This window comes from Sinorhizobium garamanticum, assembly GCF_029892065.1.
In the GTDB taxonomy this organism is placed as follows: Bacteria; Pseudomonadota; Alphaproteobacteria; order Rhizobiales; family Rhizobiaceae; genus Sinorhizobium; species Sinorhizobium garamanticum.
The window spans coordinates 1,801,436-1,916,778 of record NZ_CP120373.1 but is presented as its reverse complement, the minus strand read 5'-3'; the positions used below and the strand labels follow the sequence as shown (position 1 = coordinate 1,916,778).

The window sequence follows — 115,343 nt, the reverse complement described above, 5'->3', positions numbered from 1 at the left end:
CTCGAAAAGTCGATGACCGGCGCGTCAGCCTTCAACCGACTGTTCGACGAGACCGTTGCCGCGCTCACCTTCAACGTCGACGGCGAGGCGTTGCCGCTCGAGGTTGCGTTGAACCTTCTGCAGGATCCCTCGCCGGAGACCCGCAAGAAGGCGGCCATGGCACTCGCCGAAACCTTCAAGGCGAACATCCGCACCTTCACGCTGATTACCAACACGCTTGCCAAGGACAAGGAAATCTCCGACCGCTGGCGGGGCTTCGCGGATATCGCCGACAGCCGCCATCTCGCCAATCGCGTCGAACGGGAGGTCGTGGACGCGCTGGCCGCCGCGGTCAAGGCCGCCTATCCGCGCCTCTCGCACCGCTACTACACCATGAAGGCGAAATGGCTCGGCATGGAGCAGATGGATTTCTGGGACCGCAACGCCCCGCTCCCCGAAACGCCAAACGCCATCATTCCCTGGAACGAGGCGAAGGACACGGTGCTCTCTGCCTATCACGCCTTCGCTCCGGAAATGGCAACGATCGCCCGCCGTTTCTTCGATGACCTCTGGATCGACGCACCCGTCCGCCCCGGCAAGGCGCCCGGCGCCTTCGCCCATCCGACGGTTCCCTCCGTCCATCCCTACGTGCTCGTCAATTATATGGGCAAGCCGCGGGACGTGATGACACTCGCCCACGAACTCGGCCACGGCGTGCATCAAGTGCTCGCCGGCGCTCAGGGTGCGCTCATGGCTTCGACGCCGCTGACGCTTGCCGAAACCGCCTCCGTCTTCGGCGAGATGTTGACCTTCCGTGCACTCCTCGACCAGACCAAGGACAAGCGCGAGCGCAAGGCGATGCTCGCGCAGAAGGTGGAGGACATGATCAACACGGTCGTGCGCCAGATCGCCTTCTATGAATTCGAGCGCAAGGTCCACACCGCTCGCAAGGACGGCGAACTGACCGCCGACGACCTCGGCGAAATGTGGCTTTCGATTCAAACGGAAAGCCTCGGTCCCGCGATCCGGATCTCCGACGGCTACGAGACCTATTGGGCCTATATCCCCCATTTCATCCACTCGCCCTTCTACGTCTATGCCTACGCCTTCGGCGATTGCCTGGTGAACTCGCTCTACGCCGTCTATCAAAAGGCCGAGAAGGGCTTTCAGGAGAAGTATTTCGAGCTCCTGAAGGCCGGAGGAACCAAGCATCATTCCGAACTGCTGGCGCCCTTCGGGCTCGACGCGACCGATCCGTCGTTCTGGGCGCAGGGACTGTCGATGATTGAGGGGCTGATCGACGAGTTGGAGGCGCTTGATAAGGCCTGAGCCACTACCGCGCCGTGCGTCTTTGTGAGACGCACAAAGGCCGCTGTAGCACTTTGAATCGCTGCATGCCCCAACGGCCGGATGTTGAACGGACGACGACCAGCTTCGATGATCGAGAATGCGCCCTATGTCCTTTTCCGGGACGACAGCGAGAACCGGACGACGGTTTTCGCCGAACCCTCACGCGTCATCACGGCACGGACGCGAAGTGAGTTCCGGCGCGGCCTCGGGGAAATCGAAGGCGCTCATCGCGCCGGAAAGTGGCTCGCCGGCTATATGGCCTATGAGGCAGGGCACCTTTTCGAAGAAAAGCTTGAGCCCTTTGCCGAGGAGAACCGTGAAACGCCGCTGATGTCTTTCGGCGTCTTCGACGCGCCCGCGGAGGGTCATCCACTCGGCGAACCGCAGCGACGGATGGAAAACGAGCCTCTCCTCTCCGAACCTCGCGCGGGTTGGGATTTTCCCGCCTACCGCGCGCGGTTCGAACGCCTCCATCAGCACCTGCGCCAGGGAGATTGCTACCAGGCGAACCTGACGATGCCGATCCACGCACGCTGGTCGGGCGACCCACGCGCGGCCTTCTGGTCGCTCATCGAGCGCCAGCCGGTGAAATACGGGGCGCTGGTGTCGCTCGACGGCCCGGTTCTTCTTTCGCGCTCACCGGAACTGTTCTTTCACGTCGACGCCGACGGTTGGATCGAAACGCATCCGATGAAGGGCACGGCGCCGCGCGGCGCGACGGCCGAAGAGGACGCGGCGATCATCGCCGCGATGCGGGCAGACGAAAAGACCCAGGCCGAAAACCGGATGATCGTCGACCTCTTGCGCAACGACATCTCCCGCGTCACCACGGTCGGAACGTTGAACGTTCCAAAACTCTTCGACATTGAAACCTATCCGACCGTTCATCAGATGGTGAGCCACGTCAGGGCCAAGCTTCGGCCCGACACCGGCATCGCCGATATCTTTGCGGCTCTCTTTCCCTGCGGTTCGATCACCGGCGCGCCAAAAATCCGGGCGATGGAAATCCTTCATGAACTGGAGAGCGGGCCGCGCGACGCCTATTGCGGCGCCATCGGCTTCATCGCCCCGAACGGTGTCATGCGATTCAACGTGGCGATCCGGACGATCTCGCTGTTTCCAGACGGCCGGGCGGTCTTCAATGTCGGCGGCGGCATCGTTTTCGATTCAAAGGCCGAGGCCGAATATGACGAATGCCTGTTGAAGGCGCGCTTCGCCGTCGGCGACGCCGAGATCGCGCGATGACGGATTTTTCGCTGATCGAGACGCTGCGCTTCGAGCCGGAGACCGGCTTCGTCCGGCTGCGGCTGCATCTGGCGCGGCTGACGCGCTCGGCGCGGCGGCTTGGCTTTGCCGGCGCAGACGCTACGGAAGCGCAGCTGAGGGAAGCCGTGCGCGGTGCTGCAGGTCCGCTGCGGGTCCGCCTGACGCTTGACCGCCACGGGGCCATCGCCGTGACCACCGCTCCCTTTGCCCCTCTTCCCGACGATGCCGTCTGGCGCGTGCGGATCGCTGCCACAACGATCGATTCCAGCAACCGGCTGCTTCGGTTCAAGACGACGCGGCGCGGAATCTTCGAGGCGGCGCGCAGCGAGTTCTCGTCGGCGGAAGCCGACGAAGTCATCCTGCTCAACGAAAAGGGCGAGGTTTGCGAAGGCACGATAACCTCCGTCTTCCTCGATGACGGAAGCGGCATCCTCAAAACGCCGCCGATTGCCTGCGGCCTGCTTGCCGGCGTGCTGCGCGCCGAACTCATCTGCCAGCGCCGCGCGCGCGTTTCTCGTCTCTCGCCTGCCGATCTTGAATGCGGGGACCTCTATCTCGGCAATTCGCTACGAGGTCTGATCCGCGCGAAACTCGGGGTCTGAGCCTGCGAGCGTATAGCGCTTCACGCGGTCGCGCCCTTCGCGCTTGGCAAGATAGAGGGCTTCGTCCGCGCGCGCATAGATATCGTTGACCGTGTCGCCGTCGCGGTATTCCGCGAGCCCCACCGAGCAGGTGTAGTAGAATTCCGGGATGTTCGAGAGCGGGCGGGCGCTACGCACCTTATCCAACACCCGATCTAGGATGAGATGGCTCTCGCTGACCGTCGTGTCAGGAAGGATCAGCATGAACTCCTCGCCGCCGATTCGGCCGAAACAATCTGAGCGGCGGACGATCCCCTGCATCTGGCGGGCGAAATCGAGCAGAACTTCATCGCCGCGCTGGTGGCCATAGCGATCGTTGATCGCCTTGAAGTAATCGATGTCGATGATCGCCACGCAACCCCACATGTCCGGATTGCCGCTGCAGTTCGCAATGAAGTCGGTAAGCCTGTCCATCGTGTAGCGCCGGTTCGGCACGCTGGTGAGCTCGTCCACCTGCGATGCACGCACCGCGAAATCGCGGTCCTGTCGCAGCGCGCGTTCCTCGGCGCGTATCGAGGTGATATCGACGGCGATGCAAAGCATGCAGCCATTGGCGTCGACCGTCTCGGTCATCCACAGCCAACGGCCGTCATGAAGGTCGGTTTCGAGCGCACGAAACGGGACCTTGCCGCGCCGATGGACCGTGGCCGCGATCCAGGCTTCGATGTCGTCCGTCTTCACCACCGTGCCCTTGCCGCAGGCATAGTTGCGCCGCATCAAATCAGCCCAGATCGGAAAGTCGTCCGGAGCGAGATTATAGGCGGCGCGAAATGCATCATTGGCAAAACACAAACGGTCCTGCTGATCATAAAGTGCGATCAATACGGGCGATCGGGCCTCCAGTTCCATCAAGGTCTGGAGATGGTCGCCAATCACGGTCAAATCTCAATCCCTCCGGGCAAACGCATTAGGGAAATGCAATTACAGCAAGAATATATACGCGCAAGAGCTATAACACGAATCGCTTGTGGCCGAATGCCCGCCATGCCAATGGAAGGGAATATGGTTAAGCGGCGAAGTCTTTTGGTTCTTCAGCATGAAACACACCCCCTACGACGGTTCGTCAAAACCATTCACGATCGGCCTCGTCCAGCTCGACCCCGATCGGTGGATTGAACCGGACGATGCGCTTGAGTTCTATCTCGACGAAAAGGCGCGGCTGCTCGCCTCCATGCGCGAGAACATTTTCGTTGCCGAGACCGGAACGGAGCCTGCGCAGAGCGAACTCCTGAATGTGCTCACCGAATACCTGCCCAACCGATATCCAGCGCTTTACCGACGCGAGGGCGACGCGATGGTCGTCGGTAAGCGCCGGGTGGCGCTTGCCGGCGATGCCGCTCTCGTCACCGCGGGCTCACTGGTTCAGGACGACCTTGCCATCATGGAGCGCAAGGATGGCGACTGGCGACTTGCCGCGGCCTATGTCGCCTTTCCATCCTCCTGGTCGCTCGCGGAGAAATTCGGCCGGGCGATGCACGAGATTCATGCGCCCGTTCCCGGCTTCGGCCAGGGCACGCGCAATGCCGAACTCATCACCCGCATGTTCGACAATCTTTCGCCCGGACGTTTCGTCGAACGCTTCAACTGGGCGATCAACGTCGACGGCGCGCTGCATCTGTCGAAGTCGAAATCCGAGGAGGTCGATGCGGAGGCGGTGTCGCTTTCCGAAGACCGCACCTTCATCCGCATCGAGCGCCAGACGCTTCGCAAGCTGCCGGAAACCGGCGCGATCGTCTTCACGATCCGCATCTATTCCGACCCGCTCGCCGCACTCAGAAACCGACCGGATGCGGCAGGACTTGCCCGATCCTTCGTTGCCGAACTGCGCGAATTGACGCTGCCACAGGCAGCATACAAGGGTCTTGTGAGCAAGCGGGAGGCCCTGATCGCGGCGTTGCTGGCGATTGCCGGTTAAGCAAAGTCTAAAGTCGCGGTTGACGCGCCGGCTCTTTATTGTGACAGGAAACTATGCTCTTAGAGCATCCGCTTTCAGCGATTTCACCTGAAAGCGGGAAAGATACTCTGGAACTGCAGTGCTTCAGCGCCCTCGGCGCGTTCATCGAACGCGCGGGCGCTCCTGGCTTGAACAGAGACTCAAACGCCCGCTTTCCCGCGCATTTCAACCAACCTCACAGGGATGTTTCCTCAGGAGAAGACCAAAATGGCAGATACCACTTATCCGGTTTATGGCGAGATCACGGGGCCGATCGTCATGATCGGTTTCGGTTCGATCGGCCACGGCACATTGCCGCTGATCGAACGCCACTTCAAATACGACAAGAACCGGTTGATTGTGGTCGAACCGCGCGAAGATGCCAAGGATACGGAGATTTTCGAGCGCCATGGCGTGCGCCACGTCAAGGCTTACGTGACCAAGGACAACTACAAGGAACTGTTGAAGCCGCTGCTGACCGAGGGCGACGGACAGGGCTTCTGCGTCAACCTCTCCGTTGACACGTCCTCGCTCGATCTTATGAAGCTTTGCCGCAAGCTCGATGTCCTCTACATCGACACGGTCGTGGAGCCCTGGCTCGGGTTCTACTTCAACACCGAAATGGACAACGCCGCACGCACCAACTATGCGCTGCGCGAGACGGTGCGTAAGGAAAAGCAGAAGAACCCGGGCGGCACCACCGCGGTTTCGACCTGCGGCGCCAACCCGGGCATGGTCTCCTGGTTCGTCAAGAAGGCGCTCCTCAACCTCGCCGACGATCTCGGTCTGAAATATGAGGAGCCGCATCAGGACGACCGCGAAGGCTGGGCCAAGCTGATGAAGAAGGCGGGCGTCAAGGGCATCCATATTGCAGAGCGCGACACGCAGCGCAGCAAGAATCCCAAGCCGCTCGACGTCTTCTGGAACACCTGGTCGGTCGAAGGCTTCATTTCGGAAGGCCTGCAGCCGGCCGAGCTTGGCTGGGGCACGCACGAAACCTGGATGCCGAAGAACGCCAAGAAGCACAAGAAGGGCTGCAAGGCGGCGATCTATCTGGAACAGCCGGGCGCAAACACGCGTGTCCGCACCTGGTGCCCGACGCCGGGCCCGCAGTACGGCTTCCTCGTCACGCACAACGAGTCGATCTCGATCGCCGACTTCTTCACCGTTAACGGTAAGGACGGCGAAGTCACGTACCGCCCGACCTGCCACTATGCCTATCATCCCAACAACGACGCCGTGCTCTCGCTGCACGAGATGTTCGGCAATGGCGGCAATGCGCAGCCGGTGCACCACGTTCTCGACGAGAACGAACTCGTTGACGGCATCGATGAACTCGGCGTCCTGCTCTACGGTCATGACAAGAACGCCTACTGGTATGGCTCGCGCCTGTCGCTGGAAGAAACCCGGAGCATCGCGCCCTATCAGAATGCCACCGGCCTGCAGGTGACGAGCGCCGTTCTCGCCGGCATGGTCTGGGCACTCGAGAACCCGAAGGCGGGCATCGTCGAAGCCGACGAGATGGACTACAAGCGCTGCCTGGAAGTGCAGCTTCCCTATCTCGGCCCGGTCGAAGGTCACTACACCGACTGGACGCCGCTTGAGGGCCGTCCGGGCCTGTTCCCGGAAGACCTCGACACCAAGGATCCGTGGCAGTTCCGGAACATCCTCTTCCGCTAAAAGCCGCGGCATATAAGTTGCAAAATAGGGCCCGGAGCATAACTGCTCCGGGCTTTTTCATATGAGTGACAGGGTTGCACGACAGGGCGAAAACAACCGCCCCGAAAGAGGAAATCGCGCTCTAACATCTTAGAATCGATCAGGTTTACGACCAGGCGCGAGTGAATGCGAAATCGCCGAGATTTCAGTGACGGTCTTGCTTTCAACTCATGATCGCGGCATGGTTCCGCGCACCGAACGAAACCGCCAAGGCAAGACGCGGGAGAAAACGCCAATGAAGCCTTTCGCCATTCCGACCCTTCTGGCCGCCGCGGCAGCGCTGGCGTCATGCCAGTCGTCGCCACGGGAAATCGGCGGACCGCCGCCGAGCCAGGCGGCCGGCGTCGAGGGCGCCTGGGTCGATCCGAACGGCATCGTTTCCACCTTCGCCGGCGGGACGTTCTCTACACGCACGACAGACACCAACCAGTTGCTTGCTTCCGGCAACTACGTGAATGTCAGCCCGACGCTTGTCGAAATCAGCATGACGTCACTGGTGCGCAACACCCAGTCGAAGGTCAACTGCGCGCTCGTTGCACCAACGCAGTTGAACTGCACCACCGATTCCGGCGCTCAGTTCTCGCTTACGCGCCGCGGCTGAAGCGGACGGCGACGCGGCAACGTCCCCGTCCACATCCTGGCGATACGATGGGGGCCCGCCCAAGCGCGGGCCTTTTGTCATGTTTGACCGCGAAAACCCTCATTCCATTCCGAGAAGGCGATGCTGAAGACCTACACAGGAAGCTGCCATTGCGGCGCGGTTCGCTTCGAGGCCGATCTGGACATCAGTGCCGGCACCGGAAAGTGCAATTGCTCCATTTGCACGAAGATGCGCCTCTGGTCTGTTCGTGTGAGGCCGGAAGCTTTTCGCCTCATCGAACGCGAGAGCGAACTGACGGATTTTCAGGGAAAGAACAAGTTCGCCCATCACCTCTTCTGCAAGCATTGCGGTGTGCACCCTTTTGAGGGCATCGGCGTCCCGAACATGACGGGCGCTCCATACCTCAATATCAATGTTGCATGCCTTGACGGCGTCGACTTTGACGAGCTGATGGCGGCGCCTGTGAGCTACTACGACGGCCGCAATGACAATTGGGCGGCAACGCCCGCCGAGGTGCGGCATCTTTAGACTGGACGACATCAGGCATCGCGGCCCCTTCGAAGGCCATATCGCCTAGTTCGGCAGCCGGCTTAACCCTAGTTGGAATCCGGCAAAGAAAGGGCGGCTTTAGCGCTTGAAGTCGGCCGCAACTGGTGGAAACATCCGGCACGCCACCTCGGTCAGGGGATCGAGCATTTCCGCGCGGTTTCCCAATCGATCGGAAATCCACAGGCAGAACGGGAGAGCATCATGATCAGACACATACGGACCGGCCTCATGACCGCGTCTATTCTTGCCCTTTCTTCGGGCGCCGCCTTCGCCGATTATGAATTGAACATCCTGCACATCAACGATCTCCACTCCCGCATCGAGTCGATCAACAAGTTCGATTCGACCTGCTCGGCGGAAGACGAAGGCAAGAACGAGTGCTTTGGTGGCGTCGCCCGCCTGAAGTCGCTGATCGACCAGAAACGCCAGGAGCTAGCGGGCAAGAATATGCTTCTGCTCAATGCCGGTGATAACTTCCAGGGCTCGCTCTTCTTCACCACCTACAAGGGCGCGGCGGAAGCGGAATTCCTGAACCTGATGAAGTTCGATGCGATGACCGTCGGCAACCATGAGTTCGACGAAAGCGAAGACGGGCTCGCCAGCTTCCTCGACAAGGTCACCTTCCCGGTCGTGACCGCCAATGTGCTGCCAAGCCATAAGTCGAAGATCGGCGACCGGATCAAGCCCTCGATCGTGCTCGACGTCGGCGGTCAGAAGATCGGCATCGTCGGCGCCGTCGCCAACGATACGCCCGAACTTGCTTCCCCCGGACCGGACATCCTGATCGGTGAAGATGTTGCGACGATTACGAGTGCCGTTGAGGAACTCAAGAAACAGGGCGTCAACAAGATCATCGCGCTGACCCATGTCGGCTACCCGCGCGACCTCGCTGCCATCGCCAAGATCCCGGACGTCGACGTTGTCGTCGGGGGCCACTCCCACAGCCTGTTGTCGAATACCGACGAGAAGGCGGAAGGCCCGTATCCGACCATGGTCGACAACCCGGGCGGCTACAAGGCGCCGGTGGTGCAGGCTGGCTCCTACAGCAAATATCTCGGCGACCTCGTCGTCACCTTCGATGACAGCGGCGTCGTGAAGGCCGCCAAGGGCGATCCGATTCTCATTGACTCCTCGGTGAAGCCCGACGAAGCGGTCCTTGCCCGGATCAAGGAACTTGCCAAGCCGATCGAAGAGCTGCGAACCAAGGTTATCGCCAAGACCGAGGCTCCGATCGACGGTTCACGCGAGAATTGCCGCGCCAAGGAATGCGAAATGGGCACGCTGGTGGCCGACGCCATGCTCGACCGCGCCAAGGGTCAGGGTGTCACGATCGCCATCACCAATGGCGGCGGGCTGCGCGCCTCGATCGACGCCGGCGACGTGACCATGGGCGAAGCCATCACCGTGCTCCCCTTCCAGAACACGCTCTCGACCTTCCAGTTGAAGGGCGCCGACATTCGCACCGCGCTGGAGAATGGCCTCAGCCAGGTCGAAGAGGGCGGCGGGCGTTTCCCGCAGGTGGCTGGCCTCAAATATTCCTTCGACCGCTCCAAGCCGACCGGCAGCCGGCTCGTGTCTGTCGAGGTAAAGGAGGGCGAGGCCTTCGCACCGCTCGACCCGGAAAAGACCTATTCGCTCGTCAGCAACAATTTTATGCGCGGCGGCGGCGACGGCTATGACGTCTTCGAGACCAAGGGCGAGAACGCCTACGATTATGGTCCGGGGCTGGAGACCGTGCTCGCTGACTATCTGGCAGCACACCAGCCGTTCAAGCCCTATACCGATGGCCGCATCATGGAAGTCACTGCGGCCGCCGGTGCAACGGCAACCGAGACGAAACCGGCCGAGGGCACCGCAGCCGCACCGGCGCAGCCTTCAACCGAGACCGCAGCTGGCGGGCCTCAGAAGCATGTCATTGCCAGCGGTGACACGCTTTGGGACCTCGCCGAGTCCTATTACGGCAACGGCGTCGAGTGGAAGAAGATATCGGCGGCCAATGGCGACCCGGCACCGCGGGCGCTACCGATCGGGCGGGAACTGGAAATCCCGGCCAAGTAAGACAATTTGCCTCTGCTTGTCATGCCGGCGCGGGCTTTCCCGCGCCGGATTTTCTTTTTAGAAGAGTTTGAAACTGACGGCGCACAAAGCGCCCGCGAGGAATGAGATGACGACCGCACAAGCCGAACCGAACACCGAGCACCCCGCCGTGAAACACGGGAAGATCGGCGTGCTGCTTGTCAATCTCGGTACCCCGGACGGCACCGACTACGCCTCGATGCGTCGCTACCTCAAGGAGTTCCTGAGCGACAGGCGCGTCATCGAATGGTCGCGTCTCTACTGGTATCCAATCCTCTACGGCATCGTGCTCAACACGCGACCCGGCAAGGTCGGCAAGGCCTACGAGGTGATCTGGAACAAGGAACGCAACGAAAGCTGGCTGCGCACCTACACCCGCAACCAGGCCGAACTGATGGCGAAGGCCTTTGCCGATCGGCCGCAGGTCACCGTCGACTGGGCGATGCGCTACGGCCAGCCGTCCATCGCTTCGCGCATGGAGGCGCTGCAGCAGGAAGGTTGCGATCGCGTCCTCGTTTTCCCGCTTTATCCGCAATATGCCGCGGCCACGACTGCGACAGTCAACGACAAGGCTTTCGAGGCCTTGCTGAAGATGCGCTGGCAGCCGGCGCTGCGCACTGTTCCAGCTTATGCCGGCGACCCGGTCTATATCGATGCGCTCGCCGCCTCGATCAGCAAGCATCTTGCAACGCTCGACTGGGAGCCGGAAGTCGTGCTCGCCTCCTTCCACGGCATCCCGAAGAGCTATTCCGACAAGGGCGATCCCTATTATTTCCAATGCCAGGAGACTACGCGGCTTCTGCGCGCGAAGCTCGGCTGGCCGGAGGACAAGCTGCAGGTTACCTTCCAGTCCCGCTTCGGCCCGGAGGAATGGCTACAGCCCTACACGGACAAGACGGTCGAGAAGCTGGCAAAGGATGGCGTCAAGCGCCTCGCCGTCGTCAACCCCGGTTTCGTCTCCGACTGTCTGGAGACGCTTGAGGAAATCGCCGGCCAGGCCGCCGAAAGCTTCCACCACAATGGCGGCGAGAAATTTGCGCATATTCCCTGCCTGAACGACAGCGCCGAGGGCATGGCAGTGCTCAACCACGTGGTCCGCCGCGAGCTTGAGGGCTGGCTTTAAACGGCCCTTCTCTACACACCGCTTGAATTATTGCGCCGAATCGCCACGTCATATTCTTGGGGCACTCCAAACGCTGGAGTTGCGAAGAGGGAGATATGTCGGTGGGCGGCATGGATATCGCAGTCATTGCATTCGTCGTTCTTGTTATCCTGGTGCTGTTTGCCGGGATCAAGACGGTACCGCAGGGCTATCGCTACACGGTCGAGCGCTTCGGGCGCTACACGAAGACCATGGAGCCGGGGCTAAACCTCATCGTTCCCTTCATCGATCGCATTGGGGCGAAGATGAACGTGATGGAGCAGGTTCTCGATGTGCCGACGCAGGAGGTCATCACCAAGGACAATGCCAGCGTCGCGGCGGATGCGGTGGCCTTCTATCAGGTGCTAAATGCCGCGCAGGCCGCCTATCAGGTGTCCAATCTCGAGAACGCCCTTCTCAATCTGACGATGACAAACATCCGCTCGGTGATGGGGTCGATGGATCTCGACGAGCTGCTTTCGAACCGCGACACGATCAACGACCGGCTTCTTCACGTCGTCGACGAGGCTGCCAATCCCTGGGGCATCAAGATCACCCGCGTAGAGCTCAAGGACATCGCGCCGCCGAAGGATCTGGTCGACGCCATGGCGCGTCAGATGAAGGCGGAGCGCGAAAAGCGCGCCCAGGTGCTCGAAGCCGAAGGTGCCAGGAACGCGCAAATCTTGCGCGCGGAGGGCTCGAAACAGTCTGCCATCCTTCAGGCGGAGGGGCAGCGCGAGGCCGCGTTCCGCGACGCGGAAGCGCGCGAGCGGCTGGCGGAGGCAGAAGCCAAGGCGACGAGGATGGTATCCGAAGCGATCGCCGCCGGCGACGTGCAGGCGATTAACTATTTCGTCGCGCAAAAATACACCGAGGCGCTCGCTGCGATCGGCACGGCAAACAACCAGAAGATCGTTCTGATGCCGATGGAGGCCTCCTCGCTGATAGGCTCGCTCGGCGGCATCGGCGCCATCGCCAGGGAAGTCTTCGGCGATGGCCAGCCGCCAAGCTCGCCTCGCCCGCGCCAGTCGACGCCGCGCACGGGTCCGACCACCAATTCCTCCGAAACGACCTCTTGAGGGCGTCCCCATGATCGCACGCATCGTCCTCGAACTCGGACCCTGGAGCTGGTGGGTGCTCGGCCTCGTCCTGCTGGCGGCGGAATTGGTGGCGCCGGGCGTCTTCCTGGTCTGGATCGGGTTCGCAGCGCTCGCTACCGGCAGCCTGTCCCTCCTCCTCTGGGATACGGCATTCTGGTTCTGGGAGCTCCAGGTCGTCGTCTTCGCGCTGCATTCAGTGTTCGCGGTGCTCATCGGGCGGCGCTTCGTCTCCTCCTCGGTCGAGAGCGACGAGCCGCTGCTCAACAAGCGTGGCGAGGGCCTCGTCGGCCGCACGGCGGTGCTTGAGCAACCAATTGCGGAAGGCCGCGGGCGCGTGCGCCTCGACGACACGACCTGGTCTGTCGAAGGGCCGGACCTTCCCGCCGGCACGCGCGTGCGCATCGTGGCAAGCAGCGGGCGGCAGCTCACCGTCGAGCGCGCCTGAGCGAATCGCCGGAAACCGGTCCTGAAAACCGGATTTTCCGTTTGGAAACGATTGGTTAACCACGCGCCTTTACGGTTGCGAAACGATTGCAATCACGTTTTGCGGACAGACGGCGCATGGAGCCCATAATTTCACGCTCGGTCACGGCGGGCGCCTTGCGCCCGAGGATGCGGGCATGGCTCCTGGCGGGCTGCGCCATCTTCATCGCAACGCCCGCGGCGGCACAAAGCCTCGACAATCCGTCGACTGCCGGCACTGCAACAGGCATCACCGGTGCAACGGGCAATACCGCCGCGATACCGGACCCGCAAACGACCGGCGCCGTTGCCGCCAGCGATCTTCCTCCAGCGCTCGACGAGGACTTCAACCGCCTGAACCGGCGCGAGGAGACGATCGATGGCCTCCGCACGCGAATCGACCCCTACGAGGGCCAGGCACCTGGCATCCGTATCGGCACCTTCGTCCTGAAGCCTGCTCTCAGCGAGACCTTCAACCACGAGCAGCAGAAGACTGGGGGTCGGAGCGAGAGCCGCAGCTTCATCGAGACCGGCCTCAAGGGCTCGCTGACTTCCGACTGGTCACGCCATCAACTGAGCGTCACCGGCGAAGGCGTCCTGCAGAACAACACGTCCGGCGAGGGGGAAGAAGAACCGCGCGCGGATGTTGACGCCGAACTGCGCCTCGACCTCAGCGACCAGACGACCGCCCGGCTGACGGCCGGGTACAGCTTCGAACGGGAAGACGCCAACGATCCCAACGCCATTGCCAATGCCGAGACCCAATCCGGCGTCAACATCTATCGGCTCGGCGCGGCGGTCGAGCGCGACTACGGTCTCATTCGCGGATCGCTCGGCGTCGATTTCGAGCGCCGAACCTATGGCGACGTCGAACTCGACAACGGCACGACGCTTTCCGTCGAGGACCGCAACCGCAACATCGGCCTATTGGACGCGCGCGTTGGCTACGAGCTGTCTCCCGCCCTGATCCCCTTTCTTGAAGCGTCTGTCGGCAAATCGAACTACGATCTGCGCCAGGACGCCCTCGGCTTCGAGCGGTCCTATCACAGCTATGCGGGCCGAGCCGGGCTTGAGGTCGATCTGGGGGAGAAGCTCAACGGCGAACTCGCACTCGGCTATGGAACCTATCGTTTCGACGACGACCGTCTGGGTGATCTTCGCGGCCTTTCGGCGGACGGACGCGTCAATTGGTCGCCGCAGCGCGGTACCGATGTCCTGTTTGGCCTCGCAACCTATCTCGACCCTTCGACGACACCGGGCGACGCAGGCTCGATCGACTACGAACTGACCAGCATAGTCACCCGCCAACTGCGCTCGACGCTGCTTGCCCGCCTGTCGAACAGCCTGACGCTGCGCAACTTCCCCTCGGATGCCGCATCCTCCGACGAAACCACTTGGCGAACCGGTGCCGGCCTGACCTGGGACATGACTCGCTATCTCGCACTCACGGGGGACGTCAGTTACGAACGGACGAACCGGGACCGCGGCGAGTCGACCGATACCGCCCGCATCGGCGTCGGACTGACGCTAAGGCGCTAGGAGCGCCTCACGGAAATTGTGTAGCGGTTCTCCGCCGGCATTGCAGTGCCAAAGGCGCAATGCCCGTGCCGTCATGCAATATGCATCCCCTTCGACGGCCCAATGAAAAGGCCGCGCCTCTCGACGCGGCCTGGATTTGACATCCGTTACAGCGCCGCGCGTCTATCGGACGCGCAAAGGTCGCTGTAGCACTTTGCAGTAGAAATCACTTCAGGCTTTGCAGCAATGCCTTCAGCGGCCCTTCGACGGAGGGACGAATGTCGCCGCGCTCGAGCGCGAAGGCGACGTTGGCGAGGATGAACCCGTCCTTCGCCCCGCAATCATAGGTGTCGCCGCGGAAGTGATAGGCGGCGAAAGGCTGTTCGCCGGAAAGCTTGACCATGCCGTCGGTCAGCTGGATCTCGTTGCCGGCGCCGCGCTCCTGCCGCTCCAGAATCGGGAAGATCTCTGGCTGCAGGATGTAGCGACCGTTGATGAAGAAGTTGGACGGCGCGGTACCGGGCGCGGGCTTCTCGACCATCTTGGTGATCTTGAAGCCATCGCCGATTTTGTCGCCGACGCCGACGATACCGTATTTATGGGCCTGGTCTGGCGCACATTCCTCAACGGCGATCACGTTGCCACCGCTTTGCTCGTAGAGTTCGACCATGCCCTTGAGGCAGCCCTTCTCACCCTTCATGATCATGTCGGGCAAAAGTAGCGCGAAAGGTTCATTGCCGACGAGATCGCGCGCGCACCAGACCGCGTGGCCAAGGCCGAGCGGCGCCTGCTGGCGCGTGAAGCTGGTGGTGCCGGCCTTCGGCAATATGCCCTCGAGCAGCTCGATTTCCGCCTTCTTGTTCCGTTCGCGGAGCGTTTGGTCGAGTTCGACTTGAATGTCGAAATAGTCTTCGATCACCGCCTTGCTGCGGCCGGTCACAAAGATCAGATGCTCAATGCCCGCTTCCAGCGCCTCGTCGACGACATATTGGATGACCGGCTTGTCCACCACCGTCAGCATCTCCTTCGGCACCGCCTTGGTTGCCGGCAGGAAACGCGTGCCAAGGCCCGCCACGGGGAACACGGCTTTGCGGACTTTACGCTTGTCGGTCATAGACACCTCCTTGCAGTGTTTCTCAACTCTAGCCCGAAAAAGGCAAATTGGATTGGATATAGTCGCCGATCGCTATTTTTTTGCAAAAGACGGCGACGTGCCTTATTCATGGTAAAGACTTTGTTGACTTCGTTTCTGTAGGCTTCTCCCCTGATCCGATGCGGTTTCCGCTGTTCGGAGTGAAGAAGAACCGCAAGCTGCCCTTTCGCGGCCTGCTGCGGGCGACATTGCAAACCCGGAGTATTCCGTCCGGCATGAACGCCGGCTGAACGCTCGCTGAGAAACGGAACCGATAGCTGATGATCAGAAACCGCAGGACGTTCTTTAGCCATATCGCCGCCGCCCTCGTCGTTACCGCCGCCACCTTTGGCTCAGCACCTGCACATGCAGACACGGGCTTCCAGACCTGGATCAACAATTTCTACGCGACCGCCGCCAAGAGCGGCATCACGCAGGCGACCTACCGCAAGGCCTTCGCCGGCGTGAAGACGCCCGATCCCGCAGTGCTTGAAAAGGCGAACTACCAGCCCGAGTTCAAGCACAAGATTTGGGAATATATCGACTCGCGTGTCAATCCGTACACGAAGCGGGTCGGACAGGAAATGGCCGCCCAGCATGCCCGCACGCTCAACTCGCTTGAACGACACTTCGGCGTCGACAGGAACGTTCTGCTCGCGATCTGGTCGATGGAAACGAACTACGGCGCCGTTCTCGAAAAGGACGACAGGCTCCATTATGTGCCGCGCGCGCTTGCCACCCTTGCCTATGCCGATCGGAAGCGGGCCAAATTTGCCAGGACACAGTTGATCGCCGCGCTGAAGATTCTCCAGAGCGGCGACATCACGCCACGCGAACTGACCGGGTCCTGGGCGGGCGCCATGGGACACACGCAGTTCATTCCGACGAGCTACCTGCTTTATGCTGTCGATGCCGATGGAAACGGGCACCGCGACATCTGGAATTCGGTCCCGGATGCACTGGCCACAGCCGCCAACCTCTTGAGGAAGAACGGCTGGCAGCCCGGCGAGACCTGGGGCTACGAAGTCGTGCCGCCGGCAAATGCAGCGAAATATTCCGGCCAGACAAAGACGCTCGGCCAGTGGGCAGCGCTCGGCTTCCTCCGGCCGAATGGCAAGGGTTTTCGCAGCCCCAACACACGCGCCGAACTCAAGCTTCCAACTGGCGGCAATGGTCCCGGCTTCCTGATGACGCGCAATTTCTTCGTCATCAAGCGCTATAACGCATCCGATTCCTATGCGCTCGGCGTCGGACTGCTGGCCGACCAGATCGCCGGCCACGCGGGGATGCAGCAGCGCTGGCCGCGCCCGGACGGATCGCTCGATATCAGCGAAAAGTTCGAATTGCAGAACCGCCTGAAGGAACTCGGTTATTACAACGGTGAAGTCGACGGCAATTTCGGCTCAGGCTCCAAGGCTGCGATCCAGGCCTTCCAGACCCAGAACGGTCTGACGCCGGACGGCGAACCGACGCAGCACCTCCTGCGCGCCCTGCGCAACTAATCGCACCTTGCGCGATTTTTCACGATCACGGCGATTTCCGATCATTCGATCCCAAATCGCCGTGATTTGACGTATGGTGGGACTGCACTACAGCGCCGCGCGCTTACCAGACGCGCAGAGGTTGCTGAACACTTTGAATTGCTGCGTTCGACGGTGAAAGCGATCATGTTGCCAATCAGAAGCGCACCGATGAGACGGTTCTTGCTTCCGTTTCGTTTCGCCCCGATCTTCATGGGCGCGGCGGCGATGCTTTTTGCCGGTTTCTTTGCCACAGTGGCGGAGGCGCAGGAGCCAGTCCCGCGCCGGAACGTTCTGCAGAGACTCTTCGGCGTCTTCGTCCCTCAAAGACGCTATTACCAGGAGCAATACGACTTTCCCCGCCAGCCCGCGCCACGGCGCGTGCTCAAGCGCCGCCAGCAGCCGGTAGAGCCGCAGCGCACGCGCCCTGCCCGCGCCAAGCCGCGGATCGCCGACGCGCCGCCGCCGGCACCAGTCATCGCAAAATCGCCGGATGCGAAAAAGGTCCTGGTCGTCGGCGACTTCGTTGCCGGAAGCCTTGGCGATGGCCTCAAGACTGCATTTGAGACAACACCGGGGGTGGTGATCGAGACGCGCGCCAACGGCTCCTCGGGCCTTGTCCGGAACGACTATTTCGACTGGCCGAAGATGCTGCCGGACTATGCGACTGAGCTGAAACCTTCCGTCATCGTCGTCAGCCTCGGCGCCAATGACCGCCAGATGATGCGGATTGGCGACACCAAGGAGCAGTTCCGCACCGATCGCTGGACGGAGGAATACCGCAAGCGCGTGAACGCGCTCGCGACTCTGGCACGCAAGGATGGATTACCGGTTCTCTGGGTCGGCATGCCGCCGTTCCAGTCGAGCGCCATGACCGCCGACATGGTGACGTTCAACGGCCTCTTCCGCGAAGAGGTGGAAAAGGCTGGCGGACAGTTCATCGACATCTGGGATGGCTTCGTCGACGAGGGCGGCAAATTCGTCCTGACCGGCTCCGACGTCAACGGCCAGCAGGTCCGCCTGCGCGGCTCGGACGGCATCAATCTCACCAAGGCCGGCAAGCGCAAGCTCGCCTTCTACGTCGAGAAGGATATCCGCAAGCTGCTCGGCGAGGCGGCCGCCACGCCCGACGTGCCGGGCGCCGAGGAACTGAAGGACCTGGTCGTCACGGCACCGCTTGCCAACGAGGATATCGTCAAGACGCAGCCGATCGGCCTGACCGATCCGGAACTCGACGGGGCGACCGCCTTGCTTGGAGGCGATGCGCCTTTGAAGAGCACCGGCAAGAGCCCGCGCGACCTGCTTATCGAGAAAGGCGAGATCGTCGCCGCACCGCCCGGACGCGTCGATGATTTCCGTCTGGCAAAGCCGGAAATTGTGGTGGACAAGCCTACCGCTCAGAAGTGAGTCCAAGAACAAGGCCCCGCCAGCAGGGCCTCTCCCTATTTCATGAAACGGGCCGGATTACCGCGGCAGGACACTCGACCCCATCAGCGCTTCGTCAATGGCCCGGGCCGCCTGGCGGCCTTCGCGGATCGCCCAGACGACGAGCGATTGGCCGCGGCGAACGTCGCCGGCGGTCCAGAGCTTGTCGACCGACGTCTTGTAGTCCTTCTCATTGGCCACGACGTTGGTGGAGCCGCGCCGATCGGTGTTGAGCACCAGGTTGTCGCCGAGGTCCTTGAGCACGCTGTTGGCGAAGGGCCCACGGAAACCGATGGCGATGAAGGCGAGATCGGCCTTGATGATGAATTCGGTTCCGGCGATCGGCTTGCGGCGATCGTCCACCTGACAGCACTTGACACCGGTGAGCACACCGTCCTCGTCACCGATGAACTCCAGCGTCGCGACCTGGAACTCGCGAACAGCACCTTCCGCCTGGCTGGAGGAGGTGCGCATCTTCGTCGCCCAGAACGGCCAGACGGCGAGCTTGTCTTCCTTTTCCGGCGGCTGCGGACGAATATCGAGCTGCGTCACCTTGACCGCACCCTGGCGGAAGGCCGTGCCGACGCAGTCGGACGCCGTATCGCCACCGCCGACGACGACGACATGCTTGCCGCCGGCGAGGATCGGTTCGGACGGCCAGCCGACACTGTCGATGTTTTCGCGGCCAAGGCGGCGGTTCTGCTGCACCAGATAGGGCATCGCATCGTGCACGCCGGCAAATTCCACGCCCGGAATTCCAGCGTCGCGCGGCGTCTCGGAGCCGCCGCAATAAAGAACAGCGTCACAGTCGTCGAGGAGCTGCTGCACCGGCAGGTCGACACCGACATTGATGCCGCAATGGAAGGTCACACCCTCGCCCCCCATCTGCTCGATGCGGCGATCGATGAAGTTCTTCTCCATCTTGAAGTCCGGAATGCCGTAGCGCAGCAGCCCGCCCGGCTTCGACTCGCGCTCGTAGACATGGACCTCGTGGCCGGCGCGGGCCAGCTGCTGGGCGGCCGCCATGCCGGCCGGGCCGGAACCGATGATCGCGACTTTCTTGCCGGTCTTGGTAACGGCCGGCTGCGGCACGATGTAGCCCATTTCGTACGCCTTGTCGGCGATCGCCTGCTCGACCGTCTTGATCGCAACCGGCACATCCTCGAGGTTCAGCGTGCAGGCTTCCTCGCAAGGCGCCGGGCAGACGCGGCCGGTGAATTCCGGGAAGTTGTTCGTCGAGTGCAGGTTGCGGATCGCCTCGTCCCAGTTGCCGTTGTAAACGAGGTCGTTCCAATCCGGGATCTGGTTGTGCACCGGGCAGCCTGTCGGCCCATGGCAATAGGGGATGCCGCAGTCCATGCAGCGCGCAGCCTGCTTCTGCACCTCCTGGTCGGACATTGGAATGGTGAATTCACGGAAATGGCGGATGCGGTCGGACGCCGGCTGGTACTTTGCCACCTGCCGGTCGATCTCGAGAAATCCAGTTACCTTACCCATCGTATCATCCTGAAAGCTTCGCGTCTGAACAGCCGCTCTTGACAAGCGCGCGTGAGGGGCCCCCGAACCAGTCTTTGATGAACCGGGAGCCTGTTTCACCGGGGCCTCCTATTCGGCCGCCTCTGCCATTTTCATGCGTTCCATGTCCTCGAGCGCACGGCGGTATTCGACCGGCATGACCTTGCGGAATTTCGGTCGGTAATCCGTCCACTGATCCAGGATCTCCTTGGCACGGGGCGAGCCCGTGTAGTGGAGATGGTTGGAGATCAACTGGTAGAGCCGCTCCTCGTCATGACGTGTCATGTCGCCCGAGACATCGACCATGCCCTTGTGCATGAGGTCGCCGCCGTGGTGGTGCAGCTTCTCCAGCATGTCGTCTTCCTCCGGCACCGGCTGCAGTTCGACCATCGCCATGTTGCAGCGGCGGGCGAAATCGCCCTCCTCGTCAAGAACATAGGCGACGCCGCCGGACATGCCGGCCGCGAAGTTGCGTCCCGTACCGCCGATGACGACGACCACGCCGCCGGTCATGTATTCGCAACCGTGATCGCCGACACCCTCGACGACCGCGATCGCACCGGAGTTACGCACCGCGAAGCGCTCGCCGGCGACGCCATTGAAGTAACATTCGCCCGAGATTGCTCCGTAAAGCACGGTGTTGCCGACGATGATCGACTGATGCGGCACAATCCGGGACGTTTCCGGCGGCCGGACGATGATGCGCCCGCCCGAGAGGCCCTTGCCGACATAGTCGTTGCCGTCACCCACCAGGTCGAAGGTGATGCCGCGAGCGAGGAAGGCGCCGAACGACTGGCCCGCCGTGCCCTTGAGCGTCACGTTGATCGTATCGTCCTTCAACCCCTTGTGGCCCCAGCGCTTGGCGAGCGCACCGGAAAGCATCGCGCCGGCCGAACGGTCGACGTTCTTGATCTCCGTCTCGAAGGCGACGGGCGCCTTGGTTTCCAGCGCGGTCTTCGCCTTTTCGATCAGCTTGCGATCGAGGATGTCGTCGATCGGATGCTTCTGGCGCTCGGTCCAATAGGTCGCCTCCTTGGGAGCCTCCACCTTGTGGAAGATCTTCGAGAAGTCGAGGCCATTGGCTTTCCAGTGCTCGATCATGCGGTCGCGCTCGAGCAGTTCCGAAGCACCGATGATCTCATCGAGCTTCTTCACGCCAAGCGAGGCGAGGATCTCGCGCACTTCCTCGGCAACGAAGAAGAAGTAGTTGATGACGTGTTCCGGCGTGCCCTTGAAGCGCTTGCGGAGCACCGGATCCTGGGTGGCGACACCGACAGGACAGGTGTTCAGGTGGCACTTGCGCATCATGATGCAGCCGGCGGCGATCAGCGGCGCGGTCGCGAAACCGAACTCGTCGGCACCGAGCAGCGCCCCGATAATGACGTCGCGGCCGGTCTTCAGGCCTCCGTCGACCTGCAATGCGACGCGCGAACGCAGGCCGTTCAGCACAAGCGTCTGCTGGGTTTCGGCAAGGCCGATTTCCCAGGGGCTGCCTGCATGCTTCAGCGAGGTCAGCGGCGAGGCGCCGGTACCGCCGTCGAAGCCGGCGATGGTGATGTGGTCGGCGCGTGCCTTGGCAACGCCGGCCGCAACCGTGCCGACACCCACTTCCGACACCAGCTTGACCGAAACATCCGCCTCCGGGTTCACGTTCTTCAGATCGTAGATCAGCTGCGCCAGATCCTCGATCGAATAGATGTCGTGGTGCGGCGGCGGCGAGATGAGGCCGACGCCGGGAGTCGAATGCCGGGTCTTGGCAACCGTCGCGTCGACCTTGTGGCCGGGAAGCTGGCCGCCCTCGCCGGGCTTTGCACCTTGGGCCACCTTGATCTGCAGCACGTCGGCGTTGACCAGATATTCGGTGGTGACGCCGAAGCGGCCGGAAGCGATCTGCTTGATCGCCGAACGCTGCGGGTTCATCGAACCATCCGGCAGCGGCATGTAGCGGTCGCTCTCCTCGCCGCCTTCGCCGGTGTTCGACTTTCCGCCGATGCGGTTCATCGCGATCGCCAGCGTTGTATGCGCCTCGCGGCTAATCGAGCCGAAGGACATCGCCCCGGTCGAGAAACGCTTGACGATATCCGCCGCAGGCTCGACCTCTTCGATCGGGATCGGCTTGCGGCCAACGGCCTCGGCGCTCTTGATCGTGAAGAGGCCGCGGATCGTGTTCATGCGCAGCGACGACGCATTCACCATGTCGGCAAATTCGCGGTAGCGGTCCTCGGCGTTGCCGCGCACCGCGTGCTGCAGCGAGGCGATGGCGTCAGGCGTCCAGGCATGGCTCTCGCCGCGCATGCGATAGGCATATTCGCCACCGATATCGAGGGTGTTGGCGAGCACCGGATCGGCGCCGAACGCGGCCTTGTGGCGGGCGACCGTTTCGGCCGCGATCTCTTCGAGACCGATGCCTTCGATCGTCGTCGCCGTGCCGAAGAAGTACTGGTCAACGAGCTTCGACGACAGGCCGACGGCGTCGAAGATCTGCGCGCCGCAATAGGACTGGTAGGTCGAAATGCCCATCTTCGACATGACCTTGAGGATGCCTTTGCCGACCGCCTTGATGTAGCGGTAGACAACCTCGTTGGCGTCGACTTCCTTCGGGAACTCGCCGCGCTTGTGCATGTCGACCAGCGTGTCGAAGGCGAGATACGGATTGATCGCCTCGGCGCCATAGCCGGCAAGCAGGCAGAAATGATGTATTTCCCGCGGTTCGCCCGACTCGAGCACGATGCCGACCGAGGTGCGCAGGCCCTTGCGGATCAGGTGATGGTGTACGGCCGCGGTCGCAAGCAGCGCCGGGATCGCAACGCGATCCGGGCCAACCTGGCGGTCGGAGAGCACGATGATGTTGTAGCCGCCCTTGACCGCCGCTTCCGCCCGCTCGCAGAGGCGATCGAGCATTTCCGGCATGCCTTCCGCACCGCGCGAAATGTCAAAGGTGAAGTCGAGCGTCTTGGTGTCGAACCGGTCTTCCGTGTGACCGATCGAACGGATCTTCTCGAGGTCGCCATTGGTGAGGATCGGCTGGCGAACCTCGAGCCGCTTGGCATGCGCCATGCCCTCGTGGTCGAGAATGTTCGGCCGCGGACCGATGAACGAGACGAGACTCATCACCAGCTCTTCGCGGATCGGATCGATCGGCGGGTTGGTGACCTGAGCGAAGTTCTGCTTGAAATAGGTGTAAAGCAGCTTGGGCTTGTTCGACATGGCCGAGATCGGCGTGTCGGTGCCCATCGAACCGATCGCTTCCTGTCCGGTCGTCGCCATCGGCGACATCAGGATCTTGGTGTCTTCCACCGAATAACCGAAGGCCTGCTGGCGGTCGATCAGCGACACGTCGCGGCGAAGCGCCCGCGGCTCGACCGGCTTCAGGTCCTCGAGGATCAACTGCGTATCGTCGAGCCACTTGCGGTAAGGATGCTTGTTGGCGAGCGAAGACTTCACCTCCTCGTCGGAGATGATACGGCCCTCTTCCATGTCGATCAGCAGCATCTTGCCCGGCTGCAGCCGCCACTTCCTGACGATCTTTTCCTCCGCGACCGGCAGCACGCCGGCCTCCGACGCCATGATGACGCGGTCGTCGTTGGTAACGATGTAGCGCGCCGGACGCAGGCCGTTGCGGTCGAGCGTCGCGCCGACCTGTCGCCCATCGGTGAAGGCGACTGCCGCCGGCCCGTCCCAAGGCTCCATCAATGCGGCATGATATTCATAGAACGCCTTGCGCTCCGGCGACATCAACTGGTTGCCAGCCCATGCCTCGGGGATCAGCATCATCACCGCATGGGCAAGCGAATAGCCGCCCCTGATCAGAAATTCGAGCGCGTTGTCGAAGCAGGCCGTGTCCGACTGGCCTTCGTAGGAAATCGGCCAAAGCTTGGAGATGTCGTCGCCGAAAAGCGGTGAAGAGACCGAAGCCTGTCGCGCCGCCATCCAGTTGACGTTGCCGCGCAGCGTGTTGATCTCGCCGTTGTGCGCGACCATGCGGTAGGGATGCGCGAGCTTCCAGGACGGGAAGGTGTTCGTCGAGAAGCGCTGGTGCACCAGCGCCACCGCCGACTGGAAGCGCTCGTCGGAAAGATCCTTGTAGTAGGCGCCGACCTGGTAGGCGAGGAACATGCCCTTGTAGACCACGGTCGAAGTCGACAGCGATACGACATAGAAGCCGAGGTCGCCGCCGTCTGCCTCCGCATAGATGCGGTTGGAGATCACCTTGCGCAGCGTGAACAGCCGGCGCTCGAATTCGGCATTGGTCGCGGCGTCGCGGCCGGCACCGATGAAGACCTGCACGTGGTGCGGCTCGGTAGCGGCGATGTCCGGCGCCTTGGAAAGCGACGAATTGTCGACCGGCACGTCGCGGAAACCGAGCAGGTGCTGACCCTCCTCGGCGACCACCTCGCTGATCACGTCCTTGAAATGGGCGATCAGCTTTTCGTCGCGCGGCATAAAGAGATAGCCGACGGCATACTCGCCGGCCTTCGGCAGGGTAACGCCCTGCTTCGCCATTTCCTCGCGGAAAAAGCGATCGGGAATCTGAACGAGGATACCGGCACCATCGCCCATCAGCGGGTCAGCGCCAACGGCGCCGCGATGGGTCAGGTTTTCGAGCATGAAGAGGCCGTCGCGCACGATCTGATGCGACTTTTCACCCTTCATGTGAGCGACGAAGCCGACGCCACAGGCATCGTGCTCGTTCCGTGGGTCGTAGAGCCCCTGTTTTCGCGGTAATCCGGACGGGAAAGCGGGCGTCTTCGCAACCGTCGCAGTGGTATGTGCGAGGTGGAGCCCTGATTGCTGTGATGGCGAATGATCCGTCATCGTCTTCCCTCCTATTGGACCCGGAAATTCCGGGCATACCGCCGCCCGCGCATTCCTTGCCGCGTGCGCGCCTTTCGCGCTGCGGCAAAGCCGGGCATTATCGTCGCATGATCCTGATCAGGTCGCAAATAAAGCGCGGCTGCACCAGGCACGAATGTCCCGCGACCATCCTGATGGCAGGCGTCAACAACCGGATGAAACCCGGCGAAAACCCCTTGCGCTACACGCCGAATGCCGCATTTTTTGGCACCTCCGGCGATTGTTCCGGTCCCTAGACCGAAATAGGACAGCAAACCTGTCCTATTTCATGCGCTCTATGCCAGAAAGCGCCCCCCTTCGCAAGGGGCATATCAGCAAATAATGGAAGAGATTTTGCCGAAGATTGCCGGAAATTTCGCGCTTTTAAAATTAAATTACAATCCGCCCGGTGCTTTCTTCACTTTGGTTTCAAACTGGTCTCGTGTTGGCATACCTGTCGGACAGCCGCATTGATCGTCCGTGGAAGTCGGCTATGGTTCTCGCCGAAGCGGCCGGACGTGGCCAAAAAGGGTGATTCAGATGATCTTTTCCTCCGACAATTGGGCGGGCGCCCATCCGGCAATCGCCGAAAGCCTGGTGGCTCATGCGGGCGGCTATGCTCCCGCCTACGGCACAAGCGAACTCGACCGGAAGGTGGAAAAGAAATTCTCCGAAATTTTCGAAAAGGACGTGGCGGTATTTTTCGTCGGCACCGGTACCGCCGCGAATTCGCTGGCGCTGTCCAGCGTCAACCGGGCGGGCGGGGTAGTCTTTTGTCATAGAGACGCACATGTCAACGTCGACGAATGCGGCGCACCGGAATTCTTCTCCCACGGGGCCAGACTTTGCCCGGTCGATGGGATCAATGGCAAGATGGACGTGTCGGGGCTTGAGGCCGAGATTCGTCGCTTTCCCCCGGAATTCATCCATGGCGGCCGGCCGATGGCGGTGACCATCACCCAGGCAACGGAAAGCGGTACGATCTATTCGCCGGCGGAAATCGATGCGATTGCTGCCGTCGCGAAATCGCACAAGCTTCCGCTGCACATGGACGGTGCGCGCTTCGCCAACGCGCTCGTCAGCCTCGGGACGACGCCAGCGGAAATGACCTGGAAACGCGGTATCGACCTGTTGTCGTTCGGCGGCACCAAGAACGGCTGCTGGTGCGCCGAAGCGCTCGTCCTGTTTGACCCATCGAAGGCGCAGGAACTGCAGTTCCTGCGCAAGCGAGCCGCCCAACTCTTTTCGAAGTCCCGCTTCATCGCTGCGCAGTTCGACGCCTATTTCTCGGGCGATCTGTGGCTCAATCTCGCCCGCCATGCGAATTCGATGGCGGCGCGTCTTGCAGACGGCATTTCCGCCTCGGCGAGAAGCCGGCTCGCCTGGTCGCCGGACGCCAACGAGGTCTTCGTGATCCTCAAGCAGGACGTTGCCTCGAAGCTGCAGCAACAGGGTGCGGTCTTCTACGACTGGCATGTGCCGGATCATCTGGCAGCCACCCTGGACGGGGACGAGGGACTTTACCGGCTCGTCACCAGCTTCGCCACACGATCGGAAGACGTCGACCGCTTCGTCGAAGCTTGCTGACCACGGCGGAATTGCCAAATCTGAAACGGCATGTGATTGTCGCCCTATGCAATCACCGGTAGGTCGTGCCACAGGACTCCCGTTTCCATCTATGCTTTAGCGTTGTGACAAATCAGCGAGCCATATGGTGCACCGTTGCCCTGATCCCGGTCTCGATCGCGGTCTCGACGGGGGTCCGCTAGCGATACAGATCGCATATCGCCTCCGGCAGACGGGGTTCTGTGCGCATGTAAATCGAATTGCAGGAGGTTATTGCTGCAATGACACAATCAAAAAACGCACGGGTCTGGGCCAGTCGCACCTTCATGGATTCAACACGCATCAAGGGTTTACCGCTGATCCATTACCGACGGGGATGGGCATCAGCCAGTTGGCCGAATTGAATCAAGCTGGCGAACCGATGTCGGCCGAGCATTTCCCAAAGGAGATCTTCGCCCAATATCCCGACAAGAAGGAAAAGAAGCAGGCCGACCTCATCCTTGCCGCAGGCGGGGTGGTGGTTTCGGCAGCATGCGCCGACGTGCTGCGGCAATTCGATCTTGGCCATTCGTCGCTCTATCCGATCAGGCTTTTCCAGCATGACCGCAAAACGCCCGTCGAGGGTGAATATTTTTGTCTCAATATCGGCGAGCGCAAGGATACTTTCCTGCCTGAACACGCGCCGCGGGTAAAAGTGCTTGGCAATGGGCGTTTGAAGATGCCGCCAAGTCTTAATGACGACGACGTGGCCGTCAGCCCGGCCGCACTCGAGGGCCCCGATCTATGGGTAAGCCCTCCCTTGATCCGCATATTTTTTCTGAGCGACCGGCTTACGCAGGCCCTGCGGGCGGCAAAAATGGGCAGGGTCTTTGGTTTCCGCACCTGCCGCATTGTCGAAGCCGACTAAATCATCTGAGGGGTGGAGAGATCGATGGCAGCACCTTTCGCAAAAAAACGGCGCCCCCTGAGGACGCCGTCTTTTTCGAATTTCGATCGTTAGACCAGATTAGAGAGTCTGGGCCTCGATCTGCTTCGCCTGCGGGGCAACCGAGGTGATCTCGATGCGACGCGGCTTGGCTGCTTCCGGGATCTCGCGAACGAGATCGATATGGAGCAGGCCATTCTTCAACGAAGCGGACTTGATCTCGACATGGTCGGCGAGCTGGAAGCGGCGCTCGAATGCGCGCTTGGCAATGCCGCGATGGAGAAACTGGCTCTCCTCGCCCTTGTCTTCGCTCTTTTCGCCCTTGATCGTCAGCGTGTGTTCACGCGCCTCGACCGAAAGCTCGCTCTCATCGAAGCCGGCAACGGCCATGGTGATGCGATAGGCATTTTCGCCGGTGCGTTCGATGTTGTAGGGCGGATAGGTCTGCGACTGATCGGGCTGACCAAGGCTGTCAAGCATGGTGAACAGGCGATCGAAGCCGACGGTAGAACGATAGAGGGGGGAGAAATCAAAGTGACGCATGGTGTCCTCCTTAAGAGCAACGGTTTGCGATGTCTGGTCTGCCACCCCATCAGGCGGCGGCGCGACCGGTGAACGGACCCGTCATCGGCGTCCGTGATCAACACATGGGAATGCGCGCGCGCCAGTTCAAGGGAATTTCTGCGCGGATTCTCTCGGACCGGCGCTTGGTGAACAGAACATGAATGATCGGTTCGGTCCCCGTTCAGCAGCCAGGGGTTAAAACAAGCACACTGGGAAAAATTCCCGGCGCTGAAGTACATGTCCCTTCTGCTTCAGCGGCCGGAAACGGTGATCGTCCGGATTTCACCCACCGTTTCCGGCCCTTTTTTCTTTGACGCGCTTGGGGCCGCCGCCTATCCCTGAGAAGCAAGCGCGGGTGGTCGGCAGAACGCTCTCATTCTTCCTCTTTCCGCGCCAAGGATTTCAACGCGTTTTTCATCTCGGGCTGTCGCTCCTCATGAACACCATCCTCTATCAGACGCCGGACAACCCGATACCGGGCAAATATGCGGCAGGTTTTTTCGATGGGGTCGGCAACCGCAAGATCCGCTATGCGGTTTTCAAGACGGAAGCCTCGGTTGCCCGCGGCACCGTCGTGCTGCTGCAGGGGCGCAACGAGACGATCGAGAAATATTTCGAAACGATCGCTGATCTTACCGCCGCCGGCTTTTGGGTCGCCACCTTCGATTGGCGCGGCCAGGGCGGCTCCGAACGGTTGCTGCGGCAGGCCGGTCGCGGCCATGTCGCTCACTTCACCGACTACGAGCGCGATCTCATGACCTTCCTCGAGCAGATCGTCCTGCCCGACACACGCCTGCCCTTCTCCATCGTCGCCCATTCAATGGGCGCGCTGGTGGCGCTGTCGCTGGCGCCGATGCTCGCAAGCCGGATCGACCGCATGGTACTGCTTGCCCCCTTTGTCGGCCTCGGCGGCCAGGCCATCGACCAGCGAGGCATTTTTGCGATCGCGACGATAATGGACCGGCTCGGCCTGGGAACGCTGCCGCTCCATGCCGGCAACGGCAACCGCCCCTTCCCGAACAACGTCCTGACGGCCGACGCGCGCCGCTTTGCGCGCAACCAGGCGTTGGCCGATGCCTGCCCGCAATTGCAGCTGGGACCGCCAACCGCCCGATGGCTACGCGAGACTTTCAGGGCAATGCGGCGCGTCCTGCGCCGCGAGCATCTGACACGGGTCACTGTGCCGACCATCATCCTGGCGCCGACAGCCGACCGCCTCGTGCCGCATCTTGCTGTCGAATTCCTGGCGCGCAATTTCCGCGCCGGGCACATGATCCCGATCGACGGCGCGCGTCATGAGCTTTTTCAAGAAGCCGACCGTTATCGCGCCCAAGCGATGGCCGCGATTTTCGCGTTCCTGCCCGGGTTCGAGAACGCCGACGAGGCGCCACATCAATTCGAGGAAAGCTTAGTTCCCACTGCATGATGCCTTAAATCGGAATCGATTAAGGACAAAATCATGCAGCAATTCAAAGTGCTACAGCGACCTCAGCGCGTCCCGTCGGACGCGCGGCGCTGTAGTATTTCCAGCGCCTGCGCGTGGATCTCGCGACTGCCGGCGGCGATGATCTCGCCGCCCATTTCCGCCGCCCCGCCCTGCCAATTGGTGACAATGCCGCCTGCCTGTTCGATCAACGGAATGAGACCGCCGACGTCGTAAGGCTTCAATCCGCACTCGATCACAAGGTCTACGTGGCCGGATGCGAGAAGTGCGAAGGCATAGCAGTCACAGCCGTACCGGAAGAGCCGCACCTTGGCCTGCAACGCCTCGTAGCGCTCCTTGAGAGAGCCGGTATAGAGATGAGGCGAGGTGGTGAACAGCACCGCATCCGAGAGCGAATCGCAGGCACGCGTCGAAAGCACTTTCTCGCCACCGGGGCCGCGATAGGTCGCCTTCTCGCCGTCGGCAAAATAGCGTTCGTTGGTAAAAGGCTGGTCCATCAGGCCCATCACGGCCTTGCCGTTGCGGTAAAGGCCGATCAGCGTTCCCCAGACAGGAAGGCCGGAAATGAAGGCACGCGTCCCGTCGATCGGATCGATGACCCAGACATGTTCGCGGTCGAGACCGACATTGCCGTGCTCTTCGCCCAAAATGCCGTGCTCCGGAAACGCACCCTCGATCAACGCCCGGATCGCCGCTTCGGCCGACCTGTCCGCCTCCGTGACGGGGTCGAACCCGCCTTCCAGTTTGTTGACGACACTGGTGCCGGTCCGGAAACGCGGCATCGTCTCCGCTTTGGCAGCATCGGCGAGGCGGTCGAAAAAGGCGCGGTCCGGCAACATATCGCTCTCTCGAAGAAAGAAAGGGGAAGGCGATCTGATTAGACGAATTTGATGGAAAGGCAAGAACACCGGAATTCGAGCAAATGGCGGCCGGCAGCCACGGGCCCGATTCGCACACGCATCACCTTCGGTTTAGGAGAATTTCCCGCTGCGACTGCGAAAGTTTTCTGCCGCACAACTTGACATTTGTGCAGCGCAACATTAGAGTTCTTGGGCAGTCACTCGTGGCTGCAAATACCCTCCTTGGGTGTTTCCTCCCTAGACTTGACCGCGCCGCTGGCGCGGTTCTTTTTGAGCGACGGGCCGCGCGCTATTCTGCCGCGAGCGGCAGATAGGCCCCATATTCCTCGACATGTTGTGCAAGTGCGGCGATGAACGTCGTGAGGTCGGCAGTTAGTGCTGCAAATCCCGGTTTTTTGACGAGGGTCACCTCATCGACATAGAGGCTGCGGTTGATTTCGATCTGGAGGGCGTGCAATCCGCGTGTCGGCCGGCCGTAATGCTCGGTGATGAAGCCGCCGGCATAGGGCTTGTTTCGGGCGACCACGTATCCAAGCTGTTCGAGCAGGCTGACAGCGGTGCGCGACAACTCAGCCGCCGCACTGGTTCCATACCGGTCGCCGACGATGAAGTCCGGCCGATGGCTGCTGCCGGGAAGATGGACGTTGCCCGGCATCGAATGGCAATCGATCAGAACCGACATCCCGAATTGCACATGGGTGCGGGCGATCAGCTTCCTGAGCGTCGCATGATAGGGCTTATAGATCGACTCGATGCGTATCAGCGCTTCCTCGACCGGAAACCGGCCACGATAGATCTCCATATTCTCTGCGACGAGGCGCGGCACGGTCCCAAGCCCGCCGGCGACCCGCATGGAGCTTATGTTGGCATGCGGCGGCAACTGCCCGTCGAACATGCGCGGGTCGAGTTCGTAGGGTTCACGGTTGACATCGAGAAAGGCGCGAGGGAAATGGGCGCGAAGCAGCGGCGCACCCAGAAAGGTCGCGTTCTGAAATAGTTCATCGACGAAGTGATCTTCCGAACGGCGGATCGAATGCGCATCGAGTCGCGACTGATCAAGAAAGGACTGCGGATAGGACCGGCCGCTATGCGGGGAATTGAACACAAAGGGCAGCCGCTGACTTGCGGGTTCCAGTACCTCGAAAAACTCCCGCTCGACTGCTTCCCCCATCGCAACCCTTTTTACCATGTCCGGATCTTGCTGTTTAGATCATGTTGCCAGTTGGTCGTCTCTGTGTCCATAGTGACATCTCGCTGGTACCAGGCATGGATCCGCCCTGTTCACCAGATATTTACCATGTTGCGGTTTGCTAAGCTGCCGCACTCCACAAGCATTAAAAAGAAGTAGCCACGGCCGAATTCATGACTGCGAAAATCCTCCTTGCCGAAGACGATAACGATATGCGCCGCTTCCTCGTGAAGGCGCTGGAAAAGGCTGGCTATAAGGTCCTGTCCTACGACAACGGTGCCAGCGCCTATGACCGGCTTCGCGAAGAACCCTTTTCGCTTCTCTTGACCGATATCGTCATGCCGGAAATGGACGGCATCGAACTCGCCCGCCGGGCGACCGAACTCGACCCGGACCTCAAGGTGATGTTCATCACCGGCTTTGCCGCGGTGGCGCTGAACCCCGATTCGAAGGCACCGAAGGATGCCAAGGTCCTTTCCAAGCCCTTCCACCTGCGCGACCTCGTCAACGAGGTCAACAAGATGCTGGCCGCCTGACGGCACCACGCCAGCACGGACCTGTTGAAAATGTCGGCCCCGCCAACTCCGCGCGGGTGCGCACTGCTTCGAGGCTGCGGCCGATCCCCTGTTGATCGGCCGCAGCCTTCGTCATTTCATTTCAACAACTTATCGGAAGAGCCCGCGCGGCCCAGGCATCGGGCGAAGGTGTTTCGCTGAGAAATACGGCCCGCGAACATCGCCGAAATTTCTGTCAAAAAACCTTCGAAAAGCCTATTGACGCGGACGAGGGTTTTGTGGTCTATGCGCCGCATCGGATGGGCGTGTAGCTCAGCGGGAGAGCACTACGTTGACATCGTAGGGGTCACAAGTTCGATCCTTGTCACGCCCACCATCCAAGTTTCTGATTTTAAAGGCCTTTCGAGAAATCGAGAGGCCTTTTTGCGTGGCGCCCCTTACTGCATGTTTCCTTAAATCGTACTCGATTTAAGGACAAAAACATGCAGCGATTCAAAGTGCTACAGCGTCCTTTGTGCGTCTGAAAAGACGCACGGCGCTGTAGGTTCACTGAACCTCATGCACAGGGATTGGCAATGAGCCGAGCCGCTTTCCGGCAGGCAGATGTGGAACGGCCCATCCGCGCCGCTCGTAGAACAGACGCAATCATGCAAATCGACCTGCGCGCCCTTCTCGCTACGATCTTGTCGGACTTTTCTTCAGAGGACGTTGCGACGCCTGCACTGGCAGGGACAGGAAGAGAAATGGGACGACAGACGATGCATGTCACGCTCTCGTCACGATCGCTGGTTATACAGGTCGCATCTCGCCATTGACCACGGATGTACTGGCAATGGCTGCAGGAAGGTCGGGTTTGCCCCGGCCTTTTTTGTTAGCGAACCCTTCGTCCGTCCTTAGCAGGCCACACCTAATGACTCGCGCTTCCGGCAGATAGGCGTAAACTAGATTCATCATCGGTAAGTGATACGGGCGCCGATGGCCGGAAGATCGTCGCGCTTTCGCCCCAGTAGCTTTCGCCCCAGTAAGGGAGAGCACGATGCTTGATCTTCAATTCCCAAACACTCGACCCCCCATTTATCCAGCTCAACTCGTGCAGTTGCGCAGGGTCTTTGACGACGAACTTACACGCCGGGGTTGGCCACGGCGAGGCAAACGCGCGAAGATCCTCGCAAGCCGGATCTTTTACCTTTACCAATCCGGGACTCGTTCCTCGCACGAGCTTCATGAGAGGCTCAGAGAGATCGAGTCGTGACATAGGATGGGCGGCGCATCATGCCCCGCCCCGCATCGACCTTCGCCGCAAAGCACCGCATGACTAGCACCTCCGAGCCGCGCGGCCCGAGATTAGCCAAGCGCAGCAATCAAGCCGGGCGACCTCCGCAACTCAGACCGGCGGCGGACCCAGGATTTTGCGTGGCTGGGTTGCCCGGCCTCTTTTATTGCTCAGAGTGCGACTGAATACTCTAGCAGCGAGCCATACTTAGCAGGCAGGCGACCGCTCTTTTGCCGACCGATTGGGCATTTATGATTTTGCTTTATTTTTGAGCAAATGTGAATTATACGACTGTTATGCGATGCGATCCCTCCCAAGCGCATCGCCGGGTATCGCGTCCCGATATAGCCTGTCGCTGATGCATCGGCGCCAGGCTTCCTTTTTGCATCAACGCACGGATCGGCGAAAAACGCCGCGGACGCGCGGATGCCCGTTTTGCTACCTTCGACCGGCCATCTCCTCCGCCAGCCCTGGGATCGAAACAATCAGCCCGCTCCTTCCAAGCCACTGATCATTCGTTGATGCCCGCCAGCCAACGGGCGATCCGCCATTCCAAAACGTTTTGGCTTGACTCCCAAAACGTTTTGGAGAATTCTTTCCCGTAGGGAGTGAGACCATTGGCCAATCTGAAACAGCTCGCGCAATCGCTTGGGCTGTCGATCACGACGGTTTCCCGCGCGCTCGACGGCTATTCCGACGTCTCGGCGGCCACCCGCGAGCGGGTCCGCGAGGCCGCCGAGAAGGCAGGCTACCGGCCGAACGCGTCCGCCCGCAGGCTTCGCAAGCAGCGCGCCGAATTGGTCGCGGTCACGCTTCCGGCCGATCCTGGTCATATCGGCCCGCCGCATTTCCTCGACATGCTTTCCGGCTGCGCCGAACATCTGGCGAGCGCAGGCCTGAACCTCGTCATCGCACCCGTTCCGCGCGGTGAGAGCGAAGTGGAAATCTGCCGCCGCTTTGTCGATGGCCGCCGTGTTGACGCCATGCTGCTGGTGCGCACCAAGCGGCGCGATGAGCGCGTCGAATTCCTGCAGTCGCGCGGCATTCCTTTCGTCACCAACGGCCGCACCGAAAGTCTCGAGCCGCATCCCTATATCGACGGCGACGGCTTTGCCGGGTTCCTCGCCGCGACCCAGCGCTTCCAGGCGACCGGCCACCGCCGCATCGGCCATATCGCCGGTCCGCAAGAATATTACTTCGCGCATGTGCGCCGCATGGGCTGGAAGGCGGCCATGGACGATGCGGGCCTCGAAGCCGACCTCTGCGCCGAGGGCGCGCCAACCGAACAGGGCGGATATCTCGCAGCTCTTGAGCTGCTGCGCCGTCCGTCGAGGCCGACCGCGCTCGTCTGCGCCACGGACGAAATGGCGATCGGCGCGCTCAGGGCATTGCGCGAGATCGACGGCGGCGATCACATCAGCATCATTGGCCACGACGACCTGCCGATTGGCGCCTATACGAGCCCATCGCTTTCGACCATGCGCATGACCGGCGAGAACCTCGGCGCAAGCTTTGCCTCCCTGCTGCTTCGCGCCATCGCCGGCGAACCGGCCGCGCAACTCCAGGAGTTGCACGCAATCGAATTCGTCGACCGCGACAGCCACCGCCGGCCGCGCGTGGCGGCATAACTGCATTCGACTGCGAACAAGAATAATGAAGGAGGAGAAGATGAAACGCCTGATGTCATTCGGAATTGTGGCCTCCACCATGCTGGCTTTTGCCTCGCCGGTGCTCGCCCAGACGGTTTTTGTGTCCACTCAGCTTCGTCCGATCGAAGAGGCGACCGTAGTTCGCGAGGAACTGCTGCAAGATGTCGGCGACGTCGACTACGTCGTCGAAGAGCCGCCGCAGTTCGCGGTGCGCATGGAGGCGGAACGACAGGCCGGCACCCGCACGGTCAGCCTCGTCGGTGCGCTGCATGGTGAGCTTTCACCGCTCGCCGACAGGGATTCCCTCGAGCCGCTCGACGATCTTGCCAAGACGCTCGCGGCCGGCGGCATGCCGCAATCGCTGCTCGATCTCGGCAAGCTCGGCAAATCGACCCAGCAATACATCCCGTGGATGCAGGCGACCTATGTGATGGCCGCCAAGAAGGAAGCCCTGCAATATCTGCCTTCCGGTGCCGACGTGAATACCCTCACCTATGACCAGCTCATCGAGTGGGGCAAGAAGATGCAGGAGGCGACCGGCCAGCCGCAGATCGGCTTCCCGGCCGGCCCGAAAGGCCTGATGGCACGTTACTTCCAAGGCTATTTCTATCCGTCCTTTACCGGCGGCGTGGTGCGCACATTTCAGAGCGCAGACGCGGCTGCTGGCTGGGAGAAGCTCAAGGCGCTCTGGGCCTATGTGAATCCGAACTCGACCAACTACGACTTCATGCAGGAGCCGCTGGCCGCCGGCGAGGTCATGGTCGCCTGGGATCACGTCGCGCGCCTGAAGAACGCCATCTCCGCAGCTCCGGATGATTACGTCGTCTTCCCCGCACCGGCCGGCCCGAAGGGCCGCGGTTACATGCCGGTCGTCGCCGGTCTCGCGATCCCGAAGGGCGCACCGGACAAGGATGGCGCCACGAAGATCATCGAGCATCTTGTAACACCGGACGTTCAGCTCCTCACCGCATCGCGGGTCGGCTTCTTCCCGACGCTCAACGTAAAGCTGCCTGAAGACCTGGATCCGGGCGTCGCGCTGCTCGCCGCGGCGGTGACGACCACGCAGGCTTCCAAGGATGCGCTGATTTCGCTTCTGCCGGTCGGCCTCGGCGACAAGGGCGGCGAATTCAACAAGGTTTACATGGACAGTTTCCAGCGCATCGTGCTGCAGAACGAGCCGATCGCCGACGTGCTTAAGGCGCAGGGCGAGACCATGGCCAAACTGATGACTGACACCAAGGCATCGTGCTGGGCACCGGATGCCAAGAGCGACGGTCCCTGCCCGGTCGAATAATCCTCGAGCGGATGCCCCGGGCAGATTGTCCGGGCATCCCCACTGAAAACCTCCGAGGCGGGTCCCAATGACCAAAAACCGATCCTGGATCCCGTATTTGCTGATCTTGCCGTCTGTTGCCTTCCTGGCGCTGCTATTTATCGTGCCGCTCTTGCAGACGATCTGGCTGGCGTTCTCGGACAATGGCGTGCCATCGCCGGCGAATGCCCAGCGCATGATGGCCGACATCAACTTCGCCCGCTCGATCAAGAATACCTTCCTTCTGACCATTGCAGTCGTGCCGGTTCAGCTCGCCATAGCGCTTGTCATGGGCACGATGGTCGCCAAGGTCGGCCGCGGCCGCGAGACCATTCTCTGGGTCTGGACAATCCCGCTCGGTATCTCGGATCTCGCCGCCGGTCTCGTCTGGCTGTCGATCCTGCAGAACAGCGGCTATTTCAACTCGCTGCTCCTGGGGCTTGGCATCCTCGAACGGCAGGCGAGCTGGCTCTCGTACCAGACGCCTGTGGCGCTCTTCTTTGCCATCGCGGTCGCCGAGATCTGGCGCGGCACGGCGATTGTCATGGTCATCATCGTCGCCGGCCTCAACCAGGTGCCGAGGGAGTTCAAGGAGGCCGCCGAAATCTTCGGCGCCGGGCCCTGGACGCGCTTCTGGCGCATTACACTGCCGCTCATCAGGCCGGCGCTGCAGTCGGCGCTCATCCTGCGCACAGTGCTCGCCTTCGAGGTCTTCGCGGTCGTCTATGCGCTCGGCGGGCGCAATTTCCCGGTCCTCGTCGGCGAGGCCTACAATTGGCAGAACCAGAACCAGAACTATGGCGTCGCGGCGGCCTATGCCGTGCTGATCATGATCATCTCGCTCGCTGCCACGCTGATCTATCTGAAAGCCATAAAGGTCGATCCGGAGCGCCTGCCATGAGTGCGCAAACCAAGAGCAAAGCGAGCCCCGCAGGCTTCATATCCTCCCGCCGCTGGCTCCTTTGGAGCGGTATAGCAGCGCTCTGCGCCTGGGTCCTGGTACCGATTTACCTTGTGGCCCTCGGCGCGCTCGGCGGCCGTCAAGGGGTTTATCAATGGCCGAAGACCGGTCTGCCGACCGGTGTCTCGCTTGACCCCTTCATCCTGTTTCTCAGAACAGAGGGCGTGCTGCAGTCCTTCCTGAATTCGCTGGGGGCGGCCGGGATCACCGTGGCGCTTTCCATCCTGCTCGGCGCACCGGCCGGCTACGCGCTCGCGCGCTACAACTTCCATGGCAAGGACAGCTACCGCTTGTTGGTGCTGCTTACCCGCGCGTTCCCGCTGGCGATCCTGGCCCTGCCCCTCACCGTTTCCTTCATCAAGCTCGGCCTCTACGACACGATCATCGGCGTCGGTCTCATCCACACCGTGCTCGCCTTGCCGTTTGCCGCACTCGTGACGCAGGGCATCTTCATGGGTGTGCCGAGGGAACTGGAAGAGGCTGCCTGGGTGTTCGGCTGCACCCGCGCCCAGGCCTTCTTCAAGATCGTTGCGCCGCTGGCGCTGCCCGGTATCGTCGCAACGGCAGTCTTCGCCTTCGTCATCTCCTGGAACGAGGTGTTCGCGGCCTCGGTGCTGACGGTTCGCAACCGCACGCTGACGGCCTATCTGCTGACGGTCCTGTCCGAAAGCCCGATGCACTACCGCTTCGCCGGCGGCCTGATGCTCATCCTTCCCTCGGTTGTCTTCATTTTCGCGGTGAGGCGCTATCTCTTCGCGATCTGGGGCATTTCCTCCAAGTAACGGGACCATATCCATGGCCAACATTGTCATTGACCGCATCCGCAAGAGTTTCGGGACCTTCGAAGCCCTGAAGGAGGTCTCGCTGACGATTAACGACGGCGAATTCGTCTCGCTGCTCGGTCCTTCCGGCTGCGGCAAGACCACGCTTCTGCGCATCATCGCCGGATTGGAAACCTCCACTTCCGGCGATGTTCTGATCGGCGGCAAGTCCGTGATCGGTCTGCAGCCCAAGGAGCGCGGCCTTGCGATGGTTTTCCAGAACTACGCCGTATTTCCGCATATGACGGTCTACGAGAACGTCGCCTTCGGGCTGCGGATGCAGAAGGCCGATTATGCGCGCGTAAACGCGCAGGTCGAGAAGGCGGCGGGCCTGCTCCACATCGAGCAGTATCTCGACCGCTATCCGAACAAGCTCTCGGGCGGCCAGCGCCAGCGCGTCGCCGTCGCTCGCGCGCTGGCGGTCGAGCCGAAGGTCCTGCTCATGGACGAACCGCTTTCCAACCTCGACGCACTGTTGCGTCTCGAAATGCGCGCCGAGCTCAAGACAGTGCTGCAAGCGGCCGGCACCACGACGATCTACGTCACCCATGACCAGACGGAGGCCATGGGGCTCTCCGACCGGATCGCCGTCATGCACGATGGTGTGGTCGAACAGGTCGGCACGCCGGTCGACGTCTACAACTATCCGGCGACACGCTTCGTCGGCGGCTTCATCGGCAACCCGCCGATGAACTTCATCAAGGTGCCGGTTACCAACGGCCAGGTGGCCGCCGGCAGCGAACCGCTTACGGCACCCAAGGAAACCGGCAAGGAAGTGATTCTCGGCCTGCGCGGCGAGGCCGTCCAACTGGCACCTCTGCCGCTCGGCCTGGAGATGAAGGTTCGCGTCGCCGAGCCGATGGGATCGCATTTGCTGCTGACCGGCTCGATCCACGACCAGCCGGTTCGCGTCATCCTGCCGTCTTCCGAGACCGTCAGGAGCGGCGACGTCATCGGCCTCAAGCTCGACCCGAACCGCATAACCTGGCTTTCGCCCGAAAGCGGCAAGTCCTTTCCGGCCGCAACGGCCTGACAATTTGGAGTACCCGGCATGAACATGCATATCGACCAGGCCAAGCGGATTCTCGTCGCCAACGACCGCGGCGGTTATACCGTGCCAACCGACCGGCTCTATCCCTTCCAGTGGAACTGGGATTCCGCCTTCGTCGCCATGGGCTTCGCGCTCTACGACACCGACCGCGCCTACCGTGAGTTGGAGCGCCTGGTCGAGGGCCAGTGGGCCGACGGCATGATTCCGCACATCGTCTTCCACCAGCCGAGCGATACCTACTTTCCCGGCCCGAGCGTCTGGCGCACGAAACATACGATCCCGACATCCGGCATCACCCAGCCGCCGGTGTTCGCCATTGCGCTGCGCAAGCTCTACGAGGCTGCAGGCACGCAAGCTGAAGCACGCACCCTGCCGCTCTACGAGGCGGCGCTGAAATGGCACCGCTGGTGGTACAAGGCTCGCGATCCGGAGGGCACCGGCCTCGTGGCGCTGCTTCATCCCTGGGAAAGTGGAAGCGACAACTCGCCGGCCTGGGACATCGCGCTCGCTCGCGTACCGACTACCACGCAAACGCCTGTGGTTCGCAAGGATATCGGCCATGTGAACGCTGAAATGCGTCCGCGCGATGATGACTACAAGCGCTTCATCCATCTGGTCGACGTCTATGCCGCCTGCGGCTGGGACCCGGCAAAGCAATGGGAGAAAGCGCCGTTCAAGGTCGCCGAAATCCAGACGACGGCGATCCTGCTGAAAGCCGGCGAAGACCTAGAACATCTCGCCAGCTTGTTCGGCAGGACGGAAGACGCGGCCGAGATCGCCGCCCTCAACGACCGCACCCGCAAGGCCATCCTGGCTCAGTGGCGGCCGAAGCTGTCGCGCTTCGTTTCCCGCGACCTGATCTCGGGCGACGACGTAGAAGCCGCGACACAGGCGGGTTTCATCCCTCTCCTTTCGCTCGACCTGGACACCGGGATCACCGACGCGCTGGTGACCGAGATGAAGGCATGGTCGAAGGGTCTCAAGGTTGCTTTCCCGACCACAAAACCAGGCATCGCGAGCTGGGAGCCGAAGCGCTACTGGCGCGGCCCCGCCTGGGCCATCATCAACTGGCTGCTGATCGACGGGCTGAGGCGCAACGGCCGTCCGGAAGCGGCGGAAGAGCTTAGGAAGTCGACGATTATGGCGATCGAAACGGAGGGTTTCGCCGAATATTTCGACCCGGTGACCGGAGAGGGCTGCGGCGGCCTGGGTTTCTCGTGGACGGCTGCCGCCTATATGTGGCTGATGAAAGCCGCGCCTTGAGCGCCGCGCGCCTAATCGGGGCCTGAAAAAGAGGCAAATCCGGAGTCGTCCCGGATCCACCGTTTCGGCGAAGCGGTGGATTCGTTGACCGGAGCAAGGGCTCCGAATGGGCTGTCAGTGCGCCACCTGCGATGCCGCCGACATCACCTCGTCGGGCGCCGGAGCCCGGAACATGTTACGGCCGTCCGGAGCGGCTTCGGTGAAACACCAGCGCACCACCCCGTCCCTGTCGAGCAAGAATTGTCCTATGAGCTGACCCATCCCGGTTGCTATCATCCGGTTATCGTCATCCGTGATCTCGTAGCCATCTGTCTTGTCGAGGTATTCCGAGGCAACAATCGGGTTCATCGGCTCCGGCAATTCGCCGGGCATGTCGATGCGCATCGCCGTGACGGTCGGCATTCCGAGCTTATGCGGCCAATCATCCTCGTTTTCGGTGAACTCCAGGTTGGGCAGACCGAAGGCACGGTGCGAAATCCGTTCCGGATCGGCCGCGGCGAGAAGGTTCGGCAGGGGATGGTAGCGGAAGTAGAGCCGTGCCCGCTCGATCGGTGTATTCACGACAGTCAGGCTTTCGACGCCCTTTTCGTTTAGCGCACCCTTGAGCTGCGCCATGGCGGCGATGTGCCGGCGGCAAAACGGACAATGCAGGCCCCGAAAGAGGCCCACCAAAACCGGCTTGTGACCACGAAAATCGTCAATGGCGATCTTGCCTTCCCGCGTGATCGCGTCGAGTACGACATTCGGCGCGCGATCGCCCGGCTGCAATGGCCCCGTGCTGCGATATTCCACCATGATGCTCTCCTCCCGCTACAGCGCCGCGCGTCTTATCAGACGCACAAACGACGCTGTAACACTTTGAATTGCTGCATGTTTTTTCCTTAAATCGGCTACGATTTGAGGAAACATGCAGTAGCGGTCCAGCCCCACATCTTTGCAGCGATCGAAGCGCGATTTCCCGTCCGGAATTGCTTCATTTCACAGAGTTAGGTCGTTTCACCGTAGCAAACGATCTAGTCGAGAAACGGCAGTATCATCAATGCTTCAGGATCAAGATCGTGACGCGCGCAGATGTCTCGGGCCAGTGTAAAATAGCGCTCGGCCGCCTCCAGATCTCCCGCATCAAGGCAGAGCGCTCCAAGGCCATCATAGCACGGAAACAGCACCTGCGCTTCGCCCGTTTCGGCGGCGACATCGAGCGCCTCACCATAGAGCCGACGCGCGTCGTGCGGGCGGTCGTGGCACTGGTAAATCTGCCCGAGCACAAGCAACGAAACCGGCAGATGGTCGCGCTGGTCGAGAGCGCGGTCGATTTCGATCGCCTTCTCGGCGGCCGGCACGCCGTCGCCGGCGCAGCGGTCGGTGAAGGTGCAGTAGGCCACGGCCAGGTTGGCGAGCAGCCGCGCCTGAAAGCCGAGATCGCCGATGCGCCGCGCCATATCGAGGCCGCGTCGGCAAACATCGATCGCGAGTTTCGGATCGACGATCGTGTAGAGCACGCCGAGATTGGTGTATCCGCGGCAGGCCGCCTGCATAAGCGTAGCCGCCTCGGCAACGGCAACACTCTCCTCCACCGCAGCGATCGCTTCGCGCCTGCGGCCACGCCGCGCCAGCGCCACACCCTTGGTATTCAACGCCTCGGCCGTAACCAAAGCTGCCTCGCGACGCGCCTCGTCACCGGCGTCTCGCGCCAAATCTCTGACCCGGCTCAACGCGTCATCCGCCCATTCCGACGCGGCAAGATAGTCGCCCATACGAAAAGCGAGATGTCCGCGCTCCTGCAGAAGGGAAGCGCTCTCCACAGGCGCATCCGCGCTTGCGAGGAGGGCCGCCGCATCGCTGAAATTCGCTTGCGCCTGCTCGCGGTTGCCCGCCTCCCAGAGGAGATGGCCGAGCTTGCGAAGGATCCGGGCGGAGGCAACCGGATCGGTCGAGACCCGCTCGCAGCCGAGCAGCGCGCGATAATGCTCCTCCGCGGCGGCGCGCTCCCCGGTCGGCCCCAGGAGATCCGCGACGCGTTCGCGGGCGACGAACCATTCAGGCCTTTGTTCACCCAAGGCCGCAAGGGCTGTCATGGCCTGCCGGTAGTAGCGGATGGCATCCTCGTTGGCACAGAGCTGGCGCGCTCGATCGCCGGCCGCCATGAGGTAACGTGCGCCCTTGATCCGGTCCGCCGACTGGCTGAAATGGTGGCCGAGCAGCGCCAACTCCTCGAACCGCTGCGGGTTCTCGCCGTAGCGCCGCTCGAGCGTCTCGGCGATGGCCGCGTGAATTTCCGTGCGACGCTTCACGAGCAGGTTGTTATAGACCGCCTCGTGAAGCAGCGACTGCATGAAACGGTAGGATTGCGACGATCGCTCGCTCCCCGCCTCCTCTATGATTTCCGTGTCGCAAAGCAGTTCCAGGCCGCGGTCCACATCGGTCGACGCGACGGCGATTGTCTTGAGCAGGTGAGCGTCAAAACTCGGGCCTATGACCGCGGCACAGTGGACTAGGTGGCGCACCTCCTGCGGCAACCGGTCGATTCTTGCGAGCAGCATCGCTTCGATGCCGATGGGGATGTCGACCGTCGCTTCACCGCCGGCCACGCGCCAATGGGAACCGTCGCGCCTGAGGGTTTCCAGATCGATCAGGCTGCGAATGATCTCCTCGACGAACAGCGGGTTGCCGCCGGCCCGACGCAGGATCCGCTCACAAAGTTCGTTAGGCAGGCGACCTTTTCCGAAGAAGGCCGACAGAAGGTGCTGCCCATCGGCGGCGGACAATGGACCAAGGCGCAAGGCGGTGAGGCTGGTGCGGCCGGGCGCCAGCCTGTCAGAACCGGCATCCGGGCGCTGCGTCGTCAAGAGCATCAACGGCCGGCGATCCAGCCTGTCGAGCACGAAGCGGAGCGCCTCGAGCGAAGCCGAGTCCGCCCAGTGCAGGTCCTCGATGACGAGGAGAAGCGGCGCCCGGTCGAGCCGCCGCTCGACAATGCTGCGGATCGCGGAGAACAGCTGCCGCCGAACCTGTTCGGGCGCGACGTGCTGCAGCGTCCCGTCGCGGTCGCCGATGCCGAGAATATGAAAGAAGAACGGCATGAGTTGTTCGATCTCGGCCGCCGGAAAGCCGATTTCGGCGAGGCCGAGGGACAGGCCCTCCCGCGTCTGCTCCGGCGTGTCGGTCGAGGATATGCCGTAGGCACTGCGCAGGACCCGGGCAAGGGTTCCATAGGAGGGTTCGCCGAGTGGAGAACATGCCGCCCGCCGCACGACGACATGCGCAAACTCGGAATCCTCGCCAAGGCCGGCGAGAAAGTCGTTGACGAGACGCGTCTTGCCGATCCCGGCTTCACCGGTCAGACGCACCAGCTGCGCCGTGCCGCCGCAGGCCAACGCGAGACAGTCACGCAAGCGCCCGATTTCCTTGTCGCGCCCGATCAGCGGCGCGGTCAGGCCGAGCGCGTCGAGTCCCCGTGCCGCGCGCGGCACGTCGAGTGCCCCGGCCATGCGATGAACCTGCACGCTCCCGGCCTTGCCGCGCAAGGTGACCGCCCCGAGCGTCTCGTAAGCAAAGGCATGCCGCGTGAGGCGGTGTGTCACCGGCCCAACAAGTATTTCATCCGGCCCGGCCACCGACTGCAGCCGCTGCGCGGTATTCACAGTATCTCCGGTGACCGAATAGGATTTGCTGTCGCCCGCGCCGAAGGCGCCGGTGACGACGGGGCCGGTATTTACGCCGATATGGAGGTTCAGCGGCAGACCGATGCGTCCGCGCCAGCGTTCGCCCACTTGCGCTGCCCGGCGCACCATTTCCAGCGCCGCACGAAGCGCTCGCTCCGGATCGTCCTCATGCGCCACCGGCGCACCAAAGAGGGCAAGCAGCGCGTCGCCGATGAACTTGTCGACGAAACCCCCGAAGGCTTCCACGGCCTCCGTCAACTCCTCGAAGAGTTCGTTCTGCAGCGCCTGCAAGGTCTCCGGATCGACCTGCTCGCCCAGGGTGGTGAAGTTGCAGAGATCGGCAAAGACGACCGTGACCGTGCGGCGATCGGCACCGCTATCCACGCTCGAACGCTGCGGAGAGACGGCCTGCGGCGCCCTGCCGGAAATCTGGGGCCGCGGCGGCGGCGCGGGTCGGGGCTCATGTGGCGCCGATGCACCGATCTGGGTGCCGCATTGGGGGCAGAAGGCGAAGTGCGGCGGGCAGGCATAGCCGCAACCCGGACACAGGTTCTGCTGTTTCGCACCGCACTTCGGGCAAAACGCAAAGCCGCTTTGTATTTCGTAACCGCATTCGTGACAGTTCATCTCGGACGAACCCTCAAGAAAGTCCGCCATGCCCGGGAAGCCCGAGCCTGTGGGGGTATGAATGCCCAAACGACAATGGACTTGTTGCCTTGGCTTGGCAAGCAAACGCAGCAAGGGTCATGGCATGCGCGCCCGCGAGGCGGCCATTCCGCGTGAAGTGGCGGCGCACGGCAAACCCATCCGGTCCGCGGAAATAATCTGACGCAAAAGATGACGTGCGCGCAATTTTGCGCTAGTACCCTGCACCGGCGCTCCAGGATCGCCATGCTCCGCGTAATTCGTCCGTGAAGGAACACGTTCATGCCTGCCTATCGCTCTCGCACCACCACCCACGGCCGCAACATGGCCGGCGCCCGCGGCCTCTGGCGCGCAACGGGCATGAAGGACAGCGACTTCGGCAAGCCGATTATCGCGGTGGTGAACTCGTTCACGCAGTTCGTGCCGGGTCACGTGCATCTTAAGGACCTCGGCCAGCTCGTCGCGCGCGAGATCGAGGCGGCCGGCGGTGTCGCCAAGGAGTTCAACACGATCGCCGTCGACGACGGCATCGCCATGGGCCATGACGGCATGCTCTATTCGCTGCCCTCGCGCGAGATCATCGCCGACAGCGTCGAATATATGGTCAACGCCCATTGCGCCGATGCCATGGTCTGCATTTCCAACTGTGACAAGATCACCCCCGGCATGCTGATGGCCGCCCTTCGCCTCAACATCCCGGCCGTCTTCGTCTCCGGCGGGCCGATGGAAGCCGGCAAGGTCGTTCTGCACGGCAAGAAACACGCGCTCGATCTCGTCGACGCGATGGTCGCCGCCGCCGACGACAATGTTTCCGACGAGGACGTCAAGGTCATCGAGCGCTCCGCCTGCCCGACCTGCGGCTCCTGCTCGGGCATGTTCACGGCGAACTCGATGAACTGTCTGACCGAGGCGCTCGGGCTATCGCTGCCCGGCAACGGTTCGACGCTTGCCACCCATGCGGACCGCAAGCGCCTCTTCGTCGAGGCCGGCCACCTTGTTGTCGATCTCGCGCGCCGGTACTACGAACAGGACGACGAACGCGTGCTGCCGCGAATGATCGCGTCCAAGCAGGCCTTCGAGAACGCCATGGCACTCGACATCGCCATGGGCGGCTCGACCAACACCGTGCTGCACATCCTCGCCGCGGCTTACGAGGGCGAAGTCGACTTCACCATGGACGACATCGACCGGTTGTCGCGCAAGGTTCCTTGTCTCTCGAAGGTCGCGCCGGCCAAAGCCGACGTGCATATGGAAGACGTGCACCGCGCCGGCGGCATCATGTCGATTCTCGGCGAACTCGACAAAGGTGGCCTTATCAACCGCGACTGCGTGACGGTGCACAGCGAAACGATCGGCGACGCCATCGACCGCTGGGACATCACCCGCACGTCGAGTGAAACCGTCCGCAATTTCTACCGCGCCGCGCCGGGCGGCATCCCGACCCAGGTCGCCTTCAGTCAGGAAGCTCGCTGGGAGGACCTCGACACGGACCGCGAGAAAGGCGTCATCCGCTCGGTCGAGCATCCCTTCTCGAAGGACGGCGGCCTCGCCGTACTCAAGGGCAACATCGCGCTTGACGGCTGCATCGTCAAAACGGCAGGCGTCGACGAAAGCATTCTGAAGTTTTCCGGCCCGGCCCGGGTCTTCGAAAGCCAGGATGCCTCCGTCAAGGCGATCCTCGGCAACGAGATCAAGGCGGGCGACGTCGTGGTCATCCGCTACGAAGGTCCGAAGGGCGGCCCGGGCATGCAGGAGATGCTCTATCCGACCAGCTACCTGAAGTCGAAGGGCCTCGGCAAAGCCTGCGCGCTGATCACCGACGGCCGCTTCTCCGGCGGCACATCCGGCCTTTCCATCGGCCATGTCTCACCCGAAGCGGCGAACGGTGGCACGATCGGCTTGGTGCGCGAAGGCGACATGATCGACATCGACATCCCGAACCGCACGATCAGCTTGCGCGTCGACGAAACCGAGCTTGCCGCCCGCCGCGCCGAGCAGGACGCCAAGGGCTGGAAGCCGGCCGAGCAGCGCAAGCGCAAGGTGACGACCGCGCTCAAGGCCTACGCCGCTTTTGCAACCTCCGCCGACCGCGGCGCCGTGCGGGATCTTGGTGACCGGTAATCGATGCACCACAACCATGAAACGGCTCCCGTCGCGGCGGGAGCCTTTTTTTGTTGTGAGTGCTTACAAGTGCCGCGCGCGGATCACATGTGCCGCGTCTCGGCGGGCGGGTTCCACCAGTTGTTGTGCAGCCCGTCCATATATTGGATCGGCAGGGCTGCCAGCACCTCCGGATCGACATCGTCCAGGCAGGCGACGTTGATCGAGACGAAGGCGCCACCGAGCTGCTCGACATATCCGTGGCCGTAGGGCGATAGCCCGCAGGTGGGGCAGAACCGGTGATGGCCGCTCATCGTGGCGAACTGATAGTCGCCGATACCCGTCTCCTCGCACATCAGCCGGAAGTCCTCCGGCTTCACTGTCGCGCCCCAATAGCGCAGTTTCGAGCAATACGAACAGTTGCACCGACTGGTCCCAGCCTGAAGGTCGATATCGACCTCGTAGCGAATCCGTCCGCAGTGGCAGCTGCCCTTATAGGTCGTCTTCATCGGCATCATCCCTCCCTTTGGTGCCATCAAGCCTCTGATTTTCGCAAAGTAGAGCAGGAGACGCGGACAGAAAACCCTCCTCCGCTTCGGCGCGCCTACAGCGCCGCGTGTCTTATCAGACGCGCGAAGGACGCTGTAGCACAATGAATGGCTGCGGAATGCCGCCGGCCCGAGCGTTCACGCTTCTACGCATAACACCTCTGCGGCCCGCGTCCCATCCTGGGCTAGCGCCAGGAGATCGGCGCGCAGGCGGTCCGGGACATTCGCGCCCAGCTGTGCGTCGACCTCGGCATGTGTTTCCTTCCAGATCGGCACCGCCCGGGCGAGCAGCCGCTCGCCTTCCGCCGTCAGCCTCAGGCGGCGTAACCGACGGTCCTCCGGGTCGACAAGGACATCCACGAGGCCGCGACGCTCAAGCGGCTTCAGCGCGGCGGTCAGCGTCGTACGGTCCATCGCAAGCAGCGACGCAACCATGCTCATGCTCGGCGGTTCGGGCCGGTTGAGCGACATCAGCAGCGAGAATTGCCCGTTTGTGATGTCGAGAGGCCGCAGCGCCTCGTCGAACCGCCGTGCAAGTGCCCGGGCAGCGCGCTGGACATGCAGGCAGAGGCAGTTGTCCCTGACGAGAACGGTGGTGGCGAAGGGTACTAGAAGCGACTTTGACATGGTTGATTAATGTTGATATCAACGTAATTAGTCAAGTGCTGCATTTCGTGAGGAGGAAAGAGCATGAGACCACACCACGCCGTCGTCTCGCGCGAGGAATGGCTGAAGGCGCGCAAATCGCTTCTCGCCCTGGAGAAGGAACACACCCACTTCCGAGACCGGATCAATGCCGAGCGTCAGGCTCTGCCCTGGGTCAGGATGGACAAATCCTATGTCTTCGAAACGCTTGCCGGCCCCAAGACATTGCCGGAGCTTTTCGACGGGCGCAGCCAGCTCGTCGTCTATCACTTCATGCTTGGAGCAGACTGGGAAGCCGGCTGCCCGAGCTGCTCCTTCCTGGCCGACCACTTCGCCGGCATGCTGCCGCATCTCAATCATCACGACGTCACCCTGATTGCGGCTTCGAATGCGCCGCTCGCCAAGATCGAAGCCTATCGCAAACGAATGGGCTGGCACTTCCCGTGGGTGTCGGCCCAAGGCAACGGCTTCAACAGCGACTTCCATGTGTCCTTCACGCCCGCCGAACTCGCGGGCGACAAGGTCGTCTACAATTTCACCGAAATCGACAGCGGCGAGGCCTACGAAGAGCTTCCCGGGCTCAGCGCCTTCTATAAGGACGAGGACGGCACCGTCTATCATACCTATTCCACCTATGCCCGCGGCCTGGAGGAACTCGTCGGCACCTTCATGCTGCTCGATCGGGCACCGAAGGGCCGGAACGAAGGCACGATCATGGACTTCGTCCGGCGCCACGACGAATACGAAGAGACGCCCAGGCAAAGCGCCTCAGTTTGATACGAACGGGGAACCATCAGCGTTTCCGAGCGTTGCTATGTCTCGCGGGGTTCCGCTCCGGAGCGCTGCGTCTCGCCATGGGAGGAATTAATGAAGGCGGAACCGCAGGAGGAGCACCGCTGGCTGGAACAGCTGCTCGGTGAATGGGAAGTCATGTCGCAGCCCTCAACCGACGCCGGCCAGTCGCAAGCTCCATGGACCGAAAACGTTCGCTCGATGCAGGGCCTCTGGGTTGTCTGCGAAGGACAAGGCACGATGCCGGACGGCCGCATCGGCCAGTCCTTGATGACTCTTGGCTTCAACCCTGAGACGAACCGCTACGTCGGCACCTGGGTCGGCTCCATGATGACGCATATGTGGATCTATGACGGCGTCCTCGAAGACGACGGCAAGACCCTCACACTCAACTGTGAGGGGCCGGACTTCGACAGACCCGGCAGGTCCGCTAGATATCAGGACGTAATAACTGTCATCGACGGCGACCATCGTAGGCTGACTGCCCGTGTCCAGACCGAAGACGGGAACTGGAAGGAGATCATGGCCGCGGAATATCGCCGACGCTAATGCATGTCGCCCAAAAGTGTGCAGCGGTTTGGGACAACGACACGCATAAAAACAAAGATGTAAAGCGCGTTGCATGAACTCGTCTGAACGCGATGCGCTTTGATGGACGGCAGGCAATCCACTGTTACGCTACCGCGAATGGCAGCACATCCCCAACAAGAAACCGGAGGACAGACAATGACGGGTCAGCATGGGAAATTCGTCTGGTACGAACTGATGACGACCGACACGAAGGCCGCCCAAACTTTCTACGAGAACGTGATCGGCTGGCGCGGCAGCGATGCCGGTATGCCGGGCATGGAATACACGCTGTTCTCCGTCGGTGATCGGCATGTGGCGGGACTGATGACGATGCCCGAGGGCGCGCTCGAGATGAAGATCCCGCCGGCCTGGCTCGGCTATGTCGCCGTCGATGACGTCGACGCGGCCGCTGCCAAGCTCGCCGCCGATGGCGGCAATGTTCACCGCGCTCCCGACGACATCCCGGGCGTCGGCCGCTTCGCCATCGTCACCGATCCGCATGGCGCCGTGTTCGCGCTCTTCAAGGGAACGAGCGAGGAGCCCCCGGCGCTTGAGCAGATGGCGCCCGGCAACGTCGGCTGGCACGAGTTGATGGCCGGCGACCTCGATACCGCCTTCCCCTTCTATTCCAACCTGTTCGGCTGGACCAAGGATCAGGCGATGGATATGGGCGATATGGGCACCTATCAGATCTTCGCCTGGAACGGCACGCAGATCGGCGGCATGATGACCAAGCCGAAGGACGTTCCCGCCCCCTATTGGCTCTATTATTTCAACGTCGAGGCGCTGGATGCCGCGATCGAGCGGGCAAAAGCCGGCGGCGCGAAGATCGTCCTTGAGCCCATGGAAGTGCCAGGCGGCTCCTGGATCGTCCAATGCACCGATCCGCAGGGCGCCCTTTTTGCACTCGTCGCACCGAAACGTTGACGGCGGCGTTTCGGATCCGGTCAACTTAAGAGCAGGGCGCCTCCTGGTCCGGGGGCGCCCCTGCCCAATTTGGCCCGTGCATATGTCTCACGCCGAAGCTATCTCGACGCTTGCCTGGTGATCGCCCGCCTGCGCAACCGGCTCCGGCGCCACGCGGGCATTTCTGGCGAGAAAATCGAGGACAGCCCGAATACGCGCGGGAAGCGCCCCGCCCTGGCCGAGGAAGACGGCATGAATCTCTTCCAGATCGCCGGGATTCAAGTCTTCCAGCACGGGAACGAGCCGCCCGGCGTCAATGTCGGCGCGCACGGTGAATTCCGCAAGCCTCGCCAAACCGGCGCCAGCAAGGGCGAGGTGGCGCAATCCCTCGCCGTCGCTCACTTGCAGCGTCCCGGAAGCCGGCAGCACGATCGTTTCTCTGCCGGATTGGATCGGCCAGCCGTCGACGGCGCGCGCGTAGCAGAAGCCGAGACGGTTATGGACCGCGAGCTCTTCAGCGCTCGAGGGCGTTCCGTACAGATCGAGATAGGAGGGCGCCGCCACAATCACCATTCGCGTGGCGCCGAGTTTGCGAGCAATCAGCGCCGAACTCTTCAGTGGCCCTGAACGGATCGCGATATCAGCACGCGCCTCCATCAGGTCGACCACCGCGTCGGTCTGGACGATGTCGAGCGAGACCGCGGGAAAGCGCTCCCGGAATTCCGGCAGGAGCGGCATCAGGATATGGGTTGCGAAGGAAGCGCTGACATTCAGCCGGACCCGACCCGTCGGCATCTCGCCCCCGGCCGCACAACGTTCGGCCTCCTCGATGTCGGCGAGGATGCGGGCGGTGCGCTCGTAAAAGGTACAGCCCTCCGGCGTCAGTTGCAGCCGCCGCGTGGACCGGTTGACGAGGCGGACGCCGAGCCGATCCTCGAGCCGAAGAACGAGTTTGCTGACCGCCGAAGGCGTCATGCGGAAATGGCGGGCTGCCGGCGAGAAGCCGCCGAGTTCGACCGCCTTGGCGAAAACCTCCATTTCCCCTGAACGATTGACCGAAAGTCGAGACATATGACTTCAACTCACAAATGATGTTCCGACCAGCAGTCTACCTCCAAACGGCAGGCAGCTCCATCTTCATGTCTCCAGACGCATTGAAACGACAAAGGAGTTGCGAAATGGAATATCGACGGCTTGGCTCGTCTGGCTTGAAGGTTCCGGCGCTGAGCTTCGGAGCAGGCACCTTCGGCGGCAAGGGTCCGCTCTTCGGCGCCTGGGGCACGACGGATGACGCGGAGGCGCGCCGCCTTATCGACATCTGCCTCGAGGCGGGCGTCAACCTCTTCGACACTGCGGATGTCTATTCGGATGGCGCCTCGGAGGAAGTGCTCGGCGCGGCGATCAAGGGACGACGGGCAAAGGTTATTCTTTCCACCAAGATGTCGCTGCCAATGGGCGATGGTCCGAACGACGCCGGCTCATCCCGCTCGCGTCTCATCGACGGTGTCGATGCGGCGCTGAAACGCCTCGGAACCGATTATATCGACCTCATGCAATTGCACGCTTTCGATGCAGGAACGCCGATCGAAGAGGTGCTCTCGACACTCGACGTCTTGGTGCGCGCAGGCAAGCTCCGTTATGTCGGCGTCTCCAATTTCTCCGGCTGGCAGCTGATGAAGTCGCTCGCGCTTGCCGAGAGGCATGGTTATCCCCGTTACGTCGCCAACCAGGTCTACTATTCGCTGGCCGGCCGCGACTATGAGTGGGAACTGATGCCACTCGGGCTCGACCAGGGTGTCGGGGCGCTCGTCTGGAGCCCGCTGGGCTGGGGCCGGCTCACGGGCAAAATCCGCCGCGGCGAGCCGTGGCCGGAAGGAAGCCGGCTGCACGACACCGCCGCCTTCGGACCGCCGGTCGACGATGAAAAACTCTACGACATCGTTGAGGTGCTCGATGCCTTGGCGGAAGAAACCGGCAGGACAGTGCCACAGATCGCCATCAACTGGCTTCTGCAACGGCCGACCGTTTCGAGCGTCATCATCGGCGCCCGCAACGAAAATCAACTCCGTCAGAATCTCGGTGCTGTCGGCTGGTCGCTTACTGCCGACCAGATGGCGCGCCTCGACGAGGTGAGCGCCTCGACGGCGCCCTATCCGCATTTCCCCTATTACCGGCAGGAAGGCTTTGCCCGCATCAACTCTCCACCAGTTTGAGTAGACAAAGTGGCGGACGGGAAAGCCAACCGTCCCCCGGTTTCGGCTTGCTTTCTTTCTTCGCATTGCACAAAATTCCCGGGAATGGCCGGCAACGGACCGGCCATCGAGGGGAAAACCGCATGTCGATCAAGGCCAGCATCTACCACCTCACGCACTATACCTATGACCGCCCGGTAAGGCTCTCGCCGCAAATCATTAGGCTGAAACCGGCCCCGCATTCGAAGACCAAGGTCATCAGCCATTCGCTGAAAGTCTCGCCTGCCAACCACTTCGTCAATTTGCAGCAGGATCCCTACGGCAACTATCTCGCCCGCTACGTCTTTCCCGATCCGGTGACGGAATTGAAGATCGAGGTGGACCTGGTCGCCGACATGGCCGTCTATAATCCGTTCGATTTTTTCGTTGAGGAAGAAGCGGAGCAATGGCCTTTCGGCTATCCCGAAGACCTCAGTGAGGATTTGAAGATCTACATGACGCCTGACCCAATGGGGCCAAGGCTTTCGGCATTCATGGAGAGCATCGACCGGTCGCGCCAGCGCACCATCGACAAGGTGGTCGCTCTCAACACGCGGCTACAGAAGGAAATCGGCTATGTCATCCGCATGGAGGCGGGTGTCCAGTCGCCGGAAGAGACGCTGGGCCTTGCCAAGGGCTCATGCCGCGATTCCAGTTGGCTCCTGGTGCAGATCCTCCGCAATCTCGGCTTTGCCGCCCGCTTCGTCTCCGGCTATCTCATTCAGCTGACGCCGGACCTGAAGGCGCTCGATGGCCCCTCCGGCACCGAATACGACTTCACCGACCTTCATGCCTGGGCCGAGGTTTACCTCCCGGGTGCCGGCTGGGTCGGGCTCGACCCGACGTCCGGCCTGCTTACCGGAGAGAGCCACATTCCGCTGGCCGCCACACCGCACTATCGCAACGCCGCGCCTATAACCGGCGAGTTCTTCGGCGACCCGGACACGAGAACCGATTTCGCCTTCGACATGAAGGTTGCCCGCGTCGCCGAACATCCGCGCATCACCAAGCCCTTTTCCGATGAGAGTTGGGAAGCGCTGAATGCGCTTGGCGACGACGTCGACCGCGTACTCGCCGAGAACGACGTCCGCCTGACCATGGGCGGCGAGCCGACCTTCGTCTCGATCGACGACTTCGAATCGGACGAATGGAATACCGCCGCGGTCGGCCCGACGAAGCGCGAGAAGGCGGATACGCTCATTCGCCGCCTGCGCGAGCGCTTCGCGCCCGGCGGCTTCCTGCATTACGGGCAGGGAAAGTGGTATCCGGGCGAAAGCCTGCCGCGCTGGACCTTTTCCCTCTATTGGCGCAGGGACGGCGTGCCGATCTGGCGGCAGGCCAATCTGATCGCCGAGGAAAACGGCCGGCACGAGACCACCGAGCGGGATGCCGAACGCCTGCTCGTCGCGGTTGCCGGCGAACTCGGCGTCGATGCGGACATGGTCGTTCCGGCCTATGAGGACCCGGCCGAGTGGATCGTCAAGGAGGCGAACCTTCCGGACAACGTCGATCCTGCCAATTCGAAACTCAAGGATCCCGAGGAGCGCAGCCGCCTCGCCCGCGTCTTCGAACGCGGTCTGACGACCCCGACGGGCTACGTCCTGCCGGTGCAGGCCTGGAACGCGCGTGCCAGCGGCCCGCGATGGATGAGCGAGAAATGGACGACGCGGCGCGGCCGGATTTTCCTCGTGCCCGGCGACAGCCCGGTCGGCTATCGCCTGCCGCTCGGTTCGCTGCCCTACATCGCGCCCTCCGCCTACCCCTATATCAATCCGGTGGATCCGACCGTTCCACGCGAAGACCTGCCCGATTTCAGCGAAAACCGGGGCCGGGCACAGCATTCGCGCTTCCAACCGTCTGAGGAGCCGCAGACACCACTACCGCCCCCTCGCGACGAGATCGACGGCGACGTCCGCACCGCGATCAGTGTCGAACCACGCGACGGCGGGCTCTGCGTCTTCATGCCGCCGACGACGAGCATCGAGGAATATCTCGATCTCCTCGCTTCGACCGAGCGGGCGGCCGCCGCGCTCGGCATGCCGGTGCATATCGAGGGTTATCCGCCGCCGCAGGATGAGCGCATCAACGTCATCCGCGTCGCCCCTGATCCCGGGGTGATCGAGGTCAACATTCATCCCGCCGCGAACTGGCGGGAATGCGTCGACATCACTACGGCGATCTATGAGGAGGCGCGCCAGAGCAGGCTCGGCACCGACAAGTTCATGATCGACGGCCGCCACACCGGAACCGGCGGCGGCAACCACGTGGTCGTCGGCGGCCGCAGCCCCAACGACAGCCCGTTCCTGCGCCGGCCGGATCTGCTGAAAAGCATCGTGCTCCACTGGCAGCACCACCCTTCGCTCTCCTATCTCTTTTCCGGCCTCTTCATCGGCCCGACCAGCCAGGCGCCGCGCATCGACGAGGCGCGTCACGATTCGCTCTATGAGTTGGAGATCGCCTTAGCACACGTGCCGCCGCCCGGCGCCGATCAGCCGCCCCCCTTGCCATGGCTGGTGGACCGGCTGTTCCGCAACCTGCTCGTCGACGTCACCGGCAATACACATCGCTCCGAAATCTGCATAGACAAGCTTTTCTCCCCGGACGGCCCGACCGGGCGGCTCGGGCTGATCGAGTTCCGCGGCTTCGAGATGCCGCCGAACGCGCGCATGTCACTCGCCCAGCAATTGCTCGTCCGCGCGCTGATTGCCCGCTTCTGGAAAAGCCCGATCGATGGCGGTTTCGTCCGTTGGGGCACGGTCCTGCACGACCGCTTCATGCTGCCGCACTATGTCTGGCAGGATTTTCTCGATGTACTTGCCGACCTGCGCGCCCATGGCTTCGATTTGAGGCCCGAATGGTTCGAGGCCCAACTCGAATTCCGTTTCCCCTTTTGCGGCGAGGTGGAATACGAAGAGGCGAAGCTCGAACTCCGCCAGGCCCTCGAACCGTGGCACGTCATGGGAGAGCGAGGCGCGATCGGCGGCACCGTTCGCTACGTCGATTCCTCGGTGGAGCGATTGCAGGTGAAGCTCGAAACCGCCAATCCGGACCGCTACACGGTGGCCTGCAACGGCCGGCCCGTGCCGCTGACACGAACCGGGAAAGGTGGCGTGGCCGTCGCAGGCGTGCGTTACAAGGCGTGGCAGCCCAGCTCCGGCCTGCATCCGGTCCTGCCGGTCAACACTCCCCTCACATTCGATATTTATGATACATGGTCGAATCGGGCGATCGGCGGCTGCGTCTATCATGTGGCTCATCCCGGCGGACGCAGCTATGAGACATTTCCGGTCAACGGCAACGAGGCGGAAGCACGCCGTCTGGCGCGCTTCGAACCCTGGGGCCACACTACCGGCGGATACCGGCTCCAACCCGAGAGCCCGCCGGCAGAATTTCCCCTGACGCTCGACTTGAGACGTCCGGCAGGAGTGTAGATGGCGAAGAAACAGACGGCAGAGGCGACAGAGAAGGATCGGCTCGACGGCGACCCGGCGTTCGGCTATCGCGCCCTTCCCGGAATCGCCGATGAGATGCTCGATCCGGACGGCAATGTCCGGCCGGTCTGGCAGCGGCTGCTCTCGGCGCTTGGCCGCATGGACGAGACGGATCTCGCCAACCGCTTTGCCCGCGCCGACCGCTATTTGCGCGATGCCGGTGTCTTTTATCGAGCCTATGGCGGCCGGGAGAGTTCGGAACGAAGCTGGCCGCTCTCCCATATCCCCGTTCTGATCGACGAGGCGGAATGGGCCGTCGTTTCGCAGGGGCTGATCCAGCGTGCCGAACTGCTCGAACGCGTGGTCGCCGATATCTACGGCGAGAACCGGTTGGTCCAGGAGGGCCTGCTCCCCCCCGCCCTCGTCGCCTCCAATCCGGAGTTCCTGCGCCCGCTGGTCGGTGTCAAACCGGCCGATGGACATTTCCTGCACTTCTGCTCCTTCGAGATCGGACGCGGGCCAGATGGCAATTGGTGGGTGCTTTCCGACCGCACCGAGGCTCCCTCCGGCGCCGGCTTCGCGCTGGAAAACCGCGTTGCGACGACGCGCGCCTTTTCCGACCTCTATGCCGAAACCCACGTGCACCGATTGGCGGGCTTCTTCGGCGCCTTCCGCGACACGCTGCAGGCCCGAAAGCAATATCCGGACGATCGGATAGCCGTTCTCTCGCCCGGCATTGCCAATGAGACCTATTTCGAACACGCCTATATCGCCCGCTACCTCGGCTTCATGCTGCTCGAGGGCGAGGACCTGACGGTCGTCGGCGGCCGGGTCATGGTGCGCACGGTTGCCGGCCTCAAGCCTGTCGGCGTGCTCTGGCGCCGTCTCGACGCGGCCTTCGCCGATCCGCTCGAACTCAATCAGTCCTCCCATATCGGCACGCCCGGGATCGTCGAGGCGCTGAGGGCCGGCTCCGTCTCGATCGTCAATGCGCTCGGCACAGGCATCCTGGAAACCCGCGCCTTTCTCGCCTTCATGCCGGCGATCTGCCGTCACCTCCTTGGCGAGGAGCAAAAGCTGCCGTCGATCGCCACCTGGTGGTGCGGGCAGCAGTCCGAACGCGACAATGTCGCCGGCAATGTCGAGCGCATGGTGATCGGCCCCGCCTATTCGACCCGCCCCTTCTTCGACGACAACGGGCAGTCGGTCCTCGGCACGTCGCTCTGCGAGGACGGCACCTCGGTTTCGGAATGGCTTGGAACCGGTGGCGGCAAGCTGGTGGGACAGGAGGTCGTCACGCTGTCGACGACGCCCGCCTGGGTGCGCGGCCGCCTGACGCCGCGGCCGATGAGCTTACGGGTCTTTGCCGCCCGCACGCGCGACGGCTGGCAGATCATGCCGGGCGGTTTCGCGCGCATCGGTTCCGGCGACGACGTGGCAGCGATCGCGATGAAGGCGGGCGGCACGGCCGCCGATGTCTGGATCGTCAGCGACAAGCCTGTCGAACGCACGACGCTGCTGCCAGCCGAGGAAAGCTTCACGCGCAACATGCCAGGCAGCCTGCCAAGCCGCGCGGCTGACAATCTCTTCTGGCTCGGCCGCTATATCGAGCGGGCGGAAGGCGCTCTCAGAATCCTGCGCGCCTGGCACGGACGCTTCGCCGAAGCCGCCGACCCGAACATGCCGCTTCTGAAGGACGTCACCGACTATCTGGCCGCTCTCGACATCAACGCGCGCCAACCTGTGCCCAATAGCCTGCTTGCCAATATCGACAGTGCGCTCTTCAGCGCCGGCAATATCCGCGACCGATTCTCGCCCGACGGGTGGCTGGCTCTCAACGATCTGTCGAAGACGGCGCGCAAGTTCCACGCGACCGTGCAGGCCGGCGACGACGCCACGCATGCGATGACCATTCTGTTGCGCAAGCTTGCTGGCTTTGCCGGTCTCGTCCACGAAAATATGTATCGCTTCACCGGCTGGCGTTTCCTGTCGATCGGCCGCTACATCGAGCGCGGCCTCCACATGACGCGCTTGCTTGGGCACATGTCGGGACCCGAAGCCCCGGACGGTGCCTATGACATGCTGCTCGAGATCGGCGACAGCGTCATGACCCACCGCCGCCGCTATAACGTCAACACGGCAGCGCTGACCGTCACAGACCTGCTTGCCCTCGATCCGCTCAATCCGCGCTCGGTTCTTTATCAGTTGAACGAGATCAAGACCGAGGTGGAGCTCTTGCCGAACGCATTCGTCAACGGTCAGATGTCACCCTTCTACCGCGAGACGATGCGGCTTCATTCCGGCCTTGCGGTGATGACGCCAGAGGCAATGACCGCGACCGTCTACAAGCAGCTCGAACGGGACCTGGAACGGCTGTCCGACCTGCTCGCGCAAACCTATCTCGGCTGAGGGCGCAGCATTGATGCTCTACGACATCAACCTGAAGATCACCTACGGCTACGAGGTCCCCGTCGCCGGCGGACGCCATCTCGTACGCGTGTTGCCGGCCTCGATCCCGGGTCGTCAACGGCTTGTCGTCGGCTCGATAAGCTGCCAGCCGACCCCGGGCGAACGGGTCGAAAGCGTGGATTTCTTCGCCAACCCCACCACGTCCATCCATTTCCGTTCGGTGCACGACAGCCTCGCCATTCGCATGCAGGCACGCGTTCAGGTCGAAGCGCAGGCGCTCACCGCCGATCTTTCCCCGCCTCTCGCCGGCCTGCCGTCGCAGCTTGCCGCCTGCTGGTCGGTCGATGCGGAGTCTCCGCACCATTTCGTCGGTCCGAGCCCCCTCCTGCCGGACGCCCCGGAGATCGCCGCCTATGCACGCGCGATCGCCAGTGAGGGAATGACCGTGCGGCAGATCGGGGCGGCGATTTGCGAACGCGTCCATCGCGACTTCGTCTACGATACCGAGGCCACGACCGTGAACACGAAGGCTGCCGAAGCCTTCAAGCTCAAGCGCGGTGTCTGCCAGGACTTTGCGCATGTGATGATCGTCGCACTTCGCAGTCTCGGCATCCCGGCGGGCTATGTCAGCGGATTCCTCAGAACCTTGCCGCCACCAGGCCAGGAACGGCTGGAAGGCGCCGACGCGATGCATGCCTGGGTCCGCTTCTGGTGTGGCACCGCGGGCGGCTGGATGGAACTCGACCCGACGAACAATATTCCGGCCGGCATGGATCACATCGTCGTAGGCCACGGCCGCGACTATGGCGACGTCGCGCCCGTCATCGGCATACTCAAGAGCTATGGCAGCCATACGACGGAACAGGCCGTGGACGTCATTCCCGTCGGCTGACCCGAATTGACACAACCAGTCCCGTTTCCGGACAACCAACCGCGGGAAAAGCATACGAAAGCACGGATTTCTTCCGAAATTCGTTAAAATTCAAATGATTACCTGAACGAGATTGTAATCCATCGCCGCTAGTGTCCGCCCCCGAGCTTGCAATGTATTTCTTGGGGTGCGGGAAGATGGGAAGACGATCCATGGTGGGCCAGTCCTTCGGTATGATGCTGAAGGACCGCGGCGGTAATTTCGGAATGATGACAGCGCTGGTGGCACCGCTGCTGCTGGCTGCGGGCGGTGTCTCCATCGACATGGCCAACATGCTGATGACCAAGAACCAGCTGCAGGATGCCACCGATGCCGCAGCGCTCGCCGCTGCTTCCGCGCTGGTCTCCAACGAACAGACCAACATCGAAGAGGCGAAGTCAATCGCGCGCAAGTTCCTGAAGGCGCAGATGGCGAGTTCGAGCTCGGCGGACACCCCGGCCGATGGTGACCAGGCGCCAACTGCAAGCGCGCAGTCTGCGGACAGCGCAACGGCCGCTCCCGAGACCCCGGATTGGGACGATGTCAATACCTCGGAAGTGAACATCACCGAGACCCCCAATGGCGTGAAGGGGAAGTCCTTCAAGGTTTCGATCGTCAACAAGCACCTGATCCAGTTCAACGCGATGACGCGCCTCCTGGGCACGGATTCGATCGAACTCGAAACCAGGGCAACCGCGGAAAGCGCAACCGAGAGCAAGAACGCCCTGTCCATGTATCTCGTGCTCGACCGCTCGGGATCGATGGCCTGGAAGACCAATACGATCGACACGTCGAAGTCCAAGTGCCCCAATTACACGGAGGCGAACTGGAGCAGGTATCCGAACCTTTCGGCGAGCAGCCCGTGCTACATCACCAAGATCAACGCGCTGAAGACGGCCGCCAGCGACCTGTTCGCTCAGCTGATGCTCGCCGATCCGGAACAGACCTATGTCCGCACCGGCGCCGTCTCCTACAACGCGTCGCAGGACCCCGCAGGCAGCCTTGCGTGGGGAACGACGGGCGCTGCGGCCTATGTCAATGCGCTGGTCGCGACAGGTGGCACGGCCTCGGGCAATGCCTTCAAAACCGCCTACAACAAGGTGATCTCGTCGACAGAAGACACGGCGCACAACAGCAAGAACGGCCAGGTTCCGACGAAATACATCGTCTTCATGACCGATGGCGAGAACAACTACGCCAACGACGACACGGTCACCAAGTACTGGTGCGACATCGCCAAGGCCAACAAGGTGCAGATCTACAGCGTCGCCTTCATGGCGCCAGACCGCGGCCAGGCCCTCTTGAAATATTGTGCCTCCTCGACCGCGCATTATTTCGAAGCCGAGGAAGCGGCCGACCTCGTTGCCGCCTTCAAGGCGATCGGCGAACGGGCTTCCGTCATGGCCTCGCGGCTTACCGAATAGTCCGACGCAAAACCACGCCTTCCATGCCGTCCGGCCCCGCCGGGCGGCATTTTTCTTTATGCGCAAGTACATGTTGCAAGCGCTTCGGATCGATGCATAAATTGCCCTAACTCTCGGTCGGCGCCGGCCCGCGGTCTCCCACACGCAAAAAGGGCAAACAAAAAGGTATAATAGTTCTTATGATGAATCGGCTCTCCACCACCGAACTTCCGCATCCCGCCCCCAGGTCGTCCGAGCCCGGCCAACTCGCGGTGGAAATTCTCGAACGCCTCAAATACCGCATCGGCAAGGACCCGAAAGTTGCCAAGCCGCATGACTGGTTGACGGCCGCCATTCTCGTTGCGCGCGACCGCATCACCGACAAGTGGATGGACTCGACCCGCAAGACCTATGCGACCGGCGCCAAGCGCGTCTATTATCTGTCGCTCGAGTTCCTCATCGGCCGCCTGATGCGCGACGCGATGACGAATATCGGCCTGATGGACGAGATGCGCGATGCGCTGGCGTCGCTCGGCGTCGATATCGACGTGATCGCTGTGCTCGAGCCCGACGCGGCGCTCGGCAATGGCGGCCTCGGCCGTCTTGCCGCCTGTTTCATGGAATCCATGGCGACCGTCGACGTACCCGCTTACGGCTACGGCATCCGCTACATGCACGGCCTGTTCCGCCAGCAGATGGCCGATGGCTGGCAGGTCGAACTGCCCGAGACGTGGCTGGCCCACGGCAACCCGTGGGAATTCGAACGGCGCGAAAGTTCCTACGAAATCGGTTTCGGCGGCGGCGTGGAAACCGTCAATATCGACGAGGAGGTTCAGCGCTACGTCTGGAAACCGGCCGAACGCGTCATCGCCACCGCCTTCGACACACCGGCCGTTGGCTGGCGTGCGAAGCGCGTCAACACGCTGCGCCTCTGGGCTGCGCAGCCGATCGATCCGATTCTGCTCGAAGCCTTCAACGCCGGCGACCACATCGGCGCGCTGCGTGAAAGCAACAAGGCGGAAAGCCTGACGCGCGTGCTCTATCCGGCCGACGCGACGCCGGCGGGACAGGAACTGCGTCTCAGGCAGGAGTATTTCTTCTCTTCCGCCTCGCTGCAGGACATTCTGCGCCGCCACCTGCAGCAATATCCGGACTTCACGTCCTTGCCGGACGCGGTCGCCATCCAGCTCAACGACACCCACCCGGCCGTTTCCGTTGCGGAACTCGTGCGACTGCTGACCGATGTCCACGGGCTCGATTTCGAGCAGGCCTGGGACATTACCCGCCGCACCTTCGCCTACACCAATCACACGCTGCTGCCGGAAGCGCTGGAAAGCTGGCCGGTACCGCTCTTCGAGCGGCTTCTGCCGCGCCATATGCAGATCGTCTACGCCATCAATGCAAAGATCCTGATCGAGGCTCGCAGGCAGAAGCACGCGACCGACGAGGAGATCCGCAGCATCTCGCTGATCGAGGAGACGGGCGAGCGGCGCGTGCGCATGGGCAATCTCGCCTTTGTCGGGTCGCATTCGATCAACGGCGTCTCGGCGTTGCACACCGAACTGATGAAAGAGACGGTCTTTGCCGATCTGCACCGGCTCTATCCCGACCGCATCAACAACAAGACCAATGGCATCACGCCACGCCGTTGGCTGATGCAATGCAATCCCGGCCTGTTCAGCCTCATTCGCGAGGCGATCGGCGACGAGTTCATGGACAATACCGAGGCGCTGCAGGCGCTGGACGCCTTTGCCGACCAGGCGGACTTCCAGGAGAGTTTCGCCGCCGTCAAGCGCGCCAACAAGGTGAAACTCGCGAAGATCATCCAGTCGAACCTCGGCATCCGGCTCGATCCCTCCGCGATGTTCGACATCCAGATCAAGCGCATCCATGAATACAAGCGGCAACTCTTGAACATCGTCGAGGCGGTCGCTCTCTATGACCAGATACGCTCGCATCCCGAACTCGACTGGGTGCCGCGGGTCAAGCTCTTCGCCGGCAAGGCAGCGCCGAGCTACCACAACGCCAAGCTGATCATCAAACTTGCCAACGACGTCGCCCGCGTCATCAACAACGACCCGGCCGTGCGCGGCCTCCTGAAGATCGTCTTCGTTCCGAACTACAACGTGTCGCTCGCCGAAGTCATGGTGCCGGCCGCCGATCTTTCCGAACAGATCTCGACCGCCGGCATGGAAGCCTCCGGCACCGGCAACATGAAATTTGCGCTGAACGGCGCGCTCACCATCGGCACGCTCGACGGCGCCAATGTTGAAATGCGCGACTGGGTCGGCGAGGAAAACATCAAGATCTTCGGCATGACCGCCGAGGAAGTGACCAAGGCGCGGGCGGAAGGGCACAATCCGCGCGCCATCATCGAAGGCTCGCGCGAGCTGTCGCAGGCGCTCTCCGCGATCGCCTCGGGCGTATTCTCGCCGGACGACCGCAATCGCTTCTCCGGACTGGTCGACGGACTCTACAACCATGACTGGTTCATGGTCGCCGCTGATTTCGAGGCCTATGCGAAGGCACAGCGCGAGATCGATCAGCTCTGGACCACGCCGTCTTCCTGGTACGCCCAGGCGATCCGTAATACCGCGCGCATGGGCTGGTTCTCGTCCGACCGCACGATCCGGCAATATGCCGGGGAAATCTGGAGCGCTGGATGACGGTTTCGCCCGGCAAGGACCCAGCGCCCGCCCCGTCCGGTGTGCTGCCAGCGCCGGAAATCGCGGCAATACTTTCCGGCAACCACGACAATCCTTTCGCCGTTCTCGGCGTTCATGCGGCCGGCAAGAACTATGTTGCCCGCTGCTTCATTCCCGGCGCCGAGGCCGTGACGGCAGAAATGCTCTCCGGCAAGGAAATCGGCACGCTCAACCGGCGCGACGACGCGGGCTTCTTTGAAGGCGTCGTGTCGCTGAGCAAGGAGCAGCCCGTTCGCTATCGCGCCGTCAACAGCGGCGGTGAATGGATCGTCGTCGATCCCTATAGTTTTGGCCCCGTTCTCGGGCCGATGGACGACTATTATATCCGCGAGGGCTCGCATCTGCGGCTCTTCGACAAGATGGGCGCTCATCCGATCTCGCACGACGGCGCGGAGGGCTTCCACTTTGCCGTCTGGGCCCCGAATGCGCGACGCGTGTCGGTGGTCGGCAGTTTCAACGACTGGGATGGACGTCGGCATGTGATGCGCCTGCGCGCCGACACCGGCATCTGGGAGATATTCATTCCCGGCGTTCCGGAGGGCGCGCCGTACAAATATGAAATCCTCGACAGCCAAGGGACGCTCCTGCCGCTGAAGGCGGATCCCTTCGCCCGCCGCTCGGAACTGCGCCCCGAAACGGCTTCGATGACGACCGGCGAGATCGCGCAGGTCTGGGAGGACGAGGCGCATCGCCGGCATTGGGCCGAAGTCGATCCCCGCCGGCAGCCGATCTCGATCTACGAGGTCCATGCCGGTTCGTGGCAGCGCCGCGACAATGGCGAGATGCTCTCCTGGGACGAGTTGGCCGACCGGCTGATCGCCTATTGCGTCGACATGGGCTTCACCCATATCGAGTTCCTGCCGATCTCCGAGTTCCCCTATGACCCGTCATGGGGCTACCAAACCACCGGCCTCTATGCGCCGACGGCGCGCTTTGGCGAGCCGGAGGGCTTCGCCCGCTTCGTCAACGGCTGCCACAAGGTCGGCATCGGCGTCATCCTCGATTGGGTGCCGGCGCATTTTCCGACCGACGAGCATGGCTTGCGGTGGTTCGACGGCACTGCGCTCTACGAGCATGCGGATCCGCGCCAGGGCTTTCATCCCGACTGGAACACGGCGATCTACAATTTCGGCCGCCAGGAGGTTCTCGCCTATCTCGTCAACAATGCGCTCTACTGGGCCGAGAAGTTCCACGTCGACGGTCTGCGCGTCGACGCGGTTGCCTCGATGCTCTATCTCGACTATTCGCGCAACTACGGCGAATGGGTGCCGAATGAATATGGCGGCAACGAGAATCTCGAGGCCGTACGCTTTCTGCAGACGATGAACACCCGCCTTTACGGCATTCACCAGGGCGTGCTGACGATCGCCGAGGAATCGACCTCCTGGCCGAAGGTCTCGCATCCGGTCCACGACGGTGGGCTGGGCTTCGGCTTCAAGTGGAACATGGGCTTCATGCACGACACGCTGCAATACCTTGCACGCGAACCCGTACACCGTAAGTTCCACCACAACGACATGACCTTCGGGCTCATCTACGCCTTCAGCGAGAATTTCGTGCTGCCGCTGTCGCATGACGAGGTCGTGCACGGCAAGGGCTCGCTGGTTGCCAAGATGGCCGGCGACGACTGGCAGAAGTTCGCTAATCTCAGAGCCTATTATGGTTTCATGTGGGGTTATCCCGGCAAGAAGCTCCTCTTCATGGGGCAGGAATTCGCCCAATGGCGGGAGTGGTCCGAGGATCGAGCGCTCGACTGGAACCTGCTCGAATACAATCTGCACGAGGGAATGCGCCGCCTGATACGCGACCTGAATGGCACTTACCGCTCGAAAGCGGCGCTGCATGCGCGCGACTGCGAGGGCGAAGGTTTCGAGTGGCTGATCGCGGACGACCGGGACAATTCGGTTTTCGCCTGGCTCAGAAAGGCTCCGGGGCAAAAGCTCGTCGCGGTCGTCACCAATTTCACCCCGATCTATCGGGAGCATTACGACATACCGCTTCCGGCCGCGGGGCGCTGGAAGGAAATCCTCAATACCGACGCGGAAATCTATGGAGGGAGTGGCAAGGGCAACGGCGGCGCCGTCTATGCCAAAGAGAGATCGAACGGAGAGACAATAGCCACGATCACGCTGCCGCCTCTGGCGACGCTGATGCTGGAGCAGGATTAGCGCCCATCCCGACCGGGATTGCCCGACGGGGCGGGAGAGGAAAATCAAGTGGGCCGCGAGGCGTCGCAGATGCCGCCAAGCAGTCCCCGAACTGATCTTGGGGAGGACAAATGGTGGAAAAACGTACGCAACCTCTGGCCCGCGATGCCATGGCTTATGTTCTCGCCGGCGGCCGCGGCAGTCGGTTGAAGGAGCTGACGGACCGCCGCGCCAAGCCGGCCGTCTATTTCGGCGGCAAGGCGCGCATTATCGATTTCGCGCTCTCCAATGCCCTGAATTCCGGTATCCGCCGCATCGGGGTAGCCACCCAATACAAGGCACATTCGCTGATCCGGCACCTGCAGCGCGGCTGGAACTTCTTCCGCCCCGAGCGCAACGAGAGCTTCGACATCCTGCCCGCGAGCCAGCGCGTCTCCGAAACGCAATGGTATGAAGGCACCGCCGACGCGGTCTACCAGAACATCGACATCATCGAGGATCACGGCGTCGAATACATGGTTATCCTCGCCGGCGACCATGTCTACAAGATGGACTACGAGTTGATGCTGCAGCAGCACGTCGATTCCGGCGCCGACGTGACCGTCGGCTGCCTGGAAGTGCCGCGCATGGAAGCGACCGCCTTCGGCGTCATGCATGTCGACAAGGCGGACCGCATCATCGCCTTCGTCGAGAAGCCAGCCGATCCGCCAGGCATTCCGGACAGCCCGGACCTGGCGCTCGCCTCCATGGGCATCTACGTATTTCACACCAGGTTCCTGATGGATCTCTTGCGCCGCGACGCCGCCGACCCGAAATCGAGCCGCGACTTCGGCAAGGACATCATCCCCTACATCGTCGAACACGGAAAAGCGGTCGCCCACCGCTTCACCCGCTCCTGCGTCCGCTCGGATTTTGAGCGCGAGGCCTATTGGCGCGACGTCGGCACGATCGACGCCTACTGGCAGGCCAATATCGACCTGACCCACGTGACCCCCGAACTCGACATCTATGACAACACCTGGCCGATCTGGACCTTCGCCGAAATCAAGCCGCCGGCGAAATTCGTCCACGACGACGAGAACCGCCGCGGCTCGGCGACCTCCTCGCTCATCTCGGGCGACTGCATCATCTCGGGTGCCGCGCTCAACAGGAGCCTTCTGTTCACGGGCGTTCGGGTCAATTCATACTCCAGACTCGAAAATGCCGTAGTTCTCCCCGACGTGACGATCGGGCGGCATTCGACGCTGAACAATGTGGTCATCGACAGCCGCGTCGTCATCCCTGAGGGCCTGGTCGTCGGCGACGATCCGGAACTTGACGCCAAGCGCTTCCGCCGCACGGAAAGTGGCGTTTGCCTGATCACCCAATCGATGATCGACAAGCTGGGAATGTAGGTCTGCATGAACATCCTGTCCGTTGCGTCCGAGGTCTACCCGCTGGTCAAGACGGGGGGGCTTGCCGATGTCGTCGGTGCGCTCCCCGCGGCGCTTCTCCCGCACGGCATCAAGATGCGCACGCTGGTGCCGGGCTACCCTGCCGTGCTCCACAAGCTGAAAAAGAAGAAGGCCGTCGGCAGGATTGACAATCTCTTCGGCCATCCCGCCACCGTGCTTTCGGCAGAAATCAACGGACTGGACCTGCTCGTCCTCGATCAGCCGGCGCTCTATGCCCGCGACGGGGGACCCTATCTTGATCCGACCGGGCGGGATTATCCCGACAATTTCCGCCGTTTCGCGGCACTCTCGCTGGCGGCAGCGGAAATTGCCGGCGACAACGTCATCCCGGGCTGGAAGCCGGATATCGTCCACGTCCATGACTGGCAGACGGCGCTGACGCCGGTCTACATGCGCTTCGGCTCGGCGCCGAATACGCCGACGGTGATGACGATCCACAACATCGCCTTCCAGGGGCAGTTCGGCGCCTCCGTGTTTCCGGAGCTCGCTCTGCCGCCGGAGGCCTTTTCCATGCAGTTCGTCGAATATTACGGCGATGTCGGCTTCCTGAAGGGCGGCCTGCAGACGGCGACGGCGATCACCACGGTCAGCCCCTCCTACGCCCAGGAGATCCTGACGCCCGAGTTCGGCATGGGAATGGACCGTCTGCTCGCAAGCAGGGTCGACAGCCTGATAGGCATCGTCAACGGCATCGACGCCGACACTTGGAACCCTGAGACGGACCCGCACATTGCAAGCCACTACGGCCCCGGCACGCTCAAGCGGCGCGCGGGCAACCGCAAGGCGCTCGAAGAGCGTTTCGGACTGGATAGCAGCCCTGGCCCGATCTTCTGCGTCATCAGCCGCCTCACTTGGCAAAAGGGGATGGACCTGCTTGCCGAAGTGACGGACGATATCGTGACGCTCGGCGGCAAGCTCGTGATACTGGGATCGGGCGACGCGGCGCTCGAAGGAGCGTTGCTCGCCGCCGCCTCGCGCCATCGCGGGCATATCGGCGTGGTGACCGGCTATGACGAACCATTGTCGCATCTCATGCAGGCGGGCGCTGATGCGATCATCATCCCGTCGCGCTTCGAACCGTGCGGACTTACCCAGCTCTACGGGCTGCGCTACGGCTGCGTGCCGATCGTCGCCCGTACCGGTGGCCTCACCGACACGGTCATCGACGCCAACGAGGCTGCGCTCTCGGCCAAGGTCGCCACCGGATTTCAGTTCAGGCCGGTCACCGCCGAAGGATTGCGCCTTGCGATCAGGCGCGCCTTCCGTGCATACAGCGAACCGAAAGTGTGGGCGCGCATGCAAAATCAGGGCATGAAGTCCGACGTTTCCTGGGCCAAGAGCGCGGAACGCTATGTCTCGCTCTATTCCGGTCTCCTCGCGAAAGGCTAAGAAAGATGATTAAAACCGTCTCCACAAACCCCTATGGCGATCAGAAGCCCGGCACGTCCGGCCTGCGGAAGAAAGTTCCGGTATTCCAGCAGAAGAACTATGCCGAGAACTTCATCCAGTCGATTTTCGATTCGCTCGAAGGCTTCGAGGGTCAGACGCTGGTGATCGGCGGCGACGGCCGCTACTACAACCGCGAAGTCATCCAGAAGGCCATCAAGATGGCGTCCGCGAACGGCTTCGGCCGCGTGCTCGTCGGCCGCGGCGGGATCCTGTCGACCCCGGCCGCCTCCAATATCATCCGCAAATACAAGGCTTTCGGCGGCATCGTGCTGTCGGCGAGCCACAATCCCGGCGGCCCGACCGAGGACTTCGGCATCAAATACAATGTTAGCAACGGTGGCCCGGCGCCGGAAAAGGTGACGGACGCGATCTTCGCCCGCACCAAGACCATCGACAGCTACAAGATCGCCGATGTCGGTGACGTCAATCTGGACGTGGAAGGCTCCCACCAGATCGAGAACATGACGGTAACCGTCATCGACCCGGTTGCGGACTACGCCGAGCTCATGGAAAGCCTGTTCGACTTCGCGGCGATCCGCAAGCTGATCGCCGGCGGCTTCCGGGTGGTCTTCGATGCGATGAGCGCGGTGACCGGCCCCTATGCCAAGGAGATCATCGAAAGGCGGCTGGGAGCACCCAAGGGCTCGGTGATGAATTTCATACCGCTGCCCGACTTCGGCGGCCATCATCCGGACCCGAACCTCGTGCATGCCCGTGCGCTCTACGAAACGATGATGGCGCCGGATGCGCCCGATTTCGGCGCTGCCTCGGACGGCGACGGAGACCGCAACCTCATCATCGGCAAAGGCATCTTCGTCACGCCTTCGGACAGCTTGGCAATGCTTGCCGCCAACGCGCATCTGGCGCCCGGCTATGCCAAGGGATTGGCCGGGATCGCGCGCTCGATGCCGACGAGCGGCGCAGCCGACCGCGTGGCGGAAAAGCTCGGCATCGGTATCTACGAGACGCCGACCGGGTGGAAATTCTTCGGCAACCTGCTCGACGAGGGTCTGGCGACCATCTGCGGCGAGGAAAGTGCCGGCACCGGGTCCAACCATGTGCGCGAGAAGGACGGCCTCTGGGCCGTGCTGCTCTGGCTCAACATTCTTGCCGTGCGCAAGGAAAGCGCACTCGATATCGCCCGCAAGCACTGGGCGACCTACGGCCGCAACTATTATTCCCGCCACGACTATGAAGAGGTCGACACCGACGCAGCGAACGGCCTGATCAGTGCCTTGCGGGACAAGCTCGCCGCCTTGCCGCGCAAGAGCTTCGGCGCACTCACGGTCGAGACGGCCGACGACTTCTCCTATAACGATCCAGTCGACAAATCGGTGAGCAAAAACCAAGGCATCCGCGTCCTGTTCAAGGGCGGGTCGCGCGTCGTCTATCGTCTTTCCGGTACCGGCACGTCGGGCGCGACGCTCAGGGTCTATATCGAACGGTTCGAAGCTGACCCGGCACGCCACGACCTCGACACGCAGGCGGCACTCGCCGATCTCATCGCCGTGGCCGACGAGATCGCCGAGATCAAGACCCGAACCGGCCGCGATCAGCCGAGCGTGATTACCTGAGGGGTTATTACCACCCGGTCGCTCCGGGCGGCGCTCTGCTGCTCTGTTACCCTCCTCTGGCCTGCCGGCCATCTCCCCCACAAGGGGGAGATTGGACGTGGCCCCCCAAGTGCCCCCAATAGGAGGCTCCGCAATGCGGGCGCTCCTGTTGGAGGATGGGGTTGCAGCGAGTGGATCTCCCCTTGTGGGGGAGATGCCCGGCAGGGCAGAGGGGGCTGCCAGGGACACTCACTTGAACAGCAATACCAATAAGAGGCACGCCTTCATGCCGACGACCGGAATTCCCCCCCTCGGCGTGACACGCACGCCAGACGGAACGCGCGTTGCGATCTGGTCCCGCAATGCCGCCCGCGTCGACCTCTGCCTGTTTGACGAGAGCGGGAACAGGGAATTGCGTCGCCTGCCGATGCTGCGCGACGGAGACGTTCACAGCCTGACGCTTGACGATGCGCCTGTCGGTACCCGCTATGGCTTCCGAGCCGACGGAATCTACTCGCCCGATCATGGGCTCTGGTTCGATCCTTCGAAGCTTTTGGTCGATCCCTACGCCATCGAGCTCGACCGTCCCTTTCGCCATGATCCTCGCCTGACCATCTTCGGCGAGGAGACCGCCGATCTGGTGCCGAAAGCGATCGTGACCGAAACAGAGGCGGTGAAGGTGAAGCCGCCGCTGTTCGAGCCCGGCGGCTTGATCTATGAGGTGGCTGTCAAACCGTTCACCATTCTTCATCCGGATGTTCCGGAGAAGAAACGCGGCACTGTCGCCGCCCTAGCGGAACCGGTGATCATTGACCACCTGAAGCGCCTTGGCGTCTCGGCCATCGAACTAATGCCGATCGTCGCCTGGATCGATGAGCGGCACCTACCGTCGCTCGGCCTTCACAACGGTTGGGGCTACAACCCGATCGCCCCCATGGCGCTCGATCCGCGCCTCGTGCCCGGCGGCACCGAGGAACTGCGCAAGACTGTCGAGACGCTGCACAAGGCCGGCATCGGCGTCATCCTCGATCTCGTCTTCAACCATTCCGGCGAGAGCGACCGCTACGGCACCACGCTTTCGATGCGCGGACTCGACAATCTCACCTATTACCGACATGCGATCGACCGGCCCGGCGAGCTCATCAACGACACCGGCTGCGGCAATACGATCGCTTGCGACCATCCGGTGGTACGGGATCTGATCCTCGACAGCCTGCGCCATTTCGTGCTTGCCGCCGGCGTCGACGGCTTCCGCTTCGACCTCGCGTCGATCCTCGGGCGTGACATGAGCGGCTTCCACCGCGACGCCGCTCTCTTTGCGGCCATTGCCGCGGACTCCGTGCTCGGCGATCGCATTCTCATCGCCGAGCCCTGGGATACCGGTCCCGGCGGCTACCAGCTCGGCAATTTCCCCGAACCCTTTCTCGAGTGGAACGACCGCGCGCGGGACGACATTCGCCGCTACTGGCGCGGCGACCGGCATGCGATCGGCGCACTGGCAACCGCACTCGCCGGCTCCTCCGATGCGTTCTCGCGGTGGGGCGAGACGGCAACGCGCAGCGTCAACTTCATCGCCGCGCATGACGGCTTCACGCTGGCGGATCTCACCTCTTATGCGCGCAAGCACAACGAGGCGAACGGCGAAGACAATCGCGACGGCCACAACGAGAACTATTCGTGGAACAATGGCGCCGAAGGTCCTATCGACGATCCGGAAATCGCGGCAGCGAGACAAGCCGACGCCATGGCGTTGATCGGCACGCTTTTCGCTTCGCGCGGAACGATCATGCTGACCGCCGGCGACGAAGGCGGGCGCAGTCAGAACGGCAACAACAATGCCTACGCGCAGGACAACGCCCTTACCTGGCTGGATTGGACGAAGCTCGACCCGAAGCTCATCGACCACACTGTCGCGCTCTCAGCGATGCGACGGCGCTTCGATGTCTTCGCGCAGACAAGCTTCTTCATCGGCAAGGGCGACGTCACATGGCTGCGCCTCGACGGCCATCCAATGACGGTCGAGGATTGGGAACACCCGGCGACCGACAATCTCGTCATGCTGCTTGCGACCAAGGACCGAGAGCAGCCACGAGCGACACGGCTCGCCGTGGTCATCAACCGCGGTCATGCGCCGCATCCCTTTCAGCCTCCCACAAACCTCGACGGCGAGTGGCGCGACGCTCTTTCCGGGACGGCGGCACCCCCATTCGTCGCCCCCCGCTCGGTAACCTTTGTCGTCGAAGTTTTCTGAGTTTTTACTAACACTTGCTAGATTTGCCCCTACCGGCCTATAGATCGGTGGGAGGCCCATGTTTCAGGACAATCATATGCCGCAAGACATTTCACTTTCGGACGTCAAGAAGCTGATCGGGCAGGAGATCGGGGTTTCCGACTGGATCACCGTGACCCAGAAGACCATCGACAGTTTTGCCGAGGCGACGGGCGACTTTCAGTTCATCCACACGGATCCGGTGCGCGCGGCAGCGGAAACGCCCTTCGGGGGCACGATCGCCCATGGGTTCCTGTCGCTCTCGCTGCTTTCGGCGATGAACTACAATTGCCTGCCCACGATCCGCGAGCAGACGATGGGCATCAATTACGGCTTCGACAAGGTCCGCTTCATCGCACCGGTGAAGAGCGGCGCCAAGGTGCGCGGCCGTTTCGCCATGGCCGACGCCCGCTTTCGCGGCGCCGGCATGTTGATGATCACCTATGACGTAACGGTGGAGATCGAGGGCGAGCGTAAGCCCGCCCTGACGGCGACATGGCAGACGATCATCCAGTTCGATCCGAAGGACCGGCCGGTCGATGCCTGAGCAAACGGGAACCGAGGAATCTGTCCGCCGGGCCTTTCGCGGGCAAGGCAAGGCCTGCGACGAACTCGGTTCCCCTTTCATGGCCAGGCTTTGCCGGCTGGCAGCTGAGCGCCTCGATGGTGAAAGTGCTGTCGGCAGCCGGGTCTTAGGCTGGGAAGGCAATCCCCGGCCCGAAGCGGACTCCGTGCCGCTGCGGCTGTTCGGTGCGCTTCATGCCCTCGTGTTGTTGAGACGCGACCATAGGCTGACTTCATGCTATCCGCCGAATGTTATCGACGATGAAACGCTCTGGGCCGCATGCGACGCGGCTTTTCGGAAGCACGCCGATTTCATCCTGGAGCGGCTGTCTTCCGCGCCGCAAACGAACGAGGTGCGCCGCTCAGGTGCACTGCTTGCCGGATTTCTCACGGTTGCGCGCACCTTCGGCAAACCACTTGTCCTGTCAGAAGTTGGTGCGAGTGCCGGTCTGAACCTGCACTGGGACCGCTACGGCTACGACCTTTCTAGCAGCCAATGGGGCGACATGGAATCCGGGGTCATCATCTCGCCCCAGTGGTCGGGAGAGGCGCTACCCGTCGGATCGGTCGAAATCGTCCGACGGGCAGGATGCGATATCAACCCGCTTGACCCAGCGAGCGAGGAGAACCGGTTGCGACTGCTCTCCTATATCTGGGCCGATCAGCCGGACCGGCTTGAGCGGACCCGAAATGCGTTTGCGATCGCGGCTGCTCACGGCAACCTTGTCGAGCGTAGCGACGCCGTGGACTGGCTCAAACAACGCCTCGCCCATCCCTTCCCCGGTGCAGTCCACGTCGTCTATCACTCGGTCGCCTGGCAATATCTGCCTGAATCCGCCCAGCAAGAGGGCGAGGCCCAGATCGCTACTGCGGGAAGAGCGGCAACGGCAGATGCGCCGCTCGCATGGCTTCAGATGGAAGCGGACGGCTTGAAACCTGGGGCTGCGCTGTCGCTCCAGACCTGGCCCGATGGTGAAAAACATCTGATCGGTCGGGCGGATTTCCATGGTCGATGGATAGAGTGGATCGGCTTACCGAAGGGATGACGTTGAACCGCAAGTTCAGAACGTGATCACATGGCGGATGACCCGGCCCTGATCGAGAAGATCGAAGGCCTCGTTGATCTCTTCGAGTGGCCCCGTGCTCGATAGCAGTCGGTCGACCGGCAGCCTGCCGCGCTGGTAGAGGGCGATGAATCGCGGGATATCGCGGCTCGGCACGCAGCTTCCCATGTAGCTTCCGCGGACTGTGCGCTCCTCGGCGACGAGGCTGACCGCAGGGATGGTAATCTGGCTTGAGGGATGGGCAAGTCCCGCCGACGCCGTCAAGCCGCCGCGCCGGGTGATCCGGTAGGCAAGCTCGAAGGCCCTGACCGATCCGGCCGCCTCCAGCGCATGGTCGACGCCGCCGCGGGTCGCCTCGCGGATCTTTTCGGCTGCATCCGGATCGCCAGCCAGAAACGCGTCCGTCGCGCCGAGTTGGAGCGCCAGCTTCAGCTTGTGCTCGGACAGATCGACCGCCACGACACGTTCGGCGCCGGCAGCGATCGCGCCCAAAACTGCCGCCAACCCGACGCCGCCGAGACCGACAACGGCAACGGACTGGCCGGGCCTGACCTGGCAGGTGTTGACGACTGCACCGACGCCCGTCAGCACGGCGCAGCCGAACAGGGCCGCTTCGACCATCGGCAGATCCGCGTCGATCCTGACGGCCGAGTGGCGCGAGACGACGGCATAATCAGCAAAGGCGGAAACGCCGAGATGGTGATGCACAGGAACCGCATCGCAGCGCAGGCGGCGCTCGCCTGAAAGCAGCGTCCCCTTTCCGTTTGCCTCTGCACCCGGAATGCAGAGCGCCGGCCTGCCTTCCGCGCAGGGCAGGCAATGGCCGCAGCTCGGCATGAAGCTCATCACCACGCGATCACCGGGCGCGACATCGCGCACGCTGCTGCCGACCGCCTCAACGGTGCCGGCCGCCTCGTGACCAAGCGCCATCGGCACCGGACGTGGCCGATCGCCGTTGATGACCGAGAGATCGGAGTGACAGAGGCCGGCGGCACCAATTCTGACCAGAAGCTCGTCCGGTCCTGGCGGATCGAGGTCGACGGTCTCGATCGAAAGAGGCCGGGTGTTGGCATAGGGCCTCTCGACCGGTGATTTCCTCAGCACCGCCGCGCGTGTCTTCACGCTCACTCCTCCGCTTCAAACTCATGATTCCTGGTCGAATCGACGCAAAAGGTAGCGTGATCGGTTCTTATGAGTCGAGACGCCGTTGGAGTGAATTGCCCCTCACCCTAGCACTCTCCCCGCACGCGGGGAGACGGGACTTGGGCAGCGTGGCAGGTCCCTTCTCCCCGTCAGAACGGGGAGAAGGTGCCGGCAGGCGGATGAGGGGCCAGGACTCGGTCGCTTACAAAAGAAAAGCGGCGGATCGCTCCGCCGCTTCCAAGTTCGAGAAAAACGCTTCTTTCAGTGCCCCGCGTCCTCGGCGCCCTCGGAGAGAAGACCGAAGACAAAGGGCGAAAACGACCGCCAGCACTCGACGCGGAACGTATCCTCGGCCGTGCGGAAGAGGACGATTTCCGCCTTGCCCAGAATCGTCCGCGAACAAGCGCCGACCGGGAAGATCGCGAGCGAAAGGTCCTGCGGACAACCGCTGTTGACCGCAACCTCGGCGCCCGGACCGCTGACGATGACCGCCGTGTTGCGATGGGAAATGTCGACCGCCGAATGCATGACGCCGCTGGACGCGGCAGCCGCCATCAAATCCTTGCCGTCTTCGTCGATTACCAGCCACTCGTCTGGACCGAGCCAGAGCGCGTGGCGCTTTCCGGTCGAAGCGGATGTCTTCGGCCGCGTCGGCAGAGTGAGCCCGAGCGCCGCGGAGAGTGCCGCAACGGCGTCCGGTTCGGCGCGCAGCGATATCCGCGAGGCGGGTGCGGCGGGCGTCAGGATCGCCGCTGGCGAGCCGCCACGGAGGCCGGCGAGCGGAGCATTGCGGATTGCAGTTGCCTGGTCAGCCATGGAGGCGACCTCCTTCCTTGTCAAAGAACACCATGTCGCTCACCTCGACGGCAATCGTCCGGTCGGCCATCGGGACGTAAAGGGTCTGCCCGAGGCGATCCCGTCCGCCGGCGACAAGCGCCAGCGCGATCGACCGGCCGCAATTTTCCGACCAGTAGGACGAGGTGACATGGCCAAGCATGGTCATCGGCTTCGGCTCGTTCGGATCGGCAACGATCTGCGCGCCTTCCTCCAGAACTACCTTCGGATCCTTGGTGAGGAGACCGACGAGCTGTTTGCGACCGTCCCTTACGAGGTCCGGGCGCTTCAGCCCGCGAATGCCGACGAAATCCGGCTTCTTCTTCGACACCGCCCAGGAAAGGCCGGCATCATCCGGGGTGACGGTCCCGTCGGTATCCTGCCCGACGATGATGTAGCCCTTCTCGGCGCGCAGCACGTGCATGGTCTCGGTGCCGTAGGCGCAGGCGCCCATCGGCTCCGCCCGAGCCCAGATCGCCTCCCATACGGCCTGGCCGTAGTCCGCCGGAACGTTGACTTCGAAACCGAGTTCGCCGGTGAACGACATGCGGAAGAGCCGCGTCGGCACGCCGCAGATCCGCCCTTCGGCAACGCTCATGTGCGGGAGAGCCTCGTTCGAAAGATCGATGCCTTCGACGAGCGGCGCGATGATCTCGCGCGCCTTCGGACCCTGCACCGCAATGACCGCCCACTGCTCGGTGGTGGAAGTGAGCCAGACTTTCAGATGCGGGAACTCCGTCTGCAGGTAGTCTTCCATGTGGTGCATGACGCGCGGCGCGCCGCCGGTCGTCGTCGTCACATGGAAGCGGTCCTCGGCAAGGCGGCCGACGACGCCGTCGTCATAGACGAAGCCGTCGTCGCGCAGCATGATGCCGTAGCGGCAGCGGCCGGGCTTCAGGTTGTCCCAAGCGTTCGTGTACATCAGATTGAGGAACTTGGCCGCATCGGGGCCGACGACCTCGATCTTGCCGAGTGTCGACGCGTCGAAGACGCCGGCCACCTCGCGAACGGTCTTGCATTCGCGCGCGACCGCTTCGTGCATAGTCTCGCCGGCCTTCGGATAGAACCAGGCGCGCTTCCAGTTGCTGACGTCCTCGAACTCGGCGCCCTGCCCCTCTTCCCAGGCATGCATCGGCGTCTTGCGGGCCGGATCGAACAGGCTTCCGCGGGAATGGTTGACGATCGCGCCGAAAGTCACCGGTGTGTAGGGCTGGCGGAAAGTCGTCAGCCCCACCTCGGGGATCCCCTTGCCGAGCGCTTCCGCGGCGATCGCGAGTCCGTGCATGTTGGAGAGCTTGCCCTGATCGGACGCCATTCCATTGGTGGTGAAGCGCTTGATATGCTCGACCGAGTGCATGCCCTCGCGCACGGCAAGGCGAATGTCCTTGGCGCAGACATCGTGCTGGAAGTCGATGAAAGCCTTGACCGTCGTATCCGGCCCCGCGCCTTCCGCTGCGCCGATCATGCCGCCTGTCCAGGCGAAGGCGTTCTCACCGGAGATCGCTAGCTGCGATCCGTTCTCAGCACCGGCAGCGCGCGCTGCCAGTTCACCGGCCGCAAGCGCCTCGTCGATCGTCGCCTGGAGATCGTCCGTGCCGTTGCATGCACCGATCGAGAGGCAATCCTGCGCATAGGTGCCCGGCAGGAAACGCTCCGTTGCGGCGTCGAACTTCACCTTGCCCCGCGATTGCGAGAAGAGGTGCACCGATGGCGTCCAGCCGGCGGAGACCAGCAGCGCATCGACGGCGATCTTGCGCGCCGCACCGCCACCCCTACGGGAAACGCTGATCGAGGAAATCCGGAGTTTGCCCGTAGTGTTGACGACCGAATGGCCCGTCAGCACCTCGATGCCGAGCCGGCGTGCTTCGTTGAGCACCGCCTCGCCAGGCTTCTCCCGGCTGTCGACGATAACAGGCACGGAGACACCCGCCTTCTTGAGATCAAAAGCGGCCTCATAGGCGGAATCATGCGCCGTGTAGATGCCGACCTTGGTTCCGACGGCGACGCCGAAGTGGTTGAGATAGGTGCGACCCGCCGATGCCAACATGATGCCCGGCCTGTCGTTGTTGGCGAAGACCATGTGACGCTCGATCGCGCCGTTGGCGAGGATGACCTTCTTCGCCCGCACCTGCCAGAGCCGCTCGCGCGGCAATGCCTTGTCCGGTGCCGAGAGATGATCGGTGACCCGTTCGACGAGACCGACGAAATTGTGGTTGTAGTAGCCGAACGCGGTCGTGCGGGTCAGTATCTTGACATTGTCCCGCTCCGCGAGCGCCTTGCCGGTCGCCTGCGCCCATTCGTAGCCGGGCTTGCCGTCGATGGCCGTGCCGCTGTCATAATGGAGCGCACCGCCCACTTCCGACTGCTCGTCGCAGAGGATGACCTTGGCGCCGGCCTGCGCGGCCGCAAGCGCCGCCGAAAGACCCGCAACGCCCGCGCCGATCACCAGCACGTCGCAATGCACGTAGCGGCTTGCATAGTGATCCGGATCGGCCTCCGTCGGCGCAACGCCGAGGCCGGCCGCACGGCGGATGAAGGGCTCATAGAGCTTGTGCCAAGCCGCCTTCGGCCACATGAAGGTTTTGTAATAGAAACCGGCGGCGAAGAAGGGCGAGAGCAGATCGTTGAACCCGCCGACATCGAAGGCGAGCGACGGCCAGCGATTTTGCGACGAGACCTTCATCCCGTCGAAGACCTCCTGCACCGTGGCGCGCACGTTCGGTTGTCTGCGTGCCGCGTCGCGCGATACGTCAAGCAGCGCATTCGGCTCTTCGGCGCCGGCGGAAAGAATGCCGCGCGGACGGTGGTACTTGAATGACCGGCCGACGAGATGGATACCGTGGGCAAGCAGGGCCGAGGCGACCGTATCGCCCTCGAGCGCCGTCAGCGTCCGGCCGTCGAAGGTGAACCTGGCGGTGCGGGCGGGCGTCAGGCGTCCCGCACCCGAAATGCGATTGACCCCGCTCATTGGGCTGCTCCTTCCAGGGGCTCGTAAGTCTCGGCCGTCGCGTTCGTTTTCGGCTTCGCCTCGAGGTCGGGCTTCGGCTCGCCGGCCTTGTAGGTGGTAAGGAACCGGTCGCTCACCGTGTCACGGGCCGCATTGAAGAAACGGCCGCAGCCATGGATGTGCCGCCATCTTTCGAAAATGACGCCCTTGGGGTTGTCGCGCAGGAAGAAATAAGCCTCGAACTCTTCGTCGCTGATCTCGGCGATATTGGTCGGGCGGGCGATATGGGCATCGCCGGCATTGCGGAATTCGAGCTCGGAGCGCTCTTCTTCGCAATAGGGGCAGTAAATCAGAAGCATCTGGAATGTCCTCGCATCAATGCGCAACGGCGGCAGCGGCCGCCTCGTCGATGAGCCGCCCGGTGCGGAAACGCTCGAGCGTCAGGCCCGCAGCGAGCCTGTGCGGCTCGCCGCGTGCGATGAGATGGGCAAAGAGGTTGGCCGAGCCCGGCGTCGCCTTGAAGCCGCCCGTTCCCCAGCCGGCGTTGAGGTACAGACCCGGCACCGGCGTGACACCTTGGATCGGCGAGCGGTCCTGCGTCACGTCGACGATACCGCCCCATTGCCGCATCATCTTGACGCGGCGGAACATCGGGAAGAGCTCGCAGATCGCGTCGAGCGTATGAGTAATGATCTGCAAGCCGCCGGTCTGCGAATAGGAATTATACTGGTCGGTGCCGGCGCCGATGACGAACTCGCCCTTGTCCGACTGCGAGATATAGGCATGCACCGAGTTCGACATGACAACGCAGGGGAAGATCGGCTTCAGCGGCTCGGAGACGAGCGCCTGCAGCGGCTGGCTCTGCAGCGGCACGCGCACGTCGGCCATCTGCATCAGCACCGACGAGTGGCCCGCAGCCGAAATGCCGACCTTCTTCGCGCCGATGAAGCCACGATTGGTATCGACGCCGATCACGCGACCGGTTGCATCGCGGCGAATGCCCGTCACTTCACAGTTCTGGATGATGTGGACGCCGCGGTCGGAAGCGCCGCGAGCATAGCCCCAAGCGACTGCGTCATGGCGCGCGGTGCCGCCGCGCCGCTGCAGCGCCGCGCCATTGATCGGATAGCGGGCGGTCTTCGAAATGTCGAGCGGCGGACAATAGGCCTTGGCCTGTTCCGGCGTCAGCCACTCGTTGTCGATGCCGTAGAGCCGGTTGGCATTGATGTGCCGCTTGAAGGACTGCTGGTCATGGATGTTGTGCGACAGCATCATGACGCCGCGCGGCGAATACATGACGTTGTAGTTCAGGTCCTGCGACAGGTTTTCCCAGAGCTTCAGCGAATGCTCATAGATGTCCATGCTCTCTTCATAGAGATAGTTGGACCGGATGATCGTCGTGTTGCGGCCGGTGTTGCCGCCACCGATCCAGCCCTTTTCGAGCACCGCGACATTGGTGATGCCATGCTCTTTGGCGAGGTAATAGGCCGCACCCAGGCCATGCCCGCCGCCGCCAATGATGATAACGTCATATTCCTTGCGCGGCTCCGACGAGGCCCACTGCGGCCCCCAGCCCTTGTGGCCGCGCAGCGCCTCCCGCGCCACGGCAAAAACAGAATATTTGCGCATCCGCCTGCTACTCCATGAACCCCGAGAAACGTGTTGTTGGCGTTAGAAATCGCAAATCTGGGAGCCATGCAACGTTTCTTTTGCGACGCGATTCGGCGAACTTGGGCAGACTTGCGACATCGTGTAAACACCCGCCGCGGAGGGCGGCGCTAGGCCCGCCATGCGCAGCGCAAGCCGCGCTTGTGCTTTTTTCGCGCTCGTTCGCGCTGTCGTCACTGGACTTTCCCCACATGATCTGGTATCCGCTTCCTTAATCGTAGAGCTGTCAGCTCAGCGAATGGAAATTCTTTGCCTCCCCTTACCTGGCGGTGAGGCTTACAACTCGAACAAAGGAACGGGATTCACGTGCAGGTACTTGTCCGCGATAACAATGTCGACCAGGCGCTCCGCGCTCTCAAGAAGAAGATGCAGCGCGAAGGCATTTTCCGCGAAATGAAGATGCGTGACTTCTACGAAAAGCCGTCCCAGAAGCGTGCGCGCGAAAAGGCCGAGGCCGTCCGCCGCGTTCGCAAGCTGGCTCGCAAGCGCGCACAGCGTGAAGGCCTTCTGGCTCGCTGATTTGTCGTTTTTTCGACGCTTTCTAATGTAAGTCGTGGCGGGGGCGAGGTATCGCCGCCGCCTTTTTAGTATGGACACCATGTCCGTCGCCAAGCTAGCGTGACGCATCAGCTTGCGACGGTCAGCCGCCCGGACGGGATAAGCCGGTCGGATCGCCGGAGGATCTGATGAACCCCTGGCTGGAGCCCCGCGTATTCGCCGGTCTCCGTGAATAGAAAGCCGACGGCTTTCGGGACCTTGTCGCATTGAGGGATCGACTTTGACACTTGCTGCCATGACTGCGGACGTCTCCGCCATTAATGAGGCGCACCGCCGCCACCAGCGCAGGCCGAAGCTTGCTGCCATGCTCATCCTCGGCTCCGCCCTGCTTCTTGCAGGCTGCCAGACCGACAACTCCGAATCGATGATCCGCGTCGAGCGGGCGCAGGGCTCGGAGGAAAACATCGCTTCGCTTTCGAACGTCATCGCCTCCAATCCGAGCGACCCGGAAGGATACAATGTACGCGGCTCGGCGTACGGCCGTGCCGGCGAATTCCGTCGCGCGCTCGCCGATTTCGATAAGGCGATCGAGCTCAATCCGCGCTTCTACCAGGCCTATGCCAATCGCGCGCTCGTTCAGCGCAACATGGGCAACCAGCAGGCCGCCCTCTCGGACTACAATGCATCGCTGCAGCTCAATCCGAGCTACGACGTCGCCTACATCGGCCGCGGCAACCTCTATCGCCAGGCGGGCCAGCTCGACGCTGCCTTCAATGACTTCAACAAGGCGATCCAGCTCGACACGAGCGATCCCCGCGCCTATCACAATCGCGGCCTGATCTATCAGGCGCGCAACGAGCATGGGCAGGCGATCGAGGATTTCTCGACGGCGATTTCGCTCTCGCCAAGCTCGCCGGAACCCTATAACGGCCGCGGCATTTCCTATGCCGCCCAGGGCGATGACGACAATGCCTTTTCCGATTTCAACACCGCCATCAACCTGAACGGCAAAGTGGCGGAGTCCTGGGCAAACCAGGGTCTGATCTACGAGCGCCGCGGCGACAAGGCTAGGGCGTCGAAGTCCTATTCGCATGCACTTTCGCTCGATCCCAAATACGAGCCGGCCCGGGCAGGTCTCGCCCGTGTGAAATCGGTGTCTTGATCGGAAATTTCCCGCTCTTTCGACGCCCGCGACAATCTCGCGGGCGTTTTTTTATGCTGGCCTACTGCATGTATCCTTAAATCGCATGCGATTTAAGGATAAAAACATGCAGCAATTCAAAGTGCTACAGCGTCCTTTGCGCGTCTGATAAGACGCGCGGCGCTGCAGGTACAGCGGCAGATCCCCCACTGGTGGAACCTTCATGGTCTCAACTCCGTTTGACCAATGGCTTCAACAACGGAGACTGAGCCATGATCAAGCAAACCTTCATCGCAGCAGCCGCGCTTGCTGCCCTTTCGGGCGCCGCACCCGCTGCTGCGCAGAGCTATGTCACGCTCGGCCGCCTCACTTGCGGCTCGGAAGGCGGCACAGGTCTCATCATCACTTCAACGAAGAACCTGATGTGCACCTACAGGCCCGCCAACGGCGCGCCGACCGCCGTCTATGCGGGCATGATCAGGAAGTTCGGCCTTGACGTCGGTGCGACCGGCAAGAGTGTGATGGTTTGGGATGTGCTGGCCAAGACCGGCACGCCGGTGACCGCGCACGCCCTGGCCGGCGAATATTACGGCCTTGGGGCCGATGCGAGCTTTGCGATCGGCGGCGGTGCCAAGGTGATCGCCGGCGGCACGAACAAGGCCTTCATGCTGCAGCCGGTGAACGTCCAGGTCCAGGAAGGCCTGAACATTGCGGTCGGCGTCGACCAATTGACGCTGGCGCCGGCAGGCTGATCATCGCACCAGAATCCGCCATGTCGCGGAAAACAGGCTCAAGGCCCCGGTCGAACCGGGGCCTTTGCGATTCAGACATGCTCGCAAGCCGGTCGGACAGACGAACTGCAACTGGCCGAACGATCAAATGTCGAATAGTTTATCGCATCGGTCATCTGCGCCCGCCAGCAGGAAGCAGATGTCGTCCCGACAGGTAGAATGATGAACGACCAGCAGATCCGCGAGCTAATACTGTGGACATCCGAGCAGGGAATCCGCGGGAGCGAGGAGCCCGAGCTGCTCGCCGGCTTCTGCGAGAGGTGCCGACAGGCCGGGCTCCCCATCGAGCGCGCGCTCGGCCTAATCGACACGCTTCATCCCGAAATCGAAGGCCGTTCCTTCACTTGGGACAGCGAAAGCGGAGACGCCCCCGAGGTCACTCCCTACGGATCGACCGCCACCGGCGAGATGCAGGCGAGCTGGCAGCGCTCGATCTTCTATCACATGCTCGTGGAACACCAGGCCGAGCGACGCATTCGGCTCGCCGCTGAAACGTCGGTTCCCTACAATTTCCTCGACACGTTGAAGGCCGAAGGGCACACGGACTGCTTCACCACAATCCACTACTTCACCGACCGGGGCCGCGTCGGCGAGATGGACTGCTTTTATTCCTATTGGACGACGAAGAGGGCCGGCGGATTCAGCGAAGATGAGGTCGCCGCGTTGAGAGTGCTGTTGCCGACGCTGGCGCTTGCCGTCAAGGCGGCCTCCTGTGTCCGCATTATCGGCACGCTCGCCGATGTCTATCTCGGTCAGGACGCCGGCCAGCGCGTCGTCAAGGGCAGCATCGAACGCGGGGCGGCCGAGAAAATCGAAACCGTCATGTGGTTTTCCGACCTGCGCAACTATACGCGGATATCCGAGACGGTCGCACCAGAGGAGGTCATTCCGCTGCTCAACGACTATGCCGGCACCGTGATCACCGCCATACACGATCATGGCGGCAGCGTCTTGAAGCTGATCGGCGACGGCGTACTTGCGATCTTCAATGCCGACGACCGCGCCAGCGCCTGTGCCTCGGCCGTCGCCGCCGAGCGGCAGTTGCGCCTGATGCTGAACGAGCTGAACGCGAAACGGCTCGTGGATGGAAAGCCGACGACTGACGTCTACCTGGGCCTGCATATCGGCGAGGTCTTTTATGGCAATATCGGCAGCCAGAACCGGCTCGATTTCACCGTCGTCGGTCCGGCGGTCAACGAGGTGAGCCGAATCGCGTCGATGTGCCGGTCGGTCGAACGGCATGTCATCATGTCCTCGGAATTTGTCGAGGCCTGTCCACCCGTGTTGCGCGCCGACGCCGTTTCACTCGGCCGCTTCGCGTTGCGCGGCATCGCCCGGGCAAAGGAGCTGTTTACCTGGGACCCGGAGATTGCCGCCACCTGATCCTTACGGCGTCGGATCGGCGGAACGCTTCTCTGCGAACACCTTGACCAGCCAGTCGATGAATACGCGCACGCGCGGAGAAAGCTGCCGACTGCGCGGATAAAACAGCGAGACAGGCGTCGGATAAATGCAAAATGCCCGCCTCTCGGCGGGCATTTCCATCTGAATTGTACCGATCGATCCAAATAAGCGGGATGCGGGCGGAAAACCGCGCGCACACTTTTCCTCATCCCGCTTAGTGATTGATAGCCTTGACGATTTCCTCGGTGACCTTCTTGGCGTCGCCCAGGAGCATCATCGTGCCGTCCTTGTAGAACAGCGTGTTGTCGATGCCGGCATAGCCGGAGCCGAGCGAGCGCTTGACGAACAGGCAGGTCTTGGCCTTGTCGACGTCGAGGATCGGCATGCCGTAGATCGGCGAGGTCTTGTCGTCGCGCGCCGCCGGGTTGGTGACGTCGTTGGCGCCGATGACATAGGCGATATCGGCCTGCGCGAATTCCGAGTTGATGTCCTCGAGTTCGAACACCTCGTCATAGGGCACGCTTGCCTCGGCAAGCAGCACGTTCATGTGGCCGGGCATGCGGCCGGCGACCGGATGGATCGCGTATTTGACCTCGACGCCATTCTCCTTGAGCTTGTCACCGAGCTCGCGCAGCGCATGCTGTGCCTGCGCGACCGCCATGCCGTAGCCCGGCACGATGATCACCTTCGAAGCGTTCTGCATCAGGAAGGCGGCGTCGTCGGCCGAGCCCTGCTTGACGGTGCGCTGGATGCCGTCGTCGCCGCCAGCGGCCGCCGTCTCGCCGCCGAAGCCGCCGAGGATCACCGAAATGAACGAGCGGTTCATGCCCTTGCACATGATGTAAGAAAGGATCGCGCCCGACGAGCCGACCAGCGCCCCGGTGATGATCAGCGCCAGGTTGCCGAGCGTGAAGCCGATGCCGGCGGCCGCCCAGCCGGAATAGGAGTTGAGCATCGAGACGACGACCGGCATGTCGGCGCCGCCGATCGGGATGATGATCAAGACGCCAAAGACGAGCGACAAAAGAACGATCGCCCAGAAGTCGAAATGGCTTCCGGTCAGCGCCAGCCCGACGATGAAGAAGACGACGAGCGCGACCAGCGCGAGGTTGATCGCATGGCGGTAGGGCAAGAGAATCGGCTTGCCCGACATGCGGCCGTCGAGCTTCAGAAAGGCGATGACCGAGCCGGTGAAGGTGACCGCGCCGATGGCGACGCCGAGCGCCATCTCGACCAGCGCCTGCGCGTGGATCGAGCCCAACTCGCCGATGCCGAAGGAGGACGGCGCATAGAGCGCGCCGGCGGCGACCAGCACCGCGGCGAGGCCGACGAGCGAGTGGAAACCGGCGACGAGCTGCGGCATCGCCGTCATCGGGATGCGCTTGGCGATATAGGCACCGGCGCCGCCGCCGAGCGCGAGCCCGAGCACGATCAGCAGAAGGCCACCGAGAGACGGCATGGCGAGCAATAGCGTCGTGGCGATGGCGATGCCCATGCCGATCATGCCGTAGGCATTGCCCCGGCGGCTGGTGGTCGGATGTGACAGGCCGCGCAGCGCCGTGATGAACAGGACGCCCGAGACGAGATAGAGGAAGGCTGCGAAGTTAGCGTTCATCGGCCGGCCTCACTTGTCTTTTTTCTTGTACATGGCGAGCATGCGCTGGGTGACCAAGAAGCCGCCGAAGATGTTGACCGAGGCGAGCACCAGCGCCACGAAGCCGAAGCCGGTGGCAAGCCCTGAAGCGGAGATGCCGACCGCCAGCAGGGCGCCGACGACGATCACCGACGAGATCGCATTGGTCACCGCCATCAGCGGCGTGTGCAGGGCCGGCGTCACCGACCAGACGACGTAATAACCGACGAAGATCGCCAGCACGAAGATTGCCAGGCGGAAGACGAAAGGATCGATCGCGCCGCCGGTGGCACCGTGGGCCACCGCCCCGGCCGCATCCGGCACATATTCGGCCGCGGTCCTGACCGCTTCGACCGCCCGATCGAGATCGGCCAATGCCTTGTCGAGAAGTTCGTTCGCCATTACTTGTCCCCCTCTTTCGCGCCGCCGAAGGCCGGATGCACCACGGCGCCGCCGTGGGTCAGCGCCGTCGCCTTGACGAGCTCGTCCTCCATGTTGAGCGCCAGTGCCTTCGTCTCTTTCGAGACCATCGTCTCAAGGAAGGTGACGAGGTTCTTGGCATAGAGCAGCGAGGCGGAAGCGGCAATGCGGCCTGGCACGTTGAGGTGGCCGACGACCTTGATGCCTCCGACCTCGACGACCTTTCCGGCTTCCGCGCCCTCGACATTGCCGCCGCGCTCGACGGCGAGGTCGACGACGACCGAGCCGGGCTTCATGGAATCAAGCATCTCGCGGGTCACGAGCCGCGGCGCCGGACGGCCCGGGATCAGCGCCGTGGTGATGACGATGTCCTGCTTGGCGATATGCTCGGCGACGAGTGCGGCCTGCTTGACCTGGTAGTCTTTCGACATTTCCTTGGCGTAACCGCCGGCGGTTTCGGCCGCCTTGAACTCCTCGTCCTCGACGGCGATGAACTTGGCGCCGAGCGACGCGACCTGCTCCTTGGCCGCAGGGCGCACGTCGGTGGCCGAGACGACGGCGCCGAGCCGCCGCGCAGTCGCGATCGCCTGCAGTCCGGCGACACCGGCGCCCATGACGAACACCTTCGCCGCCGGCACCGTGCCGGCCGCTGTCATCATCATCGGCAGCGCACGGTCGTATTCATAGGCCGCATCGATCACCGCCTGATAGCCGGCAAGGTTCGCCTGGGAGGAAAGCACGTCCATCGACTGCGCCCGGGTGATACGCGGCATCAGCTCCATCGCGAAGGCAGTGAGCCCCGCCTCAGCCATCGCCGCGATCGCGCCGTCGTTGCCGTAGGGATCCATGATGGCGATGACGATCGCGCCGGACTTGTAGCCGGTAATTTCTTCCGCCGTCGGGCGGCGAACCTTGAGGATCACGTCGGCGCCCTTGGCATCCGCCGTCGTGCCGATGCGCGCGCCAGCCTTCTCGTATTCCGGATCGAGGATGCGCGACCTGTGGCCCGCGCCCGCTTCGACGACGACGTCGAAGCCCAGCGACTTCAATTTCTTGACGCTTTCGACCGAACCCGCGACGCGCCCTTCATGCGCGTCCGTTTCCTTGGCGATAAAAACAATCTCGCTCACAAGTCCCCTCCCGCCTCACAGTCGAGCCGAAGCGGACCGCGAGCATCTTGTTCGACTGCTGGAGCGACCGGCCTTACGGAGGGCCGCTTCCATGGTGACAGGCACTCTTCCGTCGAAGGCAGGTGCGGCCCGCCGTCGAAAACGTTCCTCACGCGGTGAGGTAATGCCGGATTGCCTCCGACGGCCGAAGACGGGGCACCCTCCTGCCCCGCATCCGGCAAGAAATGTCAGAGAAACCGGTTAGCGAAGAAGGAGGAAACCGACCACGTTCAGGATGATCAGCAGCACGAGCGAGCTAAAGAAGCCCATCGTTGTGAAAAAGGCTGCAGCCATCGCAATGAGCAGCGTGACGCAAAACAGCGTGCCGTATTTCGTCGCGTTCAGGAAGAGGTTGTAGGTCTTCTCATGCTCGGAATAGTCCATCGGAGCGCCCGTTTCGACCGGTCCAGAATGATGCTCTGCCATCGTCCAATTCTCCCAGAATGCTGCGGCGCGGCCAATGGCCACGTCCGCCTTTCAACCTTGCTCCACGAACGGAACCGTCTGCAAAGCGGGTGGGCAGACAGTCCTTTAGCTCCGCATACACAATGCGCAAGCCATGCGCAACGAAAACTCGCCCGCGAGGACTGCGGCATAAACGATATCCTGTTTGCGCTTTTCCGTTGGCTGTGGCCGACGTATCTACAGCGCCGCGCGTTTGATCAGACGCGCAAAGGACGCCGTAGCATTTTAAATTGCTGCATGTTTTTTGTCCTTAAATCGGTACGATTTAAGGAAACCCGCAGTGGTCAGCCGCTCGCGGATCCACGGGAGTAGGCGCGACCATAGCTGCCTTGCGCAATTCGCGCCGTCGGCAGGATCGTCAGCGGCGCGAACGGCACTTCGCTGCGGTCCGCAAACATCATCCGGCGCTCGAACGGTTCGGAGTCGAAAATCGGATAGCGATCGAGGATCGAGGGGCGCTGGCCACGAACGCGCGCGACCAGTAGGGCGCCGTCGGCATTATAGACGCCAAGATTTTCCCGGCACGCCACGACCGTCTCCGAGGCAAAGATGCGCTTGTAGAAAGCCGTATGGCGCGGACGGCAGGCTGTCAGGCAGCGGTCCGCGGAGAAATATTCACAAGCCATGGCGACCGGCCGGAGCGTCAGATAGGGCAGCGCCCGCATCTCGTCGCCGAGCACCTCCGGATCCACGGCGAGCCTGCCGGGATCGATCAACACCAAGCCCGCATCGAGAAAGGTATCGATCTCCGGACCGAAGATAATTCCGGACGTGCTTGCCCGATGGTCCGGCGTCACATGGTGGACACGCACCGTGCTCACCAGGCTCTCGTCGAGATAGATCCCGAAGACATAGGCATGACTGTCGAAGTCGAGGTCGTCTATCAACGTCGATCCCGTCAGCTCCATCAGGTTGACGGCCTTGTAGGCCTTGTACCTGAGCCGCGCGATGTCTTCCATGTCCTCGCCGGTTTCGACGCGCCTGTATTCGACGCGATCGAGCAGCTGCATCAGCTTCTCGGAAAAAGTTCCAGGCTCCGCCTGGCGCTCATCAGCACCCATAAGTCGACCCCCATAGTTAACAAAGGGTTAACCTATTGACGGATGACGAGCTGGCAACCACAAAATGAGACAGACTGCACTTAACCTTTTGTTAACCTTAACAAGAGGTTAAGTTTTATGGTGAATCCGGAGGTTGAGGGGCGCCGTACATGGGTGAAAGCCTGATGCGGGGGCGGAACGGCGGAATCGACCCTCCCTATTTGCATGATTCGTCAAATCGGAATCGATTTGAGGATAAAATCATGCGGCGATTCCAAGTGCTACAGCGACCTTTGCGCGTCTCAAAGACGCGCTGCGCTGCAGAAACGAAATCGACGGTGCAAGGCGGGGCGTCAGGCGATGCGCTGGCTGGACGACTTGGTGGTTCGTTTCCGTGCACCTTGCTTGCACAAGGCGCTGATCGCGGAGGCCGGCATCGGCGCTGCGAAGACAAAACCCTGTATCAGATCGGCGCACTTGAATTCGTTGATAAGCTGGAGCTGGTCCGCGGTCTCGACCCCTTCGACGACGGTCTTCAAGCCAAGCGCGCGGGCAAGATTGACGGTGCCCCGCAAGAGCTTGAAGCGTCGTGCGTCCTCGCGAATGTTACGGACGAACGACCGGTCGATCTTGATGATGCCGGCAGGCAGCGTATCGAGATAGCTGAGGCTCGAATAACCGGTGCCGAAATCATCTATGGCGATGGTTATGCCACGCCCATGCAGGTCGCTGAGAATGCCTTGAACCTTGGCCGGCTCATCCATCAGGCAGCTTTCCGTCACTTCGAGGTGCAGCCGCGCTGGATCCAGCCCCGTCTCCCTGAGCGCCTCGGTGACCATCGAGACGATCTCGTCACCCCTGAGATCGAGGACGGAGAGATTGACCGACACCGACACATCCGCCGGCCAGTTCGTGCAGTCCCTGCATGCCTGCCCTAAAACATAGCGGGTGATGTCGGTAACGACGCCCATTTCTTCTGCAAGCTGGATGAAGACGTTCGGCGGCACGGGTCCGCGCTCCGGATGCGTCCAGCGCGCCAAAGCCTCGCAGCATTCGATCCGCGAACCATCCGGCGTGAACATCGGCTGGTAGGACAGGCTCAGGCCATTTGCGTTAAGCGCTTCGCGCAGATCGCTCTTGAGCTTCTGGCGATCGAGATAGCGGGCGTCCATCTCGCCTTCGAAGGCCGTGCAGCCACCCTTGTTCCTTGCTTTGGTTTCCGAGAGCGCCAGGTCCGCCTTGATCTGCAGCTCTTCGAACCGGAAATCGCCACTCTGCACAATGACGAAGCCGGCACTCATGGTCATGTTGAATGTGAAGCCGCCAGCCACGTAAACGCCGCGCAGACCGGCATGCACGGCCCGGATCCGCTCCTCCAGATCGGAGGCATCCGCCTTGTTGGGGAAGAAAACCACGAACTCGTCACCCATCAGCCGGGCGGCGATCGCATCGTCGCCGGCGAGGCTCTTGAGGCGTTCGGCGATCGTCTGAAGCAATTTATCGCCGACGACATGCCCTCGCATATCGTTGACATGCTTGAATTCCGCCACATCGACAAGGAGAAAGCCTATGTCGCGCCCGTGCCCGCCATTGGCAGCCATGGCATTGTGGGCAAGTTCGGCAAAATAGTCCCGGCTCGGCAGGCCCGTCAGCGTGTCGAAGCGCACCATCTGCAGGATCTGCTTTTCCGCCTGCACACGCGCGGTCACATCCTCGAAGGTCAATACGATCTCGCCGTTCTCGCGTCGATTTGCCGAAAATTCGAGGAAGAGGTCTTTCGACGTCGAGATCAGCGCGCGGGAGCGCTTTCCCTCAATCAGCAGGTCGAGCTGCCGCGCAATCTTCTCCTTGTTGTTCGCGCCAAGCGCCAAGCGGTCGGCGGCTTGTTCAAGCACTTCGCTGAGCAGGCGCCCCTTGAGATTGGCCTTGTCGCCAAGACTGAGGAGTTCGCAGGCGCGTTCGTTCGCGACCACGATGCGATGGTCGCTGTCGAGCATGAAGAGCCCATGCGTCATATTGTTGAGCGCCGCGTCGAATTGCCCGGCGATTGTCGAGATTTCCCGTGCGGCAAGGACATTCTCGTAAAGGAAGGCGCGCACATTGTTCGCCATCGTCCAGGTCGTCAGAATGAACGGCAGTATCAGCACCGCCAGGACGAGCATGTAGGGGTCTCGCAAGGTCAAGAGACCGATCACGATCGGCAGGCATGCCGTCGACGACAACAAAAGGACCGCTCGTTCGGAACCATAGTTCCGGCCCACGAGCGAAATCATCGATGCCAGCGTCACCGAAATGCACGCAAGTTCCGCGAAGGAATCCTGACTGACGGCGATTGCATATCCGCAGGCAATGCCGCATGTCAGCGTCACGCTGACGCCACCGACGATGTACCGGTTCTCCCATTTCCTGACCATCGCGTTGTCAGCGCCGGAAAAGTCCTGCCGGTCGAACCGGGCCATGTCGAGGTTGCGGAGCGCCCAAACGACGACAATGGTCGCGGCGCAGGTCAGATAGAAGGGGTCGGAGGTCTTGAGGAAGACAAGCAGGAAGGTCACGACGTGCGACAGCATGCCGATCACCAGCGTCCGGCGATGTTCATAGAGCGAACTCACAGACGACAGGTAAACATCTGTCGGAAGAGCGCCCCGTTCATTGGGCATCATGAACCAAGCTCCGGGTTTGCCGGATTGTTAGGGTCGAGGACTTAACGAAAGATTTCGTCTAAGCCCCCGAAAGATCTGCCGAATTGCAGGATAGTAGCAAAACGGCACTGGGGCTACATGCACCGATTCAACCCAATATTGCAGAAGTTCGTAATAATATCCGCTTTCTACAACCACGCATAGGTATTTCCCCGTCAGGAATTTCGGACTGCGACTTGCACGTTTCTTCAACTGGCGCAGGCGCCGCCGCCGTTTTCCGAATGAGATGGTTACCCGACCTTGAAGAAATGCCCTTAATTCCTCCCGCGTTCTTATTCTAGCCTACCAGATGAGGGTAGTCACCGGCGCGGATCGTCGACAGCGATTCTGACAGTTGACTTTAACCAATATCTGACTGCAAGGCTTTCCGCATAGAAACGGAGTTTGATGATGTCGAAACCTGTCGTTGCGATCCCTTGCGATTTTCGCGAATTCGACGGCAACGTCTGGCATGTTGCCGCCCATCAATATGTGCGCGCGGCCGTCGAGGGCGCCGGCGTCATGCCGTTTCTCATTCCGGCGCTCGAAACCGGAAATGACATCGACGAGATCCTCGACCGTGTGGATGGCGTTCTCGCCAGCGGGGCACGCTCCAATGTCCACCCTTCACTTTATGGAAGGCAAGCGACGGATGCGGACGGTCCGTTCGATCCCGGCCGCGACGCCACCAGCCTGCCGCTGATCCGCCGTGCGCTTGATCGCGGCATTCCGCTGTTCGCGATCTGCCGTGGCATTCAGGAGCTCAATGTTGCGCTCGGCGGTACGCTCGCGACCGAAATTCAGGACCAGCCCGGTATCTCGGACCATCGCAAGCCCGACGTGCCCGAACTCGACGTTGCCTACGGCATTCGCCAGGACGTGATCGTCAAGGAAGGAAGCTGCCTGGCGCCCGTTCTCGGCGCTGGCCGCATCAGGGTCAACTCGCTGCACCGACAGGCGATCGCCGCGACCGCGCCGCGCCTCGCCGTCGAAGCGGTTGCCGATGACGGCACGATCGAGGCGGTGTCGGTGATCGGCGCCAAAGCCTTCGCGGTCGGCGTGCAATGGCACCCGGAATACTGGGTGAAAACCGATGCGCCTTCGGCCTCGCTTTTCAGGGCCTTCGGCGATGCGGTGCGTGCCTACAGAGAGGCAAAGGCCTGATCTCGCTCTCGATCAGCCTTTGCGCCGGAACGGCGTTTCAACGACCGGCGTAAGGGCCTCTCCCGTCGAAAACCAGGCCTTCAGATTGTCGACGACGAGATCGGACATCGCATTGCGGGTCGCCACCGAAGCGGACGCCACATGCGGCAGAAGCGATACGTTCGGAAGCGTCAGCAGTGCCTCCGGCACATGTGGCTCGTTCTCGAAAACATCGAGCCCCGCCCCGGCGATGACGCCATTCTGAAGGGCGGCAACGAGCGCCGCCTCGTCCACGGTCGAGCCGCGGCCGACACTGATCAGCACGCCCTCAGGGCCGAGCGCGCCCAGGATGTCGGCGTTGACGGCTTTCAGCGTGCTTACCGTGCCCGGCACGATCACGATCATCGTGTCGACGGCTTCGGCAAGGCCCTTGAGGCTCGAATGATAGGCATAGGCAAGCCCCTCGCGCGGCGTGCGCGTATGATAGGCGATCGGAACAGCGAAGGCCTCCAGTCTCCTGGCGATCGCAAGGCCGATCCGTCCCAGCCCGAAGAGCCCGACCTTGCGCCCCCGGAGCGAGAGCGGCGATAGAGGAAACGCCCCTTCCCGCGCCCAGCGGCCCTGCCGCAGCCATTGCTCGGCTTGTGGCAGACGCCGCAGCGTATTGAGGAGCAGGCCGATCGCGGTGTCGGCAACTTCTTCCGTCAGGACATCGGGCGTATTGGTGACGACAATCCCGCGTGCCGCCGCGCGGGCAACATCGACACCATCATAGCCAACGCCGAAATTGCCGATGATCTCGAGGTGGGGTAACGCATCCATCAGGTCCACCGGCAGGCGGCCGGAAACCGCCACGCCGGCCACGTCCGCCATGTCCGGCGTCACCAGTTCCACATCGGCCCGCTCGATGCGCACGGTCTCGAACATTTCCGGGAGCCGGTCGAGAATGCGCTGGTTGATCTTGCCGGGCACGAGAATTCTGGGGCGGCTCTCGGACATCGCTATTCCTTTCGGAAGATGCGCTCAGGCGGGCACGCGGAGTGGGCCGGTCGATTGGCGAATGCGCATTTCCGGCTTTATCAGATGGATTCCGTCCGGCTCGTGGCTGCCGGAGAGCTTGTCGAGAAGCGCGCGCGCTGCGCTGCGGCCGACGTCGGCCTGGCCGTTCCAGACGGTCGTCAGCGCCGGAGTGGCGATCGAGGCTTCCTCGAGGTCGTCATAGCCGGTGACCGAAATGTCGACGCCCGGCACAAGCCCGGCGCGGGCAATGCCGTTCATCATGCCGATCGCCACCAGATCGTTCCAGCAGACGACCGCGGTCGGTTTTTGCGGCAGCGACAAGAGATGCACGGCCGCCTCGAAACCGCCCTGCTTGGAGCGCGGCCCGGGAATGCGTAAGTCCGGATCGACCTCGATATTCGCCTTGCGCAGCGCATTCACATAACCCTGGTAGCGATCGCGGCCGGTCGAGGTCTGGTCGGTGCCGCCGACCATCGCGATGCAGCGGTGGCCAAGGCCGATAAGGTGATTGGTCGCAAGCGAAATGCCATAGGCGTCGTCGCCGCGGAAAATCGGCACGTCGAGTCCTTCGATCGACCGGGCAATCAGGATCGCGGGCATGCCGTTGTCCTCGGCAAGCTGGATATCCTCCGGCGGGGTGCCGATCGCCGGCGACATGATGACACCGTCGCCGCCAAGCTGAAGCAGAGTCTCGATGAAATCGCGCTGCTTCTCGACGGAATCGTAATGGTTGGAGAGGATGAAGGTCTGCTTGTCGCGATCAAGTTCCGCCTCGATCGCCTTGAGGATTTCACCGTAGAACGGGTTCATGATGTCGTGCACGACGACGCCGATGATGCCGGACCGCGATGTCCTCAAGCTTGCGGCGCGGCGATTGTATATGTAGCCGAGCGCGCGTGCCTGTTCCTTGATCTTGTCGCGCGTGACGGTCGCCACCAGTGGGCTGTCACGCAATGCCAGGGATACTGTCGCCGTCGAAAGGCCGAGTGTTTCCGCGATTGTCGAAAGCTTGACCTTTTGCGCCACTATGTCCCCCGTGATTCACCGATCTCGTCAGCCCGTTTTAAATTCTCTTTAAACTGTTTAAATGATCGCCGCAATCGGGAAGTGTCACCGCAGGGGCACGGATCAATCGGGCGCCCTTGCCGCCTGCAGATTGCTGTCGACTGCCCGCAGCAGTTTCAGGAGGGTTCGCACCTGCTTGTCGGTCAAACCGCGCGTGGCGAGCTTTTCGGAATGCTGACCGGCCTCTGCAATCGTCTGCAGCCGTTCGCGCCCGGGCACGGTCAGATAGACCTTGGTCAGTCTCGCATCTTCCTCATCCGGCCGGCGTTCGAGGAAGCCTTGCGCCTCCATGCGGCCGATGGTACGCGTCATTGTCGGTGCCTTGACACCAAGTTTTGCAGCGAGCGCGCCTGCCGTCAGGCCGTCGGTCTCGGCCAGCGCGAGCATGACGCCGTCCTGCCCCGCATAGAGGCCGCTTTCGACGAGATTGCGGGAAAGTACAGTGCGCATCGAACGCGCCGCCTGTACAAGAACTGAAGCAAGATCGTGCGGCTCGACGGCAAGCTCGTCCCTTTTCCTGCCGTTCTTGCCCTTCTTTTCGGCCTTGCTCTTCTTGCCCATTGGACCTCCCGCCGAATCCCGTACACTACCTTTATAGCAATACAGCTTGTGATTACGAACTGTATGACTCAAATAACAATTTTACGACAGAAGGGATGGAGAACCGAAGAGAAATGTCGATGCCGGAGCCCCACTGGAACGATAACCGCGCCGATCTCGCGCCTTCCGAGCGGCGGCAGTGGATCGCGGTGTTGCCGCTCGGCGCGCATGAGCAGCATGGGCCGCATCTTCCCTTCGAAACCGATCGGCTGATTGCCGAGGGCATCGTTCGGCGCGTCACGGCCGCGCTGTCCGCGGACCTGCCGGTAACGTTCCTGCCGGTCGAGCCCGTCGGCTACTCGATAGAACATATGGATGTGCCCGGCACGCGCACACTCGCCTATGACGACGCGATCGGCCGCTGGCTCGGGATCGCCGAAAATCTCCATCATCTCGGCGTCCGCAAATTCGTGATACTGAACGCTCATGGCGGCAACTCGCCGCTGATGACGATCGTCGCGACGGAGGCGCGGGTGCGCTTCGGTATGCTCGCGGTCGCGACGAGCTGGACGCGTTTCGGACAGCCGGAGGGCTGGATCAGCGCCGAGGACAAGGCGCTCGATATTCATGGCGGCGACATCGAGACGTCGGTGATGCTGGCGCTCCACCCGGACAAGGTGGATATGACGCGAGCCACCCGGTTCCCTTCCCGCCAGAGCGACTTCATCGCCCGTTTCAAGCATTTGCGTGCCTATGGCCCGCATGCGTTCGGTTGGAAAATGTCCGACCTCAACCGGCAAGGTGTCGCCGGCGATGCCGGTGCCGCGACCGCCGCGCGCGGTGAGGTTCTTCTCGGCCACGTGGTGAAGGGCATCATCGAACTGCTCGAAGACGTAAAAGCCTTCGACGTCGACGAACTTTCCTGATTGCTTTCGGCGAATGGCGGACCGTATCCGGACAGCGAATTCGATTGCCGCCATTTGCGCATCGTCGCGTCATCTCCTATATGAGGACGCGACATAGATGCCCGCGGCGCATCGCCAATCCTCGAGGCTCCCATGACAGAAACATCCACGCAGAAGCCGATCCCCGTCACCGTGCTCACGGGCTATCTCGGCGCCGGCAAGACGACGCTGCTCAACCGCATCCTCAGCGAGAATCACGGCCGCAAATATGCGGTGATCGTCAACGAATTCGGCGAAATCGGCATCGACAACGACCTGATCGTCGAGTCCGACGAGGAAATCTACGAGATGAACAACGGCTGCGTCTGCTGCACGGTGCGCGGCGACCTGATACGTGTGGTCGAGGGGCTGATGCGCCGTCCGGGCCGTTTCGATGCGATCATCGTCGAGACCACCGGCCTTGCCGATCCGGTACCGGTCGCCCAGACCTTCTTCATGGACGACGACGTACGCGCCAAGACCGAGCTTGATGCTGTCGTGGCACTGGTCGACGCCAAGCACCTCCCGCTGCGTCTCAAGGACAGCCGCGAGGCCGAGGACCAGATCGCCTTCGCCGATGTCGTGCTCTTGAACAAGACCGACCTCGTGACGCCGGAAGAGCTGGAGCGGATCGAGGCAACGGTGCGCGTCATCAATCCGTCTGCTCGCATCTACCGCACGCAGCGCTCCGAGATCGACCTGACGAAGGTGCTCGACCAGGGTGCCTTCAATCTTGAAAAGGCGCTCGAAAACGATCCGCACTTCCTCGACCAGGATGAGCACGACGATCACGTCTGCGGCCCCGATTGCGATCACGATCACCATCATCATGATCATGACCATGGTCATGACCATGGTCACGATCACCACCATCATCACCACGATCATGGGCCGTCACCCATTCATGACGTGACCGTGCAGTCGATCTCGCTGCGTGGCGGCGAGATGAACCCCGACCGCTTCTTTCCGTGGATCCAGAAGATCACCCAGACCGATGGTCCGAATATCTTGCGGCTGAAGGGCATCATCGCTTTTGCCGGCGATGCCGAGCGCTACGTGGTCCAGGGCGTGCACATGATCATCGAGGGCGATCACCAGCGCGCCTGGAAAGACGGCGAGAAGCGCGAGTCCCGGCTCGTCTTCATCGGCCGCGATCTCGACCGCGAGAAGCTCGAGCGCACCTTCAGGGCCTGCGAGGTCCAGGCATGATCCCCTATAAGATCATGCAGAAACAAGAGAGCCCGACCATCTGATGCCGACAGTCGCTCCGCTCGATCTCGAAGGCCACGTCGTCGGCGTGGCCTTCCTCAAGGATATACCCTTCTTCGCCGAAGCCTCGGGCATCATCCATCGCCTCGATCATGGCCACAAGACCATTGAAGCCCATGATGGCCTGCTCTCGCTCGACCATGACGAAGCGAGCGACAGCCTCCTGACCGGCGGCGAGGACGGCAAGGTCATGCGGATCTTTGCCGACGGCAGCATCAGCCTCGTCGCCGAAGCGCCGCGCAAATGGATATCGCAGGTCGCCGCAGGACCTCAGGGCGCGGTCGCCTATGCCTATGGCAAGACGACCCATGTTCGCCTGGCCGACGGCACGACAAAGGATTTTCCCGAAGAGCGCACGGTCGAGGGCATAGCCTTTGCTCCCAAGGGTCTGCGCATCGCCGTTGCCCGCTACAACGGCGTCTCCATGCATTGGGTGGCGATCGTCGGGCAGCCGGCGGATCTCGAATGGAAGGGCGCCCATACCGGCGTCACTTTTTCCCCCGACGGCCGTTTCGTCGTCACCACCATGCAGGAGAACGCGCTGCACGGATGGAAGCTCGACGCCAAGGCGGGGGCCGAAGCGCGCCACATGCGCATGACCGGGTATCCGGCCAAGGTGAAGTCGCTGTCCTGGTCCGCCAAGGGCAAGTGGCTCGCGTCTTCCGGCGCGCCGGCGGCGATCGTCTGGCCGTTCCAGGGCAAGGACGGACCCATGGGCAAGGCGCCGCTGGAGCTCGGCACGCGCGGCAACACCATGGTGACGACCGTCGCCTGCCATCCGGCCGAGGACATCGTGGCCATCGGCTACGAGGACGGCATGATCCTCGCCGCCCGCTTCGCCGACAGCAAGGAAGTGCTGCTGCGCCGACCCGGTGAGGGCACGATCACCGCCATGGCCTGGAGCAAGAACGGCCGCCAGCTCGCCTTCGGTTCCGCGGCCGGTGATTGCGGCGTGGTGGATCTTGCTGGGTAGCCTGTCTTCCGCAGTACAGGCTGAAAGCCCCTCACCCTAGCCCTCTCCCCGCAAGCGGGGCGAGGGGACGCCAGTCGGCGCTGCTCATGTCTTGACTTGGTGGCGAAGCCGTCGTCACGAATCCCTTCTCTCCGCCTGCGGGGAGAAGGTGGCGGCAGCCGGATGAGGGGCCGAATCCCACCTCCATTCGCCAAACCTCACCACTCAAGCTCCAGATGCGGCCGTCCGTTCGAGGTCTTTTCGACCGTCCGCCCGGTTTCGTCTATCGTGGCCGTTACCCTCTGGCGAAAGGCCGAGAAGCTTTCGAACGTGACGACATCGACCGGCTGATCGAACTTGAACGTCAGGCGATAGCGCCCCGGCTCAGCGCTTATCGCGTGAACCGAGAGGATTTCCGCTTCGAAGGCCTGGCCGAGATAGTGGCCCTTCACCCGCGACCCCAGCATCCAGGGATTGAACGGCTGACGGTTGCCGGCGGCGGCGTGAAGCGTATTCCAGTCGCGGTAACCGTATTGGGCGGCGACGAGTTCGAGCGATCTGGAGTGGCTGATCGCCTCGCCCTCGGACGCGAGCCGGGACCGTAGGCGCCTTGCCTGGTCCTTCAGTGCATCGAGTGCGGGAAGCGTCGGTTTTCCATGCGTCATGACAGGGTCTCCTGTTGCGGCATGCAATTTCAGGATGGGTGCCCGCATTGCCATCGGTTCGCATGCCGTTTCGGCGCGACCGTGTCGAAAATGAGGGACTTCACCAACGCTTCAAGCTCGCGGACGGCAGGGGCCCCCTCGCCCGCCGCCTCCATAAGGGAAGCCGGGAAGGCTGTCAAACGAGTGTCGCTCGGTGCAACCATGGCCACGACCCCAACGATGATGGCGCACCGATGCTTGCGCGCACGTCAAAGCTGTGAGAGGACTTTCGTCGCGGAGGGCAAACACCATGAGTGAATTCACCATTCTTGCATTCGCGTTCGTTGCTTTCATCGGCATCGCGACCCCCGGACCGACCGTGCTTCTCGCCCTCACCAATGGTTCGCGCTATGGCGTGAGACGGGCAACGGCGGGCATGATCGGCGCCGTCCTGTCGGATTTCGTGCTGATCGGCGCCGTGGCGCTCGGCCTCGGCGCGCTCTTGGCCGCGTCCGAGTTCTGGTTCACGGTCGTCAAATGGCTGGGTGCCGCCTACCTCGCTTTCCTCGGCATCATGCTGCTGCGCTCCCGCGGAACGCTGGATATTGCCGCCGAAAGCGAGAGGTCGGCTGGTGCCGCAACCACAAGCGCGATCTTCCTCAAGTGTTTCCTCGTCGCGGTCACCAATCCCAAGGGCTATCTGTTCTTCTCCGCCTTCCTGCCGCAGTTCATCGAACCGGCGCTACCGCAAGCGCCGCAATACGCCGTTCTCGCCGCCGTCTTCGCTTCGATCGATTTCGCGGTGATGTTCGGTTATGCGCTGATCGGCTCCCAAGCGGTTCGTTTCCTGAAACGCTCCGGCGCCATCTGGCTCGATCGTGTGTGCGGAGGCGCCCTCCTGGCACTTGCGGGATCGTTGGCATTCTACCGGCGCGCCGCGAACTGACCCGCGGCAACGGAGGACGGCGCATGATCGGATACACGATGGTCGGAACAACGGATCTGAAGCGGGCCGAGCGATTTTACGACCCGTTGATGGCGCTGATCGGTCAGGAGCGCTGTTATTGTGACGAACAGGTTGCCTCCTGGGGGCGGAAGGATGACGACAGGGCTCCACGCTTCTTCACGGGTTACCCATTCGACGGCAACTGCGCCTCGGTCGGCAACGGAACAATGACGGCCTTTCTCGTCGAAAGCGCAGACGTGATCGACCGGATGTTCGAGATCGCCATGGAGCGCGGTGGCCGGGACCAGGGGAAACCCGGCTTTCGCCCGCAATATGGCGATGGCTTTTACGCAGCCTATGTGCGCGATCCGGACGGCAACAAGCTTGCTTTCGTCTGCTACGACGCCAGGAAATCATCTGCGTCCCGGACGTGAAGGCAAGGCCGCCGGAATCAGCGCCCCTCAAAACATGACAGCGCCCCGCGCCATTCCGGCGCAGGAGCGCTGTGTATTGTCCGCCTCCGCAGGGTTGGAGGCGGCGAAGTCACGCGGCGCGCTTGAGCGGCGGCAGGGCAAGTTTGCGGCCGCTCGCCACCAGCATGCCAGCGGCGCCATCAAGCCAGCCGTCCTTGAGCTCGAGCGCCAGGAAGCGGTTGCGCTCGAACGGTCCCGGCATGACGAGATGCTGCGCCCGCTCGGCGAAGAAGCCGAACCGTTCGTAGTAGGCGGCATCGCCAACGAGCAGGATCGCCCCGTGGCTGCGGTTCTTGGCCTCCTGGATCGCCGCACGCATCAGCATGCCGCCGATGCCCCGGCCCTCATGCGCCGGATCGACGGCAAGCGGGCCGAGCATAAGCGCCGGCACGCCATGGCATTCCCGGTCGACACCCGCCTCGACATTCCAGAGGCGCACCGTGCCGATCACGTGGCCGTCCTCGTCGCGCGCAACAAGCGCGAGCCCCTCGGCCGGTAGGCGGCCGCGGCGCAGCTTTTCCGACGACTTCCGGCAGCGGTCCGGCCCCATGGCTCGGTCGAGCAGGTTTTCACGCGCGACGACGTCGCCCGGGTTTTCGGAGTCGATCACAAAGGTGGACGGCGCGAAGAACGCGCGCATGGCATCAACAACAGCGGCCATCGGGGCCTCCCGTCATCAAAACCGCTTCAGGCGGACCGGATACAGAATTGTGAAATCGCCGCTCCCGCGGCTGGCGCGGGAGCAAGGCAGGATCAGATCACGTAGGCCTTCAGCGGCTCGAAGCCGTTAAAGGCGACGGCCGAGTAGGTCGTCGTGTAGGCGCCCGTGCCTTCGATCAGAACCTCGTCGCCGATCGTCAGCGAGATCGGCAGCGGATACATGTTCTTCTCGTAGAGCACGTCGGCCGAGTCGCAGGTCGGGCCGGCAAGCACGCAGGGCTCCATCTGATCGGCATCGCGCGCGGTGCGGATCGGGTAGCGAATCGCCTCGTCCATCGTCTCGGCGAGACCGCCGAACTTGCCGATGTCGAGGAAGACCCAGCGGTGATTGTCGTTGTCCGACTTCTTCGAGACGAGAACGACTTCCGCCTTGATCACACCCGCATTGCCGACCATACCGCGGCCAGGCTCGATGATCGTCTCCGGGAGTTTGTTGCCGAAGTGCTTCTTCAGCGCACCGAAGATCGCCTGACCATAGGCTTCAGCCGACGGAACGTCCTTCAGATACTTCGTCGGGAAGCCGCCGCCCATGTTGACCATCTTGAGCTCGATGCCCTGCTTGGCGAGCTGCACGAAGACACGCTTGGCATCCGCAAGGGCCGAATCCCAGGCATCGAGCTTCGTCATCTGCGAGCCGACGTGGAACGACACGCCGTAGGAGACGAGGCCGAGCTGGTGCGCGTAGACGAGCACGTCGACGGCCATCTGCGGCACGCAGCCGAACTTGCGCGACAGCGGCCATTCCGCACCTTCGCCATCGGTCAGGACGCGGCAGAAGACGCGGGCGCCGGGAGCAACACGCGCGACCTTCTCGACTTCCTCGTGGCTGTCGACCGCGAAAAGGGACACGCCGAGCGCGTAAGCGCGGGCAATATCGCGCTCCTTCTTGATGGTATTGCCATAAGAAATGCGTTGGGCGGTCGCACCGGCATCAAGCGCCATTTCGATTTCGGCGACGGACGCGCAATCGAAATTGGAGCCGAGACCGGCGAGAAGGCGCAGGATTTCCGGCGCCGGGTTGGCCTTGACGGCATAATAGATCGAGCTGTCGGGCAGCGCGTGGCGGAAGGCCTTGAAATTGTCGCGCACGACGTCGAGGTCGACAACGAGGCACGGGCCTTCAGGTCGTCGGGTGTTCAGGAAGTCGATGATGCGTGCGGTGGTCATAGCCATATTCCCCTGATCCATTAGACTCCACAACTGTGGAGGACAAAGGGCATACGCGCGCTTGCACTGGAACCAGCCGGTGGAGACCCCGGAACCATGCATGCGCTCGATGCGCGAAACGGTGAATCGAAGCCCGCCTAGGCTAAGATTCGTCTTTGTCTGCCATGGATTGGAGGGAATATCCCAACCGCACTTCCGGCAATGAAGGTGTGCCTCTTCAGTAACCCCGGCTGTTGGAAAGCCGGCAGACACCAGAAAGGCCCGCACCGTCGTTGCTTCAAGATGTCCTCGCATTTCCCGGTTGGCCGGAATAGCGACTGGAGGGGTTAGTTCCAGGTACCTTACCGATTTCCTCACCTTATTCGAGGGTCGGCGGACACCCACAGGCACGTGCGACTTTGGGCAAGGCGTAGGTAAGAAAAAACATTGTCGTAATCAAGAGTTTTTTGCGTTCCGCGGTTGAATTTTTTCCGAAGCCGACGACATTGTCGGTGTTCACATTCACTGAACAATCGAGCCTGCTGGGAAGAATACGCCAAGCCTTTGAAATCAATGAGATTTACTCCGAGCACACGAGGCGACGGCGCTGAGAAGCGGCGCATCGGGTCGAGCGCGGGCGGCGCAGCGTTATTCATGATCCTTCGGCGGGCGAAATATTGCTGCCGAATCAACCCGGCGCACAGACGAAAGAAAGTCAGCCATGGACACCTTGACCCGTATCCGTGCCTTCATCGACGTCGTGGACGCGGAAGGCTTTTCCGCTGCTGCCCGGCGTGTCGGAAAATCCAAGGCGCTTCTGTCGAAATATGTGCGTGAACTGGAAGACGAGCTCGGCGCACTCCTCCTCAACCGCACGACGCGTCAATTCTCGCTGACCGAGGCCGGCCACACCTACTATCGCACGGCCTCCGAGATCCTGAAGGAGATCGACAACCTCGCCGATCTCGTGCGCGCCAACAATTCCGACCTGCGCGGCCGGCTGCGCATCACTGTGCCCAGGACATTCGTGGATGCGGATATCGGCCAGTCGCTGATCGATTTCGGCAAGCAGCATCCTGAATTGTCGCTCGAAATCGTCTCGGACGACCGCTTCGTCGATTTGGTGGAAGAAGGTTTCGATGTGGCGATCCGCATCACGCGCCTCGAAGATTCGACGCTGATCGCGCGCAAGCTCGATGACTTCCAGGTGCTGCTCTGCGCCTCGCCGGACTTCGTGGAAAAGATCGGCCCGCTCAAGCATCCGACCGAACTTTCGAAAATCTCCTGCATTCTCGACACCAATGGCCGATCCTATTCGAACTGGCGTTTCGTCGAACCGGACGGTTCACCCTTTACGGTGCCGGTGGGCGGACCGATCGAAGTCAACAGTCCGCTTGCCTCCGTGCGCGCGGCGGTGACCGGTCTCGGGGTTGCCCCCGTGCCGGATTTCATTGCCCGGCCGAAGATCCTGTCCGGCGAGCTGGTGACGTTGTTCGATGACTTCCTGCCCAAGGATCGCGGCATCTACGCGATCTATCCGCATCGGCGCTATCTGCCGGCCAAGGTGCGCACCTTCGTCGATTTCCTGCACGACTGGTTCCGCTCACGATGATTGCGCCGGGTGCCGCGCCAAGTCCCAATTCCGTCCCATTTGCAGTACATTCGGAGACGATTCGCGCGGCTTACAGCGCAGCGCGTCTTATCAGACGCGCAAAGGACGCTGTAGCACTTTGAAGTGCTGCATGTTTTTATCCTTAAATCGGCTACGATTTAAGGAAACATGCAGTGGGCCGAAAAGGATTTCCTCTCCGATGAAAACAAAATGCCTCGTCATGGCCGGCCTTGCCACGCTCCTCGCACCCGCGCTGGCTGTCGCGCATCCGCACATTTTCGCCGAAGCGCGGCTGGAGATCGTTTCCGACGACAAGGGCGAGATCGGCGAACTGCGCAATGTCTGGCGCTTCGACGAGCTCTTCTCCGCAAGCGTCGTGCTCGACTTCGACAAGAACTCCAATGCGACCCTCGACCCGGACGAGCTCAAGGAGGTCGGCCAGACGGTTCTCGAGTCCCTTTCGGAATACAACTACTACACGACGATTTCCGACAACGGCAAATCGGTGAAGGTGAACAAGCCCGACAGCATCACCGTGGACTATAAGGACAACCAGCTCCTGATGATGTTCGCGGTCAAACCGGCCGAAGCGATGCCGCTCAAGGGCAAGCTCTCCTTCGGCGTCTACGACCCGACCATGTACACGGCGATGGATTTCCCGACCGACGAGGATCTCTCGGTCGTCGGCGAGAAGATCGAGGCCTGCGAGCATCAGGTGGTCAGGCCGGATCCCGACGAAGTGCTGGCCGAAAACAAGGACACGCTGACCGACGCCTTCTGGAACGACCCGACCGGCACCGACATGTCGAAGCTTTTTGCAACCAGGATCGAGGTCACATGCTGAACGCACGCAGGATTGGCGGACCGCTGGCGGCTGCGCTCTTGCTCGCGGCCCTTTCCGCAACGGCGGCCGCGGCGCAATCGCCGCTCGGCATCGGCACCGCCGAACCGTCGGTCCAGACGACCGGCTTCCTCGGCGGTTTCTTTGCCTGGGTGAACATGGAGCAGCAGAGCTTCTACCGGCTGCTCACGGGCTCGCTCAAGGGCATGCGCGAGAACCCGTGGCAGCTCTGGTCGCTGATCGGCCTCTCCTTTGCCTATGGCGTGTTCCATGCGGCCGGCCCGGGGCACGGCAAGGCGGTCATTTCCTCCTACATGATCGCCAACGAGACGGAACTTCGCCGCGGCGTCGTTCTCTCGTTTCTCTCCTCGATCCTCCAAGGCGTGGTGGCGATCCTCCTCATCGGCGCCGTCTATCTCCTGTTGCGCGGCTCGTCGATCAGCATGACGGATGCCACCCACTCGCTTGAGGTCGCAAGCTACGCGCTGATTGCGGTGTTCGGAGGCTGGCTGGTCTTTCGCAAGCTGCGCTCTATGACGCGGCCCGCTCCTGCCTCAGCCAGCGACGCCCACACGGAACACGTCCATCACGATCACCATGACCATGGCGATCACCACCACCATCATCATCACGCGCACGCTCCCGGCGAGGTCTGCGCGACCTGCGGCCATGCGCATGCGCCAGACCCGGCCATGCTGAAGGGTGATCGTTTTGCGCTGAGCGAAGCCTGGTCGGCGATTGTCGCCGTCGGCCTGCGTCCCTGCTCCGGCGCCTTGATCGTGCTCTCCTTTGCGCTTTTGAACGGGCTCTATCTCGGTGGGGTTCTCTCGGTCTTTGCCATGTCGATCGGCACGGCGATCACCGTCTCGATCCTCGCCACGATGGCCGTCACCGCCAAGGGCTTCGCACTCCGCTATGCCTCGAGCGATTCGGCCGCAGCACGCATTTCCAACGGCATCGAAATCGCCGGCGCCGCGATGGTGCTCGTACTTGGACTTGTGCTGCTGGGCGCGGCGCTTCAGGGATAGAGCAAGTCCAAAGCTTGCCTAACTTCCAAAACTTGGATGTTTTACTGCCCTTTCCTGCGCTGATGACGGGCGCGCAGCCAGAAAATCAGGAAGAAGCCGAGGACGAAGAGAGCGCCAAAGGCCGCGGCAAGCCATGGCGAAATGTCGCCGAGCCGAAGCATGATCGACGGCAAGGCGAAGAAGCCGACGGCGACGACGGCAAGAATGACCGCCGCCGCGATCGCGGCAGATCTTTCCTTTTTCTCAGGCGATTTCAAGCTCGCTCCTTTGCCGCTAGAGCAATTCCAGGAAAAGTGTGTAACGGTTTTCCGTCCGGAATTGCGTAAGTTTAAAGAGATTCAAAGTTCTACAGCGACCTATGCGCGCCTAACTAGACGCGCGGCGCTGTAGGTCGGCGCGAATATCCTCGAGGCGCCGCTTCTGACGGCCGTCGCCATCGAAGTTTTCAGGCGACAGCCAGGCTTCGAAGGCGGCCTTGATGAGCGGCCATTCGCCGTCGATGATCGAGAACCAAGCGGTATCGCGGTTGGCGTGCTTCGAAATCATATGCTGGCGGAAAATGCCTTCGAACGTGAAGCCGAGGCGCGCCGCCGTGTTGCGGCTCGGCTGGTTCTCGCTGTGGCATTTCCATTCGTAGCGGCGATAACCCAGATCTTCGAAAACATGCCTGGCCATGAGATAGTGCGCCTCCGTCGATAGCGGCGAGCGCGCCATGGCCGGCCCGTGCGCGACACCACCGACTTCGACGACGCCATTGGCCGGATCCGCGCGCATGTAGTTCGCCATGCCAACGACCTTGCCGGTCGCCTTGTCGCGAAAGACCTCTGTGATCCACCCGGACTTTTCCTGGACCGCGCTGAGCCAGGCGTCGAAATCTCCGATGCTGGAAAAATCGTCCTGGGTGAAATATTTCAGGAGCGGGTTGATCGCCACGCCGCCGAAGGCGTCGTGCCAGAGCGCCTCGAGATGCGCCGCCCGATCATAGGGCTCCAGCCTGACATATCGCCCCTCGATAAGAACCGGCTGCGGCGCCGGACATCCCTTCCAATTGGCAAGATCACGCATCGATTGCTCCCGCGTCCATTTGCCTTTGCAATAGGACAGACGCCTGGCCGTTACAAATTCAAACTGGTGATGGACGCATGAAGCGGAACGAATGGGAGGGGAGCGATCCCGCTCCCCCGGTGCTGTCCGTTTGCCCGCCGCCGGATCACGCGGGGACCTTGGCCCCCGAGACCGTCGCCTCGATGTGATCGACGAGCGCATCGGGAAGCCCGAGACGGCCGGCGAGCAGATCGAGATAGCCGCGTTCCGCCCGGCTCTCCGGCTCGATCGCCAGGCGCGACGCGGTGTAGATCTCCACGCGCTGCTCCTCCGTCGTGGCGGCAGCGACGATCGCATCGAGATCGACCGGATTGGCGAGTTCCGCTTCGAGGAAGGCGGCTGCGTCGGCGGAGAGTCCGGAAACCGACAGCTTGTCCATGATGTGTCCGCGCTCGGCATCGTCGATATGGCCGTCAGCACGCGAAGCGGCGATCATGGCGCGCACCAGGATCAGGGCAAAATCATTGCTCACGGCTCCCGGCGCGGTGCTGAAGCCGGATTCGGTCGGCGGCGGCAGGAGCTCCGGTGTCGACTGCGAAGCCGGTTCGGCGGCTGGCGCCTTGCCGGCCTGATAGTTCTTGTAGGCCTGATAGCCAAGCCCGGCGACCGCCGCGAGGCCACCAAGTACGGCGGCGTTACCGGCGAGCTTGCGGCCGGATTTCGTTCCGAGAAGAACCGCCGCAATCGCGCCTGTGGCAAGCGGATTGTCTTTGGCGAGCTTCGTCGCCTGGCCGGCCCGATCGCGGACCGTGCCGCCGGCGCCCGGCACCTGCGAACCCAAGAACTGGTCCAGCAACTTCTTCGCGTCGAACATGACTTCGCTCCTCTTCGGTTACCGCGCGACGGCAAAGCAAGAAAAATGCTCTCCCGCCCCCGCGTCGTTGTCGGCGGATTGAGACATAGGAACGTGGCGAGGAAAATACAAATTCACGTTGAAGATGAAAAAGCCGGGCAAACGCCCGGCCGTTACACGTCTCGGATGATCCTTACAGCGCCGCGCGTCTTATCAGACGCGCAAAGGTCGCTGTGGGACTTTGAATTGCTGCATGTTTTTATCCTTAAATCGACTACGATTTAAGGAAACATGCAGTAGGCTCACCCCTTGAGGGCGTAGGCTTCTGCGGCAAGCTTGGTGATGCCGGCCCAATCGCCTTTCGCCACCAGATCCTTCGGCGCCACCCAGGAGCCGCCGACGCAGACGACGTTCGGCAGCGAGAGATAGTCGCGTGCGTTGCCAAGCGAGATGCCGCCGGTCGGGCAGAACAAAGTGCCGGCGAGCGGCGAGGAAAGAGACTTCAGATAGGCAGCGCCTCCGGCCTGCTCGGCCGGGAAGAACTTCATCACCTGATAGCCCTCCTCGCGCAGCCCCATGACTTCACTCGCCGTCGCCGCCCCCGGCAGCAGCGGCACTTCGTGATCGTTGGCGACGTCGATCAGTTCCTGGGTCGTGCCGGGGCTGACGATGAACTGCGATCCTGCCTCCACCGCCTGTTCGAACTGTGCGGCATTGAGAATCGTGCCAGCACCGGCGACGGCGCCCTCGACCTCGGCGGCGACCGCGCGGATCGCTTCCAGCGCGCCCTGCGTGCGCAGCGTGATCTCGATCGCCTTCAGGCCGCCGGCGACCAATGCCCGCGCCAGCGGCACGGCGGTTGCCGCATCGTCGATGACCAGCACGGGGACCACCGGTTGCAGCTTGAGGATGGAGAGAAGCTTGTCGGTTTTAGCGCTCATGCCGGTCACCCTTTAAAACGATTGAATGTTGCGCTTCGCATACTCCCCCCGGTCGTCCTTGTCGAGACCGAAGGTCGTGAACACATCCTCGCCTTATAGCAGCGGAAAATAAAACATCATCGACAACAACGAGATGGCTTGAGCCTTGGCAATAAAACGATAACTTATCCGCGGTCCACCTCTCTATATGGCGGGGATTCCATGGCGAAGGAGATAGAACGCAAGTTCCTGGTCGCATCCAGCGGTTGGAAAGAACATGCGGACAAGGGCATAAAACTCCAGCAGGCGTACATCGTCACCATGGATGACCGCTCCGTACGCGTGCGGATCCATGGCAGCAAATGGGCTCGGCTGACCATCAAGATCGGCAAGTCGGCGCTCGTTCGCAACGAATACGAATACGATCTGCCCATGGACGACGCCCGCGAGCTGCTGACCCAGGCGGTCGGCATCGTTATCGAGAAGCGACGTTATCGCGTGCCGCACAAGGGTTTCACCTGGGAAGTCGACGTCTACGAAGGGGCGCTCCAAGGGCTCGTCGTCGCCGAGGTCGAGATGAAGCGCGAAACGGATCTGCCCGCACTGCCGCAATGGCTGGGTCGCGAGATTACTGGAGACCGCCGCTACTCCAACCAGGCGCTTGCTACAGAGGGGCTGCTGGAAGCGCAATCATGAGTTATGCGTTCAATCCTGGCCGGCCGTTCACCGAGGACTTTCGCGCCGTCGGGGCCGAACAGATTGAGCGGGCGGTGGCGGTGCTCGAGCAACGACCGCAAGGCGTTCACGAGGCAATTCACGACGCCCGCAAGAACTTCAAGCGCCTGCGCTCACTCTACCGTCTGGTTGCTTGCGATGCGCCGCTTTTCCAGAAACAGGAAAACGCCCGCATACGCGCCATGGCGCGAAACCTCTCGACCGTCCGCGACGCTGCTGCACTGGTCGAGAACATCAGTTATCTGCGCGGGCAAACGAATAGCGACGAACAGGCTGCGGCCCTCGACCAGATCTACACCATTCTGGCGGAGCGCCGCGACCGGATTGCGGAGACCGAGGCGGATATAGAGGGCAAGATCGCCGCGACGATTGTCGATTGCGAGCAGGCGCTTGCCGCCCTCCAACAGGTTTCCTTCGATGACGGCAAACAAAAATCCGTCGCCCGACTGAAGAAGGGCTGGCGGCGCACGCTGAAGCGCGCCGCGCGCGCGAAAGAGGCATGCGAAACGGGGACTGACGCCGCGCTTTTTCACGAATTGCGCAAGCGAACTCAGGACTACCGCTTGCAACTGGCACTGATGCGGGCGGCCTGGCTGTCGGCAATGGAGGCAAAGAGAGCCGAGGCCAAGGCGCTCGTCGATGTGCTCGGGCATCTGAACGACCTCGCCACGCTGACATCGCTCATCAACGAGGAACCCGGACTTGCCGGCAGAAGCCAGAACCAGGCGCACCTCATTTCCGCGATCATCACGCGGGAAGAGGCGCTGAGAGCGGAGGCGCGGCAACGGGCGGCGGCTGTCTTCCAAGATAAGCCGAAGAACGAAAGCCGGACAATTGCACTGCTCTGGCGCGAAGCCGGGCATTAGAGCCGGCGAATATCGGCGTCTCACTCGACTGCCGGTCACCTGGACAATTCGCGCGGGCCTCCGCGATTGCGCTTGAAGCGTGAAAGCTGTATTTGCGGAGCCCATGACCGACATATCCACGACCGCGCACCCGGAGACACAGGGCCAGTTTCTGGTGGCAGCGCTTTATCATTTCGTTTCGCTCCCGCGCTTCGCCGATTTCCGCGAACCGCTGCAGGCGGTCTGCGACGCCAATGGCGTGAAGGGCACGCTGCTCGTCGCCCATGAGGGCATCAACGGCACGATTGCCGGCTCCGACGAGAGCATAGCCGCCGTGCTCGCCTACTTGCGCGCCCAGCCGGAATTCGCCCGCCTCGAACACAAGGAAAGCCGCGCTTCGGCTATGCCGTTCCTGCGCATGAAGGTGCGGCTCAAGAAAGAGATCGTCACCATGGGCGTCGAGAACATCGACCCCAACAAGGTGGTCGGCACCTATATAGAGCCGAAGGATTGGAACGCGCTGATCTCCGATCCCGATACGCTGGTGATCGACACGCGCAACGACTACGAGACGGCAATCGGCCTTTTCCGCGGCGCCGTCGATCCGAAAACCAAGTCTTTCCGCGAGTTTCCGGATTGGGTGCGCAACAACACCGGCCTGCACAACAAGCCGAAGATCGCGATGTACTGCACCGGCGGCATCCGTTGCGAGAAGGCGACGGCCTTCATGAAGGAGCAGGGCTTTGAAGAGGTCTACCATCTGAAGGGCGGCATCCTCAAATATCTCGAGGAGGTCCCGGAAGAGCAGAGCCTCTGGGACGGCGCCTGCTTCGTCTTCGACGAACGTGTTTCCGTGACCCATGGGCTGGAAGAAGGCGAGCACACGCTCTGCCACGCCTGCCGTCAGCCGCTGACGCCGGAAGACCTGCTGTCCCCCCTCCACGAAGAGGGCGTCTCGTGCATCCACTGTCATGAGATTCGCACGGACGAGGACCGCGAGCGCTACCGCCAACGGCAGAGGCAGATCACGCTGGCGAAGAAGCGCGGCGAGCGGCATCTCGGAAGCTGACGCGTCTCAGTCCGGTGGGCTCAGGCCGAGCGGTAACGAGGCACCCCCCTCCCGCTCAGCAATCACTCCTCGCGCCAATCAGCTCGGCAGCGTCTCGTACTCGTCCAGGCCAACGGCCAACCGATCCCAATGCGGACGGCTGCGGGTGAAAACCGCATTGGTTGGCTTAAATAGCGATGTATCGTCGAGCGTGCCGGCATAGACCGTCCATCGGTCATCGTCGGGCGGGCCGGAGCCGAAGATCTGGCTGCCGCAGCCGGGGCAGAAGTAGCGGATCGTCACATTGCCGTTTTCGGCGAGCTTCTCGTACGCGCGGAGTTCGCCGGTGACATCGACGTTGGCGCGCGAGAAGATCATATAGCAGCAATGACCGGTACCCGTGACCCGTTGGCAGTCGCGGCAATGGCAGAAGCCGGAATAGAGCGGCGAACCCTTGGCTTCGTATCTTACCGCGCCGCAGAGGCACCCACCCTTCATGCCGCTCATCTCATGTCCTCCTCAAACTGCCTACTGCATGTTTCCTGAAATCGGAGCCGATGAAGGGCAAAACATGCAGCAATTCAAAGTGCTGCAGCGTCCTTGGTGCGTCTGAAAAGACGCACGGCGCTGCAGAGGATAGCGAAGCGGCTCTCGCGGTCAAAGAAAAACCGCGCGCCGAGGTTGCGGCGCGCGGTTCATGACTGCGTTCAACGGCCAGGCTTACCAACTCGGGATAAGCGCTCCCTTGAACGTATCGACGATGAAGGCCTTGACGCTGTCGTCATGATAGGATTCGACGAGCGTCTTCACCCAGGGTGCATCCTTATCCGCGGCGCGCACTGCAATGACGTTGGCGTAAGGAGATTTCTCGCTCTCGATGGCTATGGCGTCCTCCTTGGGATGAAGGTCGGCCTCGAGCGCGTAGTTGGTGTTGATCACGGCCGCGTCGACATCGGCTAGCGAGCGCGGGAGCTGGGCCGCATCAAGTTCGGCGAACTCGATGTTCTTCGGATTTTCCGTCACGTCAGCCGGGGTGGCCTTCAGCCCGACATCCGGATTGACCTTGATGAGGCCCTTGGACGCGAGAACCAGGAGCGCGCGGCCGCCATTGGTCGGATCGTTGGGGATAGCGATCGTCGCGCCGTCCTGCAGCTCATCGAGGCTCTTCACCTTGTCAGAATAGACGCCCATCGGCGTGGTGATGGTCAGGCCCACGCTGACGATATCGTAGCCACGATCGGCGATCTGGTTGTCGAGATAGGGCTGGTGCTGGAAGGAATTGGCGTTGAGTTCGCCATCGGCGAGCGCCTGGTTCGGAACCACATAGTCGGAGAATTCGAGGATCTCGATATCGAGGCCCTTGGGAGCGGCGACTTCCTTCACCTTCTCCATGATCTGGGCATGCTCGCCCGGGGTCACACCGACCTTGATGGTTTCCGCGAGTGCGGTGCCGGCCGCAAGGGCGGCGAAGGCCGCGGCTAGAATGAGCTTTTTCATGGAAATCTCCTTGTCGCTGTTTGATGTCTTGGGAGAGGATCAGTTCTTACGGCTGCGTTTGTCGAAGCGGCGGGCCAGGCGGTCTCCCGCGCTCTGCACCAGTTGAACGAGCACGACCAGCACGACGACGACGATCAGCATCACGTCTGGCCTGAAGCGTTGATAGCCATAGCGGATGCCGAGATCGCCGAGGCCGCCGCCGCCGACGGCCCCGACCATCGCCGAATAGCCGATGAGGCTGACGATGGTCATGGTAAGCGCCAGCGTCAGCGCCGGACGGGCCTCGGCCAGAAGCACCTTGAAGACGATCTGCGTCGGGGTCGCGCCCATGGCGCGGGCAGCCTCGATCAGCCCCTTGTCGATGTCGCGGATTGCCGCCTCGACCAGCCGCGCAAAGAAGGGAATGGTCGCGATGGTCAGGGGCACGATCGCCGCCTTCGTCCCGATCGAGGTGCCGGTGATGAGACGCGTGAAGGGGATAATCGCAACGACCAGGATAATGAAGGGCGTCGAGCGCGTGGCATTGACGATCAGCCCGACGATGCGGTTGATATTGGGCGCCGGAAACAATTCGCCGTTGCCGCTGGTCGCGAGGAAAATGCCAATTGGCAGGCCGACCAACGAGCCGATGAGGCCGGCAATCGCCACCATACGCAACGTGTCGAACGTGGCCTCGGCGATGAGGAGCAGAAGATCAGGCGACATAGCCGAGCACCTCCGTGACCAGTCCGTTCTCGGTAAAGAAGCGCTCTGCCCTGCCCAACGTCTCGGCGTCCGCCGCATAGGCGACCACGAGCGAGCCATAGGGCTTACCGCCAATTTCGTCGATCGTGCCGGCAATGATGTTGACCTCGGCCCCGACCGACTTGATGAGCTGCGAAATCAGCGGCCGTTCCGCCGTCGCGCCGAAGAAGGTGAGGCGCACCACCGCACGGTCGCCGGCGCTTGGCGCCGGCTTCAGGCCACGCGCAACGGCATCCGGCAGCTTCGAGCCGGGCAGGCCGGACAGGAGCGCCCGTGTCGTTTCGTGCTTCGGATGGGTGAAGACATCGAAGGTATGGCCGCGTTCGACGATTTCGCCCCTGTCGATGACGGCCACATCGGACGTGACGGCCTTCACCACTTCCATCTCATGGGTGATAAGGAGCACGGTCAGCCCCAGTTCGGCATTGATCCGCTTTAAGAGTTCGAGGATGGACTGCGTCGTTTCCGGGTCGAGCGCCGATGTCGCCTCGTCCGAAAGCAGCAGTTTCGGCTCGGTCGCGAGCGCACGCGCAATGCCGATGCGCTGCTTCTGGCCGCCCGAGAGTTCGGCCGGGTAGCGGGCGTGTTTGTCGGCTAGGCCGACGAGATCGAGAAGCGGCCGCACACGCGCTTCGATCGCACGACGATCCACGCCGGCAATCTCCAGCGGCAGCGCGACGTTACCGAAAACAGTGCGCGAGGAGAGCAGGTTGAAATGCTGGAAGATCATGCCGACCGAACGCCGGAGATTGCGCAAGCCCGCCTCGTCAAGCCCGCCCACATCGACGCCATCGACGAGGACCTTGCCGCTCGACGGCTTCTCGAGGCCATTTACCAGCCGGATCAGCGTCGATTTGCCCGCGCCGGAGCGGCCGATGATGCCGGTAATGGAGCCGCGGCCGACGTTGAGGTCGACATTGTTGAGCGCGGTAAAGGCACCACTTTCGCCGGACGCCGCAAAGCGCTTGGAGACGCCCTTGAAGGCGACCGAGACGTCATCGGACAAGGGCTTGGCAACGGTAGCGGTCATAGTCCGGTCACCTCCGAAGGAGGGAACTTGGCGATAGGATCAGGATACATGTAAGCTCTCGGAGGTTCGAAACTCTTATCCCTGGCGCTGCCGGGACGGAAAATGCGTTGGGACGGGACGGGCGCGGTTTCTATCCGCATCCCGCGTCTCACTTTATCAGGCCGACATTCGACAACGCATTCGAAACACGGAGCAACTCTCTATCATCAGGCAACCGGTCAGTTCAACGTCGTTGCGAGCATGGCTGCCATGCTGGCAATCTACATTTCTTATGGCTTTTGCCCGGCCGCTTTCACAGGCAAATTTTTCCGAAACGACAAGGCGGCGCGCAAAAGGTTGCTCTTTTGGGAAGAGGACGAAGTTCGCCGCCGCCCCGTGGCAGCGGCGAATGTGATTGCAGAACTGTGGGGCGTCGCACCGCCCGATCCGGGCTTATGCGCTCTTGTGGTTGCCCTTCGGGAACTGTTCTGCCAGTTCCTTGTACCAGTGGCCGCTCTTCTTGATCGTGCGGACCTGCGTCTCGTAGTCCACATGGACGATGCCGAAGCGCATCCGGTAGCCCTCGGCCCATTCGAAATTGTCCATCAGGCTCCAGGCAAAATAGCCGCGCATCGGATAGCCCTCGGCGATCAGATCTGCGGTAACCGACAGATGATCGGCGATATAGTCGAGCCGCGGCTGATCGTCGACGACGCCGTTCTCGATACCCATGTTGTAGCAGGCGCCGTTCTCGGTGATGTAGCAGTCGGGCAGCTTGTAGCGGGCATTGAGCGTTTCGACGAGCGAGCCGAGCGCCGGGGCATAGACCTCCCAGCCGATATCCGTTTTCACGTCGCTGAC

The 115,343-nt window shown here is 62.2% G+C and carries 96 protein-coding genes, 1 tRNA gene and 1 pseudogene (2 of these 98 running past the window's edge); 59 read left to right on the top strand and 39 right to left on the bottom strand.

The annotated features are described in order from the left end of the window. From PZN02_RS08815 to PZN02_RS08805, 3 genes are all read left to right on the top strand, one after another. Positions 1–1,308 carry the 3' portion of a M3 family oligoendopeptidase gene (locus tag PZN02_RS08815; protein WP_280661434.1) on the top strand. Its footprint begins 564 nt before the window's first position, so 1,308 of the gene's 1,872 nt are visible here — the last part of the coding sequence; the start codon falls outside the window, past its left edge; the stop codon is at positions 1,306–1,308. A 108-nt stretch (positions 1,309–1,416) separates the two neighbouring features. Continuing rightward, the gene (locus PZN02_RS08810; protein ID WP_280661191.1) at positions 1,417–2,574 is read left to right on the top strand and encodes an aminodeoxychorismate synthase component I; all 1,158 of its coding nucleotides are present in this window, start codon (positions 1,417–1,419) and stop codon (positions 2,572–2,574) included. Continuing rightward, positions 2,571–3,197, top strand: coding sequence for an aminotransferase class IV family protein (locus tag PZN02_RS08805; protein ID WP_280661190.1), 627 nt, complete (start codon positions 2,571–2,573; stop codon positions 3,195–3,197). Before PZN02_RS08810 ends, PZN02_RS08805 begins: the two co-directional genes overlap by 4 nt. Here PZN02_RS08805 and PZN02_RS08800 read toward each other — a convergent pair. Further along, the gene (locus tag PZN02_RS08800; RefSeq protein WP_280661433.1) at positions 3,162–4,112 is read right to left on the bottom strand and encodes a GGDEF domain-containing protein; all 951 of its coding nucleotides are present in this window, start codon (positions 4,110–4,112) and stop codon (positions 3,162–3,164) included. The two genes, PZN02_RS08805 and PZN02_RS08800, sit on opposite strands and share 36 nt — an antisense overlap. A 160-nt stretch (positions 4,113–4,272) precedes the next feature. Between PZN02_RS08800 and PZN02_RS08795 the strand changes: the two genes are divergently transcribed. The 9 genes from PZN02_RS08795 (at position 4,273) to PZN02_RS08755 (ending at position 14,356) form a co-directional block, all read left to right on the top strand. Next, the gene (locus PZN02_RS08795) at positions 4,273–5,151 is read left to right on the top strand and encodes a heme-dependent oxidative N-demethylase family protein (protein WP_280661189.1); all 879 of its coding nucleotides are present in this window, start codon (positions 4,273–4,275) and stop codon (positions 5,149–5,151) included. A 246-nt stretch (positions 5,152–5,397) separates the two neighbouring features. Then, positions 5,398–6,849, top strand: a complete 1,452-nt coding sequence (locus tag PZN02_RS08790) for a homospermidine synthase (protein WP_280661188.1) — start codon at positions 5,398–5,400, stop codon at positions 6,847–6,849. Positions 6,850–7,123: 274 nt separating this feature from the next. Continuing rightward, positions 7,124–7,489 carry an outer membrane lipoprotein Omp10 gene (omp10, locus tag PZN02_RS08785; RefSeq protein ID WP_280661187.1) on the top strand — a complete coding sequence of 122 codons (366 nt, stop codon included), beginning with the start codon at positions 7,124–7,126 and terminating at the stop codon, positions 7,487–7,489. Positions 7,490–7,609: 120 nt separating this feature from the next. Then, positions 7,610–8,017 (top strand): GFA family protein, encoded by a 408-nt coding sequence (locus PZN02_RS08780; protein ID WP_280661186.1) that lies wholly within the window; start codon positions 7,610–7,612, stop codon positions 8,015–8,017. Between the two features lie 222 nt (positions 8,018–8,239). Further along, on the top strand, positions 8,240–10,096 hold the full coding sequence (locus PZN02_RS08775) for a 5'-nucleotidase C-terminal domain-containing protein (protein WP_280661185.1): 1,857 nt from the start codon (positions 8,240–8,242) through the stop codon (positions 10,094–10,096). A 106-nt stretch (positions 10,097–10,202) separates the two neighbouring features. After that, positions 10,203–11,237, top strand: coding sequence for a ferrochelatase (gene hemH / locus PZN02_RS08770; protein WP_280661184.1), 1,035 nt, complete (start codon positions 10,203–10,205; stop codon positions 11,235–11,237). Positions 11,238–11,338: 101 nt separating this feature from the next. Next, a complete protein-coding gene (locus PZN02_RS08765) occupies positions 11,339–12,334 on the top strand; it encodes an SPFH domain-containing protein (RefSeq protein ID WP_280661183.1) in 996 nt (331 codons plus the stop codon). 10 nt (positions 12,335–12,344) lie between these two features. Further along, positions 12,345–12,800, top strand: coding sequence for an NfeD family protein (locus PZN02_RS08760; protein WP_280661182.1), 456 nt, complete (start codon positions 12,345–12,347; stop codon positions 12,798–12,800). Between the two features lie 116 nt (positions 12,801–12,916). Further along, positions 12,917–14,356, top strand: a complete 1,440-nt coding sequence (locus tag PZN02_RS08755; protein ID WP_280661181.1) for an outer membrane beta-barrel protein — start codon at positions 12,917–12,919, stop codon at positions 14,354–14,356. A gap of 205 nt (positions 14,357–14,561) precedes the next feature. Here the strand turns inward: PZN02_RS08755 and galU are convergent, their stop codons facing one another. Continuing rightward, complete coding sequence (galU, locus tag PZN02_RS08750; RefSeq protein WP_280661180.1) at positions 14,562–15,449, bottom strand: UTP--glucose-1-phosphate uridylyltransferase GalU; 888 nt, start codon at positions 15,447–15,449, stop codon at positions 14,562–14,564. An 80-nt stretch (positions 15,450–15,529) separates the two neighbouring features. Between galU and PZN02_RS08745 the strand changes: the two genes are divergently transcribed. From PZN02_RS08745 to PZN02_RS08735, 3 genes are all read left to right on the top strand, one after another. Further along, a complete protein-coding gene (locus PZN02_RS08745; RefSeq protein ID WP_280661179.1) occupies positions 15,530–15,718 on the top strand; it encodes a hypothetical protein in 189 nt (62 codons plus the stop codon). 30 nt (positions 15,719–15,748) lie between these two features. Then, on the top strand, positions 15,749–16,969 hold the full coding sequence (locus tag PZN02_RS08740; RefSeq protein WP_280661178.1) for a lytic murein transglycosylase: 1,221 nt from the start codon (positions 15,749–15,751) through the stop codon (positions 16,967–16,969). Between the two features lie 189 nt (positions 16,970–17,158). After that, on the top strand, positions 17,159–18,394 hold the full coding sequence (locus PZN02_RS08735) for an SGNH/GDSL hydrolase family protein (protein WP_280661177.1): 1,236 nt from the start codon (positions 17,159–17,161) through the stop codon (positions 18,392–18,394). Between the two features lie 57 nt (positions 18,395–18,451). Here the strand turns inward: PZN02_RS08735 and PZN02_RS08730 are convergent, their stop codons facing one another. Next, positions 18,452–19,909, bottom strand: coding sequence for a glutamate synthase subunit beta (locus PZN02_RS08730; protein WP_280661176.1), 1,458 nt, complete (start codon positions 19,907–19,909; stop codon positions 18,452–18,454). A gap of 108 nt (positions 19,910–20,017) precedes the next feature. Continuing rightward, a pseudogene (gene gltB / locus PZN02_RS08725) lies at positions 20,018–24,661 on the bottom strand (glutamate synthase large subunit); the annotation flags it as partial. Positions 24,662–25,300: 639 nt separating this feature from the next. On the opposite strand from gltB, the gene PZN02_RS08720 reads away from it, so the two are divergent. Together PZN02_RS08720 and PZN02_RS08715 are read left to right on the top strand one after the other, a co-directional pair. Continuing rightward, positions 25,301–26,347, top strand: a complete 1,047-nt coding sequence (locus tag PZN02_RS08720) for a threonine aldolase family protein (protein WP_280661174.1) — start codon at positions 25,301–25,303, stop codon at positions 26,345–26,347. 355 nt (positions 26,348–26,702) lie between these two features. Then, positions 26,703–27,233, top strand: coding sequence for an imm11 family protein (locus tag PZN02_RS08715; RefSeq protein WP_280661173.1), 531 nt, complete (start codon positions 26,703–26,705; stop codon positions 27,231–27,233). A gap of 99 nt (positions 27,234–27,332) precedes the next feature. Here the strand turns inward: PZN02_RS08715 and PZN02_RS08710 are convergent, their stop codons facing one another. Beyond that, a complete protein-coding gene (locus PZN02_RS08710) occupies positions 27,333–27,794 on the bottom strand; it encodes an Hsp20 family protein (RefSeq protein WP_280661172.1) in 462 nt (153 codons plus the stop codon). A gap of 457 nt (positions 27,795–28,251) precedes the next feature. Here PZN02_RS08710 and PZN02_RS08705 point away from each other — a divergent pair, with 457 nt between their 5' ends. Then, positions 28,252–29,241: an alpha/beta fold hydrolase gene (locus PZN02_RS08705; protein ID WP_280661171.1), complete on the top strand. Its 990-nt coding sequence runs from the start codon at positions 28,252–28,254 to the stop codon at positions 29,239–29,241. A gap of 62 nt (positions 29,242–29,303) precedes the next feature. On the opposite strand, the gene hisN is transcribed toward PZN02_RS08705, so the two are convergent. Together hisN and PZN02_RS08695 are read right to left on the bottom strand one after the other, a co-directional pair. Then, the gene (gene hisN, locus PZN02_RS08700) at positions 29,304–30,098 is read right to left on the bottom strand and encodes a histidinol-phosphatase (protein ID WP_280661170.1); all 795 of its coding nucleotides are present in this window, start codon (positions 30,096–30,098) and stop codon (positions 29,304–29,306) included. 310 nt (positions 30,099–30,408) lie between these two features. After that, positions 30,409–31,290, bottom strand: a complete 882-nt coding sequence (locus PZN02_RS08695) for an N-formylglutamate amidohydrolase (RefSeq protein WP_280661432.1) — start codon at positions 31,288–31,290, stop codon at positions 30,409–30,411. Between the two features lie 191 nt (positions 31,291–31,481). Here PZN02_RS08695 and cpdR1 point away from each other — a divergent pair, with 191 nt between their 5' ends. The 8 genes from cpdR1 to PZN02_RS08655 all read left to right on the top strand — a co-directional run bounded on the left by cpdR1 (position 31,482) and on the right by PZN02_RS08655 (position 40,153). Then, positions 31,482–31,844: a response regulator CpdR1 gene (gene cpdR1, locus PZN02_RS08690; RefSeq protein WP_003531148.1), complete on the top strand. Its 363-nt coding sequence runs from the start codon at positions 31,482–31,484 to the stop codon at positions 31,842–31,844. Positions 31,845–32,124: 280 nt separating this feature from the next. Then, a tRNA-Val gene (locus tag PZN02_RS08685) sits at positions 32,125–32,199 on the top strand. A gap of 1,514 nt (positions 32,200–33,713) precedes the next feature. Further along, positions 33,714–34,724 carry a LacI family DNA-binding transcriptional regulator gene (locus PZN02_RS08680; protein WP_280661169.1) on the top strand — a complete coding sequence of 337 codons (1,011 nt, stop codon included), beginning with the start codon at positions 33,714–33,716 and terminating at the stop codon, positions 34,722–34,724. Between the two features lie 40 nt (positions 34,725–34,764). Continuing rightward, a complete protein-coding gene (locus PZN02_RS08675; protein WP_280661168.1) occupies positions 34,765–36,039 on the top strand; it encodes an ABC transporter substrate-binding protein in 1,275 nt (424 codons plus the stop codon). Positions 36,040–36,106: 67 nt separating this feature from the next. Beyond that, positions 36,107–36,958, top strand: a complete 852-nt coding sequence (locus PZN02_RS08670; RefSeq protein ID WP_280661167.1) for a carbohydrate ABC transporter permease — start codon at positions 36,107–36,109, stop codon at positions 36,956–36,958. Then, a complete protein-coding gene (locus PZN02_RS08665) occupies positions 36,955–37,800 on the top strand; it encodes a carbohydrate ABC transporter permease (RefSeq protein ID WP_280661166.1) in 846 nt (281 codons plus the stop codon). The genes PZN02_RS08670 and PZN02_RS08665 overlap by 4 nt, the downstream gene beginning before the upstream one ends. 13 nt (positions 37,801–37,813) lie before the next feature. Further along, the gene (locus PZN02_RS08660) at positions 37,814–38,872 is read left to right on the top strand and encodes an ABC transporter ATP-binding protein (protein WP_280661165.1); all 1,059 of its coding nucleotides are present in this window, start codon (positions 37,814–37,816) and stop codon (positions 38,870–38,872) included. Positions 38,873–38,890: 18 nt separating this feature from the next. Beyond that, positions 38,891–40,153: an MGH1-like glycoside hydrolase domain-containing protein gene (locus PZN02_RS08655; protein WP_280661164.1), complete on the top strand. Its 1,263-nt coding sequence runs from the start codon at positions 38,891–38,893 to the stop codon at positions 40,151–40,153. 114 nt (positions 40,154–40,267) lie between these two features. On the opposite strand, the gene PZN02_RS08650 is transcribed toward PZN02_RS08655, so the two are convergent. Then, a complete protein-coding gene (locus PZN02_RS08650; protein WP_280661163.1) occupies positions 40,268–40,948 on the bottom strand; it encodes a peroxiredoxin-like family protein in 681 nt (226 codons plus the stop codon). A 218-nt stretch (positions 40,949–41,166) separates the two neighbouring features. Then, positions 41,167–44,442 carry an adenylate/guanylate cyclase domain-containing protein gene (locus tag PZN02_RS08645; RefSeq protein WP_280661431.1) on the bottom strand — a complete coding sequence of 1,092 codons (3,276 nt, stop codon included), beginning with the start codon at positions 44,440–44,442 and terminating at the stop codon, positions 41,167–41,169. Positions 44,443–44,742: 300 nt separating this feature from the next. On the opposite strand from PZN02_RS08645, the gene ilvD reads away from it, so the two are divergent. Beyond that, positions 44,743–46,581 (top strand): dihydroxy-acid dehydratase, encoded by a 1,839-nt coding sequence (gene ilvD, locus PZN02_RS08640; RefSeq protein WP_280661162.1) that lies wholly within the window; start codon positions 44,743–44,745, stop codon positions 46,579–46,581. Positions 46,582–46,664: 83 nt separating this feature from the next. On the opposite strand, the gene PZN02_RS08635 is transcribed toward ilvD, so the two are convergent. Beyond that, entirely contained in the window at positions 46,665–47,069 is a 405-nt protein-coding gene (locus PZN02_RS08635) for a GFA family protein (RefSeq protein WP_280661161.1), read from the bottom strand. Positions 47,070–47,246: 177 nt separating this feature from the next. Continuing rightward, positions 47,247–47,735 (bottom strand): MarR family transcriptional regulator, encoded by a 489-nt coding sequence (locus PZN02_RS08630; protein ID WP_280661160.1) that lies wholly within the window; start codon positions 47,733–47,735, stop codon positions 47,247–47,249. A 63-nt stretch (positions 47,736–47,798) separates the two neighbouring features. Here PZN02_RS08630 and PZN02_RS08625 point away from each other — a divergent pair, with 63 nt between their 5' ends. The 3 genes from PZN02_RS08625 (at position 47,799) to PZN02_RS08615 (ending at position 50,042) form a co-directional block, all read left to right on the top strand. After that, positions 47,799–48,530: a DUF899 domain-containing protein gene (locus PZN02_RS08625; protein ID WP_280661159.1), complete on the top strand. Its 732-nt coding sequence runs from the start codon at positions 47,799–47,801 to the stop codon at positions 48,528–48,530. 90 nt (positions 48,531–48,620) lie between these two features. Further along, positions 48,621–49,094, top strand: coding sequence for a DUF1579 domain-containing protein (locus PZN02_RS08620; protein WP_280661158.1), 474 nt, complete (start codon positions 48,621–48,623; stop codon positions 49,092–49,094). A 177-nt stretch (positions 49,095–49,271) separates the two neighbouring features. After that, entirely contained in the window at positions 49,272–50,042 is a 771-nt protein-coding gene (locus tag PZN02_RS08615) for a VOC family protein (protein ID WP_280661157.1), read from the top strand. 87 nt (positions 50,043–50,129) lie between these two features. Here the strand turns inward: PZN02_RS08615 and PZN02_RS08610 are convergent, their stop codons facing one another. Continuing rightward, complete coding sequence (locus PZN02_RS08610) at positions 50,130–51,092, bottom strand: LysR family transcriptional regulator (RefSeq protein ID WP_280661156.1); 963 nt, start codon at positions 51,090–51,092, stop codon at positions 50,130–50,132. Positions 51,093–51,199: 107 nt separating this feature from the next. On the opposite strand from PZN02_RS08610, the gene PZN02_RS08605 reads away from it, so the two are divergent. The 13 genes from PZN02_RS08605 (at position 51,200) to PZN02_RS08545 (ending at position 73,592) form a co-directional block, all read left to right on the top strand. Continuing rightward, a complete protein-coding gene (locus tag PZN02_RS08605) occupies positions 51,200–52,234 on the top strand; it encodes an aldo/keto reductase (protein WP_280661155.1) in 1,035 nt (344 codons plus the stop codon). 122 nt (positions 52,235–52,356) lie between these two features. Beyond that, positions 52,357–55,683 (top strand): transglutaminase family protein, encoded by a 3,327-nt coding sequence (locus PZN02_RS08600; RefSeq protein WP_280661154.1) that lies wholly within the window; start codon positions 52,357–52,359, stop codon positions 55,681–55,683. Then, a complete protein-coding gene (locus PZN02_RS08595; protein WP_280661153.1) occupies positions 55,684–58,092 on the top strand; it encodes a circularly permuted type 2 ATP-grasp protein in 2,409 nt (802 codons plus the stop codon). Positions 58,093–58,105: 13 nt separating this feature from the next. Then, positions 58,106–58,984, top strand: coding sequence for a transglutaminase family protein (locus PZN02_RS08590; protein ID WP_280661152.1), 879 nt, complete (start codon positions 58,106–58,108; stop codon positions 58,982–58,984). Between the two features lie 176 nt (positions 58,985–59,160). Then, complete coding sequence (locus PZN02_RS08585) at positions 59,161–60,426, top strand: vWA domain-containing protein (RefSeq protein ID WP_280661151.1); 1,266 nt, start codon at positions 59,161–59,163, stop codon at positions 60,424–60,426. A gap of 179 nt (positions 60,427–60,605) precedes the next feature. Continuing rightward, complete coding sequence (locus tag PZN02_RS08580) at positions 60,606–63,071, top strand: glycogen/starch/alpha-glucan phosphorylase (protein ID WP_425336278.1); 2,466 nt, start codon at positions 60,606–60,608, stop codon at positions 63,069–63,071. Beyond that, on the top strand, positions 63,068–65,278 hold the full coding sequence (glgB, locus tag PZN02_RS08575) for a 1,4-alpha-glucan branching protein GlgB (protein WP_280661150.1): 2,211 nt from the start codon (positions 63,068–63,070) through the stop codon (positions 65,276–65,278). The genes PZN02_RS08580 and glgB overlap by 4 nt, the downstream gene beginning before the upstream one ends. 110 nt (positions 65,279–65,388) lie before the next feature. After that, on the top strand, positions 65,389–66,651 hold the full coding sequence (gene glgC, locus PZN02_RS08570) for a glucose-1-phosphate adenylyltransferase (protein ID WP_280661149.1): 1,263 nt from the start codon (positions 65,389–65,391) through the stop codon (positions 66,649–66,651). Positions 66,652–66,657: 6 nt separating this feature from the next. Next, positions 66,658–68,100 (top strand): glycogen synthase GlgA, encoded by a 1,443-nt coding sequence (gene glgA / locus PZN02_RS08565; RefSeq protein WP_280661148.1) that lies wholly within the window; start codon positions 66,658–66,660, stop codon positions 68,098–68,100. Positions 68,101–68,105: 5 nt separating this feature from the next. Then, entirely contained in the window at positions 68,106–69,734 is a 1,629-nt protein-coding gene (locus PZN02_RS08560) for an alpha-D-glucose phosphate-specific phosphoglucomutase (RefSeq protein WP_280661147.1), read from the top strand. A 265-nt stretch (positions 69,735–69,999) separates the two neighbouring features. Continuing rightward, complete coding sequence (gene glgX, locus PZN02_RS08555; RefSeq protein ID WP_280661146.1) at positions 70,000–71,964, top strand: glycogen debranching protein GlgX; 1,965 nt, start codon at positions 70,000–70,002, stop codon at positions 71,962–71,964. A 76-nt stretch (positions 71,965–72,040) separates the two neighbouring features. Beyond that, positions 72,041–72,529 (top strand): MaoC family dehydratase, encoded by a 489-nt coding sequence (locus PZN02_RS08550; protein WP_280661145.1) that lies wholly within the window; start codon positions 72,041–72,043, stop codon positions 72,527–72,529. Then, complete coding sequence (locus tag PZN02_RS08545; RefSeq protein ID WP_280661144.1) at positions 72,522–73,592, top strand: DUF2332 domain-containing protein; 1,071 nt, start codon at positions 72,522–72,524, stop codon at positions 73,590–73,592. The genes PZN02_RS08550 and PZN02_RS08545 overlap by 8 nt, the downstream gene beginning before the upstream one ends. 15 nt (positions 73,593–73,607) lie before the next feature. Here PZN02_RS08545 and PZN02_RS08540 read toward each other — a convergent pair whose 3' ends face one another. From PZN02_RS08540 to PZN02_RS08520, 5 genes are all read right to left on the bottom strand, one after another. Then, on the bottom strand, positions 73,608–74,732 hold the full coding sequence (locus PZN02_RS08540; protein ID WP_280661143.1) for a zinc-dependent alcohol dehydrogenase family protein: 1,125 nt from the start codon (positions 74,730–74,732) through the stop codon (positions 73,608–73,610). A gap of 282 nt (positions 74,733–75,014) precedes the next feature. After that, entirely contained in the window at positions 75,015–75,569 is a 555-nt protein-coding gene (gene soxG / locus PZN02_RS08535; RefSeq protein ID WP_280661142.1) for a sarcosine oxidase subunit gamma family protein, read from the bottom strand. Continuing rightward, positions 75,562–78,555: a sarcosine oxidase subunit alpha gene (locus PZN02_RS08530; protein WP_280661141.1), complete on the bottom strand. Its 2,994-nt coding sequence runs from the start codon at positions 78,553–78,555 to the stop codon at positions 75,562–75,564. The genes soxG and PZN02_RS08530 overlap by 8 nt, the downstream gene beginning before the upstream one ends. Then, complete coding sequence (locus PZN02_RS08525) at positions 78,552–78,893, bottom strand: sarcosine oxidase subunit delta (RefSeq protein ID WP_280661140.1); 342 nt, start codon at positions 78,891–78,893, stop codon at positions 78,552–78,554. The genes PZN02_RS08530 and PZN02_RS08525 overlap by 4 nt, the downstream gene beginning before the upstream one ends. Before the next feature lie 16 nt (positions 78,894–78,909). Further along, positions 78,910–80,163: a sarcosine oxidase subunit beta family protein gene (locus tag PZN02_RS08520; protein ID WP_280661139.1), complete on the bottom strand. Its 1,254-nt coding sequence runs from the start codon at positions 80,161–80,163 to the stop codon at positions 78,910–78,912. Positions 80,164–80,508: 345 nt separating this feature from the next. On the opposite strand from PZN02_RS08520, the gene rpsU reads away from it, so the two are divergent. The 4 genes from rpsU to PZN02_RS08500 all read left to right on the top strand — a co-directional run bounded on the left by rpsU (position 80,509) and on the right by PZN02_RS08500 (position 84,015). Further along, positions 80,509–80,721: a 30S ribosomal protein S21 gene (rpsU, locus tag PZN02_RS08515; RefSeq protein ID WP_012709405.1), complete on the top strand. Its 213-nt coding sequence runs from the start codon at positions 80,509–80,511 to the stop codon at positions 80,719–80,721. A gap of 259 nt (positions 80,722–80,980) precedes the next feature. Continuing rightward, the gene (locus PZN02_RS08510; RefSeq protein ID WP_280661138.1) at positions 80,981–81,862 is read left to right on the top strand and encodes a tetratricopeptide repeat protein; all 882 of its coding nucleotides are present in this window, start codon (positions 80,981–80,983) and stop codon (positions 81,860–81,862) included. 251 nt (positions 81,863–82,113) lie between these two features. After that, complete coding sequence (locus tag PZN02_RS08505; protein ID WP_280661137.1) at positions 82,114–82,593, top strand: DUF992 domain-containing protein; 480 nt, start codon at positions 82,114–82,116, stop codon at positions 82,591–82,593. A 201-nt stretch (positions 82,594–82,794) separates the two neighbouring features. Continuing rightward, the gene (locus PZN02_RS08500) at positions 82,795–84,015 is read left to right on the top strand and encodes an adenylate/guanylate cyclase domain-containing protein (RefSeq protein WP_280661429.1); all 1,221 of its coding nucleotides are present in this window, start codon (positions 82,795–82,797) and stop codon (positions 84,013–84,015) included. Between the two features lie 3 nt (positions 84,016–84,018). Here the strand turns inward: PZN02_RS08500 and PZN02_RS08495 are convergent, their stop codons facing one another. The 7 genes from PZN02_RS08495 to PZN02_RS08465 form a co-directional block, all read right to left on the bottom strand. Continuing rightward, entirely contained in the window at positions 84,019–84,177 is a 159-nt protein-coding gene (locus PZN02_RS08495; RefSeq protein WP_280661580.1) for a hypothetical protein, read from the bottom strand. 73 nt (positions 84,178–84,250) lie between these two features. Next, on the bottom strand, positions 84,251–85,651 hold the full coding sequence (locus tag PZN02_RS08490; RefSeq protein ID WP_280661136.1) for an NAD(P)(+) transhydrogenase (Re/Si-specific) subunit beta: 1,401 nt from the start codon (positions 85,649–85,651) through the stop codon (positions 84,251–84,253). Positions 85,652–85,660: 9 nt separating this feature from the next. Beyond that, positions 85,661–86,071 (bottom strand): NAD(P) transhydrogenase subunit alpha part 2, encoded by a 411-nt coding sequence (locus tag PZN02_RS08485; protein WP_066878745.1) that lies wholly within the window; start codon positions 86,069–86,071, stop codon positions 85,661–85,663. Next, positions 86,071–87,219, bottom strand: coding sequence for a Re/Si-specific NAD(P)(+) transhydrogenase subunit alpha (locus tag PZN02_RS08480; protein WP_280661135.1), 1,149 nt, complete (start codon positions 87,217–87,219; stop codon positions 86,071–86,073). Before PZN02_RS08480 ends, PZN02_RS08485 begins: the two co-directional genes overlap by 1 nt. A 240-nt stretch (positions 87,220–87,459) precedes the next feature. After that, positions 87,460–87,684 (bottom strand): aa3-type cytochrome c oxidase subunit IV, encoded by a 225-nt coding sequence (locus PZN02_RS08475; protein ID WP_280661134.1) that lies wholly within the window; start codon positions 87,682–87,684, stop codon positions 87,460–87,462. 323 nt (positions 87,685–88,007) lie between these two features. Next, positions 88,008–88,784: an N-acyl amino acid synthase FeeM domain-containing protein gene (locus tag PZN02_RS08470; RefSeq protein ID WP_280661133.1), complete on the bottom strand. Its 777-nt coding sequence runs from the start codon at positions 88,782–88,784 to the stop codon at positions 88,008–88,010. A gap of 332 nt (positions 88,785–89,116) precedes the next feature. Further along, complete coding sequence (locus PZN02_RS08465) at positions 89,117–91,426, bottom strand: putative bifunctional diguanylate cyclase/phosphodiesterase (RefSeq protein WP_280661132.1); 2,310 nt, start codon at positions 91,424–91,426, stop codon at positions 89,117–89,119. Between the two features lie 429 nt (positions 91,427–91,855). Here PZN02_RS08465 and PZN02_RS08460 point away from each other — a divergent pair, with 429 nt between their 5' ends. Next, the gene (locus PZN02_RS08460; RefSeq protein WP_280661428.1) at positions 91,856–92,608 is read left to right on the top strand and encodes a gamma-glutamyl-gamma-aminobutyrate hydrolase family protein; all 753 of its coding nucleotides are present in this window, start codon (positions 91,856–91,858) and stop codon (positions 92,606–92,608) included. A gap of 12 nt (positions 92,609–92,620) precedes the next feature. Here the strand turns inward: PZN02_RS08460 and PZN02_RS08455 are convergent, their stop codons facing one another. The 3 genes from PZN02_RS08455 to PZN02_RS08445 all read right to left on the bottom strand — a co-directional run bounded on the left by PZN02_RS08455 (position 92,621) and on the right by PZN02_RS08445 (position 95,233). Next, complete coding sequence (locus tag PZN02_RS08455) at positions 92,621–93,586, bottom strand: 2-hydroxyacid dehydrogenase (protein ID WP_280661131.1); 966 nt, start codon at positions 93,584–93,586, stop codon at positions 92,621–92,623. Between the two features lie 24 nt (positions 93,587–93,610). After that, positions 93,611–94,633, bottom strand: coding sequence for a LacI family DNA-binding transcriptional regulator (locus tag PZN02_RS08450; protein ID WP_280661130.1), 1,023 nt, complete (start codon positions 94,631–94,633; stop codon positions 93,611–93,613). Positions 94,634–94,735: 102 nt separating this feature from the next. Next, positions 94,736–95,233: a MarR family winged helix-turn-helix transcriptional regulator gene (locus PZN02_RS08445; RefSeq protein WP_280661129.1), complete on the bottom strand. Its 498-nt coding sequence runs from the start codon at positions 95,231–95,233 to the stop codon at positions 94,736–94,738. A gap of 113 nt (positions 95,234–95,346) precedes the next feature. Between PZN02_RS08445 and PZN02_RS08440 the strand changes: the two genes are divergently transcribed. The 3 genes from PZN02_RS08440 (at position 95,347) to PZN02_RS08430 (ending at position 98,398) form a co-directional block, all read left to right on the top strand. Next, complete coding sequence (locus tag PZN02_RS08440) at positions 95,347–96,138, top strand: creatininase family protein (RefSeq protein ID WP_280661427.1); 792 nt, start codon at positions 95,347–95,349, stop codon at positions 96,136–96,138. A gap of 132 nt (positions 96,139–96,270) precedes the next feature. Further along, complete coding sequence (locus PZN02_RS08435) at positions 96,271–97,365, top strand: CobW family GTP-binding protein (protein WP_280661128.1); 1,095 nt, start codon at positions 96,271–96,273, stop codon at positions 97,363–97,365. A gap of 43 nt (positions 97,366–97,408) precedes the next feature. Continuing rightward, positions 97,409–98,398: a WD40 repeat domain-containing protein gene (locus tag PZN02_RS08430; RefSeq protein WP_280661127.1), complete on the top strand. Its 990-nt coding sequence runs from the start codon at positions 97,409–97,411 to the stop codon at positions 98,396–98,398. Positions 98,399–98,595: 197 nt separating this feature from the next. On the opposite strand, the gene PZN02_RS08425 is transcribed toward PZN02_RS08430, so the two are convergent. Next, positions 98,596–99,042, bottom strand: coding sequence for a glyoxalase superfamily protein (locus PZN02_RS08425; protein ID WP_280661126.1), 447 nt, complete (start codon positions 99,040–99,042; stop codon positions 98,596–98,598). Between the two features lie 289 nt (positions 99,043–99,331). Here PZN02_RS08425 and PZN02_RS08420 point away from each other — a divergent pair, with 289 nt between their 5' ends. Then, a complete protein-coding gene (locus PZN02_RS08420; RefSeq protein ID WP_280661125.1) occupies positions 99,332–99,967 on the top strand; it encodes a LysE family translocator in 636 nt (211 codons plus the stop codon). 23 nt (positions 99,968–99,990) lie between these two features. Beyond that, positions 99,991–100,401 (top strand): VOC family protein, encoded by a 411-nt coding sequence (locus PZN02_RS08415; RefSeq protein ID WP_280661124.1) that lies wholly within the window; start codon positions 99,991–99,993, stop codon positions 100,399–100,401. Between the two features lie 109 nt (positions 100,402–100,510). Here the strand turns inward: PZN02_RS08415 and PZN02_RS08410 are convergent, their stop codons facing one another. Continuing rightward, positions 100,511–101,101, bottom strand: coding sequence for a GNAT family N-acetyltransferase (locus tag PZN02_RS08410; protein WP_280661123.1), 591 nt, complete (start codon positions 101,099–101,101; stop codon positions 100,511–100,513). 92 nt (positions 101,102–101,193) lie between these two features. Next, positions 101,194–102,333: an ornithine/lysine decarboxylase gene (gene odc2, locus PZN02_RS08405; protein ID WP_280661122.1), complete on the bottom strand. Its 1,140-nt coding sequence runs from the start codon at positions 102,331–102,333 to the stop codon at positions 101,194–101,196. A 694-nt stretch (positions 102,334–103,027) separates the two neighbouring features. Between odc2 and PZN02_RS08400 the strand changes: the two genes are divergently transcribed. The 3 genes from PZN02_RS08400 (at position 103,028) to PZN02_RS08390 (ending at position 105,787) form a co-directional block, all read left to right on the top strand. Beyond that, complete coding sequence (locus PZN02_RS08400) at positions 103,028–103,918, top strand: LysR family transcriptional regulator (RefSeq protein WP_280661121.1); 891 nt, start codon at positions 103,028–103,030, stop codon at positions 103,916–103,918. 199 nt (positions 103,919–104,117) lie between these two features. Beyond that, positions 104,118–104,762: a DUF1007 family protein gene (locus PZN02_RS08395; RefSeq protein ID WP_280661120.1), complete on the top strand. Its 645-nt coding sequence runs from the start codon at positions 104,118–104,120 to the stop codon at positions 104,760–104,762. Next, a complete protein-coding gene (locus tag PZN02_RS08390; RefSeq protein WP_280661119.1) occupies positions 104,756–105,787 on the top strand; it encodes a nickel/cobalt transporter in 1,032 nt (343 codons plus the stop codon). The genes PZN02_RS08395 and PZN02_RS08390 overlap by 7 nt, the downstream gene beginning before the upstream one ends. A gap of 41 nt (positions 105,788–105,828) precedes the next feature. Here PZN02_RS08390 and PZN02_RS08385 read toward each other — a convergent pair whose 3' ends face one another. From PZN02_RS08385 to PZN02_RS08370, 4 genes are all read right to left on the bottom strand, one after another. After that, positions 105,829–106,044 (bottom strand): hypothetical protein, encoded by a 216-nt coding sequence (locus PZN02_RS08385; protein ID WP_280661118.1) that lies wholly within the window; start codon positions 106,042–106,044, stop codon positions 105,829–105,831. A gap of 109 nt (positions 106,045–106,153) precedes the next feature. After that, positions 106,154–106,852 (bottom strand): GNAT family N-acetyltransferase, encoded by a 699-nt coding sequence (locus PZN02_RS08380; RefSeq protein WP_280661117.1) that lies wholly within the window; start codon positions 106,850–106,852, stop codon positions 106,154–106,156. Positions 106,853–106,997: 145 nt separating this feature from the next. After that, positions 106,998–107,705, bottom strand: a complete 708-nt coding sequence (locus PZN02_RS08375) for a tellurite resistance TerB family protein (RefSeq protein ID WP_280661116.1) — start codon at positions 107,703–107,705, stop codon at positions 106,998–107,000. Positions 107,706–107,986: 281 nt separating this feature from the next. Then, positions 107,987–108,625: a 2-dehydro-3-deoxy-phosphogluconate aldolase gene (locus PZN02_RS08370; protein WP_280661115.1), complete on the bottom strand. Its 639-nt coding sequence runs from the start codon at positions 108,623–108,625 to the stop codon at positions 107,987–107,989. 201 nt (positions 108,626–108,826) lie between these two features. On the opposite strand from PZN02_RS08370, the gene PZN02_RS08365 reads away from it, so the two are divergent. The 3 genes from PZN02_RS08365 to trhO all read left to right on the top strand — a co-directional run bounded on the left by PZN02_RS08365 (position 108,827) and on the right by trhO (position 111,253). Next, positions 108,827–109,300, top strand: a complete 474-nt coding sequence (locus PZN02_RS08365; protein ID WP_280661114.1) for a CYTH domain-containing protein — start codon at positions 108,827–108,829, stop codon at positions 109,298–109,300. Then, positions 109,297–110,205: a CHAD domain-containing protein gene (locus PZN02_RS08360; protein ID WP_280661113.1), complete on the top strand. Its 909-nt coding sequence runs from the start codon at positions 109,297–109,299 to the stop codon at positions 110,203–110,205. The genes PZN02_RS08365 and PZN02_RS08360 overlap by 4 nt, the downstream gene beginning before the upstream one ends. 103 nt (positions 110,206–110,308) lie before the next feature. Further along, positions 110,309–111,253, top strand: coding sequence for an oxygen-dependent tRNA uridine(34) hydroxylase TrhO (gene trhO / locus PZN02_RS08355; RefSeq protein WP_280661112.1), 945 nt, complete (start codon positions 110,309–110,311; stop codon positions 111,251–111,253). A gap of 78 nt (positions 111,254–111,331) precedes the next feature. On the opposite strand, the gene PZN02_RS08350 is transcribed toward trhO, so the two are convergent. The 5 genes from PZN02_RS08350 to PZN02_RS08330 all read right to left on the bottom strand — a co-directional run. Then, on the bottom strand, positions 111,332–111,739 hold the full coding sequence (locus tag PZN02_RS08350; protein ID WP_280661111.1) for a GFA family protein: 408 nt from the start codon (positions 111,737–111,739) through the stop codon (positions 111,332–111,334). Between the two features lie 213 nt (positions 111,740–111,952). Beyond that, positions 111,953–112,729, bottom strand: coding sequence for a MetQ/NlpA family ABC transporter substrate-binding protein (locus PZN02_RS08345; protein WP_280661110.1), 777 nt, complete (start codon positions 112,727–112,729; stop codon positions 111,953–111,955). A gap of 39 nt (positions 112,730–112,768) precedes the next feature. Beyond that, positions 112,769–113,434 carry a methionine ABC transporter permease gene (locus tag PZN02_RS08340; protein ID WP_280661109.1) on the bottom strand — a complete coding sequence of 222 codons (666 nt, stop codon included), beginning with the start codon at positions 113,432–113,434 and terminating at the stop codon, positions 112,769–112,771. After that, the gene (locus tag PZN02_RS08335) at positions 113,424–114,503 is read right to left on the bottom strand and encodes a methionine ABC transporter ATP-binding protein (protein WP_280661108.1); all 1,080 of its coding nucleotides are present in this window, start codon (positions 114,501–114,503) and stop codon (positions 113,424–113,426) included. Before PZN02_RS08335 ends, PZN02_RS08340 begins: the two co-directional genes overlap by 11 nt. Before the next feature lie 432 nt (positions 114,504–114,935). Next, a protein-coding gene (locus PZN02_RS08330) for a GH1 family beta-glucosidase (protein ID WP_280661107.1) crosses the window boundary here: on the bottom strand, positions 114,936–115,343 show its 3' end. It continues 966 nt past the right edge of the window; only the last 408 of its 1,374 coding nucleotides appear in the window; its start codon lies beyond the right edge, outside the window; the stop codon is at positions 114,936–114,938.

What these genes read in the sequence shown, in the direction of transcription:
- PZN02_RS08810 (WP_280661191.1), top strand. Translation starts at nt 1,417, where the DNA reads ATGATCGAGAATGCGCCCTATGTCCTTTTCCGGGACGACAGCGAGAAC.
- PZN02_RS08805 (WP_280661190.1), top strand. Translation starts at nt 2,571, where the DNA reads ATGACGGATTTTTCGCTGATCGAGACGCTGCGCTTCGAGCCGGAGACC.
- PZN02_RS08795 (WP_280661189.1), top strand. Translation starts at nt 4,273, where the DNA reads ATGAAACACACCCCCTACGACGGTTCGTCAAAACCATTCACGATCGGC.
- PZN02_RS08790 (WP_280661188.1), top strand. Translation starts at nt 5,398, where the DNA reads ATGGCAGATACCACTTATCCGGTTTATGGCGAGATCACGGGGCCGATC.
- omp10 (WP_280661187.1), top strand. Translation starts at nt 7,124, where the DNA reads ATGAAGCCTTTCGCCATTCCGACCCTTCTGGCCGCCGCGGCAGCGCTG.
- PZN02_RS08780 (WP_280661186.1), top strand. Translation starts at nt 7,610, where the DNA reads ATGCTGAAGACCTACACAGGAAGCTGCCATTGCGGCGCGGTTCGCTTC.
- PZN02_RS08775 (WP_280661185.1), top strand. Translation starts at nt 8,240, where the DNA reads ATGATCAGACACATACGGACCGGCCTCATGACCGCGTCTATTCTTGCC.
- hemH (WP_280661184.1), top strand. Translation starts at nt 10,203, where the DNA reads ATGACGACCGCACAAGCCGAACCGAACACCGAGCACCCCGCCGTGAAA.
- PZN02_RS08760 (WP_280661182.1), top strand. Translation starts at nt 12,345, where the DNA reads ATGATCGCACGCATCGTCCTCGAACTCGGACCCTGGAGCTGGTGGGTG.
- PZN02_RS08755 (WP_280661181.1), top strand. Translation starts at nt 12,917, where the DNA reads ATGGAGCCCATAATTTCACGCTCGGTCACGGCGGGCGCCTTGCGCCCG.
- galU (WP_280661180.1), bottom strand. Translation starts at nt 15,449, where the DNA reads ATGACCGACAAGCGTAAAGTCCGCAAAGCCGTGTTCCCCGTGGCGGGC.
- PZN02_RS08740 (WP_280661178.1), top strand. Translation starts at nt 15,749, where the DNA reads ATGATCAGAAACCGCAGGACGTTCTTTAGCCATATCGCCGCCGCCCTC.
- PZN02_RS08735 (WP_280661177.1), top strand. Translation starts at nt 17,159, where the DNA reads ATGAGACGGTTCTTGCTTCCGTTTCGTTTCGCCCCGATCTTCATGGGC.
- PZN02_RS08730 (WP_280661176.1), bottom strand. Translation starts at nt 19,909, where the DNA reads ATGGGTAAGGTAACTGGATTTCTCGAGATCGACCGGCAGGTGGCAAAG.
- PZN02_RS08720 (WP_280661174.1), top strand. Translation starts at nt 25,301, where the DNA reads ATGATCTTTTCCTCCGACAATTGGGCGGGCGCCCATCCGGCAATCGCC.
- PZN02_RS08715 (WP_280661173.1), top strand. Translation starts at nt 26,703, where the DNA reads ATGGGCATCAGCCAGTTGGCCGAATTGAATCAAGCTGGCGAACCGATG.
- PZN02_RS08710 (WP_280661172.1), bottom strand. Translation starts at nt 27,794, where the DNA reads ATGCGTCACTTTGATTTCTCCCCCCTCTATCGTTCTACCGTCGGCTTC.
- PZN02_RS08705 (WP_280661171.1), top strand. Translation starts at nt 28,252, where the DNA reads ATGAACACCATCCTCTATCAGACGCCGGACAACCCGATACCGGGCAAA.
- hisN (WP_280661170.1), bottom strand. Translation starts at nt 30,098, where the DNA reads ATGTTGCCGGACCGCGCCTTTTTCGACCGCCTCGCCGATGCTGCCAAA.
- PZN02_RS08695 (WP_280661432.1), bottom strand. Translation starts at nt 31,290, where the DNA reads ATGGGGGAAGCAGTCGAGCGGGAGTTTTTCGAGGTACTGGAACCCGCA.
- cpdR1 (WP_003531148.1), top strand. Translation starts at nt 31,482, where the DNA reads ATGACTGCGAAAATCCTCCTTGCCGAAGACGATAACGATATGCGCCGC.
- PZN02_RS08675 (WP_280661168.1), top strand. Translation starts at nt 34,765, where the DNA reads ATGAAACGCCTGATGTCATTCGGAATTGTGGCCTCCACCATGCTGGCT.
- PZN02_RS08670 (WP_280661167.1), top strand. Translation starts at nt 36,107, where the DNA reads ATGACCAAAAACCGATCCTGGATCCCGTATTTGCTGATCTTGCCGTCT.
- PZN02_RS08665 (WP_280661166.1), top strand. Translation starts at nt 36,955, where the DNA reads ATGAGTGCGCAAACCAAGAGCAAAGCGAGCCCCGCAGGCTTCATATCC.
- PZN02_RS08660 (WP_280661165.1), top strand. Translation starts at nt 37,814, where the DNA reads ATGGCCAACATTGTCATTGACCGCATCCGCAAGAGTTTCGGGACCTTC.
- PZN02_RS08655 (WP_280661164.1), top strand. Translation starts at nt 38,891, where the DNA reads ATGAACATGCATATCGACCAGGCCAAGCGGATTCTCGTCGCCAACGAC.
- PZN02_RS08650 (WP_280661163.1), bottom strand. Translation starts at nt 40,948, where the DNA reads ATGGTGGAATATCGCAGCACGGGGCCATTGCAGCCGGGCGATCGCGCG.
- PZN02_RS08645 (WP_280661431.1), bottom strand. Translation starts at nt 44,442, where the DNA reads ATGAACTGTCACGAATGCGGTTACGAAATACAAAGCGGCTTTGCGTTT.
- ilvD (WP_280661162.1), top strand. Translation starts at nt 44,743, where the DNA reads ATGCCTGCCTATCGCTCTCGCACCACCACCCACGGCCGCAACATGGCC.
- PZN02_RS08635 (WP_280661161.1), bottom strand. Translation starts at nt 47,069, where the DNA reads ATGAAGACGACCTATAAGGGCAGCTGCCACTGCGGACGGATTCGCTAC.
- PZN02_RS08630 (WP_280661160.1), bottom strand. Translation starts at nt 47,735, where the DNA reads ATGTCAAAGTCGCTTCTAGTACCCTTCGCCACCACCGTTCTCGTCAGG.
- PZN02_RS08625 (WP_280661159.1), top strand. Translation starts at nt 47,799, where the DNA reads ATGAGACCACACCACGCCGTCGTCTCGCGCGAGGAATGGCTGAAGGCG.
- PZN02_RS08620 (WP_280661158.1), top strand. Translation starts at nt 48,621, where the DNA reads ATGAAGGCGGAACCGCAGGAGGAGCACCGCTGGCTGGAACAGCTGCTC.
- PZN02_RS08615 (WP_280661157.1), top strand. Translation starts at nt 49,272, where the DNA reads ATGACGGGTCAGCATGGGAAATTCGTCTGGTACGAACTGATGACGACC.
- PZN02_RS08610 (WP_280661156.1), bottom strand. Translation starts at nt 51,092, where the DNA reads ATGTCTCGACTTTCGGTCAATCGTTCAGGGGAAATGGAGGTTTTCGCC.
- PZN02_RS08605 (WP_280661155.1), top strand. Translation starts at nt 51,200, where the DNA reads ATGGAATATCGACGGCTTGGCTCGTCTGGCTTGAAGGTTCCGGCGCTG.
- PZN02_RS08600 (WP_280661154.1), top strand. Translation starts at nt 52,357, where the DNA reads ATGTCGATCAAGGCCAGCATCTACCACCTCACGCACTATACCTATGAC.
- PZN02_RS08595 (WP_280661153.1), top strand. Translation starts at nt 55,684, where the DNA reads ATGGCGAAGAAACAGACGGCAGAGGCGACAGAGAAGGATCGGCTCGAC.
- PZN02_RS08590 (WP_280661152.1), top strand. Translation starts at nt 58,106, where the DNA reads ATGCTCTACGACATCAACCTGAAGATCACCTACGGCTACGAGGTCCCC.
- PZN02_RS08585 (WP_280661151.1), top strand. Translation starts at nt 59,161, where the DNA reads ATGGGAAGACGATCCATGGTGGGCCAGTCCTTCGGTATGATGCTGAAG.
- PZN02_RS08580 (WP_425336278.1), top strand. Translation starts at nt 60,606, where the DNA reads ATGATGAATCGGCTCTCCACCACCGAACTTCCGCATCCCGCCCCCAGG.
- glgB (WP_280661150.1), top strand. Translation starts at nt 63,068, where the DNA reads ATGACGGTTTCGCCCGGCAAGGACCCAGCGCCCGCCCCGTCCGGTGTG.
- glgC (WP_280661149.1), top strand. Translation starts at nt 65,389, where the DNA reads ATGGTGGAAAAACGTACGCAACCTCTGGCCCGCGATGCCATGGCTTAT.
- glgA (WP_280661148.1), top strand. Translation starts at nt 66,658, where the DNA reads ATGAACATCCTGTCCGTTGCGTCCGAGGTCTACCCGCTGGTCAAGACG.
- PZN02_RS08560 (WP_280661147.1), top strand. Translation starts at nt 68,106, where the DNA reads ATGATTAAAACCGTCTCCACAAACCCCTATGGCGATCAGAAGCCCGGC.
- glgX (WP_280661146.1), top strand. Translation starts at nt 70,000, where the DNA reads ATGCCGACGACCGGAATTCCCCCCCTCGGCGTGACACGCACGCCAGAC.
- PZN02_RS08550 (WP_280661145.1), top strand. Translation starts at nt 72,041, where the DNA reads ATGCCGCAAGACATTTCACTTTCGGACGTCAAGAAGCTGATCGGGCAG.
- PZN02_RS08545 (WP_280661144.1), top strand. Translation starts at nt 72,522, where the DNA reads ATGCCTGAGCAAACGGGAACCGAGGAATCTGTCCGCCGGGCCTTTCGC.
- soxG (WP_280661142.1), bottom strand. Translation starts at nt 75,569, where the DNA reads ATGGCTGACCAGGCAACTGCAATCCGCAATGCTCCGCTCGCCGGCCTC.
- PZN02_RS08530 (WP_280661141.1), bottom strand. Translation starts at nt 78,555, where the DNA reads ATGAGCGGGGTCAATCGCATTTCGGGTGCGGGACGCCTGACGCCCGCC.
- PZN02_RS08525 (WP_280661140.1), bottom strand. Translation starts at nt 78,893, where the DNA reads ATGCTTCTGATTTACTGCCCCTATTGCGAAGAAGAGCGCTCCGAGCTC.
- PZN02_RS08520 (WP_280661139.1), bottom strand. Translation starts at nt 80,163, where the DNA reads ATGCGCAAATATTCTGTTTTTGCCGTGGCGCGGGAGGCGCTGCGCGGC.
- PZN02_RS08505 (WP_280661137.1), top strand. Translation starts at nt 82,114, where the DNA reads ATGATCAAGCAAACCTTCATCGCAGCAGCCGCGCTTGCTGCCCTTTCG.
- PZN02_RS08500 (WP_280661429.1), top strand. Translation starts at nt 82,795, where the DNA reads ATGAACGACCAGCAGATCCGCGAGCTAATACTGTGGACATCCGAGCAG.
- PZN02_RS08495 (WP_280661580.1), bottom strand. Translation starts at nt 84,177, where the DNA reads ATGGAAATGCCCGCCGAGAGGCGGGCATTTTGCATTTATCCGACGCCT.
- PZN02_RS08490 (WP_280661136.1), bottom strand. Translation starts at nt 85,651, where the DNA reads ATGAACGCTAACTTCGCAGCCTTCCTCTATCTCGTCTCGGGCGTCCTG.
- PZN02_RS08485 (WP_066878745.1), bottom strand. Translation starts at nt 86,071, where the DNA reads ATGGCGAACGAACTTCTCGACAAGGCATTGGCCGATCTCGATCGGGCG.
- PZN02_RS08475 (WP_280661134.1), bottom strand. Translation starts at nt 87,684, where the DNA reads ATGGCAGAGCATCATTCTGGACCGGTCGAAACGGGCGCTCCGATGGAC.
- PZN02_RS08470 (WP_280661133.1), bottom strand. Translation starts at nt 88,784, where the DNA reads ATGGGTGCTGATGAGCGCCAGGCGGAGCCTGGAACTTTTTCCGAGAAG.
- PZN02_RS08465 (WP_280661132.1), bottom strand. Translation starts at nt 91,426, where the DNA reads ATGATGCCCAATGAACGGGGCGCTCTTCCGACAGATGTTTACCTGTCG.
- PZN02_RS08460 (WP_280661428.1), top strand. Translation starts at nt 91,856, where the DNA reads ATGTCGAAACCTGTCGTTGCGATCCCTTGCGATTTTCGCGAATTCGAC.
- PZN02_RS08455 (WP_280661131.1), bottom strand. Translation starts at nt 93,586, where the DNA reads ATGTCCGAGAGCCGCCCCAGAATTCTCGTGCCCGGCAAGATCAACCAG.
- PZN02_RS08445 (WP_280661129.1), bottom strand. Translation starts at nt 95,233, where the DNA reads ATGGGCAAGAAGAGCAAGGCCGAAAAGAAGGGCAAGAACGGCAGGAAA.
- PZN02_RS08440 (WP_280661427.1), top strand. Translation starts at nt 95,347, where the DNA reads ATGTCGATGCCGGAGCCCCACTGGAACGATAACCGCGCCGATCTCGCG.
- PZN02_RS08435 (WP_280661128.1), top strand. Translation starts at nt 96,271, where the DNA reads ATGACAGAAACATCCACGCAGAAGCCGATCCCCGTCACCGTGCTCACG.
- PZN02_RS08430 (WP_280661127.1), top strand. Translation starts at nt 97,409, where the DNA reads ATGCCGACAGTCGCTCCGCTCGATCTCGAAGGCCACGTCGTCGGCGTG.
- PZN02_RS08425 (WP_280661126.1), bottom strand. Translation starts at nt 99,042, where the DNA reads ATGACGCATGGAAAACCGACGCTTCCCGCACTCGATGCACTGAAGGAC.
- PZN02_RS08420 (WP_280661125.1), top strand. Translation starts at nt 99,332, where the DNA reads ATGAGTGAATTCACCATTCTTGCATTCGCGTTCGTTGCTTTCATCGGC.
- PZN02_RS08415 (WP_280661124.1), top strand. Translation starts at nt 99,991, where the DNA reads ATGATCGGATACACGATGGTCGGAACAACGGATCTGAAGCGGGCCGAG.
- PZN02_RS08410 (WP_280661123.1), bottom strand. Translation starts at nt 101,101, where the DNA reads ATGGCCGCTGTTGTTGATGCCATGCGCGCGTTCTTCGCGCCGTCCACC.
- odc2 (WP_280661122.1), bottom strand. Translation starts at nt 102,333, where the DNA reads ATGGCTATGACCACCGCACGCATCATCGACTTCCTGAACACCCGACGA.
- PZN02_RS08400 (WP_280661121.1), top strand. Translation starts at nt 103,028, where the DNA reads ATGGACACCTTGACCCGTATCCGTGCCTTCATCGACGTCGTGGACGCG.
- PZN02_RS08395 (WP_280661120.1), top strand. Translation starts at nt 104,118, where the DNA reads ATGAAAACAAAATGCCTCGTCATGGCCGGCCTTGCCACGCTCCTCGCA.
- PZN02_RS08390 (WP_280661119.1), top strand. Translation starts at nt 104,756, where the DNA reads ATGCTGAACGCACGCAGGATTGGCGGACCGCTGGCGGCTGCGCTCTTG.
- PZN02_RS08380 (WP_280661117.1), bottom strand. Translation starts at nt 106,852, where the DNA reads ATGCGTGATCTTGCCAATTGGAAGGGATGTCCGGCGCCGCAGCCGGTT.
- PZN02_RS08375 (WP_280661116.1), bottom strand. Translation starts at nt 107,705, where the DNA reads ATGTTCGACGCGAAGAAGTTGCTGGACCAGTTCTTGGGTTCGCAGGTG.
- PZN02_RS08370 (WP_280661115.1), bottom strand. Translation starts at nt 108,625, where the DNA reads ATGAGCGCTAAAACCGACAAGCTTCTCTCCATCCTCAAGCTGCAACCG.
- PZN02_RS08365 (WP_280661114.1), top strand. Translation starts at nt 108,827, where the DNA reads ATGGCGAAGGAGATAGAACGCAAGTTCCTGGTCGCATCCAGCGGTTGG.
- PZN02_RS08360 (WP_280661113.1), top strand. Translation starts at nt 109,297, where the DNA reads ATGAGTTATGCGTTCAATCCTGGCCGGCCGTTCACCGAGGACTTTCGC.
- trhO (WP_280661112.1), top strand. Translation starts at nt 110,309, where the DNA reads ATGACCGACATATCCACGACCGCGCACCCGGAGACACAGGGCCAGTTT.
- PZN02_RS08350 (WP_280661111.1), bottom strand. Translation starts at nt 111,739, where the DNA reads ATGAGCGGCATGAAGGGTGGGTGCCTCTGCGGCGCGGTAAGATACGAA.
- PZN02_RS08345 (WP_280661110.1), bottom strand. Translation starts at nt 112,729, where the DNA reads ATGAAAAAGCTCATTCTAGCCGCGGCCTTCGCCGCCCTTGCGGCCGGC.
- PZN02_RS08340 (WP_280661109.1), bottom strand. Translation starts at nt 113,434, where the DNA reads ATGTCGCCTGATCTTCTGCTCCTCATCGCCGAGGCCACGTTCGACACG.
- PZN02_RS08335 (WP_280661108.1), bottom strand. Translation starts at nt 114,503, where the DNA reads ATGACCGCTACCGTTGCCAAGCCCTTGTCCGATGACGTCTCGGTCGCC.